Annotated in this window: 95 protein-coding genes; 53 read left to right on the top strand and 42 right to left on the bottom strand. The window is 72.6% G+C overall.

The genetic code is table 11. The features are described from left to right. Positions 1–115: 115 nt before the first annotated feature. From ACZ6MA_RS10910 to ACZ6MA_RS10935, 6 genes are all read right to left on the bottom strand, one after another. Positions 116–1,933, bottom strand: a complete 1,818-nt coding sequence (locus tag ACZ6MA_RS10910; RefSeq protein ID WP_469432803.1) for a trypsin-like serine peptidase — start codon at positions 1,931–1,933, stop codon at positions 116–118. Positions 1,934–2,152: 219 nt separating this feature from the next. Continuing rightward, positions 2,153–3,304: an XdhC family protein gene (locus ACZ6MA_RS10915; RefSeq protein WP_469432805.1), complete on the bottom strand. Its 1,152-nt coding sequence runs from the start codon at positions 3,302–3,304 to the stop codon at positions 2,153–2,155. A 33-nt stretch (positions 3,305–3,337) separates the two neighbouring features. Next, positions 3,338–4,798 (bottom strand): NCS2 family permease, encoded by a 1,461-nt coding sequence (locus ACZ6MA_RS10920; protein ID WP_469432807.1) that lies wholly within the window; start codon positions 4,796–4,798, stop codon positions 3,338–3,340. A 227-nt stretch (positions 4,799–5,025) separates the two neighbouring features. Further along, complete coding sequence (gene pucD / locus ACZ6MA_RS10925; protein WP_469432809.1) at positions 5,026–7,422, bottom strand: xanthine dehydrogenase subunit D; 2,397 nt, start codon at positions 7,420–7,422, stop codon at positions 5,026–5,028. Between the two features lie 2 nt (positions 7,423–7,424). Then, positions 7,425–8,006: a (2Fe-2S)-binding protein gene (locus tag ACZ6MA_RS10930; RefSeq protein WP_469432811.1), complete on the bottom strand. Its 582-nt coding sequence runs from the start codon at positions 8,004–8,006 to the stop codon at positions 7,425–7,427. Then, positions 7,997–8,884, bottom strand: coding sequence for an FAD binding domain-containing protein (locus tag ACZ6MA_RS10935; RefSeq protein ID WP_469432812.1), 888 nt, complete (start codon positions 8,882–8,884; stop codon positions 7,997–7,999). Before ACZ6MA_RS10935 ends, ACZ6MA_RS10930 begins: the two co-directional genes overlap by 10 nt. Positions 8,885–9,132: 248 nt before the next feature. On the opposite strand from ACZ6MA_RS10935, the gene ACZ6MA_RS10940 reads away from it, so the two are divergent. Both ACZ6MA_RS10940 and ACZ6MA_RS10945 read left to right on the top strand, forming a co-directional pair. Beyond that, positions 9,133–10,824: a PucR family transcriptional regulator gene (locus ACZ6MA_RS10940; protein WP_469432814.1), complete on the top strand. Its 1,692-nt coding sequence runs from the start codon at positions 9,133–9,135 to the stop codon at positions 10,822–10,824. A gap of 436 nt (positions 10,825–11,260) precedes the next feature. After that, positions 11,261–12,085, top strand: coding sequence for a hypothetical protein (locus ACZ6MA_RS10945; RefSeq protein ID WP_469432816.1), 825 nt, complete (start codon positions 11,261–11,263; stop codon positions 12,083–12,085). Between the two features lie 79 nt (positions 12,086–12,164). Here ACZ6MA_RS10945 and ACZ6MA_RS10950 read toward each other — a convergent pair whose 3' ends face one another. Then, a complete protein-coding gene (locus ACZ6MA_RS10950; protein ID WP_469432817.1) occupies positions 12,165–12,971 on the bottom strand; it encodes a GntR family transcriptional regulator in 807 nt (268 codons plus the stop codon). A gap of 121 nt (positions 12,972–13,092) precedes the next feature. Between ACZ6MA_RS10950 and ACZ6MA_RS10955 the strand changes: the two genes are divergently transcribed. Further along, complete coding sequence (locus ACZ6MA_RS10955) at positions 13,093–13,971, top strand: (2Fe-2S)-binding protein (RefSeq protein ID WP_469432818.1); 879 nt, start codon at positions 13,093–13,095, stop codon at positions 13,969–13,971. Positions 13,972–14,169: 198 nt separating this feature from the next. Further along, entirely contained in the window at positions 14,170–15,234 is a 1,065-nt protein-coding gene (locus ACZ6MA_RS10960) for a DUF2637 domain-containing protein (RefSeq protein WP_469432820.1), read from the top strand. Positions 15,235–15,432: 198 nt separating this feature from the next. On the opposite strand, the gene ACZ6MA_RS10965 is transcribed toward ACZ6MA_RS10960, so the two are convergent. After that, positions 15,433–15,897 carry an ATP-binding protein gene (locus ACZ6MA_RS10965; protein ID WP_469432822.1) on the bottom strand — a complete coding sequence of 155 codons (465 nt, stop codon included), beginning with the start codon at positions 15,895–15,897 and terminating at the stop codon, positions 15,433–15,435. Positions 15,898–16,181: 284 nt separating this feature from the next. Here ACZ6MA_RS10965 and ACZ6MA_RS10970 point away from each other — a divergent pair, with 284 nt between their 5' ends. Beyond that, a complete protein-coding gene (locus ACZ6MA_RS10970; RefSeq protein WP_469432823.1) occupies positions 16,182–16,751 on the top strand; it encodes a DinB family protein in 570 nt (189 codons plus the stop codon). A gap of 61 nt (positions 16,752–16,812) precedes the next feature. Here ACZ6MA_RS10970 and ACZ6MA_RS10975 read toward each other — a convergent pair whose 3' ends face one another. Both ACZ6MA_RS10975 and ACZ6MA_RS10980 read right to left on the bottom strand, forming a co-directional pair. Beyond that, positions 16,813–18,555, bottom strand: a complete 1,743-nt coding sequence (locus ACZ6MA_RS10975) for a pyruvate dehydrogenase (RefSeq protein ID WP_469432825.1) — start codon at positions 18,553–18,555, stop codon at positions 16,813–16,815. A gap of 91 nt (positions 18,556–18,646) precedes the next feature. Continuing rightward, positions 18,647–20,437: a protein phosphatase 2C domain-containing protein gene (locus ACZ6MA_RS10980; RefSeq protein WP_469432827.1), complete on the bottom strand. Its 1,791-nt coding sequence runs from the start codon at positions 20,435–20,437 to the stop codon at positions 18,647–18,649. Between the two features lie 269 nt (positions 20,438–20,706). Between ACZ6MA_RS10980 and ACZ6MA_RS10985 the strand changes: the two genes are divergently transcribed. Then, positions 20,707–21,318, top strand: coding sequence for a helix-turn-helix transcriptional regulator (locus tag ACZ6MA_RS10985; RefSeq protein ID WP_469432828.1), 612 nt, complete (start codon positions 20,707–20,709; stop codon positions 21,316–21,318). Positions 21,319–21,406: 88 nt separating this feature from the next. Then, on the top strand, positions 21,407–21,889 hold the full coding sequence (locus tag ACZ6MA_RS10990; RefSeq protein WP_469432829.1) for a DUF456 domain-containing protein: 483 nt from the start codon (positions 21,407–21,409) through the stop codon (positions 21,887–21,889). A 39-nt stretch (positions 21,890–21,928) separates the two neighbouring features. Here the strand turns inward: ACZ6MA_RS10990 and ACZ6MA_RS10995 are convergent, their stop codons facing one another. The 4 genes from ACZ6MA_RS10995 to ACZ6MA_RS11010 all read right to left on the bottom strand — a co-directional run bounded on the left by ACZ6MA_RS10995 (position 21,929) and on the right by ACZ6MA_RS11010 (position 26,906). Continuing rightward, the gene (locus tag ACZ6MA_RS10995; protein WP_469432831.1) at positions 21,929–22,423 is read right to left on the bottom strand and encodes a methylated-DNA--[protein]-cysteine S-methyltransferase; all 495 of its coding nucleotides are present in this window, start codon (positions 22,421–22,423) and stop codon (positions 21,929–21,931) included. A 2-nt stretch (positions 22,424–22,425) separates the two neighbouring features. Beyond that, complete coding sequence (locus ACZ6MA_RS11000; protein WP_469433142.1) at positions 22,426–23,886, bottom strand: AlkA N-terminal domain-containing protein; 1,461 nt, start codon at positions 23,884–23,886, stop codon at positions 22,426–22,428. A gap of 215 nt (positions 23,887–24,101) precedes the next feature. Further along, a complete protein-coding gene (gene rsgA / locus ACZ6MA_RS11005) occupies positions 24,102–25,202 on the bottom strand; it encodes a ribosome small subunit-dependent GTPase A (protein ID WP_469432832.1) in 1,101 nt (366 codons plus the stop codon). 498 nt (positions 25,203–25,700) lie between these two features. Further along, positions 25,701–26,906, bottom strand: coding sequence for a YihY/virulence factor BrkB family protein (locus ACZ6MA_RS11010; RefSeq protein ID WP_469432833.1), 1,206 nt, complete (start codon positions 26,904–26,906; stop codon positions 25,701–25,703). Positions 26,907–27,164: 258 nt separating this feature from the next. Here ACZ6MA_RS11010 and ACZ6MA_RS11015 point away from each other — a divergent pair, with 258 nt between their 5' ends. The 16 genes from ACZ6MA_RS11015 (at position 27,165) to ACZ6MA_RS11090 (ending at position 40,536) form a co-directional block, all read left to right on the top strand. Next, positions 27,165–28,460, top strand: coding sequence for a helix-turn-helix domain-containing protein (locus tag ACZ6MA_RS11015; protein ID WP_469432836.1), 1,296 nt, complete (start codon positions 27,165–27,167; stop codon positions 28,458–28,460). Between the two features lie 57 nt (positions 28,461–28,517). After that, complete coding sequence (locus ACZ6MA_RS11020) at positions 28,518–29,093, top strand: GNAT family N-acetyltransferase (protein WP_469432837.1); 576 nt, start codon at positions 28,518–28,520, stop codon at positions 29,091–29,093. Positions 29,094–29,347: 254 nt separating this feature from the next. Beyond that, positions 29,348–29,431, top strand: a complete 84-nt coding sequence (locus ACZ6MA_RS11025; protein ID WP_362250088.1) for a putative leader peptide — start codon at positions 29,348–29,350, stop codon at positions 29,429–29,431. Between the two features lie 249 nt (positions 29,432–29,680). Then, positions 29,681–31,378: a nitrite/sulfite reductase gene (locus ACZ6MA_RS11030; RefSeq protein WP_469432838.1), complete on the top strand. Its 1,698-nt coding sequence runs from the start codon at positions 29,681–29,683 to the stop codon at positions 31,376–31,378. Next, a complete protein-coding gene (locus ACZ6MA_RS11035; RefSeq protein ID WP_469432839.1) occupies positions 31,375–31,560 on the top strand; it encodes a hypothetical protein in 186 nt (61 codons plus the stop codon). Before ACZ6MA_RS11030 ends, ACZ6MA_RS11035 begins: the two co-directional genes overlap by 4 nt. Continuing rightward, complete coding sequence (locus ACZ6MA_RS11040) at positions 31,557–32,267, top strand: phosphoadenylyl-sulfate reductase (protein WP_469432840.1); 711 nt, start codon at positions 31,557–31,559, stop codon at positions 32,265–32,267. Before ACZ6MA_RS11035 ends, ACZ6MA_RS11040 begins: the two co-directional genes overlap by 4 nt. Continuing rightward, a complete protein-coding gene (gene cysC / locus ACZ6MA_RS11045) occupies positions 32,249–32,821 on the top strand; it encodes an adenylyl-sulfate kinase (protein ID WP_469432841.1) in 573 nt (190 codons plus the stop codon). Before ACZ6MA_RS11040 ends, cysC begins: the two co-directional genes overlap by 19 nt. Next, complete coding sequence (gene cysD / locus ACZ6MA_RS11050; protein WP_469432842.1) at positions 32,818–33,732, top strand: sulfate adenylyltransferase subunit CysD; 915 nt, start codon at positions 32,818–32,820, stop codon at positions 33,730–33,732. Before cysC ends, cysD begins: the two co-directional genes overlap by 4 nt. 2 nt (positions 33,733–33,734) lie before the next feature. Further along, complete coding sequence (locus ACZ6MA_RS11055; protein ID WP_469432843.1) at positions 33,735–35,072, top strand: sulfate adenylyltransferase subunit 1; 1,338 nt, start codon at positions 33,735–33,737, stop codon at positions 35,070–35,072. Then, entirely contained in the window at positions 35,060–35,185 is a 126-nt protein-coding gene (locus ACZ6MA_RS11060; RefSeq protein WP_184738886.1) for a hypothetical protein, read from the top strand. The genes ACZ6MA_RS11055 and ACZ6MA_RS11060 overlap by 13 nt, the downstream gene beginning before the upstream one ends. A 99-nt stretch (positions 35,186–35,284) precedes the next feature. Continuing rightward, positions 35,285–36,385 carry an aliphatic sulfonate ABC transporter substrate-binding protein gene (locus ACZ6MA_RS11065; RefSeq protein ID WP_469432844.1) on the top strand — a complete coding sequence of 367 codons (1,101 nt, stop codon included), beginning with the start codon at positions 35,285–35,287 and terminating at the stop codon, positions 36,383–36,385. A 63-nt stretch (positions 36,386–36,448) separates the two neighbouring features. Continuing rightward, positions 36,449–37,255 (top strand): ABC transporter ATP-binding protein, encoded by an 807-nt coding sequence (locus tag ACZ6MA_RS11070; RefSeq protein WP_469432845.1) that lies wholly within the window; start codon positions 36,449–36,451, stop codon positions 37,253–37,255. Then, entirely contained in the window at positions 37,242–38,141 is a 900-nt protein-coding gene (locus tag ACZ6MA_RS11075) for an ABC transporter permease (RefSeq protein WP_469432846.1), read from the top strand. Before ACZ6MA_RS11070 ends, ACZ6MA_RS11075 begins: the two co-directional genes overlap by 14 nt. Beyond that, complete coding sequence (locus ACZ6MA_RS11080; RefSeq protein WP_469432847.1) at positions 38,138–38,902, top strand: sirohydrochlorin chelatase; 765 nt, start codon at positions 38,138–38,140, stop codon at positions 38,900–38,902. Before ACZ6MA_RS11075 ends, ACZ6MA_RS11080 begins: the two co-directional genes overlap by 4 nt. A gap of 235 nt (positions 38,903–39,137) precedes the next feature. After that, positions 39,138–39,452 carry a hypothetical protein gene (locus ACZ6MA_RS11085; protein WP_469432848.1) on the top strand — a complete coding sequence of 105 codons (315 nt, stop codon included), beginning with the start codon at positions 39,138–39,140 and terminating at the stop codon, positions 39,450–39,452. Positions 39,453–39,462: 10 nt separating this feature from the next. Beyond that, positions 39,463–40,536: a M14 family metallopeptidase gene (locus ACZ6MA_RS11090; protein WP_469432850.1), complete on the top strand. Its 1,074-nt coding sequence runs from the start codon at positions 39,463–39,465 to the stop codon at positions 40,534–40,536. A gap of 195 nt (positions 40,537–40,731) precedes the next feature. On the opposite strand, the gene ACZ6MA_RS11095 is transcribed toward ACZ6MA_RS11090, so the two are convergent. Continuing rightward, a complete protein-coding gene (locus tag ACZ6MA_RS11095) occupies positions 40,732–40,944 on the bottom strand; it encodes a hypothetical protein (protein ID WP_469432852.1) in 213 nt (70 codons plus the stop codon). Between the two features lie 127 nt (positions 40,945–41,071). Between ACZ6MA_RS11095 and ACZ6MA_RS11100 the strand changes: the two genes are divergently transcribed. The 4 genes from ACZ6MA_RS11100 to ACZ6MA_RS11115 all read left to right on the top strand — a co-directional run bounded on the left by ACZ6MA_RS11100 (position 41,072) and on the right by ACZ6MA_RS11115 (position 46,841). After that, positions 41,072–43,942, top strand: coding sequence for an NACHT domain-containing protein (locus tag ACZ6MA_RS11100; protein ID WP_469432853.1), 2,871 nt, complete (start codon positions 41,072–41,074; stop codon positions 43,940–43,942). Between the two features lie 92 nt (positions 43,943–44,034). Further along, entirely contained in the window at positions 44,035–44,628 is a 594-nt protein-coding gene (locus ACZ6MA_RS11105; protein WP_469432855.1) for an RNA polymerase sigma factor, read from the top strand. Positions 44,629–44,653: 25 nt separating this feature from the next. Next, a complete protein-coding gene (locus ACZ6MA_RS11110) occupies positions 44,654–45,691 on the top strand; it encodes a CU044_5270 family protein (RefSeq protein WP_469432856.1) in 1,038 nt (345 codons plus the stop codon). Positions 45,692–46,028: 337 nt separating this feature from the next. Then, positions 46,029–46,841, top strand: a complete 813-nt coding sequence (locus tag ACZ6MA_RS11115; protein WP_469432857.1) for a bestrophin-like domain — start codon at positions 46,029–46,031, stop codon at positions 46,839–46,841. 21 nt (positions 46,842–46,862) lie between these two features. On the opposite strand, the gene ACZ6MA_RS11120 is transcribed toward ACZ6MA_RS11115, so the two are convergent. The 3 genes from ACZ6MA_RS11120 to mgt form a co-directional block, all read right to left on the bottom strand. After that, entirely contained in the window at positions 46,863–47,510 is a 648-nt protein-coding gene (locus tag ACZ6MA_RS11120) for a mycothiol-dependent nitroreductase Rv2466c family protein (protein WP_469432858.1), read from the bottom strand. Positions 47,511–47,616: 106 nt separating this feature from the next. Further along, positions 47,617–48,852 carry a S8 family peptidase gene (locus ACZ6MA_RS11125; RefSeq protein ID WP_469432860.1) on the bottom strand — a complete coding sequence of 412 codons (1,236 nt, stop codon included), beginning with the start codon at positions 48,850–48,852 and terminating at the stop codon, positions 47,617–47,619. A gap of 297 nt (positions 48,853–49,149) precedes the next feature. Next, positions 49,150–50,346 carry a macrolide-inactivating glycosyltransferase gene (mgt, locus tag ACZ6MA_RS11130; protein WP_469432862.1) on the bottom strand — a complete coding sequence of 399 codons (1,197 nt, stop codon included), beginning with the start codon at positions 50,344–50,346 and terminating at the stop codon, positions 49,150–49,152. A gap of 198 nt (positions 50,347–50,544) precedes the next feature. Here mgt and ACZ6MA_RS11135 point away from each other — a divergent pair, with 198 nt between their 5' ends. After that, positions 50,545–51,426: a phosphotransferase enzyme family protein gene (locus ACZ6MA_RS11135; RefSeq protein WP_469432864.1), complete on the top strand. Its 882-nt coding sequence runs from the start codon at positions 50,545–50,547 to the stop codon at positions 51,424–51,426. A 770-nt stretch (positions 51,427–52,196) separates the two neighbouring features. Here ACZ6MA_RS11135 and ACZ6MA_RS11140 read toward each other — a convergent pair. Together ACZ6MA_RS11140 and ACZ6MA_RS11145 are read right to left on the bottom strand one after the other, a co-directional pair. Further along, the gene (locus ACZ6MA_RS11140) at positions 52,197–52,907 is read right to left on the bottom strand and encodes an exonuclease domain-containing protein (RefSeq protein WP_469432865.1); all 711 of its coding nucleotides are present in this window, start codon (positions 52,905–52,907) and stop codon (positions 52,197–52,199) included. Between the two features lie 226 nt (positions 52,908–53,133). Continuing rightward, positions 53,134–54,372 (bottom strand): SAV2148 family HEPN domain-containing protein, encoded by a 1,239-nt coding sequence (locus ACZ6MA_RS11145; protein WP_469432866.1) that lies wholly within the window; start codon positions 54,370–54,372, stop codon positions 53,134–53,136. Positions 54,373–54,804: 432 nt separating this feature from the next. On the opposite strand from ACZ6MA_RS11145, the gene glgX reads away from it, so the two are divergent. Next, on the top strand, positions 54,805–56,931 hold the full coding sequence (gene glgX / locus ACZ6MA_RS11150; RefSeq protein WP_469432868.1) for a glycogen debranching protein GlgX: 2,127 nt from the start codon (positions 54,805–54,807) through the stop codon (positions 56,929–56,931). A gap of 290 nt (positions 56,932–57,221) precedes the next feature. Continuing rightward, positions 57,222–59,639 carry a malto-oligosyltrehalose synthase gene (treY, locus tag ACZ6MA_RS11155; protein ID WP_469432869.1) on the top strand — a complete coding sequence of 806 codons (2,418 nt, stop codon included), beginning with the start codon at positions 57,222–57,224 and terminating at the stop codon, positions 59,637–59,639. Here the strand turns inward: treY and ACZ6MA_RS11160 are convergent. Beyond that, complete coding sequence (locus ACZ6MA_RS11160; RefSeq protein WP_469432871.1) at positions 59,570–60,526, bottom strand: LysR family transcriptional regulator; 957 nt, start codon at positions 60,524–60,526, stop codon at positions 59,570–59,572. The two genes, treY and ACZ6MA_RS11160, sit on opposite strands and share 70 nt — an antisense overlap. Positions 60,527–60,633: 107 nt before the next feature. On the opposite strand from ACZ6MA_RS11160, the gene lpdA reads away from it, so the two are divergent. From lpdA to ACZ6MA_RS11175, 3 genes are all read left to right on the top strand, one after another. After that, positions 60,634–62,067 (top strand): dihydrolipoyl dehydrogenase, encoded by a 1,434-nt coding sequence (gene lpdA, locus ACZ6MA_RS11165; RefSeq protein ID WP_469432872.1) that lies wholly within the window; start codon positions 60,634–60,636, stop codon positions 62,065–62,067. A gap of 207 nt (positions 62,068–62,274) precedes the next feature. Next, the gene (treZ, locus tag ACZ6MA_RS11170; RefSeq protein ID WP_469432874.1) at positions 62,275–64,059 is read left to right on the top strand and encodes a malto-oligosyltrehalose trehalohydrolase; all 1,785 of its coding nucleotides are present in this window, start codon (positions 62,275–62,277) and stop codon (positions 64,057–64,059) included. 72 nt (positions 64,060–64,131) lie between these two features. Continuing rightward, positions 64,132–64,428: a hypothetical protein gene (locus ACZ6MA_RS11175; protein ID WP_469432875.1), complete on the top strand. Its 297-nt coding sequence runs from the start codon at positions 64,132–64,134 to the stop codon at positions 64,426–64,428. A 10-nt stretch (positions 64,429–64,438) separates the two neighbouring features. Here ACZ6MA_RS11175 and msrB read toward each other — a convergent pair whose 3' ends face one another. The 4 genes from msrB to ACZ6MA_RS11195 form a co-directional block, all read right to left on the bottom strand. Beyond that, entirely contained in the window at positions 64,439–64,846 is a 408-nt protein-coding gene (gene msrB, locus ACZ6MA_RS11180; RefSeq protein ID WP_469432876.1) for a peptide-methionine (R)-S-oxide reductase MsrB, read from the bottom strand. A gap of 56 nt (positions 64,847–64,902) precedes the next feature. After that, positions 64,903–66,306 (bottom strand): UDP-N-acetylmuramate--L-alanine ligase, encoded by a 1,404-nt coding sequence (gene murC / locus ACZ6MA_RS11185; RefSeq protein WP_469432878.1) that lies wholly within the window; start codon positions 66,304–66,306, stop codon positions 64,903–64,905. Positions 66,307–66,416: 110 nt separating this feature from the next. Next, positions 66,417–67,082, bottom strand: a complete 666-nt coding sequence (locus ACZ6MA_RS11190; RefSeq protein WP_469432880.1) for a response regulator — start codon at positions 67,080–67,082, stop codon at positions 66,417–66,419. Further along, the gene (locus tag ACZ6MA_RS11195; protein ID WP_469432881.1) at positions 67,079–68,725 is read right to left on the bottom strand and encodes a sensor histidine kinase; all 1,647 of its coding nucleotides are present in this window, start codon (positions 68,723–68,725) and stop codon (positions 67,079–67,081) included. The genes ACZ6MA_RS11190 and ACZ6MA_RS11195 overlap by 4 nt, the downstream gene beginning before the upstream one ends. A gap of 174 nt (positions 68,726–68,899) precedes the next feature. Here ACZ6MA_RS11195 and ACZ6MA_RS11200 point away from each other — a divergent pair, with 174 nt between their 5' ends. Together ACZ6MA_RS11200 and ACZ6MA_RS11205 are read left to right on the top strand one after the other, a co-directional pair. After that, positions 68,900–69,979: an ABC transporter permease gene (locus ACZ6MA_RS11200; protein WP_469432883.1), complete on the top strand. Its 1,080-nt coding sequence runs from the start codon at positions 68,900–68,902 to the stop codon at positions 69,977–69,979. Next, a complete protein-coding gene (locus ACZ6MA_RS11205; protein WP_469432884.1) occupies positions 69,976–70,662 on the top strand; it encodes an ABC transporter ATP-binding protein in 687 nt (228 codons plus the stop codon). Before ACZ6MA_RS11200 ends, ACZ6MA_RS11205 begins: the two co-directional genes overlap by 4 nt. Before the next feature lie 9 nt (positions 70,663–70,671). Here the strand turns inward: ACZ6MA_RS11205 and ACZ6MA_RS11210 are convergent, their stop codons facing one another. Continuing rightward, positions 70,672–71,196: an indole-3-glycerol phosphate synthase gene (locus tag ACZ6MA_RS11210; protein ID WP_469432886.1), complete on the bottom strand. Its 525-nt coding sequence runs from the start codon at positions 71,194–71,196 to the stop codon at positions 70,672–70,674. 160 nt (positions 71,197–71,356) lie between these two features. Then, entirely contained in the window at positions 71,357–72,133 is a 777-nt protein-coding gene (locus ACZ6MA_RS11215; protein WP_469432888.1) for a pyrimidine reductase family protein, read from the bottom strand. An 83-nt stretch (positions 72,134–72,216) separates the two neighbouring features. Between ACZ6MA_RS11215 and zapE the strand changes: the two genes are divergently transcribed. Further along, positions 72,217–73,317, top strand: coding sequence for a cell division protein ZapE (gene zapE / locus ACZ6MA_RS11220; RefSeq protein ID WP_469432889.1), 1,101 nt, complete (start codon positions 72,217–72,219; stop codon positions 73,315–73,317). A gap of 65 nt (positions 73,318–73,382) precedes the next feature. After that, positions 73,383–74,267, top strand: a complete 885-nt coding sequence (locus ACZ6MA_RS11225) for a polysaccharide deacetylase family protein (protein ID WP_469433143.1) — start codon at positions 73,383–73,385, stop codon at positions 74,265–74,267. 17 nt (positions 74,268–74,284) lie between these two features. On the opposite strand, the gene ACZ6MA_RS11230 is transcribed toward ACZ6MA_RS11225, so the two are convergent. Together ACZ6MA_RS11230 and ACZ6MA_RS11235 are read right to left on the bottom strand one after the other, a co-directional pair. After that, positions 74,285–74,962 carry an ABC transporter gene (locus tag ACZ6MA_RS11230; protein ID WP_469432890.1) on the bottom strand — a complete coding sequence of 226 codons (678 nt, stop codon included), beginning with the start codon at positions 74,960–74,962 and terminating at the stop codon, positions 74,285–74,287. Next, complete coding sequence (locus tag ACZ6MA_RS11235; protein WP_469432891.1) at positions 74,959–75,849, bottom strand: ABC transporter ATP-binding protein; 891 nt, start codon at positions 75,847–75,849, stop codon at positions 74,959–74,961. The genes ACZ6MA_RS11230 and ACZ6MA_RS11235 overlap by 4 nt, the downstream gene beginning before the upstream one ends. A 56-nt stretch (positions 75,850–75,905) precedes the next feature. On the opposite strand from ACZ6MA_RS11235, the gene ACZ6MA_RS11240 reads away from it, so the two are divergent. Next, positions 75,906–76,673 carry an aminoacyl-tRNA hydrolase gene (locus ACZ6MA_RS11240; RefSeq protein WP_469432892.1) on the top strand — a complete coding sequence of 256 codons (768 nt, stop codon included), beginning with the start codon at positions 75,906–75,908 and terminating at the stop codon, positions 76,671–76,673. 42 nt (positions 76,674–76,715) lie between these two features. After that, the gene (locus ACZ6MA_RS11245) at positions 76,716–78,011 is read left to right on the top strand and encodes a polysaccharide deacetylase family protein (RefSeq protein ID WP_469432893.1); all 1,296 of its coding nucleotides are present in this window, start codon (positions 76,716–76,718) and stop codon (positions 78,009–78,011) included. A gap of 54 nt (positions 78,012–78,065) precedes the next feature. Here ACZ6MA_RS11245 and ACZ6MA_RS11250 read toward each other — a convergent pair whose 3' ends face one another. Continuing rightward, a complete protein-coding gene (locus ACZ6MA_RS11250; RefSeq protein WP_469432894.1) occupies positions 78,066–80,090 on the bottom strand; it encodes a transglycosylase domain-containing protein in 2,025 nt (674 codons plus the stop codon). Between the two features lie 208 nt (positions 80,091–80,298). Here ACZ6MA_RS11250 and ACZ6MA_RS11255 point away from each other — a divergent pair, with 208 nt between their 5' ends. Continuing rightward, entirely contained in the window at positions 80,299–80,691 is a 393-nt protein-coding gene (locus ACZ6MA_RS11255; protein ID WP_469432896.1) for a BlaI/MecI/CopY family transcriptional regulator, read from the top strand. Between the two features lie 241 nt (positions 80,692–80,932). Here the strand turns inward: ACZ6MA_RS11255 and ACZ6MA_RS11260 are convergent, their stop codons facing one another. Further along, complete coding sequence (locus ACZ6MA_RS11260; protein WP_469432897.1) at positions 80,933–81,586, bottom strand: nuclease-related domain-containing protein; 654 nt, start codon at positions 81,584–81,586, stop codon at positions 80,933–80,935. Positions 81,587–81,848: 262 nt separating this feature from the next. Here ACZ6MA_RS11260 and ACZ6MA_RS11265 point away from each other — a divergent pair, with 262 nt between their 5' ends. Next, complete coding sequence (locus tag ACZ6MA_RS11265) at positions 81,849–83,426, top strand: alpha/beta hydrolase (protein WP_469432899.1); 1,578 nt, start codon at positions 81,849–81,851, stop codon at positions 83,424–83,426. Positions 83,427–83,633: 207 nt separating this feature from the next. Here the strand turns inward: ACZ6MA_RS11265 and hemQ are convergent, their stop codons facing one another. Both hemQ and hemG read right to left on the bottom strand, forming a co-directional pair. Beyond that, the gene (hemQ, locus tag ACZ6MA_RS11270; RefSeq protein WP_398051467.1) at positions 83,634–84,350 is read right to left on the bottom strand and encodes a hydrogen peroxide-dependent heme synthase; all 717 of its coding nucleotides are present in this window, start codon (positions 84,348–84,350) and stop codon (positions 83,634–83,636) included. Positions 84,351–84,354: 4 nt separating this feature from the next. Next, complete coding sequence (hemG, locus tag ACZ6MA_RS11275) at positions 84,355–85,857, bottom strand: protoporphyrinogen oxidase (RefSeq protein WP_469432902.1); 1,503 nt, start codon at positions 85,855–85,857, stop codon at positions 84,355–84,357. 198 nt (positions 85,858–86,055) lie between these two features. Between hemG and ACZ6MA_RS11280 the strand changes: the two genes are divergently transcribed. Both ACZ6MA_RS11280 and ACZ6MA_RS11285 read left to right on the top strand, forming a co-directional pair. Further along, positions 86,056–87,249 carry a thiolase family protein gene (locus tag ACZ6MA_RS11280; protein WP_469432903.1) on the top strand — a complete coding sequence of 398 codons (1,194 nt, stop codon included), beginning with the start codon at positions 86,056–86,058 and terminating at the stop codon, positions 87,247–87,249. A 95-nt stretch (positions 87,250–87,344) separates the two neighbouring features. Further along, a complete protein-coding gene (locus tag ACZ6MA_RS11285) occupies positions 87,345–88,730 on the top strand; it encodes an FAD-dependent oxidoreductase (protein WP_469432905.1) in 1,386 nt (461 codons plus the stop codon). A 162-nt stretch (positions 88,731–88,892) separates the two neighbouring features. On the opposite strand, the gene hemE is transcribed toward ACZ6MA_RS11285, so the two are convergent. Continuing rightward, complete coding sequence (gene hemE, locus ACZ6MA_RS11290) at positions 88,893–89,957, bottom strand: uroporphyrinogen decarboxylase (RefSeq protein ID WP_469432907.1); 1,065 nt, start codon at positions 89,955–89,957, stop codon at positions 88,893–88,895. Between the two features lie 90 nt (positions 89,958–90,047). Here hemE and ACZ6MA_RS11295 point away from each other — a divergent pair, with 90 nt between their 5' ends. The 5 genes from ACZ6MA_RS11295 to ACZ6MA_RS11315 all read left to right on the top strand — a co-directional run bounded on the left by ACZ6MA_RS11295 (position 90,048) and on the right by ACZ6MA_RS11315 (position 96,663). Beyond that, on the top strand, positions 90,048–90,704 hold the full coding sequence (locus ACZ6MA_RS11295) for a DUF3000 domain-containing protein (protein WP_469432909.1): 657 nt from the start codon (positions 90,048–90,050) through the stop codon (positions 90,702–90,704). 163 nt (positions 90,705–90,867) lie between these two features. Continuing rightward, positions 90,868–91,530, top strand: a complete 663-nt coding sequence (locus tag ACZ6MA_RS11300; RefSeq protein WP_130881701.1) for a response regulator transcription factor — start codon at positions 90,868–90,870, stop codon at positions 91,528–91,530. Positions 91,531–91,619: 89 nt separating this feature from the next. Continuing rightward, entirely contained in the window at positions 91,620–92,897 is a 1,278-nt protein-coding gene (locus tag ACZ6MA_RS11305) for an HRDC domain-containing protein (RefSeq protein ID WP_469432910.1), read from the top strand. Between the two features lie 422 nt (positions 92,898–93,319). Next, positions 93,320–94,540 carry a thiolase family protein gene (locus ACZ6MA_RS11310; protein ID WP_469432912.1) on the top strand — a complete coding sequence of 407 codons (1,221 nt, stop codon included), beginning with the start codon at positions 93,320–93,322 and terminating at the stop codon, positions 94,538–94,540. Beyond that, a complete protein-coding gene (locus ACZ6MA_RS11315; RefSeq protein ID WP_469432913.1) occupies positions 94,537–96,663 on the top strand; it encodes a 3-hydroxyacyl-CoA dehydrogenase NAD-binding domain-containing protein in 2,127 nt (708 codons plus the stop codon). Before ACZ6MA_RS11310 ends, ACZ6MA_RS11315 begins: the two co-directional genes overlap by 4 nt. Before the next feature lie 296 nt (positions 96,664–96,959). Here the strand turns inward: ACZ6MA_RS11315 and ACZ6MA_RS11320 are convergent, their stop codons facing one another. Beyond that, entirely contained in the window at positions 96,960–97,958 is a 999-nt protein-coding gene (locus ACZ6MA_RS11320) for a hypothetical protein (protein WP_469432915.1), read from the bottom strand. 18 nt (positions 97,959–97,976) lie between these two features. Here ACZ6MA_RS11320 and ACZ6MA_RS11325 point away from each other — a divergent pair, with 18 nt between their 5' ends. The 5 genes from ACZ6MA_RS11325 (at position 97,977) to ACZ6MA_RS11345 (ending at position 104,443) form a co-directional block, all read left to right on the top strand. Continuing rightward, a complete protein-coding gene (locus tag ACZ6MA_RS11325; RefSeq protein WP_469432916.1) occupies positions 97,977–99,131 on the top strand; it encodes a CapA family protein in 1,155 nt (384 codons plus the stop codon). A 201-nt stretch (positions 99,132–99,332) separates the two neighbouring features. Then, on the top strand, positions 99,333–101,552 hold the full coding sequence (locus ACZ6MA_RS11330; protein ID WP_469432918.1) for a HAMP domain-containing protein: 2,220 nt from the start codon (positions 99,333–99,335) through the stop codon (positions 101,550–101,552). A gap of 5 nt (positions 101,553–101,557) precedes the next feature. Continuing rightward, a complete protein-coding gene (gene pgsB / locus ACZ6MA_RS11335) occupies positions 101,558–102,775 on the top strand; it encodes a poly-gamma-glutamate synthase PgsB (RefSeq protein ID WP_469432920.1) in 1,218 nt (405 codons plus the stop codon). After that, positions 102,772–103,254 carry a poly-gamma-glutamate biosynthesis protein PgsC/CapC gene (locus tag ACZ6MA_RS11340; RefSeq protein ID WP_469138854.1) on the top strand — a complete coding sequence of 161 codons (483 nt, stop codon included), beginning with the start codon at positions 102,772–102,774 and terminating at the stop codon, positions 103,252–103,254. Before pgsB ends, ACZ6MA_RS11340 begins: the two co-directional genes overlap by 4 nt. A 76-nt stretch (positions 103,255–103,330) precedes the next feature. Further along, a complete protein-coding gene (locus ACZ6MA_RS11345; protein ID WP_469432922.1) occupies positions 103,331–104,443 on the top strand; it encodes an NlpC/P60 family protein in 1,113 nt (370 codons plus the stop codon). A gap of 171 nt (positions 104,444–104,614) precedes the next feature. Here ACZ6MA_RS11345 and ACZ6MA_RS11350 read toward each other — a convergent pair whose 3' ends face one another. The 7 genes from ACZ6MA_RS11350 to ACZ6MA_RS11380 all read right to left on the bottom strand — a co-directional run bounded on the left by ACZ6MA_RS11350 (position 104,615) and on the right by ACZ6MA_RS11380 (position 114,756). Then, on the bottom strand, positions 104,615–105,706 hold the full coding sequence (locus ACZ6MA_RS11350) for a PLL family lectin (RefSeq protein WP_469432924.1): 1,092 nt from the start codon (positions 105,704–105,706) through the stop codon (positions 104,615–104,617). A gap of 365 nt (positions 105,707–106,071) precedes the next feature. Then, entirely contained in the window at positions 106,072–107,610 is a 1,539-nt protein-coding gene (locus ACZ6MA_RS11355; protein ID WP_469432925.1) for an amino acid permease, read from the bottom strand. Positions 107,611–107,945: 335 nt separating this feature from the next. Beyond that, complete coding sequence (gene dxs, locus ACZ6MA_RS11360; protein ID WP_469432926.1) at positions 107,946–109,889, bottom strand: 1-deoxy-D-xylulose-5-phosphate synthase; 1,944 nt, start codon at positions 109,887–109,889, stop codon at positions 107,946–107,948. 210 nt (positions 109,890–110,099) lie between these two features. Continuing rightward, positions 110,100–111,410, bottom strand: coding sequence for a sugar ABC transporter permease (locus tag ACZ6MA_RS11365; RefSeq protein ID WP_469432928.1), 1,311 nt, complete (start codon positions 111,408–111,410; stop codon positions 110,100–110,102). Continuing rightward, positions 111,407–112,195: an ATP-binding cassette domain-containing protein gene (locus ACZ6MA_RS11370; RefSeq protein ID WP_469433145.1), complete on the bottom strand. Its 789-nt coding sequence runs from the start codon at positions 112,193–112,195 to the stop codon at positions 111,407–111,409. The genes ACZ6MA_RS11365 and ACZ6MA_RS11370 overlap by 4 nt, the downstream gene beginning before the upstream one ends. A gap of 87 nt (positions 112,196–112,282) precedes the next feature. Next, a complete protein-coding gene (locus tag ACZ6MA_RS11375) occupies positions 112,283–113,392 on the bottom strand; it encodes a substrate-binding domain-containing protein (protein WP_469432929.1) in 1,110 nt (369 codons plus the stop codon). Positions 113,393–113,556: 164 nt separating this feature from the next. Then, on the bottom strand, positions 113,557–114,756 hold the full coding sequence (locus ACZ6MA_RS11380) for an ROK family transcriptional regulator (protein ID WP_469432930.1): 1,200 nt from the start codon (positions 114,754–114,756) through the stop codon (positions 113,557–113,559). Between the last annotated feature and the right edge of the window lie 587 nt (positions 114,757–115,343).

Genomic DNA, 115,343 nt, shown 5'->3' on the forward strand with positions numbered 1-115,343 from the left:
GCAACCCCCCCCCCCCCCCCCCCCCCCCCCCCCCCCCCCCCCCCCCCCCCCCCCCCCCCCCCCCCCCCCCCCCCCCTCCCCCCCCCTTCCCGCCCCGGGGGCGGAAGGTCCGGGCTCAGGGAGAGAGCAGCGGGTTCCAGGTGCCGAGGGCCGAGCCCGTGGTGTTGTCGTAGAGCGAGGACTCACCGTCGGACCAGCGGACGACGAGGTCGTCCCGGCGGCCACCGGTCGTGAAGTCACCGGCGACCATGACGGCGGGCTGCCAGGAGGCGTTGGGCGCCTGGAGGCGGGTGCCCGTGAGACCGGAGCCGGAGAGGGCGAAGCCGCCGAGCGAACCGTCGGCCCAGCGGACCATCAGGTTCGAACGGTCCTGGCCGGCGGGCTGGGCACTCGCGAGGGCGATGGAGTTCTTCCAGAACGAGCCCTTCTCCGCGAGGCGGCGCTCGGTGCCGAAGCCGGAGGAACTCACGCCCGAGTAGAGGCTGAGTCCGCCGTCGGCCCAGCGGACGACCAGGTCCGAGGCCTTGTCCGTGGAGTTGAACTTGCCCGCGGTGATCTGGGTGGCGTACTTCCACGGGGAGGAGCCGGCCGCGGCGAGGGTGTACTCCTTGCCGAAGCCCGCCGCGTCACCGTCCGCGAAGAGGCTGACCTTGCCGTTGCTCCAGCGCACCACCAGGTCGGAGCGGGCCGAGCCGGTGAAGTCGCCACCGGTGACGGCCTCGGCGCGGCTCCAGAAGCTGCCCGCCTTGGCGAGCGTCTTCTCGGAGCCGAAGCCGCCCTTGCCGTCGCCGGGGTAGAGGCTGACCTCACCGTCGCTCCACAGCGTCAGCAGGTCGTCGCGCCCGTCGCCGGTGTAGTCGCCGGAGGCGATGTGCTTGGCGTGCCGCCAGGTCGAGGCGGCACCGGGCAGCCGGTTGGCCGTGGACTGCGGCCGGTAGGCGCCGCCGTCGCGGACGGGCGTACGGTCGGCGACCGCGTCCTGGTAGAGGGCCTGGATCTGGCGGTCGTAGACCGGGGAGTAGTTCACCCAGTCGTCGCCCTTGGTGTTGCCGCCGCCGTTGTAGCCGCCGAGGTTGCCGATGACGTCGCCGGTACGGGACTTGGCGTCGTAGTTGGCGACCCACGGGCTGCCGGAGACGCCGCTGTAGAAGCCGCCGCACCGCATCTCGACCTGGCGGTAGCCCGCGAGCCGCTTGGTCGGCACGGTGCAGCTGATGGCCCGCTGGTCGGGGTTGTTCGAGACGGGATAGCCGGTGACGGTGACCGTGCTGTTCCAGCGGGGCGTGGGGGTCAGCCGGAGGGCGCCGGTGAGATCCTGCACCCGTGCGCCCTTGGCGTTGGTGCCGACGCGTATGAGACCGAAGTCGAGGTCGGAGTCGGCGCCGGTGCTGTTACGGCTGTAGCGCGGGTCGGTGAAGATGCGCTCCACCGGGAAGACGCCGAACGGCTGGTGGGCGGCGTCCTTCCCCTTGCGGTACTGCGGGATGAAGATGCTCTTGCCTTGCACCGTCTTCCCCAGGGCGCAGTGCCCCGCGGTCAGGACGAGGTTGCGGCCGGCGCTCTGGACGACGCTCGCGGTGCAGTAGGTGTTGCCGCTCGGGCCACCGGCGGCGAAGAAGGTGCCCACCATGGGGATGCCGTCGCCGTACTTGCCCTGGGGGGTGCCGGAGGGTGCCGCGGCCGTGAGGCCGGGCGCGCCGAGCGCGGGGGCGGAGGACCGGGGAGCGCCCGCGATCTTGCCGGCGGATCCTGCCGCCTTGCGCCCCGTCTCGACGGGCTGGGCGGCGGCCAGCCGCTCGGCGGTCCAGTAGTTCTCGACGCTCGTGTCACGAGGGGCCGGAGCCGCGGTCGCGGTGGTCGCGACGGCGGTCGTTCCGCACGCGGCCATGCACAGGGCCACGGCGAGGGTCCGGGACCATCTGGAAGATGACAATGTGACTCTCTGGGCTGGAGGAACAAAGGTGTTGGGCATGTTTTCACATGCCGCCCCGCCTTGTTCCGCCGGTCCCGGGTCCGTGCGGGCCCGTCCTCCGACCAAGCCCGTTGGGGCCCCCGGCGGTAGCGGGGGAGTGAGGACACCGCCGCGCAGCGGAGGTGCGCGCACTACGATCCGCAGCCGACGACCAGCCGGTCAGGCCACCGCGCCCCACCATCAGGCCAGCGCGCCGTGGATGGGCGTGTGCGCCCCGGTGAGAGGCACACCCGAGCCCCCACGGCGGCTCGCGACGATCTCGGCGGCGATCGACAACGCCGTCTCCTCGGGGGTGCGCGCCCCCAGGTCGAGCCCGATCGGTGAGCGCAGCCGGTGCAGTTCCCGCTCGTCCATGCCCGCCGCGCGCAGCCGGTCGAGCCGGTCCTCGTGGGTGCGCCGCGATCCCATCGCGCCGACGTAGCCGACCGGCAGCCGTAGCGCCCGCGTCAGCAGCGGTACGTCGAACTTCGCGTCGTGCGTCAGCACGCACAGGACGGCCCGGGAGTCGAGCTGCTGCGCGTCGAGGTAGCGGTGCGGCCAGTCGACGACGATTTCGTCCGCCTCCGGGAACCGCCCGGCGGTGGCGAACACCGGCCGGGCGTCGCAGACCGTGACGTGATAGCCGAGGAACTTGCCGACCCTGACCAGGGCGGCGGCGAAGTCGATGGCCCCGAAGACGATCATGCGGGGCGGTGGCACCCGGGACTCGACCAGCAGGACCACCCGTTCCCCGCAGCGTGAGCCGTCCGCACCGATCTCCACCGAGCCGGTGCGGCCCGCGTCGAGCAGGGCGGCCGCCTCCTCGGCGGCGGTGCGGTCCAGGGCCGGGTGGCCGCCGAGGGTGCCGGTGCAGGTGCCGTCGGGGTGTACGAGCAGCGCCCGGCCGACCAGCGCGGCCGGACCGGCGGCCACCCGTGCGAGGGCCGCCGTCTCCCCCCGGGCGGCGGCGGCCAGCGCGGCGGCGAGCGTCGCGGCGCCACTCCCCCCGTCGGCAGGCGCTCCGTCGGCACCCGCGCCGGACGCCCGGACCGGGGTGACGAGGATGTCGATGACACCACCGCAGGTCAGCCCCACGGCGAAGGCGTCCTCGTCCGAGTAGCCGAAGCTGGTGAGCACGCTCTCCCCGCTCACCAGCGCCTCGCGGCACAGTTCGTAGACCGCGCCCTCCACGCACCCGCCGGAGACCGACCCGATCGCCTCGCCGTCGGTGTCCACGGCGAGGGCGGCGCCGGGCGGCCGGGGAGCGCTGCCGTGGGTGGCGACCACGGTGGCGACGGCGAAGTCGCGGCCCCGTTCGCACCACCGGTGCAGCTCCTCGGCGATGTCCAGCATGGCGGTCTCCTTACCGGTCGCGGGGCACGGGCGTCAGCTCACGCCCAGCCAGTGCTCGATGGGGTGGAGGGCGAAGTACGCGACGAAGACGGCGGTCAGTGCCCACATGAAGACACCGGGCTCGCGCCACTTGCCCTGGGCGGCCTTGATGGCGGTGTAGGCGATGACCCCCGCCCCGACCCCGGCGGTGATGGAGTAGGTGAAGGGCATCAGCACCACGGTGAGGAAGACCGGGATCGCCACCGCCCGGTCGTTCCAGTCGATGTGTCTGGCGTTGCTCATCATCATCGCCCCGATGACCACCAGAGCCGCGGCAGCGACTTCACCGGGAACCACCCGGGTGACCGGTGTGAAGAACAGACAGGCGGCGAAGAACACTCCGGTCACCACGGACGACAGCCCGGTCCGGGCGCCTTCGCCGACCCCGGTGGCCGACTCGATGAAGACGGTCTGGCCCGACGCCCCGCAGACGCCACCGATCGCACCGCCCGCGCCGTCGACGAACAGTGCCCTGCTGAGGCCCGGCATCCGGCCCCGGTCGTCGGCGAGCTTCGCCTCGGTGCCGACGCCGATGATGGTGGCCATCGCGTCGAAGAAGCCGGCCAGCACCAGGGTGAACACGATCATGGTGACGGTCATGGCGCCCGCCGTGCCCCAGCCGCCGAACTCCACCTGCCCGAAGAGGGAGAAGTCCGGCATGGACACCGCGCTGCCCCTCAGCTCGGGCGGTCCGCTCTGCCACGCCTTGGGGCCGGGGTCGAAGGCCGCGTTGACGACGACCGCGAGAACCGTGCCGGAGACGATGCCGATGAGGATCGCACCGGGCACCTCACGGGCCTGGAGCATGAAGACGATCAGGAGCGTGACGCAGAAGACCAGCACCGGCCAGCCGGCGAGTTCTCCGGCCGGGCCCAGGACGACCGGCCCGCCGCCCGTGGAGGCGTGCACGAAACCGGCCTTCACCAGGCCGATCAGGGCGATGAACATGCCGATGCCCATGGTGATGGCGTGCTTGAGGGCGAGCGGTATGGCGTTCATGATCAGTTCGCGCAGGCCGGTGAGGACCAGCAGCACGATCACCACCCCGTACATCACGCACATGCCCATCGCCTGCGGCCAGGTCATATGGGGTGCGACCTGGGTGGAGAGCACACCGGAGACGCCGAGCCCGGCGGCGAGCGCGAGCGGCACCTTGCCCACGAAGCCCATGAGCAGGGTGGACACGGCCGCGGCGAAGGCGGTCGCGGTGATCAGGCCCGCGTGGCCCAGGGTGTGGTGGGAGGCGTCCGGGCCGGAGAGGATCAGCGGGTTGAGCAGCAGGATGTAACACATCGCCATGAAGGTGGTGATGCCGCCGCGTATCTCACGGGCGACGGTGGAACCCCGTCGGCTGATGTGGAAGTACCGGTCGAGCCAGGACCGTCCGGCGGACGGCCGCGAGCCCGCGCCCGCGTCCTCCGCCGTGGTCACCGGCTCCAGTGATGACTGGGTCATGAATGCCTACTCCCAAACTGCGGGGGCCTGGGGGTCGCCCCCCAGACGGTGCTGTACAGGGGCACCCACGCGCGCGTGGGATTTGGGATGTGTCATGGCTGCACGACCCGGGGGACGGCCCGAGACGAACGGGGCACCGCGGCGGCCCCTGGGGGGCACGGGGCCGGGCGGTGATGGGACGAGTGCCGTACGCGCCGTACGCCGATGGGCGACGCGTACGGCGGGACTCAGGTCCCGGTGAGGTGTTCGGGACGCACCGGGACCCGGTTCAGCGCCAGCCCCGTCGCCGCGCGGATCGCCGAGACGACGGCCGGGGTCGAGGACAGGGTGGGCGCCTCGCCGACGCCGCGCAGCCCGTAGGGGGCGTGGTGGTCGGCGAGTTCGAGCACGTCGACCGGGATGGCCGGGGTGTCGAGGATGGTGGGGATCAGATAGTCGGTGAAGGAGGGGTTGCGTACCCGCCCGTCCTCCGAGACGACGATCTCCTCCATGACCGCGAGGCCGAGTCCCTGGACGGTGCCGCCCTGGATCTGGCCGACGACGGACTGCGGGTTGAGTGCCTTGCCGACGTCCTGGGCACAGGCCAGCTCGACGACCTTGACCAGGCCCAGCTCGGTGTCGACCTCGACGACCGCGCGATGGGCGGCGAACGAGTACTGCACATGGCCGAAGCCCTGGCCGGTGACCGGGTCGAAGGCCTGGGTGGGACGGTGGCGCCATTCGCGTTCGATGTCGACGGCCTCGTCCCCGAGGACGTCGGCGAGGTCGGCGAGGACCTCCCCGCCGTCGGTGACGACCTTGCCGCCCTCCAGGAGGAGTTCGGCAGAGGCCCACGCCGGGTGGTACGCGCCGAACGCGGTCCGGCCCAGCTCCAGGACGCGGGCCCGCACCGCCTCGCAGGCGTGCTTGACCGCACCGCCGGTGACGTACGTCTGGCGGGAGGCGGAGGTGGAGCCCGCCGAGCCGACGCGGGTGTCGGCCGGCTGGATGGTCACCTGGCTGACGCCCAGTTCGGTGCGGGCGATCTGCGCGTGCACGGTGACCCCGCCCTGCCCGACCTCGGCCATCGCGGTGTGCACGACCGCGACGGGCTCCCCGGCGACGACCTCCAGCCGGACCCGGGCGGTGGAGTAGTCGTCGAAGCCCTCCGAGAAGCCGACGTTCTTTATGCCGACCGCGTAGCCCACACCCCGCACGACGCCCTCACCGTGCGTGGTGTTGGACAGCCCGCCGGGCAGGGCCCGTACATCGACCGAACCGGCCGGGGAGCCCTCGGATCCCGCGCTGACCCACTGCCGCTCGGGTGGCAGCGGCATCGCCTGGACCCGGCGCAGCAGTTCGGCGACCGGTGCCGGGGAGTCGACGAGCTGGCCGGTGGGCATGACGGCCCCTTGCGCCATGGCGTTGCGGCGGCGGAACTCGACCGGGTCCAGGCCCAGTTCGGCGGCGAGCTTGTCCATCTGCGCCTCGTAGGCGAAGCACGCCTGGACGGCCCCGAAGCCGCGCATCGCACCGCAGGGCGGGTTGTTGGTGTAGAGCGCCAGGGCTTCGATGTCGACGTTGTCCACGACGTACGGGCCGACGGAGAGGGAGGAGGCGTTGCCGACGACGGCCGGGGAGGAGGAGGCGTACGCGCCGCCGTCCAGCACGATGCGGCAGGTCATGTAGAGCAGCCGGCCGTCCCTGGTCGCCCCGTGCTCGTAGTGGAGCTTGGCGGGGTGGCGGTGGACGTGGCCGAAGAAGGACTCGAAACGGTTGTAGACGATCTTGACGGGTTTGCCGGTGCGCAGCGCGAGCAGGCACGCGTGGGCCTGCATGGACAGGTCCTCCCGGCCGCCGAAGGCACCGCCGACGCCGGAGAGCGTCATCCGCACCTTGTCCTCGGGCAGGCCGAGGACCGGGGCGAGCTGGCCCAGGTCGGCGTGCAGCCACTGGGTGGCGATGTAGAGGTCGACGCCGCCGTCGTCCGCGGGCACGGCGAGCCCGGACTCGGGGCCCAGGAACGCCTGGTCCTGCATGCCCACCTCGTAGTCGCCGGAGACGACGACGTCCGCCCGGGCCTTCGCGGCGGCGACGTCGCCGCGGACGATGGGCTGCCGGTGGACGATGTTGGGGTGCGGGACGTGCCCGGCGTGGGAATCGCGCCGGCCGGGGTGGAGCAGCGGGGCACCGGGACCGGTGGCGCTCTCCTCGTCGACGACGACGGGCAGTTCGGCGTACTCGACCTTGATCTTGGCGGCGGCGCGCCGGGCGGTCTCGGGGTGGTCGGCGGCGACGAGGGCGACGGGCTCGCCGTGGTAGCGGACGACGCCGTCGGCGAGGACGGGGGTGTCCTTGATCTCCAGGCCGTAGCGGGTCTCGGCCGGCAGGTCGGCGTGGGTCATGACGGTCTCGACGCCCGGCGTGGCGAGCGCTTCGGTGAGGTCGACCGAGACGATCCGGGCGTGCGCGTGCGGGCTGCGGAGGGTGAAGCCCCAGAGCATGTCCTCGTGCCACAGATCGGAGGCGTAGGCGAACTCGCCGGTCACCTTGAGGGTGCCGTCGGGGCGGAGGGTGGACTCGCCGATGCCGCCTCTGGTGCGGCTGCCCTGGGTGAGGCTGGTGGGGGTGCGCGTGACGGACATCCTCAGACCGCCTCTTCGGCGCGATCCGCGCGGGCCGCCGCGAGGCGCACCGCGTCGAGGATCTTCTCGTAGCCGGTGCAGCGGCACAGATTGCCCGAGAGCGCCTCGCGGATGTCCGCGTCCGAGGGCTCGGTGTTGCGTTCCAGCAGTTCGTCGGCGGCGACGAGGAGGCCGGGGGTGCAGAAGCCGCACTGGACCGCGCCCGCGTCGATGAAGGCCTGCTGCACGGGGGAGAGTTCGGCGGTGCGCGCCCCCGGCGGCCGGGCCTGCCACCGCCGCGCCTCGTCGGCGGACGTGCCCCGGGGGGTGCCCGCCCGGCCGCCCGCGGAGCGCCGCTCGGCGTACTCGGCGAGCCCTTCGACGGTGTCGACGGCGCGGCCCTCGACCTGGCCGGCGGCCACCAGGCACGCACAGACCGGCAGACCGTCGAGGCGGACCGTACAGGACCCGCATTCGCCCTGTTCGCAGGCGTTCTTGGAGCCCGGCAGGCCCAGCCGCTCGCGCAGGACGTACAGGAGACTCTCGCCCTCCCAGACGTCGTCGGCCTCCTGAGGACGGCCGTTGACCGTGAAATTCACGCGCATGATGCGCTCCTCTCGTTTCCACGGTACGCGTCCCAGGTCCAGCCGAGGGTGCGGCGGGCCATGACGGCCACCGCGTGCCTGCGGTACCCGGCGCTGCCGCGCACGTCGTCGATCGGGTTGCAGGCGCCGGCGGCGAGTTCGGCGAACTGCCGGGCGATCGAAGGGGTGATGGGGCGCCCGGAGTCCCAGAAGCCGCCCTCGGTGAGCGCCGCCCGCAGGAAGTCCTCCGCCGCCCGGGCTCGGACGGGTGTGGGTGCGGCCGAGCCGATGCCGGTCCGGACGGTGCGGGTCTCGGGATGCAGGGCGATGCCGAAGGCGCACACGGCGATGACCATGGCGTTGCGGGTGCCGACCTTGGAGAACGCCTGCGGCCCGTCGGCCTTGCGGATGCGCACGGCCCGGATCAGTTCGTCGGGTTCCAGGGCGTTGCGCTTGACCCCGGTGTAGAACTCCTCCACCGGGATCAGGCGGGTGCCGCGCACGGAGGCCGCCTCGACGTCGGCGCCGGCCGCGAGCAGGGCCGGGTGCGCGTCGCCTGCGGGGGAGGCGGCGCCGAGGTTGCCGCCGACGCTGCCGCGGTTGCGGATCTGCGGGGAGCCGACGGTGTGCGAGGCCTGCGCGAGGCCGGGCAGCTCCCCGCGCAGGTGTTCCATGATCTGCGTGTAGGGCACGGCGGCACCGAGGCGGACGTCGCGTTCGTCGGTCTGCCATTCGTAGAGTTCGCCGATGCGGTTGAGGTCCAGCAGGTACTCCGGCCGGCGGTGATCGAAATTGATCTCGACCATCACGTCCGTACCACCCGCGATGGGCACAGCGGTGGGATGCTCCGCCTTCGCGGCGAGAGCCTCCTCCCAGCTGGCGGGGCGCAGGAAGTCCATGGATTTCTCTTCTCGAGTCTCGGAGGCGCTGCGAGGGGGGTGGTGAGGGGTTCCGTGGGGCCGTTCATGTCCTGTTCATGCGGAGTGGGCCCAGTACACAGAGGGGCGGGGGCCCGGGTGCAGTCACGGAAACCATGAAGCGGTTGGCTGGCCGTGGCTCATGTCTTGTAGATTCGAACGAAAGACGGGGTTCGGAAACCTCACGGCATTCCACTGGTGACAAACAAGACAGATCGGCGGCGACCACGATGCGGCTGCGCGCACTGCTGGAGACGGATGCGCTGGGCCTTCGGCTGCTCGGCGGCGGGGACGAGCTGGACCGCACCGTGCGCGGCGTGATGACCACCGACCTGCGGGACCCGAGCCGGTATCTGTCCGGCGGCGAGCTGGTGCTCACCGGGCTGGCCTGGCGGCGCGAGCCGGAGGACTCCGAGCGGTTCGTCCGGATCCTGGCCGCGGCCGGGGTGGCGGGGCTCGCGGCGGGCGAGGCGGAGATGGCCTCCACCCCCGACGACCTGGTGCTGGCCTGCGCACGGCACCGGATGCCGCTGTTCTCGGTCGACGAGGACGTGTCCTTCGCCTCCATCACCGAGCACGTCGTGCGGCAGGTGTCCGGCGAGCGCGCCGGTGATCTGGCGGCGGTCGTCGACCGGCACCGCAGGCTCATGACCACGGGCCCGGCGGGCGGCGGCCCCGAGGTGGTCCTCGACCTGCTCGGCTCCGACCTGGACCTGCGGGCCTGGGTGCTCTCCCCCAGCGGCCGCCCCATCGCGGGCTCCTCGCTGGCGGGCGCCGGGCCCGCGCTGCCCACCGCGGTCAGCGCCGCCCTCGCGGGCGAACACCTGGCCGCCTCCCGCACCGGCCGGCGCGGCCCGCACCGCGTCACCACCGCCGGTGCCACGTACTCGCTGTTCCCCATCCGCAGCGGCGGCCGCGACCTGCGCGAGACGGTCCTGTCCGACTGGCTGCTGGCCGTCGAGGCGGACGCCGGGGACTGGCCGGAGGAACGGCTGGACCTGCTGCACGGCGTCACCCAGCTGATCGCCGTCGAACGCGACCGGCGCGAAGCGGCCCGCACGGTACGGCGCCGGCTCGCCCAGGAAGTGCTCGAACTGGTCCAGACGGGTGCCGCCCCGGCCGAGATCGCCGCCCGGCTGCGGGTGGCCGCACCGGTGCTGCTGCCCGGGCTGGGCGCGGCCCCGCACTGGCAGATCGTGGTGGCCCGGGTCGAGTGGGAAGGCGGTGACATCCCCGGCGGACCGGTCGCCCAGGCCCTGCTGGAAGAGGTACTGGTCGACCCCGGCACGATCGGCCCCGACCCCTCCGAGCGCATCGCCGTCGCCCACACGGGTGACGAGGCGGTCGCACTGGTGCCCCTCCCCTCGGTCCCCTCGGCGTCCTCGCCCACCGGCCCCGCCGACGGGGAGGCACCCGCGGCCGTCACCGGTCTGCACGCCGACACCCTCCTCGCCACCGTCCGCGAGCCCCTCTCCCGGGGCCTCGCCGACGACGGCCGGCTGACGCTGGGCGTCAGCGCGGCCGTGCACTCCGCGGAGGGGCTGCGCGGCGCCCTGGAGGAGGCCCGCCACGCCCGCCGGGTGGCGGCGGCCCGCCCCGGTCGGGTCTGCGCCGCGGGCCACCAGGAGCTGGCCTCCCACGTCCTGCTCCTCCCGTTCGTGCCCGACGACGTCCGCCGCGCCTTCACCGCCCGCCTTCTGGACCCGCTGCGCGACTACGACCGCCGTCACCGCGCCGAGCTGATCCCGACGCTGGAGGCGTTCCTCGACTGTGACGGCTCGTGGACCCGCTGCGCGACACGCCTGCATCTGCATGTGAACACCCTGCGCTACCGGGTCGGCAGGATCGAGCAACTGACAGGCCGCGACCTGTCGCGCCTGGAGGACAAGCTGGACTTCTTCCTGGCCCTGCGGATGAGCTGACGCCGCCGCTCACCCCTGGCGGCACGCCCTCGCCTCGCCGGGCCGGGTCCACCCAGTCCCGCCCGGCCGGGGACGCCCGGCACCGAGTGCACCTCCCAGCGGCAGCCGGGGAACTCGCCGCGTCCCATCGGACAGCGGTCTCGAACGCCGCCCGAACACCACGCCGCCACGCACGCACCGAGGCCATGGCCTGCGATCTCTTCGGTAATCTGCCGCTACCGCTGGGAGCCGCGGGGCACGGGGGTCGGCAACCCCCTTCGGGCGCAACGGACTTCGACCGCCGTACGAGCGCACCGGAAGGGCCGCGACCCCCTCCACGGGTTTGTGAATTGCTTCACACCTGACCCTTGGCCGCGCCCGGGTCCCCGTGCTGAGATGCGGGCACGGCTTCCAGCTCGACGGCGCGCTTGGGGAGGGCACTGTGGCGGATACCGCCATGCGGAATTCTGGGTTGTCGGAGCCATGGGAACCACAAGGACCGGATCCACAAGGGGACGACCCACTCGTACGAGCCGTGTGGCGGCTGCGCTCACGCGCCTGCTGGGAGGACGCCGCCGCGCTGCTCGCACCGCGCGCCGCGGCCGAGACGGGGGTGGCACTGCGCCGCACGGCGGTACTGATCGAACGGTGCGTGTTCACGGCCAAGGGGTGGGAGGACGCCGAGGACGCTCTGCGGTCGGCGGAAGCCTTGGCCATGGATGACGAGGAGCGGGGGGCGGCGGCCTGCGAACGGGGTCACCTCGCATACGCGTCCACCCTTTTGGGCGTACGCGACCGGGCCGACGAAGCCCGTGCCGCGCTGGGCCGGGCGGCCGCGCTGCTCGGGCCGGGATCCCCGACCCGCCCGCAGCTGGACTTCCGCCGGGGGCTCATCGCCCAGCACCTGTCCGACAACCCCTCGGACGCCACGGCCGCCTTCCAGCGCGCGCACGCGGGAGCGACGGCACACGGCCACCGGCTGCTGCTCTCCTTCACCTGGCGGCACGTGGCGGCGATGGCCGAGCACGACGGCAAACTCGCCGAGGCCCGGCACGGCTACACGGAATCGCTGCGCATCCGGGAGGAGTTGGGCTACCTGGTGGGCATCGCCCCGGCACTGGCGTCCCTGGCCGCGGTGGTCTCCGACGCGCACGAGGCGGACCGGCTCCGCGCGGAGGCCACCCGCCTGGTCCACCTGCTCGGCGGCGTACCGGCGTGGCTGGCCGCCCGTTTGCCTGCGGCGGCCGTACCGGAACAGAGGGCGCCCGACTCGGCCGTCTAGGGGAAGCGCCGGGCGGGCTGGTCTGGCTGACCTCAGCCAAACCAAGCCCGTCCGGCGATTGAGGACGCGGATCACAACGTCAGGCCGCGCCCACGACATGGCGGGTCACCAAGGACTCGATGCGAGCGGCATCCCGCGCGGCGAGCGCGTCAAGGAGCGCGACATGCTCGGCCGCGTCGGCGACGAGGTCGGCGGTGTGGCGCGCCGGGCCGTGGGAGGTGGGCCATTGCGCGCGGCGGTGCAGTTCGTCGGCGACCGTGACCAGTTGGCGGTTGCCCGCGAGGTCGAGGACGGCACGGTGGAAGGCCCGGTCGGCCTCGGCGTAGCCGGCGCGGTCGCCGCTCGCCGCCACCGCGGCGGCGGTCTCGGCGAGCGGCAGCAGCTCGGACCAGGTCCGGGCCGGCAGCGTGCGGGCCAGCCGCAACAGGACGGGCACTTCGAGGAGGGCCCGCACCTCGGCGAGTTCGGCGAGATCGCGCGCGGTACGGCTGGCGACCCGGAAGCCCCGGTTGGGCACGACCTCGACCGCGCCTTCGAGCACGAGCTGCTGCATGGCCTCCCGCACGGGCGTCGCGGACACCCCGAAACGCTCGCCGAGCGCCGGGCCGGAGTAGACCTCGCCGGGGGTCAGCTCACCGCTGACCAGTGCCCTGCGCAGCGCGTCGAGCACCTGGCCCCGGACGGAGTAGCGCTGCGGCATCCGGCGCGCGGGGCGCTCGAGCCGCTCCGGCCGGGCGGTGTCCTGGCGGGCGCCGGGCACCGGGTGGTGGTCGTAGCCGTGCTCCCGCTCGTCGTGGACGTGCTCACCGCGCGCCGCGGGCACGGCCCGCGTCGGCGCACCGGCGCTCGGCAGCGGCGCCGCGGTGCGGGGTCTGCCCTGCTCCATGGGGGTCCTCCTGGGTGTCCATACCGAACCATAGGCGGCACCTGCGACAGTTCAAACCCCGGACGATTCCGGTAAGGTAAGGCTTACCTGACATCGATATCGTTGATTCGGTGGTCCCCGCATGGTCCCCGCCTCGGCCGCCCCGCCCCCGCGCGCCTCCGGTTCCGCCTCTCCCCCGACCTCCCCCCTGGCCGACGCGTACGCCCGTCTGACAGGGGTCTTCCCCTCGCTGACCGTCCTGACGGAGCCCCCGCGCGACGGCGACGGCTGGGTCACGGCGGCCGGGCTCGCGGCGGGCGGAGCGGACCTCGACGCCTACCTCGCCTGGGACGACGCACAGATCCGGCGCGACTACGGGCAGCCCGCCCGCCCCGACGTGGTGGCGAGCTTCGGACTGCACCGGTACGCCTGGCCGGTCTGCCTCCTCGTCACCGTCCCCTGGTTCCTGCACCGCCGTGTGCCGCGGCTGCCCGTCGCGGCCGTTTCCTTCCACCGGGCGCTGGGGCGGATGACGGCCGACGTCACCCGGTTCTCCTGCCTGCCGGACGACCCGGCCGCCGCCGACCCGCGCGCCCTGGTCGTACCGGACGAGGAAGCGTTGCGCGCGGAGGTGAGGTCGGCCGTCGCCGAACACCTGGGCCCCGTGCTGGAGGGCTTCCGCCCGCGCATGAGGCGCGGTCCACGGGCGCTGTGGGGCATGGCGACCGACGAGATGACCGAGGGGCTCTGGCATCTGGGCCGGCTGTTCGGCGAGGAACGGCGGGTGCTGCGGGAGCTGGCGCTGCTGCTGCCGGGAGCCACGGCGCCGTACGCCGGGGGTGCGGGTTTCCGCGAGCTGTCCGTGCCGGCCGCCCGCGGCGCGAAGTCGCCGACGGGATCGCCGCAGACCCGGGACCGGGTCAGTTGCTGCTTCTTCTATACCTTGCGTCCCGACGACACCTGTCTTACCTGTCCACGCACCTGTGATGCGGACCGACTGGCTCGGCTCTCCGCAAGCTGATGGACTTCATTCCACCCGTTCGAGTGGTTTGAAGGGAACGCAATTCCCGTTCTCCTGAACGACGTTCGACTGGCTTCGCACCTATCCGTATTCCCTTGGCCTCCATTGGCGTTCTCTTGCTCCAAAACCCTTGGGGGAACGGTCCGATTCCGACAGGATGGCGCGCGAAACGCAGTACCGCAAAGCAAGGGAAGCAAGATGAGAGTGACCGACATACCGCTGAATTGGGTGCTGCCCTGTGGGGTGGCGCTCACCGGGGCCCTGGTGGCGGTGGCGGTGCTCACGCGCGGGCGGCGGGGCAGCCCGGAGGACGCGGCGGGCACCACGGATTCCTGGGAACGCACCGAGGAGCGCAGGCGCCGCAAGGAGACCGTCTACGGCATCGCCTCGTACGTCCTCCTCTTCTGCTGTGCCGCCGTCGCCGCCGCGCTCTCCTTCCACGGCCTGGTCGGCTTCGGACAGCAGAACCTGGGGCTGACGGACGGCTGGGAGTATCTGGTCCCCTTCGGCCTCGACGGCGCGGCGATGTTCTGCTCCGTGCTGGCCGTCCGGGAGGCCAGTCACGGCGACGCGGCCCTCGGCTCACGGCTGCTGGTGTGGACCTTCGCGGGCGCCGCCGCCTGGTTCAACTGGGTGCACGCGCCGCGCGGGATAGACCACGCGGGCGCCCCGCAGTTCTTCGCGGGGATGTCGCTGTCGGCGGCGGTCCTCTTCGACCGCGCGCTGAAACAGACCCGCCGGGCCGCGCTGCGCGAACAGGGCCTGGTACCCCGCCCGTTGCCGCAGATCCGCATAGTGCGGTGGCTTCGGGCCCCACGCGAGACCTTCGGCGCCTGGTCGCTGATGCTGCTCGAGGGCGTACGGACGCTGGACGAAGCCGTCGAGGAGGTCCGCGAGGACAAACGGCAGCGGGAACAGCACCGGCTGCGCCGCCGGGAGGCCGGACGGCTGGAGCGGGCCCGTCTCAAGGCCTACAACCGGCAGCACCGGGCGTGGGGCATCGGCCGTGCCGGCCGGCAGGTGGAGACACGCCCGCCCGGCGGGCCCACGGGCCCGGCCGCCGTGGCCGCCGCCGCGCAACCCGCACAGATCGGTTCGGACCCTTCCATAGTCGAGCAGGGGCACCTTCCCGTTCGCTCCCTCCAGGCGGTCGGCGGCGGTCCTGAGCCGATCGACCTCACCGCCGAGGACGACACGCAGGCCATCCCGCGACTCGACTCACTGGAGGCCAAACTCGCCCAGATCGAGCGTCAGTTCGGCTGACTGACAACCGGCCGCCCTGGGCCGCCGCGCGGCCCGGGGCGCGCGTGGCGAACCACCCCCATCCTACCCGGCCGCCCGACTGGTACCGACACGCCGGCCTCGGGCCACCTCACCCGGGGAGCGCCAACTGCCCGCGCGGTAGGGCGACTCGGAGCGCGTGCGGAGTACACCGCCCGCCGCGGTCCATGCCGTCGGCCGTCACGGCTCCTGAGCCTCCAGCTCGAACCACACGGCTTTGCCGACGCCGTGGGCACGTACGCCCCACGCGTCCGCCAGCGAGTGCACCAGCAACAGCCCGCGCCCGGAGGTGGCGGCACCGGCGATGACGGATTCGGGGTCACCGTCCTGCCCCGCCCGGTGCAGGGTCGGGTGCCGTGCGACGAAGTCCCGCACCTCCACCCGCAGCCGCCCCTTCGCCTCGGCGGCGTCACCCCCGCCGAGGGTGACGGTGACCACCGCCCCGCCGTCGGTGTGCACCAGGGCGTTGGTGACCAGCTCGCTCGCCAGCAGCCGGGCCGTGTCCGCCCGCCCCGGCGCCCCCCAGCGCGCCAGCAGTTCGCGGAGCGCGGAGCGCACCTCGCCGACCGCCGTCAGATCCTTCGGCCGGAGTCGTCTTTCCCAGCAAGGCCCGGATTCCCCTTTTCCGTTCCCGTCCGACGTCATGCCGACCGCGGCCCCTTCCCGATCCGCGTCGCTCTCCGCGTCCACCCAGTTCGCAGTTGGCCGTTTCATCCTTCGCCGCCCCGACCCCTCCCCGGCGTCCCGGATCGAACACGCTCACGGCAATGCATGCCCCACTCTTCGGGGAACGACGCCTGTTGACGCGTCAACAGGCTGATATGACTGGAATACGGGAGTGAGTGGCCCGCGACCGACGCGAATAGCGGCCCCGGCACCTCTCGCGGGCGCCGGGGCCGATTGTCAGTGCCCCCTGCGACACTCGCCGCATGACCGAGATTCCAGCACCGCCCCCGGCCCCGCGGCCGACCGATGCCTACGCCCAGCCCTGGTCGGAGGCGGATCGGGTGCCGCTCCCCCGCGTCGGCGGCGAGCGCGAGGTCCTGACCGCCTTCCTCGACTGGCACCGGGCGACGTTCGAGGCCAAGTGTTCCGGCATCCCCCCGAAGCGGCTCTCCGAGAAGGGCGTCACCCCTTCCGGGCTGAGCCTGCACGGCCTCCTCCGCCATCTCGCCGGGGTGGAACGGTGGTGGTTCCGCATCCAGTTCGCCGGTGAGGACCTGCCTCCTCTGTACTACTCGGACGATGACCCGGACCAGGATTTCGAGGCGCTGGACGGCGACGTCGAGGATGCCTTCGCGGTATGGCGCGCCGAGTGCGGGCGCTCCCGCGAGATCGTGGCCACCGCCCCCTCCCTGGACGCCACCGGCCGGGAGCGGCGAAGCGGCGAGCCGGTGTCGCTGCGCGTGATCCTGGTGAAGCTGATCGCGGAGTACGCGCGGCACAACGGCCACGCCGATCTGCTGCGCGAGCGGATCGACGGGGCCACGGGCTTTTAGGACCCGGCCACGGTGGGCGGCCCCGGCCGCTTCCCGCCCGGCCCGCGGCCTGCGGCCCGCTCTAAGGACGCGGCACGTTGCGGAGGTTGGAGCGGGCCATCTGGAGCATCCGGCCCACGCCACCGTCCAGCACGATCTTGCCCGCGGAGAGCGCGAAGCCGCTGACCATCTCCGCGCTGATCTTCGGCGGCATGGACAGCGCGTTGGGGTCGGTGACGATGTCCACCAGGGCCGGGCCCTGGTGCTTGAAGGCGTCCCGCAGGGCACCGCGCACGTGCTTGGGCTTCTCGACCCGTACGCCGTGCGCCCCCGCCGCCCTGGCGATGGCCGCGAAGTCGGGGTTGTGGTTCGTCGTGCCGTACGCCGGCAGCCCGCCGACCATCATCTCCAGCTCGACCATGCCGAGCGAGGAGTTGTTGAAGAGCACGATCTTCACCGGCAGGTCGTACTGCACGAGCGTGAGGAAGTCGCCCATCAGCATGGAGAAACCGCCGTCGCCCGACATGGCGACGACCTGCCGGTCACGGTCGAGGAACTGCGCGCCGATCGCCTGCGGCAGGGCGTTGGCCATCGATCCGTGCGTGAAGGAGCCGATCACGCGCCGGCGGCCGTTGGGGGTGAGATAGCGGGCGGCCCAGACGTTGTTCATCCCGGTGTCCACGGTGAAGACCGCGTCGTCGGCGGCTTCCTCGTCGAGGATCGATGCGACGTATTCGGGGTGGATCGGCGTGTGCTTCTCGACCTTCCGGGTGTAGGCCTTGACCACCCCTTCGAGGGCGTCGGTGTGCTTCTTCAGCATCTTGTCGAGGAATCGGCGGTTGCTCTTGACCTGCACCTTCGGCGTGAGGCAGCGCAGCGTCTCGCGCACGTCGCCCCATACCGCGAGGTCGAGCTTGGACCGGCGGCCCAGGTGCTGGGGTCGCACATCGACCTGGGCGATCTTCACATCGTCGGGCAGGAAGGCGTTGTACGGGAAGTCGGTGCCCAGCAGGATCAGCAGGTCGCACTCGTGGGTCGCCTCGTATGCGGCGCCGTAGCCGAGCAGCCCGCTCATCCCCACGTCGTACGGATTGTCGTACTGGATCCACTCCTTGCCGCGCAGAGCGTGCCCGACCGGGGCCTTCACCCGTTCCGCGAAGCGCATCACCTCGTCGTGCGCACCCGCCGTGCCGCTGCCGCAGAACAGCGTCACCTTGCCCGCCTCGTCCACCATGCGGGCCAGCGCCTCGATCTCGGTGTCACCGGGCCGCACGGTGGGGCGCGTGGTGACCAGGGCGTGCTCGATGCTGCGCTCGGGGGCCTGCTGGCCCGCGATGTCGCCCGGCAGGGCGATGACGCTGACACCGCCCTGGCCGATCGCGTTCTGTACGGCGGTCTGGAGCACCCGGGGCATCTGCGCGGGGTTGGAGATCAGCTCGCAGTAGTGGCTGCACTCGCGGAAGAGCTGTTCCGGATGGGTCTCCTGGAAGAAGCCGGTGCCGATCTCGCTGCTGGGGATGTGCGAGGCCAGCGCCAGGACCGGTGCCATGGAGCGGTGGGCGTCGTAGAGGCCGTTGATCAGGTGCAGATTGCCGGGGCCGCAGGAGCCCGCGCAGGCGGCGAGTTTTCCCGTCAGCTGCGCCTCGGCCCCGGCGGCGAACGCGGCCGCCTCCTCGTGGCGGACCTGGACCCAGTCGATGGCGGCGTTGCGGCGGATCGCGTCCACGACGGGGTTCAGACTGTCGCCCACGACCCCGTAGAGCCGTCGCACCCCGGCTCGTACCAGGATGTCCACGGTCTGTTCCGCCACGGTCTGCTTCGCCATCGGGCCGGTCCTCTCGGGTCGGGTCGGGACACGTCCGGGACGTATCCCCTGATAGGGCGCTCCTTCCCCCATCAACCCATGGAACGCCTGGCTATGCCTCCCAGACCGCGCACGCGGTGCGGTCGTCGGCGTATCCCTTCACCCGCAGCTGTCCGTCCGCGAGGAACGCCGCCAGCCCCGGCGGCCGCTGCCCGGTCCATCGCTCGGCCAGCCGGTCGCCCAGCGCGGGCTCGCCCCGCAGGGGGTCGGCGAGACCTGCGCTGCACAGCAGCAGCACGTCGCCCGGCCGGGCGACGGACGCTCGGAACCGGAAGGGCTCGCTCGGCACCTCGGCGGGGTCGATCACGGGGGCGGTGCCGGGGGTGGTGACGCCGAGGTCCACGGTGATCCGGTCGGCGGGGCCGTTGCCCCGGCCGACGATCGGGTCGACGTTCCCGTCCGCCTCGCGCGCGACCGGGTCCAGGTCCTGCCACGCGCCTTCGCGCAGCCGGAAGAGCCCGCCCGCGCCCACCCCGAAGAAGACGCGTGTACGGCAGCGGGCGTCGGCGGGCAGCAGCAGACAGCGCACGGCGGCGGTGTACTCGGCGGACCGCAGGCCCAGATCGGCGGCCCGGCCGCGCAACCGTCCGTACGAGCGGTCGGTGAGCCGGTGCAGCCCCGACCGCAGCTCTCCCCGACGGCCGCGGCGGATGTCCTCGACCAGCCGGGGGTGGCTGCGCCCGACGGCGTCGGCCAGCCAGGCGCAGACGTCCCGGGCCGCCCGGTGGGAGCCTTCCGCGGCGCGTCCGCCGCTCGCCACGGCGACGAGCAGCAGGGCGTCGTCGCCGTCCCCGAAGCGGGCGGTGAGCAGCGCGTCCCGCCGCGGTTCGCCGCGGTAGCGCGCCGAGTCGCCGCGCAGGGACAGGGCGCGCAGCGTCAGCACGCCGTACCGGGCGCCGTCGACCACGGTGTCGGGCACGAGGTCGTCCAGCCCGCCGGGGGCGGCCGCCGGCCAGGCGGTGGGCTCGGCCTCGTAGGTGGGCGGGCCCTCGCCCACGAACTCGGCCGCGCGGTGCGCCGCACGGCCCGTCTGGCGGGGCACCGCGGACAGCCGGGTGGGGGGCTCGGGTCCGCTGCCCGCGTCGAGGTCCCCGGTGGTGCGGCCCGCTTCGATCGCCGCCCTCGTCGGTGCGGGCGGTGCGGCGGGGGTGGGTGGTGCGGACGGGGCGGCGGGCAGAGACCGGGTGGACGGCTCGGCGGCGGGCTTGCGGGGCAGGGGCAGGCGCGGTGGCGGGACCTGGGCCCTGGGGTCGGTGCGCGGGGGCTTGCGCGGCCGGTCCGGCGCGGCGCCCGGCGGCCGGGCGGGCGAGGGCAGTCGGGGTGGGGCCGGCAGGGCGTCGGCGTCGGGCGATGCCCAGCTCTTCGGCACGGGGAGCAGACCTCGGCCGGGCGGAGCTGCCGGTGGCGCCGGGGCGGGCGGGCCCTCGGGGGCCTCGGGTTCGGCGACCTTGTCGAGGGTGGGCGGGCCCGACGCGGCGGCGGCCCGATCGGAAGGCTGGGGGCTCACGGGTGGTGCGGACGGTGCGGGGGGTGGGGGTTCGGACGGGCGTACGGGTTTCGCGGGCCCCGGGCGGCTCCCGGCGCCGGAGCGCCTGACCGGCTCCGAGCGGCTCACCGCCTCGCTGCGGCGGGGTGGTTGGGGTGGCCGCGGGCCGGGCGGGCCGGGCGGCTCGGTGCCGCGCAGCGCCCGCGGTTCGGCCCTCACCACCGCCGCGGCCGAGGTGAATCGATCATCGAGGCTGTCGTCCTCGGCGGCCGAGCCCGGTTCGGGTTCGCTCCTGCCGTACAACTCGCCCCACCAGGCGTCCTCTTGGTCGGCGTACCGATCCCCCTGCTGGTTCATGCCCTTATTGTCCACACTGTGTGGCATACGGGAAGAGTGCACAGCGGACACCACCCGGGGATGATGGCCCGAGTCGGAACGCGGTTTGGGGAGGGGTTCGCGTGCTCGGTGCCATGGGACTGGACGCCATGAGGGAGACGGCGCACCGGGAGCAGCGGTCTGGACGGCTCGCGGGCCCCGGTGCGGTGGAGGTGGTGACGGGGGCGCGCGCTGTCGCACGGCACCTTTCACGAATACGCCTGGGCGCGGGCGAAGAAGTGTGCGCGCTGTTGACGGGGAGACCCTGGGCCGCCGCGAGCGCGGAGAGCGGGGTGCCCCACCGGGTGGTCGTGGAGCGCGCCGCGTTGACCGGGGCGCGGGAGCGGGCCGCTGCCACGGCCGTCGTCGGCCCGGTCGAGCCCGGGCGGCTGCGGGCCGTCGAGCGGATACCGGCCGAGCTGGTCGTCGCCGACCGCCGGATCGCGCTGCTGCCCCTCGCCCCGCACGCCGCCGAGTCCGCCGCGCTGGTCGTCCACGGCGGTGGACTGCTGGAGTCGCTGGTGAACCTCTTCGAGGACGTCTGGCACGAGGCGCTGCCGGTCCGGGCGGCCGGGGCGGGCGCGGACGGCGCCGGCCCTGTCGCCGGGGCCGGTACACCCGGTGCCGGCATACCCGGGGCGGGCATACCCCGGTCCGTGGGGCCCGGGCCGGACGCCACGGACCTGGAGGTCCTCTCGCTGTTGCTGGCCGGGCTCACGGACGCGAGCGTCGCGAAACAGCTCGGCCTGGGGTTGCGGACGGTGCAGCGGCGGGTGAAGCGGCTGATGGAGCTGGCGGGGGTGACGACCCGGTTGCAGCTGGGCTGGCACGCGGCCGAGCACGGCTGGCCGGCCCGCGCCTGACCGGCTCCCTGTCCCGCCCCGTCGTGCGTCTTCGCAGGCGGGAAGCGGTGCGGGGGCGCTGACGGCGGCGCTACGGCAACCTGGATCCATGGGGACGTGGCAGCTGTTCCTGGTCGGGCTGGTGATGCTGCTCGGCCTGTTCGGCGTCGTGACCCCGGGGCTGCCCGGCCCGCCGATCGTCTGGGCGGGGGTCCTGTGGTGGTCGATGACCGAGCGCACCGCGTCGGCCTGGGCCGTCCTGGCCGGGGCGACGGGGGTGCTGCTGCTGAACCAGGCCGTCATCTGGCTGCTTCCGCCACGACGGCCGAGGGGCGCGGGCATCACCCAGCGCGCCTTCCTGGTGGCGGGCGCCTCGGGTATCGCGGGCTTCTTCGTCCTGCCCGTGGTCGGTGCCGTGCCGGGCTTCCTCGCCGGGCTCTACGCGATGGAACGGCGACGGCTGGGCGGGCACGGCGAGGCGTGGGCGTCGACGCGGACGGTGATGCGGTCGCTGGGGACCAGCGTGCTCGTCGAACTGTTCGCCTGTCTGCTGGTCGTCGGCGGATGGCTCGCGGCGGTCGTCCGAGGCTGATCCTCCGGGTCGTCCGGGGGCGACGGGGACGACGGGGACTCAGCCCGTGCCCTCCAGGGCCAGCAGCAGGCGCTTGCGGTCCAGGCCGCCCGCGTAGCCGGTGAGCGAACCGTCGGCCCCGATGACCCGGTGGCAGGGGCGCAGTACGAGGAGCGGGTTGGCGCCGACCGCGCCGCCCACCGCGCGCACGGCGGCGCGCGGGGCACCGACGCGGGCGGCCAGCTCGCCGTAGCTGGTGGTGGCGCCGTACGGGACGGTGTCCAGGGCGGCCCACACCCGTTGCCGGAATTCGGTGCCCTGGGGGGCGAGGGCGAGGGTGAAGTCCTTGCTCTCGCCGGCGAAGTAGGCGGTGAGCTGCCGTTCGGCCTCGGCGAAGGCGGCGGGTTCGCGGTGCCAGTCCGGTCGGGCGAGGACACCGTTCTTCTGGCCGGGTACGGACAGCGAGACGAGGGCGGTGCCGCCGGGTGCCCCGGCGGCGGGGTGCCCGGTGAGGAGCAGCCGCCCGAGCGGGCTGTCGATTTCGGTGTAGAGCATCGTCAGGCGTCCTTCGGTTCGCGGGGCGGCGTGGGGTGTGCGGAGTCCCACAGGTGGTGCTGGGCGTAGGAGCGCCAGGGGCGCCAGGCGTCGGCGGCGCCGTCGGGCACGCCGGGGGCGGTGTCGCCCGGCAGGAAGACATCGGGATCGCCGAGGGCCCGCATCCGGATGTAGCCGGCGGTCCACGGTCCGATGCCGGGCAGGTCGAGCAGCGCACGCTCGGTGGCGTCCCGGTCGACGCCGGGGTCGAGCCGGATCCGGCCGTCCGCGAGCGCGGTGGCGACGGTCCGCAGGACGCGGCGCCGGGAACCCGGCACGGGGAGTTCGTCGAGGCTCGCGTCGGCCAGGGTGGCGGCCTCGGGGAAGACATGGGTGAGCCCGCCGTCCGGCGCGGCGAGGGGCTTGCCGTAGGCGGCGACCAGTTCGCCCGCGAGCCGTGCGGCGTGCGCCACGGTGGCCTGCCGGCCCAGTACGGCCCGTACCGCCAGTTCCTCGCCGTCGGCGGCACCGGGTGAGCGCAGCCCGGGGCGGGCGGCGACGAGGGGGGCCAGGCGGGGGTCGGCGCCGAGCCGCTCGTCGACGGCGTAGGGGTCGGCGTCGAGGTCGAAGAGCCGCCGTACCCGCTGCACGGCGGTGGACAGGTCCCGGGGGTCGGTGAGGTGGAGCCGGCACTCCAGCCAGTGGCCGCGGCGCGGCCCGGCGGGGCGCGGTTCGTGGACCTCGGCGATGCCGGTGCCGTACGGCAGGCGCAGGGTGCGGCGGTAGGTGCGGGCGCCGGGGCCGCCGAGGGTCTCCTCGATGCCGGGGACGGCCCGCCGCTGGAGGAAGTCGAAGATCTCCCCGGCGGCGTAGGGACCACGGTGGGCGAGTCGGAGCGGGATGCCGGCGGCGGTCCGGCCGCGCGTGCCGGGCGCCTGGGCGCGCAGCGCGGTCGGGGTACGGGCGTAGACCTCGCGCATGGTGTCGTTGAACTGCCGCACGCTGGCGAAACCGGAGGCGAACGCGAGTTCGGTGACCGGGAGGTCGGTGGTCTGCAGCAGGACCCGCGCGGTGTGGGCCCGCTGGGCCCGGGCGAGGGCGACGGGCCCGGCGCCGAGTTCCTCGGTGAGCTGCCGGTGCACCTGCCGGGAGCTGTACCCGAGCCGGTCGGCGAGCCCGGCGACCCCTTCGCGGTCGACGACGCCGTCCCCGATGAGCCGCATGGCGCGCCCGACCAGATCGGCCCGCGCGTTCCACTCGGCCGACCCGGGCGCGGCGTCCGGCCGGCAGCGCCGGCAGGCCCGGAACCCGGCCCGCTGCGCGGCGGCGGCCGAGGGATAGAACCGCACGTTCACCCGCTTCGGCGTCACCGCCGGGCAGCTCGGGCGGCAGTAGATGCCGGTGGTGGCCACGGCGAAGAAGAACACCCCGTCGAAGCGGGCATCACGGCTGCTCACTGCCTCGTACCTGGTCTCTTCGTCCATCACGCTTACCAGTTTGCGGCATGGCCGGGTGCCGTTTCTGGCGGGAATCGGACGTGGCATCCCGCCCGGCCGGTGCTGCCGCCCGGGCGCCCTTCGGGCGCGTCCTCAATCGCCGGACGGGCTCGAATTGAGCCCGTCCGGCGATTGAGGACAACCACCGCGCAGCGGTGGTGCGAAACAAGGGCAAGGGCACAGGGCCCGATTCGCCGAAGCGGCTAGCGCCCCCGTTTGCGGGCCAGCATCTCGCGCCCCTGCGCCTGCTTCTTCTTCCAGTCGCGGCGGATGTCCGCGCGCAGACGGGCGTCCGTGCGGGCCGCGATGCGCTGGTTCTCCCGCAGGAGCTTGCGGTAGTTGTCCAGCCGGCGCTGGCGCAGCTCGCCGGTCGTGATGGCGCCAAGGACCGCGCAGCCCGGTTCCGTCTCGTGGCCGCAGTCGTGGAAGCGGCAGCGTGCCGCCAGGGCCTCGATCTCGGAGAAGGTCTGCGCGACACCGCCCTCCGCGTCCCAGAGGCCGACGCCCCGCAGGCCCGGGGTGTCGATCAGGACGCCGCCGCCGGGCAGCGGCAGCATGTTGCGGGTCGTCGTGGTGTGCCGGCCCTTGCCGTCCCGGTCGCGGGCGGCCTGGACGGTCTGGACGTCCTCGCCGAGGAGCGCGTTGGCGAGGGTGGACTTGCCGGCGCCGGACTGGCCGAGGAGCACGGACGTGCCGCCGGCCAGCGTGGCGGCGAGGACGTCGACGCCCTCGCCGGTGGTCGCGCTGACCGCCAGAACCGGTACGCCCGGCGCCGACGCCTCCGTGTCGGCGACGAGATGGCCCAGCACGTCCGGCCCGGCCGTCTCCGTGACCAGGTCCGCCTTGGTGAGGACGACGACGGGTGCGGCGCCGCTCTCCCAGGCCAGGGCCAGGAACCGCTCGATCCGTCCGAGGTCCAGCTCGACGGCCAAGGAGACCGCGATGACGGCGTGGTCGACGTTGGCCGCGAGGATCTGGCCCTCGGAGCGCTGCGAGGAGGTGGAGCGCACGAAGGCCGTACGGCGCGGGAGCAGGGCCCGGACGAAGCCCTGGGCGAGGTCGACCGCCGCCCAGTCGCCGGTGCACATGATGCGCAGGGGGTCGCCCGTGGTGACGAGGGCGGTGTCGGCGTGGACGGTCCGTATCCCCTCGCCGTCGGGGACGACGAGGTCACAGCGGCCGCGGTCGACGCGGATGATCCGGCCGGGGGTGAGGCCCTCGGCGGCGTGCGGGGTGAAGCTGTCAGCGAACCCTTCGTCCCAGCCGTAGCCGGTGAGGGGGTGTGACGACGCGAGCTCGAACAAGGAAGTGATCCTTCAGGAAAGAGGTGGGGTGAACCGTCTTCTGAGTGCGGGCAACGCCCGTCGCAATGACAGTCATCACGGTCCTCACCTCCTGTTTTCCTGTGTCTCGCCGCGTGGTGCGCGCGGTCTGGGGCGAGCGTAGGCGCCCGCCCGGCCGCCGCGCCAACGATTTACCTCCCGGCGGTGGCCCGGGGCCCTCCGCCTCGCGATCGCACGCACCGGACGCCTCCGGATGCCGACCGTCTTTGCCGCCTGCGGCGGCGAGCGCCCTGCGGACGTCACGGGCCGCAGCGCCCGCCCACCCGATCCGCCGGACCCGGCCTAGGGCGTGTCCGCAAAGTCCCGTCTGGCCCGCGACGCCTGGCACGCGCGCTCGCTGCGTTGTCGGGCTCGCCCGAGTACGCCCAGTACGAGGGCGACCCTCCGCCTTGCGATCGCACGCACCAGACGCCGCGGGCCACGCCCTGCGGGCGAACGACGGGACTTTGCGGACACGCCCTAGCCGTGTCCGTCCGGCTTCGCGTGCCGGCCGTGCTTGGCGTGCTTCGGCTGGTGTTCGGGCTTGAGGTGCTGCAGCCGGGCCCGGACGTTCTCGGGGGGCAGGAACTGCGCCCAGCGCTCGGGGAACTCCGACGGCGGCTCCCGGTCCTGGCCGATCACCCCGTCCTCCTCCGCCTCCTCGTCGACGTAGTCGGAGGCGGCGGTGAACGCCAGGGCGGCACGTTCGGCCGCCGCCCGCGCCGCCGCGGCCTCGCGCACCCGGTCCACCTCGGCGCGTGCCGCGGCGGTGGCGACGGACGGCCACACCCGGTCTATCGCGGCGTTCACGGCCGCGCCGACGAGGACCGCGAAGGCCGAGACGCCGATCCACAGCAGCACGGCGACGGGCGCGGCGAGCGAGCCGTAGATGGTGGGGCCCTCGACGGTGTGGGTGAGGTAGATCCGCAGCAGGAAGCTGCCGAACACCCACATGCCGAGGGCGACGAGCGCCCCGGGGATGTCCTCCTGCCAGGGCGAGCGGACCGGCACGGACACGTGGTAGAGCGTCGTCAGGAAGACGATGGAAAGCAGCGTGACGACGGGCCAGTACAGCACCCGTACGACGTCCGCGCTCCACGGCACGATGTCCAGCACGGCGTCCGGCCCGGCGACCATCAGCGGCAGCACCACCGCTCCGATGAGCAGGGCGACGATGTAGAGGAGGAAGGCGAGCAGCCGGGTCTTGACGATGCCCCGCTTGCCCTCCAGCCCGTACATGATCGTGATGGTGTCCACGAAGACGTTCACGGCTCGCGAGCCGGACCACAGGGCGATGGCGAAGCCGACCGAGATGATGTCCGGCCGGCCGCGTTTGGTGACGTCCTGCAGGAGCGGCCGCGCGATTTCGTTGACGCCCTTGTCCGACAGGACGGTCGCGGAGGCGTTGAGGATGTTGTCCTGGATGCTCTCGATGGTCTTGGTGCCGGTCCACGCATCCAGGTAGCCCAGCAGACCGAGCAGACCGAGGAGCAGGGGTGGCAGCGAGAGCAGCGTGAAGAAGGCGGCCTCGGCGGCCAGCCCGGTGACGCGGTATTCCACGCAGGAGTTGACCGTGTCTTTCAGGAGAAGCCACGCCATCCTGCGTTTTGAGACATTTCGGTACAGGACGCGAGCCCTGTGGAGTCGGCCGACCGACCGCCCCGGTGGTTCATTTGCTGCCTGCACGCCCTTACCGTATCCGCCGAATGGCCCTCGGCCCGCACGGTGGCCCGAAGGGGGTGAGGGCGGGGCGGAGTGCGGCGGGCGACGGCCGCGACGGCGGCGGGAGTGGAGGCGGAGGGTGATGCTGCGCCGACTCGGCACCACCCTCCGACCGCTCCCTGTCACCTTGCGCCCGCACCGGTGCCACCCGCAACGGTTGCACTGCGTTGCAATCTTGCCGATGCCCCGACGCGAGGGGCCTCGCGGCGGCACCATTGCAGCGTGAACCGCAGACCATTCGAGGCGGGGCCGCTGCCCGCCGTCCGGGAGGCGTGGCTCGCTGATCCGTCACCCGCGGGTGCGGGGCCCGCCCGGCGGGCCGGAGCCGTGCTCCCGCGTCAGGTGATCGGGCAGTCCTGGCACCGCGTGCGGCGCCACGGCATCGACCCGGACGTCGGCCGGTCGGCACCGGTCCTGACGGCCGAGGAGGTGGAGCACCGGCGGCACTCCTCTCCGCTGGGCGGGCTGCTGCCGCAGCTTCGCGAGGGGCTGGGCGAGGTGGCCGACACCGTGCGGCATCTGATGGCCGTCGCGGACGCCGACGGCCGGGTGCTGTGGCGCGAGGGCAGCCACGAGGTGATCAGGAACGCCACCCGGCTGGGGTTCGACGTGGGGGCCTCCTGGACGGAGGAGCTGGTCGGCACGAACGGTCTCGGTACCTCGCTGGTGGAGCGCCGGCCGGTGCAGGTGCACTCGGCCGAGCACTTCGTGCGCACCCATCACGCCTGGACCTGCGCGGCGGCCCCGCTGCACGACCCGCGGGACGGGCGGCTGGTGGGTGTGCTCAACGTCAGCGGACCCGCGGGCGCCTTCAACCCGGCCTCGCTGGCCCTCGTCACCGCCGTGGCCAAGGTGGCCGAGGCGGAGCTGCGCGCCCGGCACTGGGAGTCCGTCGACCGGCTGCGTTCGGTGGCCACGCCCATGCTGGCCCGGATCGGGGGCCGGGCGCTGGCGGTCGACCGGGACGGCTGGACGGCGGCGGTGACCGGCATGGCCCCGGTGGGCCGGGTGGTGCTGCCCAAGTCGGTGGCCCCGGGGCGGGTGTGGCTGCCGGCCCTCGGGCTGTGTTCCCTCGAACCCCTGCCGGACGGCTGGCTGGTGCGTGTCGAGGAGCCCGACGCGGGGGCGGGCCGGGACGGCACCCCGAGCCGGGTGGTGCTGGATCTGCGCCGGCCCCGGAGCTGGACGGTGACGGTCTCCGGCGAGTCGGGGCAGTGGTCACAGGAGCTGAGCCCGCGCCACGCCGAGCTGCTGTACGTGCTGGCCCGCCACCGGGCGGGGCGCACGGCCGCGGAGCTGGCGGCGGACCTCTTCGGCGACGCCACCCGCACGGTGACGGTACGGGCGGAGATGTCCCGGATGCGGCGGACGCTGGCGGGGGTGCTCGACCACCGCCCCTACCGCTTCGCGGACGGCATCGACGTCCGGCTGCTGACGCCGCCGCACGCGGAGGACCTGCTGCCGGCGTCCCGGGCCCCGGTCGTGCTGGCCGCCCGCCGGGGCGTGGCCGCATCCTGACCGGCCCCTGCCGGGGGCCCGCCGGAGCCCGCCGGACCGCGTGGTTGGCTGGGACGTATGAGCAACAGCGTGATTTCCGTGACGACGTGGTCCTTGGAGCAGACGTCGCCGGCCGACCTCGCGCCGGTCTCCGAACCGGACGTGCCGGACGGTCTGCGGATCGAGCGGGCCCGGATCCCCTCGCCCGAGCTGAGCCGTTTCCTCTACACGGCGGTGGGCGGCAGCGTCAGCTGGACCGACCGGCTGCCGTGGTCCTACGCGCAGTGGCAGGCGTATCTCGGGCGGCCGGGCGTGGAGACCTGGGTGGCGTACGACCGGGGCACCCCCGCCGGTTACATGGAGCTGGACCCCCAGGACGCGGGCACGGTCGAGATCGCCTACTTCGGGCTGCTCCCGGCGTTCCAGGGGCGCCGCCTCGGCGGGCGGCTGCTGTCGTTCGGCACCGCCCGGGCCTGGGACCTGGCCGAGCGGTGGCCGGAGCTGACGCCGACGAAGCGGGTGTGGCTGCACACCTGTGACAAGGACGGCCCGCACGCCCTCGCCAACTACGAGCGGCGCGGCTTCCGGGTCTTCGACACCAAGACCGAGGACGAGCCGGTGGTCCCGCTTCCCGGCCCGTGGCCCGGGGCGTAGGCCTGGCCGGCGGTTCGCCTGCGGCCCGCCCTTTGCCCTGCGGCCCGCGTCGGGTGCACCTCCGCTGCGCGGCGGTGTCCTCAATCGCCGGACGGGCTGAGTTTGCAGCCCGTCCGGCGATTGAGGACGAAACGGCGACCAAGCCGCCGATCGACGAGTGCCCACGACCGAGTAGTTCCCGTCAGGTGAGACACAGGAGTCCGCATCGCGGACAACGCTTTACTGGCCCGAGACCGCCGTGCCACGCTTCCGTCATGTCTCGAGCTGGAGTTGCCTTGGTGAGTCGACGTCACGTCGACCTGGGCCGCATGTCCAGCGCCATCTGTCCGGCGGGCTGAGAGTCTCAGCGCCACCTCTTCTCCCGGCCTCCTCGGCCTCCTCGGCACCCCCCGCCGTCCCCGTCGTCGTGGACGAGCCCCACCGAGCCGCCCCACCTCGCACCGCCGTGCCCGCAGCACGCAGCTCACCCCACCCATGACCGCCGTTTTCCGCCCCTGCCCGGGCCCACTGGGCGCATGCGCGGGGCACCGGGGGTGTCTCGGCGTGCACAGCCCTCTTCAGAGCCGCCCCCAGAAGGACATATCGCCATGGCTGCCATCTCGGAAAGCGCCGCCGACGCCACGACCCGCCGCAAGGCCGGCCGCCATCGCGGCGAGGGCCAGTGGGCCGTCGGCCATCACACACCGCTCAACGGCAACGAGCAGTTCAAGAAGGACGACGACGGTCTCAATGTGCGGACACGTATTGAGACGATCTACTCCAAGGCCGGTTTCGACTCGATCGACCCCAACGACCTGCGTGGCCGGATGCGTTGGTGGGGTCTGTACACCCAGCGCAAGCCGGGGATCGACGGGGGCAAGACCGCGGTGCTGGCCCCGGAGGAACTGGACGACCGCTACTTCATGCTGCGGGTCCGTATCGACGGCGGCCGGCTGACCACCGGGCAGCTGCGGGTCGTCGGCGAGATCTCCCAGGAGTTCGCCCGGGGCACCGCCGACCTCACCGACCGGCAGAACGTGCAGTACCACTGGATCCGGATCGAGGACGTCCCCGAGATATGGCGGCGGCTGGAGGCCGTGGGCCTGTCGACGACCGAGGCCTGTGGTGACACGCCGCGCGTGATCCTCGGCTCGCCCGTCGCCGGTATCGCCGAGGACGAGATCATCGACGGCACGCCCGCCATCGAGGAGATCCAGCGCCGGTTCATCGGCAACAAGGACTTCTCCAATCTGCCGCGGAAGTTCAAATCGGCCGTCTCCGGTTCGCCGTTGCTGGACGTGGCGCACGAGATCAACGACGTCGCGTTCGTCGGGGTCGACCACCCCGAACACGGCCCCGGCTTCGATCTGTGGGTCGGCGGCGGACTGTCGACCAACCCCAGGCTCGGGGTCCGGCTCGGTGCCTGGGTACCGCTGGACGAGGTTCCCGACGTGTACGGCGGCGTGATCGGCATCTTCCGTGACTACGGCTACCGGCGGCTGCGCAACCGTGCCCGGCTGAAGTTCCTCGTCGCCGACTGGGGCACGGAGAAGTTCCGCCGGGTCCTGGAGGAGGAGTACCTGCGGCGTCCGCTGCTCGACGGCCCCGCCCCCGCCGCGCCCGTCGAGCAGTGGCGCGACCACGTCGGCGTCCACCGCCAGAAGGACGGCGCGTTCTACGTCGGTTTCGCGCCGCGCGTCGGCCGGGTCGACGGCGCCCTGCTGGTGAAGCTGGCGGCGCTGGCGGAGGCCCACGGTTCGGGCCGGCTGCGCACCACCGCCGAGCAGAAGATGATCGTGCTCGATGTGCCCGAGGAGCAGGTGGACTCCCTGGTCGCCGGGTTGGAGGCGCTGGATCTGCGGGTCAGCCCGTCGCCCTTCCGGCGCGGCACGATGGCCTGCACGGGCATCGAGTTCTGCAAGCTCGCCATCGTCGAGACCAAGGGCCGCGGCCAGAGCCTCATCGACGAACTGGAGCGCAGACTGCCGGAGTTCGACCAGCCGGTCACCATCAACATCAACGGCTGCCCGAACGCGTGCGCCCGCATCCAGGTCGCGGACATCGGCCTCAAGGGCCAGCTCGTCGTGGACGACGAGGGCCGGCAGGTCGAGGGCTTCCAGGTGCACCTGGGCGGCGCGCTCGGTCTGGAGGCCGGTTTCGGCCGCAAGGTCCGTGGCCTGAAGGTCACTTCGGCCGAGCTGCCGGACTACGTCGAGCGGCTCCTCACCCGCTTCTCGGAGCAGCGCGAGGACGGCGAGCGGTTCGCGACCTGGGCGGCCCGCGCCACGCAGGAGGACCTGTCATGAGCGGGCGGGCGGCCCCCTTCTACTGCCCGTACTGCGGGGACGAGGACCTGCGCCCCTCCGAGGAGGGGCACGGCAGCTGGGAATGCGGGGCCTGCAACCGCGCGTTCCGGCTCGCGTTCCTCGGGTTGCTGGCCAAGGGCCTGCGGCCCGACTCTCCCGAAGGGGGCATCGCGTCACCATGAACGACACCGAACCGAGCGATCGTCACGAAGCGTGGGCGGCGCTGGCCGAGCGGGCCGGACGGGAGCTGGAGGACGCGTCGGCGCAGGACATCCTGCGCTGGGCGGCCGGGACGTTCGGGCGCCGGTTCTGCGTCACCTCCTCCATGGAGGACGCGGTCGTCGCCCACCTCGCCTCGCGTGCCCTGCCCGGCGTGGACGTCGTCTTCCTCGACACCGGCTACCACTTCCCCGAGACCATCGGCACCCGTGACGCGGTCGCCGCGGTGATGGACGTCAACGTCATCACCCTCACCCCGCGCCGGACCGTCGCCGAGCAGGACGCCGAGCACGGGCCGCGGCTGCACGACCGCGACCCGGACCTGTGCTGCGCCCTGCGCAAGGTCCGGCCGCTGGAGGAGGGCCTGGCCGGGTACGACGCCTGGGCGACCGGGCTGCGCCGCGACGAGTCGCCGACCCGCGCGCACACGCCCGTCGTCGGCTGGGACGAGCGACGGCGGAAGGTGAAGATCTCGCCGATCGCCCGCTGGACGCAGGCCGACGTGGACGCCTACGTCGAGGAACACGGTGTGCTCACCAACCCGCTGCTGAGCGAGGGTTACGCCTCCATCGGCTGTGCGCCGTGCACCCGCCGCGTCGCGGCGGGCGAGGACAGCCGCGCGGGCCGCTGGTCGGGGCGCGGCAAGACGGAATGCGGGCTTCACGGATGACACGGGACGGAGTACGGGAAATGAGCGGGGCCACCGTTTGGCTCACCGGGCTGCCCAGCGCGGGCAAGACGAGCATCGCCTACGCGCTGGCGGGGCGGCTGCGTGACGAGGGGCACCGGGTGGAGGTGCTGGACGGGGACGAGATCCGCGAGTTCCTCTCCGCCGGGCTCGGGTTCTCCCGCGCGGACCGGGACACCAACGTGCGGCGCATCGGTTTCGTGGCCCGGCTGCTGGCCGCGCACGGCGTGCTCGTCCTCGTGCCCGTCATCGCGCCCTACGCCGACTCCCGCGAGGCCGTCCGCAAGCACCACCAGGAGCACGGCACCGGTTATGTGGAGGTGCACGTGGCGACGCCGGTGGAGGTGTGCTCGCAGCGGGACGTGAAGGGCCTGTACGCCAAGCAGGCGGCGGGTGAGATATCCGGGCTGACGGGAGTGGACGACCCCTACGAGGCGCCCCTCGATCCGGATCTGCGGATCGCGACGTCCGGCCGGAGCGTCGCCGAATCGGCGGCGGAACTGCGCACACTGCTGGCGGAAAGGGGACTGCTGTGAGCGTCGACGAGAGCCCCTACGCCCTGACGCATCTGGACGCCCTGGAGTCGGAGGCGGTGCACATCTTCCGCGAGGTGGCGGGGGAGTTCGAGCGGCCGGTGATCCTCTTCTCCGGCGGCAAGGACTCGATCGTCATGCTGCACCTGGCGCTGAAGGCCTTCGCCCCGGCGGCGGTGCCGTTCTCGCTGCTGCACGTGGACACCGGGCACAACTTCCCCGAGGTCCTCGCCTACCGCGACCGCACGGTCGCCGAGCACGGTCTGCGGCTGCACGTGGCGTCCGTACAGGACTTCATCGACGACGGGCGGCTGCGCGAGCGCCCCGACGGCACCCGCAACCCCTTGCAAACCGTGCCCCTGCTGGACGCGATCGGCGCGCACCGCTTCGACGCCGTCTTCGGCGGCGGCCGCCGCGACGAGGAGAAGGCACGCGCGAAGGAGCGGGTGTTCTCGCTGCGTGACGAGTTCGGCGGCTGGGACCCGCGCCGGCAGCGCCCGGAGCTGTGGCAGCTGTACAACGGCCGCCACTCCCCCGGCGAGCACGTGCGGGTCTTCCCCCTGTCGAACTGGACCGAGCTGGACGTGTGGCAGTACATCGCCCGGGAAAAGATCGAACTCCCGGCCATCTACTACGCCCACGAGCGCGAGGTGTTCGCCCGGGACGGCATGTGGCTGGCACCGGGCGACTGGGGCGGCCCCAAGGACGGTGAGCAGGTCGTCAGACGGATGGTGCGGTACCGCACGGTCGGTGACATGTCCTGCACCGGCGCCGTGGATTCCTCGGCGGTGACCATCACGGACGTGATCGCCGAGATCGCCGCGTCCCGGCTCACCGAGCGGGGCGCGACGAGGGCCGACGACAAGCTGTCGGAGGCCGCGATGGAGGACCGCAAGCGCGAGGGGTACTTCTAGCCATGAGCACATCGATCGACCCGGCGGCGACCTCGCTGCTGCGTTTCGCCACCGCCGGCTCGGTGGACGACGGCAAGTCCACCCTGGTGGGGCGGCTGCTGCACGACTCCAAGTCGGTGCTGGCCGACCAGTTGGAGGCCGTCGAGCGGGCCTCCCTGGGCCGCGGACAGCAGGCACCGGACCTGGCGCTGCTGACCGACGGGCTGCGCGCGGAGCGCGAGCAGGGCATCACCATCGACGTGGCGTACCGCTACTTCGCCACCCCGCGCCGCCGGTTCGTCCTCGCCGACACCCCCGGGCACGTGCAGTACACCCGCAACATGGTCACCGGCGCCTCCACCGCCGAACTCGCGGTGGTGCTCGTCGACGCCCGCAACGGCGTCGTCGAGCAGACCCGCCGGCACGCCGCGGTCGCCGCCCTGCTGCGCGTCCCGCATGTGGTGCTGGCGGTCAACAAGATGGACCTCGTCGACTACGCGGAGCCCGTCTTCGCGGACATCGCCGAGGAGTTCACCGCCTACGCCGCCTCGCTCGGCGTGCCGGACGTCACCGCCGTACCGATCTCCGCGCTGGCCGGTGACAACGTGGTGACGCCGTCGGCGCACATGGACTGGTACGGCGGGCCGACCGTGCTGGAGCACCTGGAGAGCGTGCCCGTCGTCGCCGACCCCACCGGCGACCCGGCCCGCTTCCCCGTCCAGTACGTCATCCGCCCGCAGACCCCCGAACACCGCGACTACCGCGGCTACGCCGGGCAGCTCGCCTCCGGGGTGCTGCGCGTCGGGGAGGACGTCACCGTGCTGCCGTCGGGGCGGCGCAGCACCATCGCCGCCATCGACGCGCTGGGCTCGCAGGTCGACGTGGCGTGGGCCCCGCAGTCCGTGACCCTGCGCCTGGCCGACGACCTGGATGTCTCCCGCGGTGACCTCATCGCCCCTACCGCCGGTGTGCCCGCTCCCACGCGGGACGTGGAGGCGACCGTCTGCCACGTGGCCGACCGGCCGCTGCGCGCCGGGGACCGGGTGCTGCTCAAGCACACCACCCGCACGGTCAAGGCGATCGTCAAGGACATCCCGTCGCGGCTGGCGCTGGGCGACCTCTCCCAGCACCCCGCACCGGGGGAGCTGGCCGCCAACGACATCGGCCGCGTCGTGCTGCGCACCGCGGAGCCGCTGGCACTCGACGCCTACGCCGATTCCCGCCGCACGGGCTCCTTCCTGCTGATCGACCCCGCCGACGGCACGACGCTGACGGCGGGCATGGCGGGTGCGGCGTTCGCGGCGAAGGCGGCGGACGCCGGCGCCCCGGCCGTGGCCGACGACGCGGGATGGGACTTCTGATCATGACCTCGACGGGCAGGGACTTCTTCTCGACCTTCGACAAGGAGGGCGGCCGGATCGGCAGCGGCGCCCTCGGCAGCGGGCAGGGCGGGGTCGGGCGATGTGTGCGCTGACGCCCGTACCGCCGTCCTCCCTCCCCCACCCGCGAAGACCCCCGTCGACGCCGGGCGTGCCCTAGCCGTACGCCCGGCCCACCGAGAGGAACCCCCCTCGTGTCTGCCGCCCGCCCCGCCGCCCGCGTCCTCGCGGCCGCCGTCGCCCTGCCGCTGCTGATCGGTGCCCTGGGCGCCTGCGGCTACGGCTCGCAGAAGAAGGACGACCGGAGCCACGCGGCCGAGGGCGCGAAGCTCTCGGCCGACACGGTGCGGATCGGCTACTTCCCCAACATCACCCACGCCACCCCGCTGGTCGGTGAACACGAGGGGATCCTCCAGAAGGAACTGGGCGGCACCAAGCTCCGCTCCACGACCTTCAACGCGGGACCGACCGAGATCGAGGCCCTCAACGCGGGCTCCGTCGACATCGGCTGGATCGGCCCGTCACCCGCCATCAACGGCTATGTGAAGTCCAAGGGCAAGAACCTGCGCATCATCTCCGGTTCCGCCTCCGGCGGTGTGAAGCTCGTGGTGAACCCGGACCGGATCTCCTCGCTCGACGACGTCAAGGGCAAGAAGATCGCGACGCCGCAGAAGGGCAACACCCAGGACGTGGCGTTCCTCAACTGGATCGCCGAGAAGGGCTGGAAGGTCGACCCGCAGAGCGGCAAGGGTGACGTGTCCGTCGTCCGCACGGACAACAAGGTGACCGCCGACGCCTACAAGTCCGGTTCCGTCGACGGAGCCTGGGTGCCGGAGCCGACCGCCTCGAAGCTGGTCGCCGAGGGGGGAAAGGTCCTGCTGGACGAGAGCACGCTGTGGCCGGACAAGAAGTTCGTGATCACCAATGTGATCGTGTCGCAGAAGTTCCTCGACACCCACCCGGATGTCGTCGAGGCCGTGCTGCGCGGCTCGGTGAAGACCAACGCGTGGATCACGGCGAACCCCGACAAGGCGAAGGCCTCCGCCAACGCGGCCCTCAAGGGCCTCACCGGCAAGGAACTGCCCGCCAAGGTGCTCGACCCGGCGTGGCGCAGCATCGCGGTCACCGACGACCCGCTGGCATCGACCCTCCAGGCCGAGGCGGACCACGCCGTCAAGGCCGGTCTGCTGGAGCAGCCGGACCTGTCCGGCATCTACGACCTGACCCCGCTGAACAAGGTCCTGAAGGCCCAGGGCAAACCGGCGGTCGACGCCGCGAACCTCGGCAAGCGATAGCCCGCGTTCCCCTCAAGCAGCGACCGCCGATCCGTCGGCGCCCAGACCTCAGGAGGTGACCGGATGGCCCCGGCACTGTCCACCGAGAACACCGGCACGGCCGTCGTCGTCCCCCAGGACGCCCCGGCAGCCGTCCGGCTCCACCACGTCCACAAGAGCTTCGGCCGCCCCGGGGCGGCCCAGCCCGTGCTGGACGACATCACCCTCGACGTCCGGCCCGGCGAATTCGTCTGTCTGCTGGGCGCCTCGGGCTGCGGCAAGTCCACGCTGCTCAACCTGGTCGCCGGGCTGGACCGGCCGACGGCCGGCACGATCGAGGTGCCCGGCGGCAGGCCGGCGCTGATGTTCCAGGAACACGCGCTCTTCCCCTGGCTGACCGCGGGCCGGAACATCGAGCTGGCCCTGCGGCTGCGGGGGGTACCGAGGGCCGAGCGGCGCCCGGAGGCCGAACGGCTGCTGGACCTGGTGCGGCTCGGCGGCTCCTACCGCAAGCGGGTGCACGAGCTGTCGGGCGGCATGCGGCAGCGCGTCGCCCTCGCCCGCGCACTGGCACAGGACAGCCAACTGCTGCTGATGGACGAGCCGTTCGCCGCGCTCGACGCCATCACCCGGGACGTGCTGCACCACGAGCTGACCCGGATCTGGTCCGAGACCTCGCTGTCGGTGCTGTTCGTGACGCACAACGTCCGCGAGGCGGTCCGGCTCGCCCAGCGCGTGGTGCTGCTGTCCTCCCGCCCGGGCCGGGTCGCCCGGGAGTGGGAGGTCGGCATTCCGCAGCCGCGGCGGATCGAGGACGCGGCCGTCGCGGACCTGTCCGTCGAGATCACCGAAGAACTGCGTGGGGAGATCCGCCGCCATGGCCAGCACTGACACCACCGGGAAGGTCAAACCCGACGGCCACGACCTCGCGGGGCTGGAGGCCGGACTCGACGCGCTGGACGCCGTCCAGACCAAGCGGACGCCCTTCACCCAGGTGCTGCTCCACAAGGTCCTGCCGCCGGTGAGCGCCGTCGCCCTGGTGCTCGTCGTCTGGAAGCTCCTGGTCCTGGCGGAGATCACCGACGACTACAAGCTGCCCGACCCCTCCGCCGTCTGGCACAGCCTCACCGAGCTGTGGGTCCAGGGCACCCTGTTCGACATCGTCTGGACCAGCGTCTCGCGCGGCCTGCTGGGCTTCGCCGCCGCCCTGGCCCTCGGCACCCCGCTCGGACTGCTGGTCGCCCGGGTCCGGTTCGTGCGCGCCGCCCTCGGCCCGATCCTCTCCGGCCTCCAGTCGCTGCCGTCCGTCGCCTGGGTGCCGGCCGCCGTCATCTGGCTCGGCATCACGGACTCGGCGATGTACGCGGTGATCCTGCTGGGCGCGGTGCCCTCCATCGCCAACGGCCTGGTCTCCGGCATCGACCAGGTACCACCGCTGTACCTGCGGGCCGGGCGCACCATCGGCGCCACCGGTGCGCGCGGCGCCTGGCACATCCTGCTGCCGGCCGCCCTGCCCGGCTACCTCGCCGGCCTCAAGCAGGGCTGGGCCTTCTCCTGGCGCTCGCTGATGGCCGCCGAACTCATCGCCTCCTCCCCCGACCTGGGCCTGGGCCTCGGCCAGTACCTGGAGAACTCCCGTACCGACTCCGACATGCCCGGGGTGCTGCTCGGCATCCTCCTCATCCTCTTCGTCGGCATCGCCATCGACCTGATCGTCTTCAGCCCGTTGGAGCGCCGCGTGCTGCGTTCCCGCGGCCTGGCGACGCGCCAGGGGTGAGGCGCGTGGTGGCCCTGATCGTCGCCCACGGCAGCCGCGACGCCCGCCACGCGGCGACGGTGACGGCACTGCGGGACCGCCTGGCCGCCCTGCGCCCGGGGCTCCGCGTCGAGGTGGGCTTCCTCGACTTCTGCGCGCCGAGCGTGCCCCGGGTGCTGGAACGGCTGTCGGCGGAGGGCGTACGGGACGTCGTCGCCCTCCCCCTGCTGCTGACCCGCGCCTTCCACGCCAAGGCCGACATCCCGGCCGTGCTGCGCGAGGCGGCGGTCCGGCTGCCGTGGCTACGGGTGCGGCAGGCCGCCGTCCTCGGCCCTTCCCCCCTGCTGACGGCCGCCTTGGAACGGCGGCTGCACGAGGCCGGGCTGCGGCCCGGCGACCGGCGCCGGACCGGGGTCGTCCTGGCCTCGGCCGGCTCCACCGACCCGGAGGCGAGCGCGGTGATCGCTGACATCGCGCGGGAGTGGCGGCACACCGGTTGGTGCGCCGTGCGGCCCGCGTTCGCCTCCGCTTCCCTGCCGCGCACGGAGGACGCCGTCCGGTCCCTCCGCGCGGAGGGCGTCCGCCACATCGCGGTCGCCCCGTACGTCCTCGCGCCGGGCCGGCTGCCGGACCGCATCGCCGCCGGCGCGCGCGAGGCGGGCGCGGACGTCCTGGCGGACGTCCTGGGCCCGGCGCCGGAGGTCGTCTCGCTGCTGCTGCGCCGGTACGAGTCCGCCGCGCGGGCGGCGGCCGTTACCCCGGCGGTCAGGCTGCGGGCCTAGGCCAAGTGGTCGTCATTCTGGGCCTCGACGCCTCCTGAACCGGATGCCGCGGGCGCCCGTTTGACTCCTTCCGCGGCGGAAGCGCACGCTGGGAATACGAGGCACGCACCCCTGTGCGCCCACGGGTACACCCAACCCGTCCACTCGTCGCGAGCGCGCCGTCCTCCGGCCGGCTCGGTATGGCACGGCATGGCATGGCCGATCCGAGCGCGACGGCGCCCGAGAGGGGCCCGTCATGTCCAGCGAGTACACCATCCTGCGTGTCCGCGTCACGGCCAAGGACGCCGACACCCTGCGCGCCCTGCTGCGCGATTCCCGTCCCGACGTCGGCGGCCGGGTCCGCCGGAACGAGGACGGCAGCCTCACCTTCGACGCCTACGTGTCCCCCCAGCAGGGCGAAGCCCTGGCGCGCGAGGGCGTGTCGGTCGAGACCGTCGAGGACGCCACCGCCACCGGCCGGGCCCGCCAGGCCGAGGTGGCCGAAGGAGACCGGTTCGCCCCCGAGGACGCGGTCCCGCAGGGACTCGCCCTCAAGGTGCGCGACAGCTAGGAGGCGCACCATGCCGTACCTGAACATCACCGAGGTCGAATCCGGCGTCACCAGCCTGGCCGCGGCCTTCCCGACCGCGGACCTCGTCGAGCTGCCCGAGCCGACCGTCGAGGGCCGGACCTGCCACGCCCTGCGCATCGGCACCCACCGCTTGGAGCCGAAGCCTGCCGCCGTCCTGATCGGCGGCGCACACGCCCGCGAGTGGGGCAGCTGCGAGATCCTGGTCAACCTCGCCGCCGATATGCTGCACGCGCACGCCGGCGGTACGGGCCTCGCGTACGGCGGTACGAGCTTCACCTCCGCCCAGGTGCGCACGATCCTGGAGGAACTCGACGTCGTCGTCTTCCCGCTCGTCAACCCGGACGGCCGGCACTACAGCCAGACCACCGAAGCCATGTGGCGGCGGAACCGCAACCCGGCCCAGTCCGGCGGCAATCCGGCCGCGATCGGCGTCGACCTCAACCGCAACTTCGACCACCTCTTCGACTACCGGACCGCCTTCCACCCCCTCGCCCCGGTCCGGGTCTCGGACGACCCGGCCGACCCCGACCAGGTCTACCAGGGCCCCGAGCCCTTCTCGGAGCCGGAGACCCGCAACGTGCGCTGGCTGACGGAACACTTCGTCCGCACCCGCTGGTTCGTCGACGTCCACAGCTACTCCCAGAAGATGCTCCACGTGTGGGGCAACGACCAGAACCAGTCCGTCGACCCGGCCAAGAACTTCCGCAACCCCCTCTTCGACGGCAAGCGCGGACTGAAGGATGACCTGCTCTACGCCGAGTTCATCGAGGAGGACGACGCCGACGACTCCGCCGTGCTCGCCGAGCGGTTCTGCGAGGCCCTGAAGGGCGTACGCGGCAAGGAGTACACCCCCGAGCCCGCCTTCGACCTGTACCCCACCTGCGGAACGAGCGACGACTACACCTACGCGCGGCACATCGTCTCGGGCCAGGAGGAGGAGAAGATCCTCTCTTTCACGGTCGAGTGGGGCATGGCCTTCGCACCGCCGTGGCCGGAGATGAAGAAGATCGTCCTCGACGTCGACGCCGGCCTCGTGCAGTTCTGCCTGACCGCTCTCGCCTGAGCCCCCGCCTCGCACGCCCTAGGCCGTGTCCGCAAAGTCCCGTCTGGCCCGCGACGCCTGGCACGCGCGCTCGCTGCGTTGTCGGGATCGCCCGAGTACGCCCAGTACGAGGGCGACCCTCCGCCTTGCGATCGCACGCACCAGACGCCGCGGGCCACGCCCTGCGGGCGAACGACGCGACTTTGCGGACACGCCCTAGCCCAGCACTTTGTGCGACAGGGCCAGGACCCCGGTAAGGACGGTGAGCGCTCCGCCGAAGGCCGCCCCCGCACGCGTCAGCGCGGCTGGCCGGCTGGCACCGTCCATCAGGGCCAGCACTCCGGCCGCCGCGCCGACAGCGGCGGCGAGCAGGACGGTGACGGCGATCGTCAGCAGCACGAGGACGACGGCGGTCGATCGGTGATCCATCTGGGGCCTCCTGAATCCGTGGTGGTTCCGGTGCCAGGAATCTCCCCGATTCCACGTTCAGCGGTGTTCGGGCGTACGAAAATGAACGCCGTCACGCGGACGAGGGCGACTGCGGGGTGGGGAGAGCGTGGGCGACGACGAAGAGGCGGGCGCACAGGCCGAGTTGGCCGCGAGGCTCCGACTGCTGCGCGCCGAGCGCAGGCTGTCGGTCGCCGCGTTGGAGCGTCGGTCCGGGCTGGGACGCACGACGATCAGCCAGGCGCTCAACGGGCGGAAACTCCCGAGCGAAGCAACGGTGATCGCGCTGGCGAAGGCGCTGGGAACGGATCCGTTCGCCCTCTTGGAGATGCGATCCCGGGCGTATGCCCCGCCCGCGCCCGCCACCGGGGCACAGAGCGACGAGGAGCTGGATTTCGAGCGCCGGTACCGGAACTACGTCATCGATCGCTACAGCCGGTTGACGGTCGTAGGGCTGGATCTCACCCGGCCGGAGGGAGCCTGTTGGCCGTTGGACACGGCCTACCTCAGCCTGGAGCTGGCCGCTCGGGACGAGCGGTCGGGTATGCCTTCCGAGTGGCCGGATGAGCACGGATCCCCGATGACGGTGGAGCGTGCCGAGCAGGCTCTGGCCGGCCGGCAGCGCACGGTGATTCGCGGGCTGGCCGGAAGCGGCAAGACGACACTGCTGCAATGGCTGGCCGTCATCGCGGCGCGGCGGAACCCGCCGCGCCAGATGGAACACCTGCGGCGACTCATCCCCTTCGTACTGCCCCTGCGCACCCTCGACCGCCAAAGCGCCCTGCCGGGCCCGCACTCCTTCCTGGAAGCCACAGGGAGCATGCTCGCGGCCGCGCAGCCGACGGGGTGGGCGGACCGGGTCCTCACGGCAGGACGGGGGCTGTTGCTCATCGACGGCCTCGACGAAGTGCCACAGCAGCGCCGCGAACACACCAGAGCGTGGCTGCGGGAACTCCTCGCGGCCTACCCGCAGGCGTATGTCCTCGTCACCACGCGCCCTACGGCTGTACCCGAACACTGGCTCGACGGCTCGGGCTTCACGGAGCTGACCGTACGGCCGATGAACAGACGCGATGTGCTGGTCTTCGTCACCCGCTGGCATGGTGCGGCTCAAGCCGCCCCCGGACTGGAGGAGAGTTTCAAGGAGGCCGTGCGCGGACAGCGCGACCTGGCGCAGCTGGCGACCACTCCCCTGATGTGCGCACTGATGTGCGCGCTCCACCGTGACCGGCGCGGTCACCTCCCCCGGAGCCGCATGGAGCTGTACGAAGCGGCGCTGTCGATGCTGCTGGTCCGACGCGATCACGAACGTGGCATCGACGCTCCGGAAGGCATCAGCCTGACCCGGCACCAGTCCATCCAGTTGCTCCAGCGGCTCGCTTACTGGCTCATCCGCAACGGCCAGGCGGAAATGGAGGAGGAGTCGGCGCTCGCGGTCGTCGAGGAGGCGCTGCCCGCCATGCCTGCGGTATCGGGGCAAGGAGACGCCCGGCAGGTACTGACGCACCTGGTATCGCGTAGCGGTCTCCTGCGCAAGCCGACAGCCGACACCATCGACTTCGTCCACCGCACCTTTCAGGATTACCTCGGCGCGAAGGCGGCGGTGGAGGCGCGGGACCTGGGGCTGCTGGTACGGCACGCGCACGACGACCAGTGGGAGGACGTCCTACGGATGGCCGTCGCCCACGCCCGGCCCACCGAACGGGCCACACTCCTGCGTCGGCTGGTGGCGCGGGGCGACCGTACGGCCAGGCATCGGACGCGGCTGCATCTGCTGGCGATGGCATGCCTGGAACAGGCGACGGAGCTGAATCCGGAGGTACGGGAGGCGGTGGAGAGCCGGGCGGCGGCGTTATTGCCGCCTCGGGCTTACGAAGAGGCTCGTGAACTCGCGTCGGTTGGGCCGGTGATCCTTGATCTGCTTCCGGGCCCGGAAGGCCTGGGAAGCGACGAGGCCAGGGCCGTAGTGCAGACAGCGGTCGCCGTGGGCGGTGATGCCGCCTTGCCTCTGCTCAAACGGTATCGCAGCTGCACCCTCCGCGGTGTCCAGAACAGCATGGCTTCGGGTTGGAGCTCATTCGACACGGAAGAGTACGCGCGAGAGATCCTTGACCACCTCCCGGACGACGTCACCGTGCACGTCGCAAGCACTGCAGAGCTCAAGGCGGTCAGAGGGCTTCACAACAAGACAGGCATCTCCTTCAACGGAGACTTCTCGGCACCCGAGATGATGGCCGCGATCGAACGAAGCCGACTCCGCAGTTTGTCCATCTCCGGAAATGGGACGTTGAGCGACATCGGCTTCGTCCGGCAGCTGCCTTCGCTCCGCGATCTGACGCTGATGGGCAACGATGACCTGTTCGACCTGACGCCTCTGGACGATTTACCGATCAACAGGCTTGTCCTGTGGGGAGCTCGGCGTAGAGACCTGGCTGCCATCGGCCGGCTGCCGATCCTGGAGCATCTCAATCTCGACACTCCCCTGGAGCAGCCCTCCATCGCCGCCTTCCCCGAACTCCCGCACTTGCGAGAGCTCTACCTCTGGGGGGAGACATGCTCGTCAACGGCGCTCAGCGGCATTTCCGCACTCAGCGGTCTGGAGTTCCTCAGCTTCGTCCCCCGGGACACGGAGGAAGCTTGGCATGAGCTCACCCTGCTCCCCGCATTGACCGGCATGCAGATCGTCGATCAGAAGGTATCCGCCCTGGGCACCTTCCCGCCCCTGCCTCAGGTGACCCGCCTCGTACTCAACAACCCGTCTTCGCATGCGGACCTGTCCCCCGTAATGGACACCTTTCCCAACGTCCGAAAACTGTCCATATACTGCCGGTCACACTCCGACCCCACAGTCGATCTCACCCCGCTCGCCGGCATCGAGGGCCTGACGGTCCACATCACCGATGCCGAAACCGTCGTCGGCCTCGACCTCTTCCCTCCGGGTGCCGTCACCCGCTCCCCCCGCCCTCGCCCCCGCGCATAAGACGCGCACGGCCTGGGCTCCGCCGTAGACCGTCCCGTCGTGTGACCCACATCATGGGAACTCGTACCTCCCATCGGACATATCCAGACGTGATGTCAATACACACCCGCATCAGGGACGGCGACCCGGACTCCTTCCGCTGTCTTTTCCGCTCGCACGCCCAGCTCGTCCACCGCTACGCCATCCGTGCCACCGGCGACTGGGCCACCGCCGAGGACGTCGTTTCGCTCACGTTCCTGGAGGCCTGGCGCCTTCGCGAGAGGCTTCCCGAGGAGCCGGACGGCGCGAAGGCCTGGCTGATGGGCATCGCGGTCAACGTCCAGCGCAACACCAACCGTGCCGCCCGCCGCCATCAGAAGGCCCTGGCCCGCATGCCCGCCAAGGAAGCCGTGCCGGACATCGCGGGTGAGGTGGTGAGCAGGATGGCGGACGCCGAACAGCTCACCGCCGCGAAGAACGCCCTGGGGAAGCTGCGCCGGCCGGAACGCGAGGTCGTCACCCTCTGCGTGTGGTCCGGCCTGAGCTACGCGGAAGCGGCCGAGGCCCTGGGCGTGGCCGTCGGCACCGTACGGTCGCGGCTTTTCCGGGCCCGCGAGCGTCTGCGCAAGCTCGCCGAACAGGAACTCCGGCAGCACGCCGACGAGACGGCGTCCCGGCGCGTCCCGGGCTCCTCCCCCTGCACCTGAACCGGCCGAACGAGAAGTGGAACCGATGATGAGTACCTCCCGGCGGCCCCAAGAGCCGCTCGATCTCCGTGACTTCGATCTCCTGCTCCCGCGGCAGGTCGAGACCGCCCTGCCCAAGGCGCGGCAGGACCTGTTCGAGGAGGCCCTGTGGGCCGAGGCCCGCCGAACCGCCCCGCGCGCACCGCGCTCGCGTGCGCACCGCACGGCCTGGATCACGCTCCCGGCCGCCGCGGCCGTGGTGGCGGGCGCCGTGCTCGTGGCCCCGGGCGGTCCGGGTGCCTCGGGCACGGACACTCGCCCCCCGAAGGCCGGTGCGAAGCTGAACCCCGGCACCACCACAGGACTGTCGACGACCGTCGACCGCATCTCCCTCGCGGCAGCACGGCAGCCGGCCCTGGAGCCACGGCAGGACCAGTACATCTACGTGGAGAGCAAGGTGCGGGGCGGGCGGGTCGACAGGGCGGGCGGCGAGGAGAAGCTCGTGGTGTCTCCGCTGCGCTCGCGCCAGGTGTGGCACTCGCCCGACGGCCTCAGGAATTTCATCTACGAGCCCGGCCATGAGTTCATGGACAAGAACGGCGAGGACCTCGACCTCGACCGCCCCGATGACGTCACCGACCGGGGCTCCTACAACAGCGTCAAGGCGCTTCCCACCGACCCCGACGCCCTGCTCAAGCGCCTCTACCGGTGGGGCAAGGTGGGCGACCCGCAGGCCGACCGGACGGCGTTCGAGGAAGTGGGCCAGCTGCTGGAGGAGCAGATCGCGGCACCGGCCATCAGCGCCGCGCTGTTCAAGGCGGCTGCCAGGATCCCGGGCGTCAGACTCGTGGACGACGCCGTCGACGCGACCGGCCGGGCCGCTGTCGCGATCACTCACACCGGGCGGATCAGCCGTCAGGAGTGGATCTTCGACCGGAACACCTATGGGTACCTCGGCCAGCGCGATGTGCTGGTCAAGCCCTATCGGGGCCTCGAACCGGGCGCCGTCACCCACGAGACCGTGGTCATCAAGCGGGCCGTGGTCGACGCGAAGAAGGAACTCCCCGACGGCACGACGCTCTGAGCGTGATGCGGGGAGCGCCTCCGTCAGCCGCGCTCCCGCGAACGGTTCATGACTCCAGGCGGCACGGGCCCCTGCCGAGAGTTCAGCCGGGGCCCACGGCGTGGGGAGCCGCGGAGGGCCGGGGCCTGTCCCTCGAACGAGCAAGCGGCCTCTCGGGCCTTCGGCCGCCCGGGTGGGCTTGATGTGGGCCCATCGGGTGGTCGGCCCCGGCAGGGGCACGCCGCGTCTCCCACCGGCCCGTGCGGCATGGATCATCGTGGTGCCGGGGCGGCGGCTTCGTACGGGCCCCGGAGACACCGGTCGGCGGGCGGCCGGTGCCAGGGAAGGGGCGCATTCCTTGATCATCACCATCGTGGTGGCCGTGTGTGCCCTGGTGGTGGGGATCGTCGGCCGGTGGCTGCTGCGGGACGAGCTGGCGGCTCTGGAGACTCCGACTCTCACGGTCCGTGACTTCATCGTGCCCTTGCAGGCCCTCACCGTCTTCGTGCTCGCCTATGTGCTGGTCATGGCGTCCTCCTCGAACGGCAAGGCCGAGGAGGCGGTCCGTCAGGAGGCCCAGGTGCTCGACCACATGTACAAGGCCGCCGACTTCTCGCCCGTCGCCCCGCGGCAGCGGCTGCAGGCCGACCTCGTGTGTTACGTCCGGGCCGTGCGGTCGGTGGAGTGGGGCACCATGGCGCACGGCCACGGCTCGCCCGCCCCCGACGCCTGGAGCAGTGACTTCCACACCACGTTCAAGACCATGGACACCAAGTCGGCCCCGTTCGGTCTGCTGGTGTCCGCGGACAAGGCCCGTGACCAGGCGCGGCAGACCCGGGTGGCCGAGTCGACGCCGGCCGTACCCAGTGCGGTGTACTGGCTGCTGCTGGCGGCGCTCGCCGTCCTGGTCGTCACCCTGGGGCTGTGTCTGCCACCGAGGAACAACGTCGTCGTCACCGCCGGCCTGGTGGTCCTGACCGCCCTGCTCGCCTGTGTCCTGCTCGCCATCCGGGACGTCGAGCGTCCCTTCAACGGGCTGATCCAGATCAAGCCCGTCGCCATGACGGTGCTGGAGGACAACATGTCCAAGGCCTTCACCGCCGCCTACCCCGGCACCCGGCTGCCCTGTGGGGAACACGGTGCCCCCGCACCGGGGTCCGGGCGCCGGTAGCGGGGGTACGGGGCAGGGAGGTCAGCCGAAGTCGAGGTCGCCGGTGCGGGTGCGCTTCAGTTCGAAGAAGTCGGGGTACGAGGCCAGCGCGCGGGCGCCGTCGAAGATACGGGCCGCCGTCTCGCCCCGGGGTATAGAGGTGAGGACCGGGCCGAAGAAGGCGACGCCGTCGATGTGCAGGGTCGGGGTGCCGACGTCCTCGCCGACGGGGTCCATGCCCTCGTGGTGGCTCTTGCGCAGTGCCTCGTCGTGATCGGTGGTGTGGGCGGCCCCGGCCAGCTCGGCGGGCAGGCCCACCTCGGCGAGCGCCTCTTTGATCAGGTCGTCGTCGATGGCATCGCCCTGGTTGTGGATGCGGGTGCCGAGGGCGGTGTAGAGGTCGCGGAGCACGGGCTCGCCGTGCCGCTGGGCGGCGGCCACGCAGACGCGGACCGGGCCCCAGCCGGTGTCGAGCATGTCGCGGTAGCGCTCGGGAAGGTCTTCGCGGCCCTCGTTCAGGACGGACAGGCTCATGACGCGGAAGCGCAGCCGGATGTCACGCAGTCGCTCGACCTCGAGGATCCAGCGCGAGGTGATCCAGGCGAAGGGGCAGAGGGGGTCGAAGTAGAAGTCGACCTCGGGAGTCGTGTCATCGGGCAGGGAAGGGGCGGGAGTTGCAACGGAAGTCATGGCCGGGAGCCTAATGCCGAGTGGCCGGCCGTCGTGCCCCGTGGGGGAGGGCACGACGGCCGGCCTGTGGGATCGACCGATCCCCTACTCGTCGGCTATGTGGTGACTACTCCACGACCTTGAGCAGCTTGTTGGGCGTGCCCGCGCTCGGGTTGGAGACCTTGTCCGCGGTGGCGCCCTTGGTCAGCGCACCGGCGACCTGGTCGGGCGTCGCGTCCTTGTGAGCGCCGAGGTAGACCGCCGCCGCGCCCGCGACATGCGGAGTGGCCATGGACGTACCGGAGATGGTCTTGGTGCCCGAGTCGCTGTCGTTCCACGCGGACGTGATGTCCGAGCCGGGGGCGTAGAGGTCGACCACGCTGCCGAAGTTGGAGAAGTCGGACTGCTGGTCGTCCTTGGTGGTGGAGGCGACGGTGATCGCTTCCGGCACCCGGGACGGGGAGCCCTGGCCCGCGTCGGCGGACTCGTTGCCCGCGGCGACGGCGAACGTCACACCGGCGGCGACGGCCCGCTTGACGGCCGCGTCGAGGGCCTCGTCGGCGCCGCCGCCGAGGCTCATGTTGGCGACGGACGGGCCCTTGTGGTTCTTGATGACCCAGTCGATGCCCGCGACGACCTGCTCGGTGCTGCCGGAGCCGTTCGCGTCGAGCACCCGGACCGCCACGATCTTGGCCTTCTTGGCGACGCCGTGCGCGGTACCGGCGATGGTGCCCGCCACGTGCGTGCCGTGGCCGTTGCCGTCGTCCGCGTTGTCGTCGTTGTCGATGGCGTCGAAGCCGGACGAGGCGCGGCCGCCGAAGTCCTTGTGGCTGATGCGCACGCCGGTGTCGATGACGTACGCGGTGACGCCCTCACCCGCCCCGTCGGGGTAGGTGTACTTGCCGTCACCCTTGGCCTCGGCCTGGTCGATGCGGTCCAGACCCCAGGAGGGTGGGGCCTCCTGGGTGGCGCTGGCGGTGAAGCGGTGGTTCTGCACGACCTTGGCGACGGACGGGTCGGCGGCGAGCCGCTTCGCCTCCTTCTCGTCCAGGCCGCTGGCGGAGAAGCCGCGCAGCGCCGAGTCGTAGGTGCGGTTCAGCTTGCCGCCGTATCGCTTGGCGAGGTCCTCGCCTTCCGTCGTGACGGCCTTGGCGCCGACGGACGCGGCGCTCTTGCCGTCCTTCAGCATGACGATGTAGCTGCCGTCGATCGCGCCCTTGGCGTTCGCGCCGTAGACGGTTCCTTCGGCGGCGGGAGCGGCGCCGGCGGGCAGAGCCAGCAGGGTGGCTCCGGCGGTGACGGCGGTCATGGCGGATATCGCCAGTACGAGCCGTCGCTTGCCGACGCGCTTATGGGTTGCCATACGAGGGGTCCTCCTCGTGAGGATGTGGGGGGAAATTGAGCGTTCATCCAACGTCACCCGGAGCGTGGAAGGCATTGCTCCGGGTGACTCGAAACCCTGTCGGATTTACCGTGCTCAATTCAAGATCCCCGCGAAGGTGTGACATACGCAACGCTCTTGCGTAATTTCAAACCCCGCTGAACGGCGCCAAATTGGACAGCCGATTGACAACCACTGTCAGGTTTTACCTGAGGGACACAACTCAACTACCGCGCGCCCATCAGGACTTCGGAGCGGGACTTCGGAGCGCGTGAATGCTCACTTGCGCAGTTCCGCCTCGATGAGATCGGCCGCATAGGGGGTGCCCCCTTCGGCCGCCAGCTCGGCTTGCAGCTCCGCCGAACGGGCCGCCACGGCGGGGTCGTTCACCAGGTCGAGGACCGCCGCGCGCAGCGTCGCCGCGTCCGCCCGCTCCATCGGCACGTGCTTGCCGACCCCCAACTCCTCGATCTGCGCGGCGTTGCCGAACTGGTCGACCGCCTGCGGCACGGCGACCATCGGCACCCCGCAGGCCAGCCCCTCCTGCGAGCCGCCCATGCCGGCGTGCGTGATGAAGGCGTCGGCCTGCTTGAGCACGGCCAGTTGCGGGATCCACGAGCGGACCTCGAAGTTGGCCGGGATGGTGCCCAGTTCCGCGATGTCGACCTGCTTGCCGACCTGGAGCACCACATGCCAGCCCGGCAGATCGCCGAAGGCCTCGATGCACGCGCGGTAGAAGCCGGGCTGCTTGGTGAAGGTGGAGCCGAGCGAGACCAGCAGGACCTTCTCGGCGTCGGCCGGACGCTCCCAGTCGCCCTGGTCGGACCTGTCACCCTGACAGGGGCCGGTGAAGGTGTAGACCGCCTCGTCGACCCGGTGGGCCTGGGGCTGCATCGCACGCGGTATGACGGCGAGACAGCGGTCCGGGCGGCCCATGAACCTGTCCGGGTCGATGTCCATGCCGTTCTCGGCGATCCAGGCGGCGAAACGCTCGTAGAAGGCGATGCCGCGCGGGGTCCGCTTGACCGGGTCCATGATCGCTGCCGCGACCTCGTCCTCGTAGCCTTCCCAGGCCACGAGGTTCGGCGAGAGCTGGACGACCGGCACCTGCCAGCGGTGCCCGAGGATCCGCGCGGGGTAGGCGGTGATGTCGTACAGGACCAGATCCGGCTCGTCACCCTCGTAGGCCTCGATGAGCTGCGGCAATGCCTGAATGGCGTCGGCCAGGAAGGGCTCCATGTGGTCCATCACCTCGGTGCCCCAGGCATCGGGGTCACCGTCGGCCGGAAGGGTCGAGGTGTAGATCTTCGGCTCGGCACCGGTGGCGGCGACACGCTCCGCGAAGGACTCGGGGATGGCGTAGGTGACGCGGTGGCCGCGGGCGACGAGTTCGCGGATGACGTCCAGGCTGGGATTCACGTGCCCGTGGGCGGCGATGCTGAACATGGCGATGTGGGCGGGGCGGGGAGTGGTCATGCCCGGAGACTAAACAAGACGATACGTCTCGTGCAAATGATTAAACGTCACCCTCCTGCTCCTCGGACCCGCCCGGCGGCCCCGGCTGCCCCGGCTGCCCACCCGGTGCCCCCCGGCGCTCGTCCGGAGGGGACAATCTCCGTGATCGGCCGGGCGGCGCCGGCACGGCAGGTACGGAAGGTACGAGTGGTGGATCCCATGGCCTCGACGCATGCGGCGAACGTGCCCTTCACGGAACAACGCGCGCGCGAACTCCTCCCGGCGGCGGTTCCGGCGGCCGACGCGAAGCTCCTCGCGCTCGGGGAGAACGCGGTCTTCGCCGCCGGTGACCTCGTCGCCAAGGTGGGCCGGGACGCCTCGCTGGTGGACCGGGCCCGTCATGAACTGCGCGTCGCCGCCTGGCTCGCGGAGTGCGGCATCCCGGCGGTCCGGGCGGCCGCCCCCGAGGTGCTGTCGGCCGACGGGCACCCGGTGACGCTCTGGCACCGGCTCCCCGCGGCGTCGCGCCCGGCCGGCCCCGCCGACCTCGCCGACCTCCTGCGGCTGATCCACGCGCTGCCGCGACCGGACTTCACGCTCCCGCCGCGCGAGCTGCTCGGCGGCGTCGAGCGATGGCTGCGGCTGGCCGGGGACGCGATCGACCCCGCCGACGCCGCGTATCTCCGGGAGCGCCGGGACGGTTTCGCGGCGGCGGCCGCCGCGCTGACACCACAGCTGCCCCCGGGCCCCATCCACGGGGACGCCTCACCGCGCAACGTCCACATCGGACCGGACGGACCGGTCCTGGTGGACCTGGAGACGTTCGCCGGGGACCTGCGCGAGCACGACCTGGTGGTAATGGCGCTGAGCCGGGACCGGTACGGGATGGACCCGGACGCGTACGACACCTTCGTCCGGACCTACGGCTGGGACGTACGGGAATGGGAGGGCTGCGCGGTGCTGCGCGGGGCGCGGGAGACCGCGAGCTGCGCGTGGGTGGCCCAGCACGCACCCGGCAACCCGGCGGCGCGCGCCGAGTTCGGCCGTCGGGTCGCATCCCTGCGGGACGGTGACCCGGCGGTGCGGTGGTATCCCTTCTGACCCTGCCCCCACCGGGCCGGCCCCGGCCCCCGTGGGATTCCGGCGTGCCCGCGTCGGTGCCGTGGCCCCCTACGGGGCCGGGTGGCCCGCCCCCCTCGTTCCCCGGGTTCCGCCCCGGGCGCTCCACCGGCATGAACGGGCTTAGGCCGTGTCCGGCGGATCATGTGGGCGGACGCTGCGGTCCGTGACGTCCGCGCCACCGCTGCGCGGCGGTGTCCTCAATCGCCGGACGGGCTTGTATCAAGGCCGCTGGGCCCCCAGCGGTAGCTGGGGGAGCTTGAGGACGCGGCCGCAGGCAGCAAAGACGGCCGGTAGCCGAAGATCCACCGGACACGGCCTAGGGGCCCGGCATGCGGAGGGCCCGTGCGGGGACGGGACGGCACGGCATGGCGCCCCCGGATCATCCGTCGTGCCCGGCTTCTCGCTATCGCGCGCGAATGCCCGGACCGCCGGAGACGTCGGCCCATTTCCCCCGATGCCCCTTTTCGGGCCGCGTTCGGGAAAAGGGGCCGTGCCGCGTTCGGAAAAGGACCGTGCCGCCCCGGAACGGAAAGAAGGCCCGGCCTCACCGGTCGGCCCGGCTGCCACGGATCGCGGAACGCGCCGCTATCCGGCCGATAGGGCATGAGAGAGTCTGCCCGCCGAACTCGTGTAATCGAAGGCGAAAGCATGACCCGCCGCCGACTTCAGGTCATATCCACCGATGCCTACTACACGGACACTCCCCGGGGTACTTCGCTGAAAGGACGGAAAGGCGGACCCCCGGCCCGTTATCGCAAGGGCCAGCGCGGATCGACGAGCGCCTTCGGGTCGCCCTGCCGGCGCAGCCACTTCTGATAGCCCGCCGCCCACTCGCGGTACCACCCCGCCTGCTCGCGGTGGAGTGCCCACAGCTCCGCCTCCGCCACCCGGGGGTACCGCTCGGCGAGCGCGCAGGCGACCCGCACCGCCGCGAGCGCGTCCGCCCCGGCCTCGTGCGCACTGTCCAGGACCACGCCGTACTCGTCGCAGACCGCCTCGAGATTGCGCTTGCCCTTGCGGTAACGGTCGACGGCCCGGTCGATGGTGAGCGGGTCGACGACCGGGCCGACTCCCCCGTCGCCGTCGTCGCCCAGCCGCTCGCCGAGCGAGGGCAGGCCGTGCCGCCGCAACTCCGCCGCCAGCATGCTGAGGTCGAAGCAGGCGTTGTACGCGACGACGGGCACCCCCACCGACCAGTGGCCCACCAGGGCGTCGGCTATCTCGTCGACCACCTCGCGGGCGGGTCGGCCCAGCGCCGTCGCGCGCTCGCTCGTGATGCCGTGTATGGCCGCGGCCTCGGCCGGGATGGGAACCCCCGGATCCGCCAGCCACTCCCGCCGCCCTGTGGGCTCGCCGCCCTTGGTCTCGACGACGGCCGCCGTGACGATCCGCGACTCTCCCGGGTCGGTGCCCGTGGTCTCCAGATCGAACCCGATCAACAGCTCCCGGTGCCACCCCATCGCGGCCCCCCTTCGTGGTGCTTCCCCCGACTGGTCCCCAGCGTCGCACGCACCACTGACAATCGGCCCCGGGCGTGATCCGGTACCGGGCCGCCGGGACGGGCTAGCTTCGGCTGAACTCAGCCCTCCAGCCCGTCCGGCAGTTGGGGAACGCCCCCGCGGGGGCGCTCGCCGCCGCAAGCGGCGCAGACGCTCCACAGCCGAAGACCCGCCGGACGGGCACCGGTCACGACACCGGGCGCGAGTCCGCCCACACGCCCTCGAACTCCTCGCGGTACGTCTCGAAGAGCCCGTGTTCCTGCTCCCGCCCGTCGCGCACCACGTGCCGGCCGCCTCCGCGCAGCACCAGTACCGGTGCCTCCATTCCACGCGCCTTGCGCAGATAGGACTGCACCACCGCGAGCCCGTCCGAGCCGTCGCCGTTGACGAGATAGGCCGTGAAGCGCGGTGTCTCGTCGAAGACCCGGATCTCGAAGGCGGCGGTGTCGCGCAGCCGGTCCCGCACCCGCCGCATGTGCATGATGTTCATCTCTACCGACCGGCTCATCTCGCCCTTTTTGATGCCCAGTTCGCGCTCGCGCCGGCGAACCGCGCTGCTCGCCGGGTTGAGGAAGAGCAGGCGGGCCCGGCAGCCGGCCTCGGCCAGCCGGATGAGGCGCCGTCCTGAGTAGTTCTGGACGAGCAGGTTCAGGCCTATGCCCACCGCGTCGAGGCGGCGGGCGCTGCCGAAGAGGTCCTCCACGGGGAGCTGCCGCTGCAACCGCACCCGGTCGGGGTGGACGCCGATGACGTCGGCGTAGCGGTCCCCCACGAGGTGTTCCACCGCGTCGATGGGCAGCCGGTCGGCGGACGGGCCGCCGCTGCCGCCGCCGAGGATGTTCAGCAGCCGCGCGGAGGCCCGTTCGGCCTGGGCGAGCACCGTTTCGGACAGGGCCCGGTTGCGGGAGACGACGTTGCGCGCCACCTCCAGCTCGTCCAGTGCCAGTTCCAGGTCGCGCCGGTCGTCGAGGTACGGCTCGAAGCAGGGCCAGTGCTGGACGAGCAGCTCCCGCAGTTGCGGGAGGGTGAGGAAGCTGAGGACGTTGTCGTCGGCCGGGTCCAGCAGATAGCCCTTGCGGCGGCTCACCTCCCGGACCGCCGCGGCGCGCTGCACCCATTCCTGCCCGGCGGGGCCGGCGGCGGCGACGACCCACTCGTCCTCGCCGTGCACCGGTTCGTAGACCGGCCGCAGCACGGCGGCCACGACGGCGCGCAGCCGCTGCTCCACCAGATTCAGCCAGATGTAGGCCCGCCCCGCCCGCCGTGCGCGGGTGCGTACCTCGCTCCAGGCGTCGGCGTTCCAGTCCAGTTCCGCCCCGATCTCCATCGGGCGGGCCAGGGAGACCGCGCCGGGTGGCGCGTCGGTCGAACCGTCTCCCCCGGGAACGCCGTCGCCAGGGGGCAGCTCCAGTCCGCCCGAGCTCACCAGTGCACCGCCTTCCGCCCCGTCCAACGATCAAGGCAGACTACTGTGCGGGCGGGAGGCGGTGCACCCGCTCGCCGTCAGTCGCCGGTCAACTGTCCCACTCCGTGAGGCGGTTGTTTTTGGCCGTGGTGGCCGAAGTGAGCGGATTCATAGCGCGGGCCCCGGCCGTCACCCGGTTGGACGAACCGAAGAGGGCGCAAGAAGGAGGTGCCGGTCTCCTTTTGGGGAAGATCTGCGGAAAGGGCCGCTCGGCCGCGTCGGTTGGGAAAGGATTCCGGGTCGGCCTCGTACAGGAGTCCTCGTGGCGCCCCGCGTGGCGCCCGGGGGAACCGCTCCGGACCGTCCCGGACCGCTGTGAACGGCTCGCGGAGCGGTTCCGCGGGCTCCCCGGAAGAACCCGAAGAACCCCCGAAGAAGTGGAAGAGTCGACTCATGCAGGTGTGGCCGGGACAGGCGTACCCCCTCGGTGCCACGTACGACGGCGCCGGCACCAACTTCGCGGTCTTCTCCGAGGCCGCCGAGCGGATCGAGTTGTGCCTGTTGCACGACGACGGCTCGGAGACGGCGGTGGAGCTGCGCGAGAGCGACGCGTTCGTCCGGCACGCCTATCTGCCGGGCATCATGCCGGGGCAGCGGTACGGCTTCCGCGCGCACGGGCCGTACGAGCCCGAGCGCGGGCACCGCTGCAATTCGGCCAAGCTGCTGCTGGATCCGTACGCCCGTGCGGTGAGCGGGGCCGTCGACTGGGGGGAGGCGGTGTACGGCTACCGCTTCGGGCGGCCGGAGAAGCGCAACGACATGGACTCGGCGCCGCACATGATGACGTCGGTGGTGGTCAACCCGTATTTCGACTGGGGTGACGACCGTCCGCCGCGCACCGACTATCACCGTACGGTCATCTATGAGGCTCATGTGAAGGGCCTGACGATGCGCCACCCGGCGCTGCCGGAGGAGGTGCGCGGGTCGTACGCGGCGCTGGCGCACCCGGCGGTCATCGAGCATCTGACGGAGCTGGGGGTGACGGCGATCGAGCTGATGCCGGTCCATCAGTTCGTCAACGACCACCGGCTGGTGGACGCGGGGCTGGCCAACTACTGGGGCTACAACACCATCGGTTTCTTCGCCCCGCACAACACCTACGCCTCGTGGGGGGACCGGGGCCAGCAGGTGCTGGAGTTCAAGTCGGCGGTGCGGGCCCTGCACGCCGCGGGCATCGAGGTCATCCTCGACGTGGTCTACAACCACACCGCCGAGGGCAATCACCTCGGCCCCACCCTCTCCTTCCGCGGCCTGGACAACGCCTCGTACTACCGGCTGACGGACGATCCGCGCTACTACATGGACACCACCGGGACCGGCAATTCCCTGCTGATGCGCAGCCCGCACGTGCTGCAGCTCATCATGGACTCGCTGCGCTACTGGGTGACCGAGATGCGGGTGGACGGTTTCCGGTTCGATCTGGCGGCGACGCTCGCCCGGCAGTTCCACGAGGTGGACCGGCTGTCGTCGTTCTTCGACCTGGTGCAGCAGGATCCGGTGGTGAGCCAGGTGAAGCTGATCGCGGAGCCGTGGGACGTCGGGGAGGGCGGTTACCAGGTCGGCAATTTCCCGCCCCTGTGGGCCGAGTGGAATGGCAAGTTCCGCGATACCTCCCGGGACCTGTGGCGCGGTGAGCCCGCCACGCTGGCGGAGTTCGGCTCCCGGCTGACCGGTTCCTCCGACCTCTACCAGGGGGACGGCAGGCGACCGCTGGCCTCCGTCAACTTCGTGACCTGCCACGACGGCTTCACCCTGCACGACCTGGTCGCCTACAACGACAAGCACAACGAGGCCAACGGCGAGGACAACCGGGACGGCGAGAGCCACAACCGGTCGTGGAACTGCGGGGCCGAGGGCGAGAGCGAGGACCCGGCGGTGCTGGCGCTGCGCGAGCGGCAGATGCGCAACTTCATCGCCACCCTGATGCTCTCGCAGGGGGTGCCGATGCTGAGCCACGGTGACGAGTTCGCGCGCACCCAGGGAGGCAACAACAACGCCTACTGCCAGGACTCCGAGCTGTCGTGGGTGCGCTGGCCGCACCCGTCGGACGAGGCGTCCGCCCGGGCCCGGCGGATGCTGGCCTTCACGCGCGCGATGGTCTGGCTCCGCCGCGACCACCCGGTCTTCCGGCGCCGCCGCTTCTTCCACGGCCGGCCGGTGCAGGGCACGCACGACGACCTGTCGGACATCGCCTGGTTCACCCACGAGGGCGAGGAGATGCGGGACGGTGACTGGCAGGCCGCCCACGCGAAGTCGCTGACCGTCTTCCTCAACGGCGGCGCGATCTCCGAACCGGGGCCGCGCGGCGAGCCGATCGTCGACGACTCCTTCCTGCTGATGTTCAACGCCCACGAGGAGCCGCTGGACTTCGTCGTACCCGTCGACCACGGCCGGCAGTGGCAGGTGGTGGTCGACACCGCCCACGACCTGGGCGTCGAGACCGACGGACCCAAGGTCCAGGCCGGTGACCACCTGACGCTCACGGACCGCAGCCTGATCGTCCTACAGCGTCCGGCGTAGCCCCGGCTGCGTCCGACGGCCCGGCCCGTCCCCGCACCCGGCCTGGGCCGTGTCCGGAAAGTCCCGCCTGGCCCGGGACGCCTGGCACTGGGGGCACCTCCCAGCGGTAGCTGGGGGAGCTCGCCGCGTTGTCGGGATCGCCCGAGTACGTCCAGTACGAGGGCGACCCTCCGCCTTGCGATCGCACGCACCAGACGCCCCGGGCCACGCCCTCCGGGCGTACGGCGCTACTTTCCGGACACGGCCCAGTCCCCTGCGGCATCGCCGCCCGTAGCGGGTACGTACGTTCCATGACGCCCGACAGCACCGCACCACCGCCGACCGCCACCTACCGGCTCCAGTTGCAGCCCGGCTTCCCCTTCGCGGCCGCCCGGAAGGCCGTGCCCTACCTCGCCTCGCTCGGGGTGTCGCATCTGCACCTGTCACCGGTGCTGGAGGCGGTGCCGGGCTCCGACCACGGCTACGACGTGGTCGACCACCGGGCGGTCCGGGCGGAGCTGGGCGGTGAGGAGGGACTGCGCGCCCTGGCCCGTACCGCCCGGGAGCACGGGCTCGGCCTGATCGTCGACATCGTGCCGAACCACATGGCGCTGCCCGTCCCCGCCCGGCTGAACGGGCCGCTGTGGGAGGTCCTGCGGGACGGCCCGGCGTCACCGTACGCGCGCTGGTTCGACATCGACTGGGCCGAGCACGGCGGGAAGGTGCTGCTGCCGGTGCTGGGCGGCCGGCTCGGCGACGAGCTGGACCGGCTGCGCGTGGTGGACGGCGAGCTGCGCTACCACGACCACGCCTTCCCGCTGCGGCCCGGCACCGAGCGGCTGCCGCTGCCCGAGCTGCTGGACGCCCAGTGGTACCGGCCCGCCTGGTGGCGGCTGGCGCGCACCGAGGTGAACTACCGGCGCTTCTTCACCATTTCGACGCTGATCGCGGTCCGCGTGGAGGACCCGGAGGTCTTCGCCGCCACCCACGGCAAGGTGCTGGGGCTGCTGCGCGAGGGGGTGATCGAGGGTCTGCGGATCGACCATCCGGACGGGCTCGCGGACCCGGCCGGCTATCTGCGGCGGCTGGGGAAGGCGACGGGCGGTTGCTGGACGGTCGTCGAGAAGATCCTCAGCGGCGACGAACGGCTGCCCGCCGACTGGCCCGTGGCCGGCACGACCGGCTACGACGCCCTGCGCCATCTCGACGGGCTCTTCCTCGACCCGGAGGGCGCCACCGAGCTGACGGCCGTGTACCGCGCCTTCACCGGTGCGCCGCCCGACCGGGGCGGCGACTGGCCGGCGACGGTACGGCGCGCGGCCTACAAGGTCGTCACCCATGAACTCGCCGCGGAGGTCGAGCGGCTGGTCCGCACCGTCGACCGGGCCCGTGAGGGCTCGCCCCGGCTGCGCGACCACGCCCCGTGGGCCCTGCGCACCGCCCTGCGGGAGATCCTCGTCCGGCTGCCCGTCTACCGCCCCTACGCGGTGCCCGGGGAGCCCGTGGCTCCCGTGGACGCCGCGCTGCTGGACGAGGCGGCGCAGGGCGCCCGTGCGGCCTTCTCCGTGCCCGAGGAGGCCGCGGCGGTGGAGGTCGTGCGGGACGCGGCCCTCGGCCGCCTCGGGGACGGGCCGGACCACCGGGACTTCTGCGCCAGGTTCGCGCAGACCGCGTCCGCGCTGCGCGCCAAGTCGGTGGAGGACACAGCCTTCTACCGCTACGTGCCGCTGCTGTCCGCCAACGAGGTCGGCGGCAGCCCGCAGCGGCCCGCGGTCTCCCCGGACGAGTTCCACGCCTATTGCGCCCGGCTGCGCCGCGACTGGCCGGCCACCGGGACGGTGCTGTCCACCCACGACACCAAGCGCGGCGCGGATACCCGGGCGAGGATCGCGGCGCTGACGCAGTACCCGCGGCGGTGGGCGGATCTGATGGCCCGGCTGGCGGCCCGGGTAGCGGCACCCGACCCGCATGTGGCGTGGGTGGCCTGGCAGAGCGCGCTGGGGCTCTGCGGGCCGGACGGCTCCGACGGCGCGGCGGCGGAGCCGGACACGGAGCGGCTCGTCGCCGCCGTGCTCAAGAGCGTGCGCGAGGCCGCGCTGCGCACGACGTGGACCGAGCCGGATACGGCCTACGAGCGGGCGGTGGAGGAGTTCGTGGTGGCCGGTCCGGGCGGGGCGCCCCGCGCCGCGCTCGATTCCCTCGCCCGCGAGATGGGCCCGGAGGTGCGGGCCAACGTCCTCGGTGCCGCGTTGCTGCACCTGACCATGCCGGGCGTGCCGGACCTGTACATGGGCGGCGAGGGCGACCGCACCACGCTGGTCGACCCGGACAACCGCCGGGTGCCGGCGTTCCCCGACGGCCCGCTCGCCGCCCCGGCCCCCGGGGAGGGCGGGCTCCACGCGGAGAAGCTGTGGCTCACCCGTACCGCGCTGCGGCTGCGCCGCGCCCACCCCGCCTGGTTCGGGGCCGAGGCCTCCTACGAGCCGCTGACCGCGCTCGGTCCGGCCGCCGGGCACTGCGTCGCGTTCACCCGGTCGAGTGAGGTCGTCACCGCCGTGACCCGGTTGTCCCGTCGCCTGGCGGACGCCGGCGGCTGGCGGGAAACAACGCTGGCGCTGCCCGGCGGCGGCCGGTGGCGCGAGCTGCTGACCGACGGTGTCTACGAGGGTGGGGCGGCGCTGTCGGAGCTGCTGGGCAGCCGTCCCGTGGCGCTGCTGGTGCGGGCCTGAGCGGCGGTTTCAGGGAAGGCCAGCTCCTGGGCGAGGCGGACGAAGGCGGCGGCGGTCCCGGTGAGTTCCACCCGCGAGTAGGCGGTCTGCGCACGACGCCAGGGCGGGTCGACGCGGATGACCGCCGCTTCGGCGACGTCCCGGGCGAGATGCCGGGGCGCGGCGACGAGTCCCACGCCGGCCACGGCCATCCGGACGGCCGTGGAGGAGTGCTCGGTCCACACGCCCGTCCGGGGGGCGAAGCCGCTCTGTTCGCAGACCCAGTCCAGCCAGCGCCGGCCCCGCACCACCGGTTCGAGGGCGCAGCGCACCCATACGCGGTCCGCCAGCTCCGTCAGCCGCACCGGTGCCGAGCGGCCGGCGAGCGGGTCGTCGGCGGCGGTGATCACCATGATCTCCTCGTCGCCGAGCGGGACCACCGGGCCGTGCCAGTCCTCCGGCCGGGGGCCGACGGCGATGTCGGCGACGCCGCGTTCCATGTGGTCGCGCAGCTCCTCCGCGGTGGCGTACTCGTGGAGGTTCAGCAGGACCTGGGGGTACGCGCGGCGCCAGCGGGCGAAGACGGACGGCAGCACGCCGACCGCGAGCGCGTGCAGCGTCGCGATGTGCAGTTCGCCGCCCGCCGCCCCGGCCGCGGCCTTCGCCGCGCGGCGGGCCTGTTCGGCGCTGCGCACCGCCAGTTCGGCGTGCGGCAGGAAGGCACGGCCCATGGGCGTGAGCCCGATGCCCCGCGGGCGCCGCTCCAGCAGCGGGCCGCCGACCTCCCGCTCCAGTGCCTTGATCTGGTGGGACAGCGCGGACTGGGTGACGTTGAGCGCCTCGGCGGCCCGGGTGAAGGACCCCTGGCCCACCACCGCGACCAGGTACTCCATCTGTCGCAGACTCACCGGGCTCTCCTCTCGCCTATGAACAGCTGTCATCCATGAACAGCTGTCATCGAATCGATCGAAACATTGCGTTGGACTCATGATCGCTCGCGGCGGAGGGTGGCGTCATGCGTGAAACAGATGTCTTCGTCATCGGTGGCGGCACCGGTGGGTACAGCACCGCCCTGCGCGCCGCCGCGCTCGGGCTCGACGTCGTCCTCGCGGAACGCGATCTGGTGGGCGGCACCTGTCTGCACCGCGGCTGCGTTCCGAGCAAGGCGATGCTGCACGCGGCGGAGCTGGTGGACGGGATCGCCGAGGCGCGCGAGCGGTGGGGGGTGAAGGCGACGCTCGACGGTGTCGACTGGCCCGCGCTGACCGCCACGCGCGACGACATCGTCTCCCGCAACCACAAGGGCGTGGAGGGGCACCTGTCCCACGCCCGGGTGCGCGTCGTGCGCGGATCGGCGTCACTGACGGGCCCGCGCGGCGTGCGGGTCGACTCGGGCGCCGAGGCGGGGACCGAGTGGACCGTACGGCGCGGCATCGTGCTGGCCACGGGTTCGCGGCCGCGCGCGCTGCCCGGTCTGGAGCCGGACGGCGAGCGGGTCGTCACCAGTGACGACGCGCTGTTCGCACCGGGTCTGCCGGGTTCGGTGCTGGTGCTGGGCGGCGGTGCGATCGGTGTCGAGTACGCCTCGATGCACCGGTCGATGGGTGCCGAGGTGACGCTGGTGGAGGCGGCCGGCCGGCTGCTGCCGCTGGAGGACGCGGACGTCGGCCGGTATCTGACCCGGGGCCTGAAGAAGCGCGGCATCGACGTCCAGGTGGGCGCGCGGCTGGAGGACGCGCGGGTCCACGAGGGCGGGGTGCGGGCCACCGTCCGTACCGCGCGCGGTGAGTTCCGTGTCGTGGAGGCCGAACGGCTGCTGGTCGCCGTGGGCCGGGTGCCGGTCACCGACGGGCTGGGACTGGCGGCCGCCCGACTGGCCACGGACGCGCGGGGGTTCGTCGCACCGGCCGACTGGGCGCGCCTGGAGACGGCCGTGCCGGGCATCCATGTGGTCGGCGATCTGCTGCCGCCGCCGTCATTGGGGCTGGCGCACGCGTCCTTCGCAGAGGGGCTCCTCGTCGCGGAGACCCTCGCGGGCGGTGCGCCGCGCCCGGTCGACTACGCCGCCGTGCCGCGGGTCACCTACTCCAGCCCGCAGACGGCGTCCGTGGGGCTGTCCGAGGCCGAGGCGCGGGAGCGGGGCCACGAGGTGGAGGTCGGCTCCATGCCGCTGACGGCGGTCGCCAAGGGCATGGTGCACGGGCAGGGCGGGATGGTGAAGGTCGTCACGGAGGCCGGGGCGCAGGGCACGCGGGGCGGGGGCCGGGTACTGGGGGTGCACCTGGTGGGCCCGCACGTCTCGGAGATGATCGCGGAGAGCCAGCTGATCGTCGGCTGGGACGCCGAGGCCGCCGACGTGGCCCAGCACATCCACCCGCACCCGACGCTCTCGGAGGCGGTCGGCGAAGTGTTCCTGACGCTGGCCGGCCGGGGCCTGCATCAGCGGTAACGGCGGTGCGCGGGAGCGGCGTTGGACGCGATGGTGGGGGTCTTCCTGCGTTCTCGGCCCGCCGGCCGCAAGAAAAATCCCACGCGACCCGCTACCTCAGCTGACGTAGTCTCAGCTGACCTATCGCCACCTGACGGCAAGGCAGGCCGCATCCCCGCGGCCTCGGGCGGGCACCATGAACAGCACCGTCGTCGAGAGGAGCCGGTCGTGCTGTTCGAGGTGTGGGCGCCGAACGCCGGACGGGTGGTGCTGCACGTGGGAGACCGCGCGCACCCCATGGAACGCGATCCGGCCCGCGCGGGCGGGTGGCGGTGCGAGGCCCCCGCGGCCGCCGGCGACCGGTACGGCTTCGCCCTGGACGACGGGCCCGTGCTGCCCGACCCGCGCTCCCGCCGCCAGCCGGACGGGCCCGACGGGCTCAGCGCCGTCGACGACCCGGCCGCCTTCGACTGGCGGCACCCGTGGCCGGGCCGCCCGCTGCCCGGCGCGGTCCTCTACGAGCTGCACATCGGCACCTTCACCCCCGAGGGCACCTTCGACGCGGCCGTCGAACGGCTGCCCCACCTCGCCGACTTGGGCGTCACCCATGTGGAACTCCTGCCCGTGTGCCCGTTCCCGGGCACACACGGCTGGGGGTACGAGGGGGTGTCCCTCTGGGCCGTCCACGAACCCTACGGCGGACCGGCGGGCCTGCGGCGCTTCGTGGACGCGGCCCACGCGCTGGGCCTCGGCGTGGTGCTCGACGTCGTGCACAACCATCTGGGCCCGTCCGGCAACCATCTGCCCGCCTTCGGCCCGTACTTCACCGACACCCACCACACGCCGTGGGGCGCGGCCGTCAACCTCGACGCCCCCGGCAGCACCGAGGTACGGGCGTTCCTGACCGGCAGCGCCCTGTCCTGGCTGCGCGACTACCGGCTCGACGGGCTGCGGCTGGACGCGGTGCACGCGCTGATCGACACCGGTCCGAAGCACTTCCTCGCCGAGTTGTCGGGCGCGGTCGACGCCCTGGCCGGGCGGCTGGGGCGGCCCCTCTTCCTCATCGCCGAGTCCGATCTCAACGACCCGGCCACGACCACCGCCCGCGAGGCCGGCGGCATGGGGATCCACGCCCAGTGGAACGACGACTTCCACCATGCGCTGCACACGGCGCTGACCGGCGAGTCGCAGGGCTATTACGCGGACTTCGCCGCCGACCCCGCGCACGCGCTCACCAAGACGCTGCGCGGCGGCTTCTTCCACGACGGCACGTACTCCGCCTTCCGCTCGCGCCCCCACGGCCGGCCCCTCGACCCCCGCACCACACCCGCCCACCGGCTCCTCGGCTACGCCCAGACCCACGACCAGGTGGGCAACCGGGCGCTGGGCGACCGGCTCTCCGCACGGCTGTCCCCCGGGCTGCTCGCCTGCGCCGCCGCGCTCGTGCTCGGCGCGCCGTTTACCCCGATGCTGTTCATGGGCGAGGAGTGGGGGGCCCGCACCCCCTGGCAGTTCTTCACCGACCACACGGACCCGGCCCTGGCCGAGGCGGTACGCACCGGGCGGCGGCGCGAGTTCGCCGCGCACGGCTGGGCGGCGGAGGACGTCCCCGACCCCCAGGACCCCGCCACGAGGAACCGCTCCTGCCTGGACTGGTCCGAGCCGGGCCGCGCCCCGCACGCGGCGCTGCTCGACTGGTACCGGCGGCTGATCGCCCTGCGCCGCACCGAGCCGGCCCTTTCCGACCCCCGGTGGGAGTACGGCGCCCTCGCCGCCGGCGCCGACCGCACCGTCCACTTCCGGCGCGGTCCCCTGCACCTCGCGGTCAATCTTTCCGACCGGCCCGTCACCCTGCGGCTCGGCCGCGCCGCGGCGGGGGCCCGGCCCGTGGCGGCCTGGCGTCCGGTCGGGCCGCCGGACGCGGACGGCGCGCTGGAGCTGCCGCCGGAGACGGCCGTCGTGCTGCGCTCGAAGCCCGCTGTTGCGGAGCCCGGCGGACGGGCAGACGCTTGAAGTGGCGCGACCGCGCCTCAGCGAGCGCTGCCGAAACGCCATACGCGGCGCGCCGCCGAAGGAGTGAGGTCCATGCGCACGCTACTGGAGGCCCGGCTGGACACCCGCGCGGGAAACGAGGCGATCAAGAGCGGAAAGCTGCAGAAGCTGATCAATGAGCTGATGGAGCAGATCAAGCCCGAGGCGGCCTACTTCGCCCCGATGGACGGTGGGCGCACCTGCATGATGGTCTTCGACATGCAGGACTCCTCGCAGATGCCCCCGCTCCTCGAAGCCTTCTTCACGGAGCTGGAGGCGGAGGTCCACATCCAGCCGGTGATGAATTTCGAGGATCTGCAGCGGGGTCTGGGCGTCCTGGGCCGGGCCTGACCGGCCGGTCTCAGCTCTCGGCCGGCTCCAGCCGCAGCGAGATCGAGTTGATGCAGTACCGCTGGTCGGTCGGGGTGGGGTAGCCCTCGCCCTCGAAGACGTGGCCGAGGTGCGAGCCGCAGCGCGCGCAGCGCACCTCGGTGCGGGTCATGCCGTGCGAGCGGTCCTCGATCAGTTCGACGGCGGAGGAGTCCTTCGGGTCGTAGAAGCTCGGCCAGCCGCAGTGGCTCTCGAACTTCTCCGTGGAGCGGAACAGCTCCGCGCCGCAGGCCCGGCAGGAGTAGACCCCCGCCGTCTTCGTGTCGGTGTACTCACCGCGGAAGGCGGGCTCGGTGCCGGCTTGGCGGAGCACCTGGTACTCCGCGGGGGTCAGCTCCGCACGCCACTGCTCGTCCGGCTTTTCGACCTCGTACGACATCTCGCGCGCCTTTCGGTGAGGACGGGGCTTCCGCGTCGCGTTCTCGCGACCGGGGGTCAGCTCTCCAGGCGGGCCAGGATCTTCGGACCGAGGTCCGTCACATCACCGGCGCCCATGGTCAGAACGAGATCGCCGGGCCCGGCCATTCCCGCGATCACGTCGGCGACGGCCGCCATGTCGTGCTCGGCGCGCACCTCGGCGCCCGCGGCCCGGGCGGCGTCGATGATCAGGGCACTGGTGACACCGGGGACGGGCTCCTCGCGCGCCGGGTAGATGTCGAGGACCACGGAGGCGTCGGCGAGGGCCAGGGCCTGGCCCATCTCGGTGCCCAGCTCCTGGGTGCGGGAGAACAGGTGCGGCTGGAAGACCACGAGCAGGCGCGCGTCGGCGGCGGCACCACGGATGGCTTCGAGATCCGCGGTCATCTCGGTGGGGTGGTGGGCGTAGGAGTCGATGACCTGCACGCCCTTCGCCTCGCCCTTGAGCTGGAGGCGGCGCTTGACGCCGGTGTACTTGCCGAGCGCGGAGGCGAGGTTGTGCAGCGGCAGACCGAGCGCGACGCCCGCGGCGAGGGCCGCGACGGCGTTGTGCGCGTAGTGGCGGCCGGGCACGGAAACGGCGAAGGTGAGCACCTTGCCGTTGACCACGACGGTGACCTCGCTGGCCAGGCCGCGCGGGTTGACCTTGAGGACCCGTACGTCCGCGTCCTCGGACTCGCCGTAGGTGACGATGTCGATGTCCTCGCGGGGGCTGCTTTGGGCGAGCCGCTCGGTGAGTTCGCGGGCACCCGCCTGGTCGGCGGTGATGACGAGGGTGCCGCCGGGGCGGAGCCGGCCGACGAAGGTCTCGAACGACTCGTAGATCTCGTCCATCGACGCGTAGTTCGCGTGGTGGTCGAGTTCCACGTTGAGGATGATGGCGACCTCGGGCGCGTACTTGTGGAAGCTGCGGTCGCTCTCGTCCGCCTCGGCCACGAAGATCTCACCGGCGCCGTGCCGGGCGTTGGAGCCCGGGGCGTCGAGGTCGCCGCCGATGGCGTAGGAGGGGTCGAGGCCGAGCGCGTCCAGGGAGACGGCGAGCATCGAGGTCGTGGTCGTCTTGCCGTGCGTACCGGCGACGGCGATGGGGCGCAGGCCCTCCATGAGCCCGGCGAGGGCGTCCGAGCGGTGCACGACGGGGATGCCGCGCTCGGCGGCGGCCGCCAGCTCCGGGTTGTCGGCGCGGATGGCACTGGAGACGACGACGCAGGTGGCGTCCTCGGCCAGGTGCCCGGCGGCGTGCCCGATGTGCACGGTCGCGCCCAGGGCGCGCAGCGCCTCGGCGGTGGCGGAGTCCTTCGCGTCGCTGCCCGCGACGCGTGCGCCGCGCTGCGCGAGGATCTTCGCGATGCCCGACATGCCGGCGCCGCCGATGCCGATGAAGTGCGGTCGGTCCATCGTCGTGGGGACGGCCGGTGCCATGTGCGGTGCTCCCTGGGCTCGGAAAATATGTACCTGCGTTTGCGCACCGATTCTCGCACCCGCCACCGGCCGCCCCGCCCCCTCCCTCTGCCGGCCCTCCCCCGGCCCCCTCACACCGGGCGGATCAGGCCTCCGGCCAGGCCCGCCGCGATCGCGGCGGTACGGCTGTCGACGTCGAGCTTGGCGTAGATGTGCACCAGATGCGTTTTGACGGTGGCCTCGCTGATGAACAGCCGACGGGAGATCTGCTTGTTGGCCAGCCCCTCGGCCAGCAGCCCCAGGATCTCCCGTTCGCGGGGCGACAGGGCGGGCCGGCCCGCCCGGACCCGGCCGAGGAGCCGGGCCGCGACGGGTGGCGCGAGAACCGTCTCGCCGCGGGCGGCGGCGCGTACGGCGCCGCCGACGTCTTCCGGCTCCGCGTCCTTGAGGAGATAGCCGGTGGCCCCGGCCTCCACGGCGGCGAGGATGTCGGCGTCGGTGCTGTAGGTGGTGAGGATCAGCACGGCGGGCGGGTCCGGCAGGGCGGTGATCCGACGGGTGGCCTCGACCCCGTGCATGCCGTCGCCCATCTGGAGGTCCATGAGCACGACGTCGGGCCGGGCGCCCGGGGCGAGGCCGTCGAGCAGCCGCAGCGCGGCGGCGCCGTCGGCGGCCTCGCCGACCGCTTCCACCCCGGGCAGGTCGTCCACCATGGCGCGCAGCCCGCGCCGGACCACGGGGTGGTCGTCGACGAGGAGCACCCGGATGACGCCGTGGCCCGCCGGGGTGCCGCTCACGCGCTCACCCGCGCTTCTCCGTGGGCGGGTGCGCCCGTCGCCACGCCCACCGGCAGGGCCGCCGCGACGGCCGTGCCCTCGCCGGGGGCGGACTCGACGGTGAGGGTGCCGCCGAGTTCGGCGATGCGTTCGCGCATGCCGTGCAGGCCGAAGGTCCGGCGCCCGTCGGCGGGCGCGTCGCCCGGTGCGAATCCGGCGCCGTCGTCGTAGACGTCGAGGGTGACCTGCCCGTCGAGATAGCCGAGGGTCACGGCGGTGACGTCGGCGCGGGCGTGCCGGGCGACGTTGGTGAGCGCCTCCTGCGTCAGCCGCAGCAGGGCGACCTCGGCCTCCACGGGCAGCGGGTAGGGCTCGCCGTCCAGGTGGAACACGGCGCCGGGCACGGTGCGGGCGGTGACGCGCCGCAGCGCCTCGGGCAGCGGCGCGTCCTCCAGGGCGGGCGGGGTGAGGGCGTGGACGAAGCGGCGGGCCTCGGCGAGGTTGTCGGACGCGGTCCGGCCGGCCTCGCGCATCCGCGCCCGTGCGGTGCCGAGGTCGCCCGTCCCCGCCGCGGACTCGGCGGCGCGGGCGAGCAGGACGATGCTGGACAGGCCCTGGGCCAGGGTGTCGTGGATCTCGCGGGCGAGCCGCTGCCGCTCGGCCAGGCGGCCCGCCTCGCGCTGGGTGGCGGCCAGCTCGTCCCTGGTGCGCACGAGGTCGTCGATCAGACGTTGCCGCTGCCGGCTCTCCCGGTAGAGCGCCGCGTAGCCGTAGGCGGTCAGGACGGCGACCGCCGCGCCGGCCGTCGGACCGATGACCTTGGCGGCCGTCAGACCGCCGGGGCCGGTGGCCTGCACGGCCACGACGGCGGCGGTGGCGGCGGTCACGGCGGGCAGGGACCAGCGCACCGGCAGGGTGTGCAGGAAGAGGAAGAAGAGCGGGAAGACGACATAGCTGAAGCCCCGGTCCAGGACGAGGAGTGCGAGCCACAGCGCGGTGACGGCCGCGAGCCAGAGCCCTTGCCTTTGCTGCTGCCCTTGTTGCTGCCCTTGTTGTTGCCCTTGTTGTTGCCGTGCCACGCCGTAGCCGTAGACGGCGGCGAGCACGAGGCCGGGCGCCACGACGGTCGCGGGCCGCGCCCCGAGGAGGGCGGGGCCGAGCGCGACGGCGAGCAGAACGTAGAACGCGCCGTGCAGCGCGAGCCGGAGCCACCGCAGCGCGGGCCCCCTGACGGGTGCGCCCCCGGCCCCGTCCGGGCTCGCGCCCGGCCGGCCACCGGGCGATGCCGCCTCACCGTCACCGGCCACCGGGCCCATCGCCTCGGGCCCGCTCGCCACGGCCGGGGCACCCTCGCCCGCCACCGGGCCTACGCCCGGGCGACCACCCGGCGAGCCCACCTCACCACCACCGGCCACCGGCCCCGGGCTCACCAGCCCGCACCCGGCCACGGCGCCCGGGATCACCACCCCGGGCCCGCTCGCACCAGCCGATGCGCCTTCGCCCACCACCGGACTCACGCCTACCGGCCCCACGCCGGCCGCCGGGGCCGGGTCCACGGCCCCCGGTACGCGGGACACGTCCGAGGCGGTCGTCCCCGCGGGCCGGGGCGCGCCCGCCCGCTCCACACCCGCCGCCGGGGTGACGGTGTCGCTCGCTCGGTTCACCCCATCGAGCGTACGGGCAACCCCCGCGCCGCCCACGCTCCCGTCCATCAACCGTTCGATGGATTTCCGGGTGCACCGGACGGACGGCCCCCGGACCGTTCCTCGCCCCGATGGCGGCGGGCGGCTCGCGCGGGACGGTGGAGGGGTCCAGACCGAAGGCCCGGGAGGGTTCCGTTGTTCGTCGCGCTCCGTGACATCCGCTTCGCCAAGGGGCGGTTCGCCCTGATGGGTGCGGTCGTCACGCTCATCACCACCCTCGTGGTCTTTCTCTACGGTCTGACCGACGGGCTGGCCCGGGAGGCGTCGTCGGCCGTCGCGGGGCTGCCGGCGGACCGGATCGTCTTCGGCGCCCCGCCGGGGGCCGCCCCCGAGGTGTCGTTCGGCAACAGCACCCTCGACGACGGGCAGATCAGCGCGTGGCGCCGGGCGCCGGGGGTCACGTCCGCCGAACCGTTCGGCGTCGCGATGACCCGGCTGACGTCCGGCCGGACGGCCGCCGACCGGACGGCGACGTCGGTGAGCGTCCTCGGTTCGTCCCGGCGGCTGTGGCCCGCGCTGCGCACCGGCTCCGCCCCCGGCGAGGGCCAGGTGGCGGTGAGCGGCGGCCTCGCACGCGACCGCGGGCTGCGGCCGGGTGACCGGGTGACCCTCGGCACGCAGGAGCTGACCGTCTCCGGTGTCACCGCCGACAGGAGCCACGGGCACGCGCCGAGCGTGTGGACGACGCTCGCGACCTGGCAGCGGGTCGGCCGGCAGCGGCAGCCCACCGCGCTCGCCGTCGAGGGCCCCGGCCGGCCCGCCGGGGCCGTCGCGGCGACCACGAAGGCCGTCCCGGTGCGGGACGCCCTCGACGGGATCGACGGCTACGCGGCCGAACACGGCACGCTCCAGCTCGTCCAGGGGTTCTTGTTCGTGGTGAGCGCGCTGGTCGTGGGGGCGTTCTTCACGGTGTGGACGGTGCAGCGGCGCCCGGACGTGGCGGTGCTCAAGGCCGTGGGGGCGAGCAGCGCCTATCTGGTGCGCGACGCCCTGGCCCAGGCGCTGGCCGTGCTGGTGGCCGGGGCCGCGCTGGGAGGCGCGGCCGGTGCGGCCGGCGGTGCGCTGGCCTCGGCCGTGGTGCCGTTCGAGCTGAGCGCGGCCACGGCGGCCGTGCCGGTGGCGGCGATGGTGCTGCTGGGGCTGGCGGGCTCGGCGCTGGCCGTGCGTCGCATCACGTCCGTGGATCCGCTGACCGCGTTGGGAGCCGGCCGATGACCGCCACGTCCGTTCTGTCGATGGAAGCCGTGAAACTCACCTATCCGGACGGCGACGGCGACCGGAGGCTGACCGCCCTGGACGAGGTGTCCCTGACCGTGGCGGCGGGCGAGCTGGCGGCCGTCGTGGGGCCCTCGGGCTCGGGGAAGTCGACCCTGCTCGCGGTGGCGGCGACCCTGCTGCGCCCGGACGCGGGCCGGGTGGTCGTGGCCGGGCGGGACACCGCCGTGATGAGCGCCCGGGAGCGGACGGCGCTGCGGCGCGAGCGGATCGGCATCGTGTTCCAGCAGCCGAATCTGCTGCCCTCCCTGACGGCGGAGGAACAGCTGCTGGTGGTGGAGCACCTGCGGGGCAAGGACGTCCGGGCCGCGCGGGCGCGGGCGGCCGGCCTGCTGGAGTCGGTCGGGCTCGACGCGAGCCGCCGACGCCGCCGCCCGCACGGCTTGTCGGGCGGCGAGCGGCAGCGGGTGAACATCGCCCGCGCCCTTTTCGCCGGCCCGTCCGTCCTGCTGGTGGACGAGCCGACGTCGGCGCTGGATCACGAGCGCGGGGAGCGGATCGTGGATCTGCTGGCCGAGGTGACGCGCGCGCACCGTACGGCGACGGTCCTGGTCACGCACGACCGGGGGCTGCTCGGCCGCGCGGACCGGGTGCTGTCCATGCGGGACGGCCGGCTGGACTGACCCCCCTCGTCAGTCCCGGCCCTCGTCCCGGGCCCCGTCCTTGATCTCGGTCTTGCTCTCCGTCTCGTCCTCGTCGTTGTGCGCGTAGAGCTTGAGGACGGGGACGCCCACCTTGTGGCGGGCGCGCGAGGCCCAGTCCCGGTGGAAGAACTCCTCGACCAGGTGCGGGGCGGTCAGCACGATCACCTCGTCGGCGTGCGTCTGGTCCACGACGGAGCGCAGCAGGTCCAGCGGATGGCCGTCGACGACCTGGCCCACGGCCTCGCTGCCCGCGTCGCGGAGCAGCCGGAGCGAGTGTTCGAGGGCGAGGGCGGCGGGCCGCAGGGCCTGCTCGCCCTCGGGCTCGTCGGCCTCGTGGACGGCCTGCTCCAGCTCGCCGAGCGCCACGTCGTCGATGGCCCGCAGCAGCCGGTCCTCGGCGCCTCTGGGCTGCATCAGGACGACGAAGGACATCGCGTCGTCATGGAGGGTGGTGACGAAGTCGACGTCGGTGACGGACAACGGTTGTTCGATCATCAATACGCTCGTGAACACGGTGGGAGCCCTTCTGTTACGTGGGCCACCGGGCCCAACAGAAACCATCCTGCGCGTGCCCCACATGGGCCCGCCTGTTGTGATCTCGTGCCCCTCAAGGACGCGTCTGACTCAATTCTGCCCACCGGAAGGTAACCGGAGCAGCAAATTCCACCGATTGTCAGACTCGCCGGTAACCGGTGAACAGAAAACCGCCCTCCTCCAGGACGGAGGCGAGAGCGAATCGTTCCGGCACGGCCAGCGGCGGCCCGTTCATGATGCGCGGCGCGGCACCGGCGGTGACCAGCGGAGCGAGCGACAGACACATCTCGTCCAGCACCCCCGCGCCCGCGAACTGGCCCAGCAGCCGTGGCCCGCCCTCGGTGAGCAGCCGGGTCAGCCCCCGCTCGGCCAGCACCGCCGGCACCCGCGCCGGGTCCACCCGGCGCCCCTCGCCCGCCGTGAGGACCTCGGCGCCCGCCTCGCGGCCCGCGGCGACCCGCTCCGCAGGGGCCTCCGCACCGGTCAGCACGATCGTCGGGACCAGGGGCGAGGTGAACAGCGGCAGCGAGAAGTCCAGGTCCAGCCCGGCGCTGACGATCGCGATCACCGGCGCCACGGGCTGGCCGAGCGCCGCCCGGCGCGCCGCGAACACCTCCCGGGCCCGCGCGGGGCGGTAGCCCTCCTGCCGTACCGTCTCGGCCCCGACCACGACGGCGTCGGCGAGCCCGCGCAGGGTGCCGAAGATCCGCATGTCGGCCTCGGAGGACAGCGGCTGCGAGCGCCCCTCGTGGTGGGCGGCGCCGTCGAGCGAGGAGACCATGTTGGCCCGCAGCCACGGGCGCCCGCCGTCACCCGTCGTGCCGGGGTAGGCGTAGGCGTCGGCCAGTTCGTCCAGCCCCCATTCGCGGTCTTCGAGGTCGGACGGGGCCAGTGGGGAGGGGAACAGGCGTCGCATAGGCGGCAGTGTGGCACGCCCCGGGCCGCTCGCGCCGCCGCCTCGGGAGAGGGTCGCGCGCACAGCGACTACCCTGGACGGTTGTGTCGTCCTCCACCGCTTCCCCCGCCTCCCCCGGCCCCGTCGCCGACGGGCCGCTCGCCCTGACCTCGCGCGCCCCGCACGTGCCCGCCGACCGTCTGGTCGCCGAGATGGTGCCGCCGCCGCGCTTCGACTCGGTGCGGTTCGACAACTACCTCCCCGACGCGAACCAGCCCAGCCAGGCCGAGGCCGTGCGGGTGCTCGCCGGCTTCGCGGCCGGGCTCGGGGGCGGCGCGAGCGCGAGCGGCGCGGGACGCAAGCGCTGGTTCAGGCGCGAGGCGAAGCCCGCCGTCCCCGCCGGTCCGCGCGGCGTCTACCTCGACGGCGGTTACGGCGTCGGCAAGACGCACCTGCTGGCCTCCCTCTGGCACGCCACCCCCGCCGCCCCGGAGCACAAGGCGTTCGGCACCTTCGTGGAGCTGACCAACCTCGTCGGCGCGCTGGGCTTCCAGCAGACCGTGCGGACGCTCAGCGGCCACCGGCTGCTGTGCATCGACGAATTCGAGCTGGACGACCCGGGCGACACCGTGCTCGTCTCGACCCTGCTGGGCAAGCTGGTCGACGCGGGCGTGGCGCTCGCCGCGACGTCCAACACGCTGCCGGGCAAGCTCGGCGAGGGCCGGTTCGCGTCCGCCGACTTCCTGCGCGAGATCCAGGGCCTGTCCGCCCACTTCCGCCCGCTGCGCATCGACGGCGAGGACTACCGCCACCGCGGCCTGCCCGAGGCCCCGGCCCCGTTCGACGGCGACACCGTCACGCGGGTGGCGCACGCGACGGAGGGCGCCTCGCTGGACGACTTCCCCGCCCTGCTCGACCACCTGTCGAAGGTGCACCCGAGCCGCTACGGCGCCATGTGCGACTCCCTGCGGGCCGTGTGCCTGACCGGCGTGGAGCCGGTCCCCGACCAGTCGACCGCGCTGCGGCTCGTGGTGCTCGCCGACCGGCTCTACGACCGTGAGATCCCGGTACTGGCGTCGGGGCGGCCGTTCGACGAGCTGTTCAGCGAGGAGATGCTGAACGGCGGCTACAAGAAGAAGTACTTCCGGGCGATCTCGCGGCTCACCGCCCTCGCGCGCGACGCGAAGTCCCTGGTCGGGGAGTAACAGCGGACCCCGGGGGCGCGTTCATCGGATGAGGTGTCCGATACGGTTCCCCCGTGTCCCCCAAGATCCATTCCTCGCGCGCCCGGCGGGTCCTCGCCCCGGCCGTCGCCGCGCTCCTGTGCGGCGCGCTGGCGGCCTGCGGCGCGGAGGGGTCCGGCGGCGCCGGGCCCGCGAAGCCCTCCGCCACGGCCCCCGCGGCATCGCCCACCGCAGCGCCCACGGCCTCCCGGGCACCCGCCGCGTCGGCCGCGCCGACCCTGCCGCCCGGGCCCGGCGGGGCCGCCCCCGTCTTCTCGCACGGCAGGCGCGACGGCGGCAAGCGGGTCGCCCTCACCTTCGACGCCGACATGACGGCGGACCAGGGCCGGCGGGCCGCGCGGGGCGAGCGGTTCGACAACCCCGGACTGATCACGGCACTACGGCGGCTGAAGGTGCCCGCCACCGTCTTCATGACCGGCAAATGGGCCGAGCAGTACCCGGACCAGGCACGGTCCATCGGCGGCGACCCGCTCTTCGAGGTCGCCAACCACAGCTACGCGCACCACGCGTTCGCCACTCCCTGCTACAAGCTGCCGACCGTCCCGCTCAAGGGCGCCCGCGCCGATGTGGAGCGGGCCTTCGACGCCTTCCGCCGCGCCGGGGTCGAGCACACGGTTCCCTACTTCCGCTTCCCCGGCGGCTGCCACAACGACGCCGTACTGCGCGCCATCGGCCCGACGAAGGCGACGGCCGTGCAGTGGGACGTCGTCAGCGGCGACGCCTTCGCCAAGAAGGCCGGCCCGGTGGCCGAGGAGGTGCTGTCGCGGGTGCGGCCCGGCTCGGTGGTGGTGATGCACTGCACGCGCAGCGCGGCACCGGTCACCGAGGAGGCCGTCCGGCGGATCGTGCCGGAACTGCGCGCCAGGGGCTACGAGTTCGTCCGGGTCTCCGACCTGATCGCCGCCCGCTGACCGGCCCGGCACACGGCTCACACCCCGCCACCCGGCCGCCGTCCGCTCAGCACGCAGGCCACGGCCGCGGCCACCGCCGCGAGCAGGGCGGCCGCGGCGAGCGGCACCAGCGGCACGCTGACGGTCGCGGTGCGGGAGCCGCCGACCAGATCGTTCACGGCGGCCCTCGCGGGTGATCCCCCGGCGAACAGCACCGTGAACGCCCCGAGCACGGTCGCCGGCACCGCCCGGGCGGTGCCGCGCAGCACCGGCCGGTTGCACAACGCCCCCACGGCCGCCCCCAGCAGCACACACGTCATGGCGGCCGCCAGCCCCGCCCCCGCCGCGGGCCACAGCGGCAGCTCCTCGTGGCGGGTGCCGCGCGGCTCGCTGACCGCCGTGACGACCGCGGTGCCCACGACGGCCAGGCCCGAGGCCGTGAGCAGCGCGGTGAGCAGCGCCGCGAGATGGACGCGGGCCGGGCCGGCCGCGGCGGCGGCGCAGTCCCGGGCGGCGTCCGGCTCGTTGGTCACGCAGACCCGTACCAACCACGCGGTCACCGGCAGCAGGACGGCCGCCGCGAAGCCGAGGGAGTCCAGGACCGGCTGGCCGCTCTGCACCCCGACGGCCATGAAGGCCAGGTAGAGCAGCAGCGGGGGCAGCCATCGGTGCGAGCGGGCCAGCAGGGCGGCCTGGTAGCGCAGCAGCGCGGTCATCGGTCCGGCTCTCCTTCGGCGTGGGCGGGCTCCGTCGTCACGGCGCGGATGTGCCACGCCGGGCGGGCCGCCAGGAGGGCCCGGAGCAGGGCGTCCGAGTGCGCGGCGGCGACGGTCAGCCGGTGCACGGTGGGCTCCCCGGGCGCCCCGGGGCCGTGGGCCCCGGGCACGGGGTCGCCGGGCAGCCGGTCGGGGAGGCGGGCGCCGGGCGGCCCTTCCGCCTCGACGCGCACCCGCGGCCCGCCGTGAAGGGTGAGGTGGCCGCCGGTGTCACGGTCGTCCGCCGCGACCAGCCGTCCTCCCTCCAGCCGGAGGACCGCGTCGGGCACGCCCGCCAGCCGGCCCGGGTCGTGGTCGACGTAGACGACGGTGGCACCGGCCGCCACACGGTCCGTCACAGCCCGGTCGAGGACCGCCCGGGAGGCCTGGTCGAGGCCGGTCCATGCCTCGTCGAGGACGAGCAGGGGAGCGTCGGCCAGCAGGCCCTGGGCGACGGCGACCTTCTGGCTGGTCCCCTTGGAGAGTTCGGACAGCCGGGTACGGGCGTGCCCGTCGGCCCCGAAGCGCTCCAGCCACCGGGCGGCCGCGCTCGCGGCGGCGGTACGGCTGAGACCGTGCACGCGGCCGAGCATCGTCAGATAACCGGTGGCGGTGAAGGGCAGCGCGGCGGGGAAGCGCTCGGGGACGAACGCGGTGCGCGGCCGGCCGGTGATCCGGCCGGTGGTGGGGGCGTCGATGCCGGCGAGCAGGCGCAGCAGCGTCGACTTGCCGCTGCCGTTGGCGCCTTCGACGCGCACCAGCGAGCCCGGCCGCAGCTCCAGGTCGACCCCGCGCAGCACCCACCGGCCACCGGTCCCGTAGCGGCGTCCGACCCCCGTCAGTCTCATGGCTCACACGGTAACGGGCGGCCACAGGTGTGCGAAGGGGCTGGCAGACTGAGGGGGTGACCAGCTCTGATACCGCTTCCGAGACTCCTTCCCAGGCACCCGGGGCCGCTTCCCCGCCCCGGGGCGCCGATCCCCGTGACGCGTCCCCGCAGTTCGTGCTGCCGCTCGTGGTGCGGATCGAGAAGGCCGGGCCCCCGGCCCGTACGGACGCCCTGGAGACGGCGGCGCGGGCGGTGCTGGCCATGCTCTCCGACGAGCGGTCCCGGGGCGAGGGCGAGGCGGAGGGCGAGTGGGCGCAGGCGGTCCGGGACTGGCAGGACGCCCGGATCCGCAAGGTGGTGCGCCGGGCGCGCGGCGCCGAGTGGCGGCGGGCGGCGCTGCTGCCGGGGATCACCGTGACGGGGGCGGCGGCCGAGGTCCGGGTCTTCCCGCCCGTGCCGCTGGACGGCTGGCCCAAGGAGCTGGTCAAGCTCCAGGTGTCGGGCACGGACCTGGCCGATCCGGAGCCCCCGGCCGCACCGGACCCGGCGCGTCCGGTGCTGTGGCTGAACCCGGCCCTGGAGATGTCGGCGGGCAAGGCGATGGCGCAGGCCGGGCACGGTGCGCATCTGGCCTGGTGGGGGCTGGACGACGCGGCACGCGCGGCCTGGCGGGACTCCGGTTTCGCGCTGTCGGTGCGGACCGCCGACCCGGCACGCTGGGCGGAGCTGACGACGAGCGGCCTGCCGGTCGTGCGGGACGCGGGGTTCACCGAGATCGCCCCCGGGTCGTGCACGGTGGTCGCCGACCACCCGACACTTCGGGGTCGTCCGGGCATCGGGTGATACTGGGCCGGAACATGTGTACTGGCGCCAGGGAGTACGAAGTTGACGAGGACGAACGGGACGAATCCGTCCAACCGGTCAAAGTGGTCTTCGTACGCGGGGTCGGCCCTGGGTGCCTCGGCCCTCGTGCTCGCGATCGTGGCCGGGCTGGCGTTCGCCAAGGACCCCGAGCGGGACGGGGGCAAGGACACCGCCGCGTCCCCGGCGGCGGACGCCTCGGCGCACGGCGGGCCGGGCGGCGGCACGAAGAAGCCGGAAGAGAAGTGGGACGGCAAGGTCCGGGTGCTCGGCGACGGCTCGACGTCCTACACCGGACCGCAGCCCAAGCAGCCGAAGGCCGAGAAGCTGAAGCCGGGCGAGAAGCCGCCGCAGTTCGTGGTCTTCTCCTGGGACGGGGCGCTGTCCGGCGACGACGACCTGTTCGCGCACTTCCGCCAGGTCGCCAAGGAGAACGACGCGCAGATGACGTTCTTCCTCAGCTCGATGTATCTGCTGCCCAAGTCGAAGGCGTCGCTGTACAAGCCGCCGCAGCACAAGCCGGGTGAAGCGGCGATCTCCTACGCGACCGACCCGCACATCAAGGACACCATTGCGCAGCTCCGTGGCGCGTGGCTGGACGGCAATGAGATAGGCACCCATTTCAACGGCCATTTCTGCGGGCCCAAGGGCGGCGGCGAGTGGAGCCCGGACGAGTGGCGGAGCGAGATCGAGCAGTCGTATTCCTTCGTGCAGAACTGGAAGACCAACACGGGCTACAAGGACCTTCCGCCCCTGCCCTTCGATTTCAAGAAGGAGCTGGTCGGCGGGCGCGCCCCGTGCCTGGAGGGACAAAAGTCACTCCTGACGGCGGCGAAGTCCTTCGGCTGGCGCTACGACGCCAGCTCGCCCGGTGACTTCCAGCTCTGGCCGTCGCAGATCAACGGCATCTGGAATTTTCCGCTGCAACTGCTGCCGTATCCGAAGAGCGAGAAGCAGGTCCTGTCCATGGACTTCAATTTCCTCTACAACCAGTCCGGCGGCTCGACCAAGGGCGACCCGGCCAAGTACGCCGAGTGGCGGAAGCTGACCCGGGACGGTTACCTCAACGGCTTCGAGCGGGTCTACAACGGCAGCCGGGCGCCGATGTTCGTCGGCAACCACTTCGAGGACTGGAACGGCGGCATATACATGAAGGCCGTCGAGGACGTGGTGAAGTCGGTCTGCAAACGGGACGGCGTGCGCTGCGTGTCGTTCAAGCAGCTCGCCGACTGGCTGGACGCGCAGGACCCGAAGGTGCTGGCGAAGCTGCGCGGTCTGGACCCCGCGCAGGCGCCGAACTGGCAGACGTTCCTGAAGTAGCCCGGCAGCAGCCCGGCGCGCCCCGGCCCCCGCGTCGGGGCCGGGGCGCGGCCGTCACTTGCCCAGCTCGGTCGTGTACGCCGTCCAGACGCCGATCGGGTACGGGCTGCCGGAGACGGACTTCGCCGCCCCGCCGAGACCGGTCAGCGGCTGCAGCGCCTGGGTCTTGGGGTCGATGCGGGAGAGCGAGACGGCGGTCGAGAGCGTGCCGCGGTAGCCGACGAACCAGGCCGACTTGTTGTCCGGGCCGGTGCCGGCCTTGCCCGCCACATCGGCCCCTGCCGCCCGCGCCGCACCGGCCGTGCCGTGCCGGACCGTCTCGCGCAGCGCGTCGTCCACGGCGTCGGCCACGGAGGCGGGCAGGGCCCGCTCGGCCGTCGGCTTGTCCACGGGGACGGCGTCGCCGTTGCGGGTGAGCCGGGTGACGGAGTACGGCTCGCTGTGCGCGCCCCGGGCGGCGAAGGTGGCGTAGGCCCCGGCCATCCGGATGGCGCTGGGTGTGGTGGTGCCGAGGGAGAAGGCGGGCACCTGGGGGCCAAGGCTGGAGGCGAGCAGTCCGCTCTCGACGGCCGTCCGGCCCACCCGGTCCAGGCCGACGTCCATGCCCAGCTGCATGATCGGGGCGTTGATCCCCTTCACCACCGCTTCCCGCAGCGGCACCTTGCCGTAGGACTTGCCGCCCTCGTTGAGCGCCTTGACGATCTTCCCGGAGCGGTCCCAGTACGGGCCCTCGGGCGTCCGGATCGTCACCTTGTCGTTGCCGTCGTAGACGGTGGCCGGGGTCACGCGCACCCGTGGCTTGCCGCGCTCGCGCTGGACGCCGTCGCGCAGGGCGGCCGCGTAGACGAAGGGGGTGAAGGCGGTGCCCGCCGGGACGACGGAGGAGTTGGCGTCGTTGAAACCCTGCTTGAGGTAGTCCGGCCCGCCGATGAGGGCGACGATGCGCCCGTCGGTGGTGACCGAGGCGGCGCCGATGCGGACGTTCCGGTCGGCCTCCCGCCGTTCGGGGTCGAGCCGCCCCCGCACGTCCCCCACGGCCTTCTTGAGCGCCTCGACCTTCGGCTTCTCGAAGGTGGTGCGGATCTGGTAGCCGCCGAGGTCGAAGTCGGCGTCGGAGACCTCGGTGTGGGCGCTCACATAGGCGCGGGCGGTCTCCACGAGGTAGCCCGTCTGCCCGTTCAGCCCGGCCGGCTTGGGCGGGGCCTTGGGCTCGGGGAAGGTGGTGTAGCCCGCCCGCTCCTTCGGGGAGAGCCGGCCGATGGCGACCATCCGGTCCAGGGTCCATTTCCAGCGTTCGACGGCCCGCTCGTGGTTCGCGCGGCTGATCGCCGGGTCGTACAGGGCGGCCCCCTTGAGCAGTGAGGCCAGCACCGCGCCCTCGCTCGCGTTGAGCTGCGAGACGTCCTTGCCGTAGTAGGCGTGGGCGGCGCGCTGGATGCCGTACGTGCCCCGCCCGTACCAGCTGGTGTTGAGGTAGCCCTCCAGGATCTCCGACTTGGTCATCTTGTTGTCCAGCTTGATGGCGATGAACATCTCGGTGAGCTTGCGGCTGAACGTCTGCTCCTGGTTGAGGTAGGCGTTCTTCACGTACTGCTGGGTGATCGTCGACCCGCCCTGCGTCTCCCCGCCCGTGATCATCCTGGTGAGGGCGCGGGTGATGCCGCTGACGGAGATCCCGCTGTCGGAGTAGAAGGTCTCGTTCTCGGCGGCCAGCGCCGCCCAGCGCACCTTCTCGGGGACCTTCTCCAGGGCGGTGTCCTGCCGGTTGACCTCGCCGGTACGGGCCATCTCGGTGCCGTCGGCCCAGTAGTAGACGTTGTCCTGCTGGGTGGCGAAGGCATTGAGGTCGGCGGGTATCTCCGTGCGCGCGTAGAGGATCCCGACGAGGGCCGCGAACGCGCCGGTGACGACGGCGGCCGCACCCAGGCTCTGACGCCACGAGGGCACCCAGCGGCGGAAGCCGCGCCGCCCCGGGCGGGGGTAGGCGGGGCGCAGCCGCAGGAGGAGGGAGGCGGCCCGACGGCGGGGGGCCGGGGCGGCTTGGTTCCGGGCGTGCGCCCCATTTCGACGTTCGAACACCGCTCGACCCTACGGCCCGGGTCAAATCTCCGGGACGAAAGCCCCGTCACAGTCGTCCCGGAACCCTCTCCCCGGGGGTCCGGACGCGCCACCCGGGGCGGCCGGAAAGCGTGGCGGGAGCAGCCCCGACACGCCTTTACACTTCTGTAGACGAGGAACATCCCGGGTCGTTCCGGGCGGGAAGACGAACAGAGAGTACGCCGCAGGCATGTCAGCAGGCACACCTACCACCGTGGTCCGTCAGGGCCGGCGCCGCGCGAACGGAGCGCTGGAGGGCGAGGTCCTCACGGCGCTGCAGCGGGCCGAGGCCCCGCTGACCCCCCGCGAGGTCCAGGGCCGGCTCGCGGGCGAGCTGACGTACAGCACGGTGGTGACGATCCTGTCCCGGCTGCACGCCAAGGAGGTGCTCACCCGCACCCCGCGCGGCCGGGCCTACGCCTACGCCCCCGTCACCGACGACTGCGGGCTGGCCGCCCGCCGGATGCACAAGGTCCTCGACGGCCGGCCGGACCGGGAGGCCGTGCTGACCCGCTTCGTCACCGGACTGACCCCCATGGACGAGGCTCTGCTGCGCCGGCTGCTGGCGTCCGGCGCGCACTGACGCCTGGGCCTGTCCGGCGGATCATGCGGGCGGGCGCCGCGGCCCGTGGCGTCCGCACCACCGCTGCACGGTGGTGTCCTCAAGCGCCGGACGGGCTGCTGTGCTGTGTCCTCAAGCGCCGGACGGGCTGATTTCAGCCCGCTGGGGGTCCCCCCAGCGGTAGCTGGGGGAGCTTGAGGACGCGCCCGCAGGGCGCCCGCCGCCGCAGGCGGCCACGACGGCCCGTAGCCGAAGATCCGCGTCACGCCCACAGCCAGACGCGGCGGTTGCGGGCCACCGTGTGGATGCGGGCCACCCGGTCCGGGTGCAGGGTGCCGCCCAGCGTGCCGAGGCCGGGGATCTCCCGCTCCCGCAGGATCCGTACGTCCTCCGGCGCGGTCGGCACGTCCACGCTCCTGGCTCCGACGACCACCAGCACCGGCCGCACCCGCACCGGGAACCCGCAGCCACGGGTCAGCACCAGCGTCGAGCGGTCCGCGTCCCGCCGCGCCACACGGACCAGGGCGTCGTCGACGACGACCGTCCGTCGGCGGGCCTGCTTCACCCCGACGCTGAAGACGCCGCCGGGGCCGATCAGCAGATGGGCGATGATCGCGTCGCCCGGCAGGACGAGGGAGTGCACCACTTCCCAGCCGCCCGCCGTCAGCTCGTCCAGCGCGGCGCCGACGAGCTGCTCACCGGCCAGCGCCGTGCGCCACTCGTCCTCCACGGGCCTGCGGCCGAGGAGGCGAGCGAGGGCGAGCCGGGCCCGGCCGGTGCCGGACGCGTCGAGCCGCGCGCGGAGCGTCTCCCCCGGGCGGTTCGGGGCGAGATCGTCATCGGGCGGCAGGAACAGCCGCTCCGGGTCGTAGCTCTTGCCGTCCCCGGTCCTCTTCGCGCCCGGCCGCTCGCGCACTCCTACCACCCCCACCCGCCATACTGCCGCAGAAGCGCGGGAACCAACCCAATTTCCCGTCCGTTGAACCGACCGAGGCCCCGCGACGTCCCCCCGATCGCGGGGCCTCGCCAATTGCCCGCCCCCGAAACGGCGAGCGCGGACGGCGGCCCGCCGCCCCCTCTTCGGACGCATTGCGGCCGACACTTCCCGCCGGTGCTTTACATCATCAACTGCCGAACCAATTATCCCTTTTGTCGCATTTGACGTGAAGGGATGGGCAGTGAAAGCAGTAGCCCTGTACGGAATCCTCGGGTCCTTGGTCCTCACCGGGCTCACCACACCCGCCGACGGCGCCACCCACGCCCTCCCACCGGAGGGCCGGGCCGAGGCGCGCGGCGTGGCCCTCGCGGCCGAGCGCGCCGCCGCCGAGGGCATCACCTTCGGCGCCTGCCCCGCCGTCGAACAACTCCCGGCGCCGGTGCGGTGCGGCACGGTCTCCGTCCCGCTGGACTACGCCCGCCCCGACGGCAAACGCATCCGCCTCACCGTCAGCCACGTCCCCGCGACCGGCACCGCCGCCCAGCGCCAGGGCGCCCTGGTCTACAACCCGGGCGGCCCGGGCAGCTCCGGCATGTGGTTCCCGCTGCTCGCCGGGCTCGCCCAGTGGCACGCGACCTCCCGGGCCTACGACTTCGTCGGATACGCGCCGCGTGGCGTCGCCCGCTCGTCGCCGCTGTCCTGCATGGACCCGAAACGGTTCGCCAAGGCCCCCACCGCGTCACCGAAACACCCCTCCGCCGCGTACAAGAAGAAGCGGGTGGCCCAGGCCCGGGCCTACGCAAGGGCGTGCGCCCACAAGGCGGGCAGCGGCCTGCGGCACTTCACCAGCCTCAACAACGCCCGCGACCTCGACGTGCTGCGCGCCGCGCTCGGCGAGAAGCGGCTCTCCTACATGGGGGCGTCGTACGGCACGTACTTCGGCGCCCTGTACGCCACGCTGTTCCCAGGGCACGTGCGCCGCATGGTCTTCGACAGCGTGGTCGACCCCCGTACCACCCAGGTCTGGTACCGCAACAACCTCGACCAGTCCGCCGCCTTCGAGACCCGCTGGGCCGACTGGCGGCGCTGGGCCGCCCGGCACGACGACGTCTACCACCTGGGCCACACCGCACGTCAGGTGCTGGCCTCCTACGACAAGGCGCGGGCACGGCTCGCCCGGCGCCCGGCGGGCGGGACGGTCGGCCCCGGGCAGCTGCAGTCGGCGTTCCTCAAGACCGGCTACGCCGACAATTTCTGGGCGCGGACGGCCAACGCCCTGTCCGCGTACCTGCGCGGCGACGACCAGCCGCTGCGCGTGCTCGCCGCACCCGACCCCGCGGCCGCGCGCGCCGAGGAGAACAGCAACGCCGTCTACACCTCCGTGGAGTGCAACGACGCGCCCTGGCCCCGCTCCTGGGCGGTCTGGGACCGGGACAACACCCGGCTCGCCCGCCGGGCACCCTTCGAGACGTGGGACAACGCCTGGATGAACCTGCCGTGCGCGTTCTGGCAGGCGCCACGGCAGCGGCCGCTGCCCATCCGGGTGGCCAAGGGCGCGCTGCCGCCCACGCTGCTGCTGGCCGCCGAGCGGGACGCGGCCACGCCGTACCGGGGAGCGCTGGAACTCCAGCGCAGACTGCCGGGCTCGGCGCTGGTCACCGAGCGCGGCGCGGGCACGCACGGCATCGCGGGCGGCCCGAACGCGTGCGTCAACCGCCACGCCGAGCGCTATCTGCTCACCGGTGCGGTCCCCGCGCGCCGCACGTTCTGCGCCCCCCGCGCGGAGCCCCGGCCGACGACCGGCACGACACGCGCCTGACGGCGCCGCCCGGGCCGTGTCCGGCGGATCTTCGGCTACCGGCCGGCTGTGCCGCCTCTCGCCTGGCCGGCGGACCCTTCGGCTGCGGGCCGTCTTCGCCGCCTGCGGCGGCTGAGCGCCCTGCGGGCGCGTCCTCAATCGCCGGACGGGCTGCATTTGCAGCCCGTCCGGCGATTGAGGACACCGCCGTGCAGCGGCCGGACAGACCTAGGCCAGGCCCGCGACCAGTTCCGACACGGCCCGGCGGCGACCGGTGTAGAACGGCACCTCTTCGCGGACGTGCATACGGGCCTCCGACGCCCGCAGGTGGCGCATGAGGTCGACGATGCGGTACAGCTCGTCGGCCTCGAAGGCCAGGATCCACTCGTAGTCGCCGAGCGAGAAGGAGGCGACGGTGTTGGCGCGCACGTCCGGGTAGCCGCGCGCCATCTTGCCGTGGTCCGCGAGCATGCGGCGGCGGTCCTCGTCGGGCAGCAGGTACCAGTCGTAACTGCGCACGAAGGGGTAGACGCTGACGTAGTCGCGCGGCGTCTCGTCCGCGAGGAACGCCGGGATGTGCGACTTGTTGAACTCGGCAGGGCGGTGCAGCGCCATGTTCGACCACACCGGCTCCAGCGCGCGGCCGAGCTTCGTGCGGCGGAAGAGGTTGTACGCGTCCTGGAGAGCGTCCGAGGTCTCCGAGTGCCACCAGATCATCACATCGGCATCGGCCCGCAGCCCCGAAAGGTCGTACGTGCCGCGCACGGTGACGTCCTTCTCGGCGAGCTGGGCGAACAGCTCCTCCACCTCGTCGGCGTAGCCCGCCCGGTCCTGAGGCAGGACGTCACGCAGCTTGAACACCGACCAGAGGGTGTAGCGGATGACCTCGTTGAGGTCCTTGGCCTTCTTGCCGGCGTTCGGGGTCTTCTGAGGGGCGTCAGTCATGTCCCTATTCTCCCCCGCGGTCTCCGGCGCCCGGCGCCAGGGTCCCGAGGACCTCGTCGGCGGCCCGGTGACCGCCGGCGACGCAGGCGGGGATGCCCACCCCGTCGTAGGCGGCACCGCAGACCCGCAGGCCGGGCAGGCTCGCGACGTGCCCGCGGATCCGGGCGACCCGGTCGAGATGGCCCACCGGGTACTGCGGCAGTCCGCCGTGCCAGCGGGTGACGAGGCTGTCGACCGGCGTCGCGGCGAGGCCCACCGCGTCCCCGAGGTCCTTGAGCGACATCGACACCAGTTCGTGGTCCTCGCGCCGCAGATCGTCCTCGTCGCCGAACCGCCCGATCGAGGTACGCAGGACGAACAAGTCCGGGTCGGCGTCCGCGTTCCACCGCCACTTGTTGCCGGAGAAGGTGGAGGCCTTGATCGTGCGGCCGTCGACGGGCGGCACCAGGAAGCCGCTGCCGGACAGGATGCCCGCCACGTCCGAGCGGCGGAACGCCATGGTGACCAGGGCCATGGAGGCGTACTCGACGGCGGCCAGCTCGGCGGCGGCCGGGTGGCAGACCTCCCCGAGCAGCCGGGCCGCGTCGTGCGTGGGGGTGGCGAGGACGACGGCGTCCGCCGTGACCGTCTCCGTCTCCAGCTCGATCCGCCAGCCGTCGGCGGTGCGGCGCACGGCCGTCACCGGGGTGCCGAGGCGGATCTCCCCGCCCGCCGCGCGCAGGGCGTCCGCGACGGCGAGGGGCAGCCGCCCGACGCCACCGGCGATGCCCATGAAGACCGGCCGGTCCGTGCCGTTCCCGGCCCGCTCCGTCCCGCCGTCCTCCAGCTCCCGGCCCGCTCCGCCGGCTCCGGCCCCGCCGTCCCGCTCGCGGGCGGCCCGCGCCTGGACGGCCCGTACGCCTTCGGCCAGCGAGCGGTGCGTACGCGCCGCCTCGAAGAGCTGCGGGACGGCCGCCCGCATGGAGATCCGGTAGGCGTCGCCCGCGTAGACGCCACCCAGCAGTGGTTCGACGAGCCGGTCCACGACCTCGCGGCCCATCCGCTGCGCCACGTAGGCGCCGACGGCGACGTCCTCGCCGGTCTCGGTGTGCGGGAGTTCCTCGTCCCGGGCGATCCGGGCGAGTCCCTCGTCGGAGAGCACCCCGGAGGCGGCCAGCGGGGCGAGGGTGCCGGGCACGCCCATCAGGTGGCCCTTGGGCATGGGGCGCAGGCCGCCGCGTGTCCACAGCGCCGCCGTCGCGACGGCCGGCGGCTGGAGCCGGTCGGCGAGGCCGACCGCGCGGGCCAGCTCGACGGCCTCGGGCCGCCGCGCCAGCATCGCTTCGGCTCCCAGGTCCACCGGCATGCCCGCGATCTCGCCCGCCAGGAGCTTGCCGCCGAGCCGGCCCGAGGCCTCCAGGAGCGTGACCTTCACGCCGCCCTCCGCCAGCCGGTGGGCCGCCGCCAGCCCCGAGATCCCGCCACCGATGACGACCACATGGTTCGTACGCGTGTCCACTGCGCTCATGGGCCCACTCTCTCAGACGCCGCCGCCCGTCCCCGGGGTCCCCCGGGGCCCCGCCCGTACGGCCATTGACAGGGCTCGGCGGCCCGCCGAGACTCGTCACCGGCCGATCATGAACGAGCGTTCACCGGGCGAACACGTGCGGTGCCGCGCGTGGACACGACGTCGACCGCCGACCGCCCGACCGCTGATGGAGAAGCCATGAACGACCGCATCCGCGACGTCTACATCGTCGACGCCGTCCGCACCCCCGTCGGCAAGTACGGCGGTGCCCTCGCCGGCGTCCGCCCCGACGACCTCGCCGCGCACGTCCTGCGGTCCCTCGTCGGACGGGTCCCCGACCTCGATCCGGCCAGGATCGACGACGTCGTCCTCGGCAACGCCAACGGGGCCGGGGAGGAGAACCGCGACGTCGCGCGGATGGCCGTGCTGCTCGCGGGGCTGCCGGTGACCGTGCCCGGCGCGAGCGTCAACCGGCTGTGCGCCTCCGGTCTGGAGGCGGTCGTGCAGGCGTACCGGGCCGTCGCCCTCGGCGACGCGTCGGTGGTCGTCGCGGGCGGTGTCGAGTCGATGAGCCGCGCCCCCTGGGTGGTGCCCAAGCCCGAGCGGGCCTTCCCGGCCGGTGACCAGCGGATGTACTCGACCACCCTCGGCTGGCGGATGACCAACACGGCCATGGACCCGCGGTGGACGGTCCCGCTCGGCGAGGGCGCCGAACTGATCGCGGACAAGCACGGCATCACCCGGGAGCAGCAGGACGCGTTCGCGCTCGCCAGCCACCGGAAGGCGGCGCGGGCGTGGCGGGAGGGCGCGTACGACGCGGAGGTGGTGCCCCTGCCCGGCGTCGGCCTGGCGCGCGACGAGACCATCCGCGACGACACGTCGGCCGAGGCCCTGGCCCGGCTGAAGCCCGCCTTCCGTACGGAGGGCGGCACGGTCACGGCGGGCAACTCCTCGCCGTTGAACGACGGTGCCGCCGCGCTGCTGCTCGTGGACGACGAGGGGCTGCGGCTGACCGGCCGCGAGCCGCTGGCCCGGGTACGGGCCTCGGCCGTCACCGGCATCGAACCGGACCTGTTCGGCCTCGGTCCGGTCGAGGCGGTACGGCGGGCGCTGGCCAAGGCGGGCCGCGGTTTCGGCGACGTGACCCACTTCGAACTCAACGAGGCGTTCGCGGCCCAGGCCCTGGGCTGCTTCGCCGCATGGCCGGACCTCGATCCCGGAATCGTCAACGCCCGGGGCGGCGCGATCGCGATCGGCCACCCGCTGGGCTGCTCGGGCGCCCGCCTGGCGGGCTCGATCGCCCACCAGCTCGCGGCGGCGGGTTCCGGCACGGGGCTGGCGGCGCTGTGCGTGGGTGTCGGGCAGGGGCAGGCGCTGGTCCTCGAACGCTGACCGGCGGCCACCGCGCGCATCGTCTTCCCCCGCCGGGGCGAACGCCCCGGTCCCCCGTAGCGTGGGGGTGACGGACGGCGAGAGGACGGGACGCGATGACGGTGCGACGACTGGTGATCGTCGGAGGGGACGCGGCGGGCATGTCCGCGGCCGCACAGGCCCGCAGGCTCAAGGGCCCGGACGAGCTGGAGATCACGGCGTTCGAGCGGGGTCACTTCACCTCGTACTCGGCCTGCGGCATCCCGTACTGGGCCGGTGGCGTGGTCGACGGGCCGGACGCGCTCATCGCCCGCACCCCCGAGGAGCACCGCCGGCGCGGCATCGACCTGCGGACGCGTACGGAGGTGACGGAGCTGGACGTGGCCGGGCAGCGGGTGCGGGCCCGAGATCTGGAGTCCGGCACGGACCGCTGGCACGGCTTCGACGCGCTCGTGCTGGCGACGGGCGCCCGCCCGGTCCGGCCGCCGATCGAGGGCATCGACGCGCGCGGCGTGTACGGGGTGCAGACCCTCGACGACGGCCGGGCGCTCCTCGACGGGCTCACGAAGCTCGACCCGGCGGACGGGCGCCCCGCGGTCGTGATCGGCGCCGGGTACATCGGGGTGGAGATGGCGGAGGCCCTGAGCCACCGCGGCTTCGAGGTCACGGTGATCGAGCGGGCCGGGCAGCCGATGGGCACGCTGGACCCGGACATGGGCGCCCTGGTCCGGGAGGCGATGGACGCGATGGGCATCGAGGTGGTGACGGGGACGGAGGTCACCTCGGTCGTCACCGGGCCGGACGGTGCCGTCACGGCGGTCGCCGCCGGGGGACGGGAGTTCCCCGCCGAGGTCGTGGTGCTGGGGCTGGGGGTGCGCCCCGAGACGACCCTGGCCCGGGCGGCGGGACTGCCGCTCGGCGATGCGGGCGGCCTGCTGACCGATCAGGCGATGCGGGTGCGCGGCCACGAGAACATCTGGGCGGGCGGTGACTGTGTGGAGGTCTGGGACCTGCCGGCCGGCCGCACCCGGCACATCGCGCTGGGCACGCACGCCAACAAGCACGGCCAGGTGATCGGGACGAACATCGGCGGCGGCTACGCCACGTTCCCGGGCGTGGTCGGCACGGCCGTGAGCAAGGTGTGTGACCTGGAGATCGCCCGCACGGGCCTGCTGGAGGCCCAGGCCACGGCGGCCGGGCTGCGGTTCGTGGCCGTCACCGTCGAGTCGACGAGCCGCGCCGGGTACTACCCGGGCGCCCGCCCGATGACGGTGAAGATGCTCGCCGAGCGCCGCACGGGCCGGCTGCTCGGCGTCCAGATCGTCGGCCGGGAGGGCGCGGCGAAGCGGGTGGACGTCGCGGCGGTTGCACTGACGGCCCGGATGACGGTGGAACAGATGACGGCGCTGGACCTGGGCTACGCCCCGCCGTTCTCCCCGGTGTGGGACCCGGTACTCGTCGCGGCCCGCAAGGCGGCCGCGGCGGTGGCCGAAGGCCCTTGATCGCCTGGCCCCTCCGGGGAGGGCCGCCGCAAGCGCCGGACGGGCTGGATGTGGCCGAGTTCAGCCACATCCAGCCCGTCCGGCGTTTGAGGACGCGCCCGCAGGGCGCTCGCCGCCGCAGGCGGCAAGACCGGCCGCGGCCGAAGATCCGCCGGCCAGGCCCTAGCGGGCCGTCCGCTCGTGGACGTACTCCACCAGGCGGGTCAGCGCGTCCGGATCGGTCGTGGGGAGCACCCCGTGACCGAGGTTGAAGACGTGGCCTTCCAGCTTCTCGGCCGCGTCCAGAACCTCGCGGGCCTTCGCCTCGACCGCCTCGGGGCCGGCGAAGAGGACGGCCGGGTCGAGATTGCCCTGGAGGGCCTTGCCGGGGCCGACGCGGCGCGCGGCCTCGTCCATGGGGATGCGCCAGTCGACACCGACGACGTCCGCGCCGGCCTCGCCCATGAGGCCGAGGAGTTCGCCCGTGCCGACGCCGAAGTGGATGCGCGGCACGCCGTAGCCGGCGACGGCGTCGAAGACCTTGGCCGAGGCGGGCATGACGGAGCGGCGGTAGTCGGCCGGGGCCAGGGCGCCGACCCAGGAGTCGAAGAGCTGCACGGCCGAGGCGCCCGCCTCGATCTGCACCTTCAGGAAGGCGGCGGTGATGTCCGCGAGCCGGTCGAGGAGATCGGCCCACAGCTCCGGGTCGCCGTACATGAGCGCCTTGGTGTGCTCGTGGTTGCGCGACGGGCCGCCCTCGACGAGGTAGCTGGCCAGCGTGAAGGGGGCGCCGGCGAAACCGATGAGCGGGGTGGTGCCCAGCTCGGCGGTGAGCATGCCGATGGCCTCGGTCACGTACGGCACGTCGTCCGCGTCGAGCGGGCGCAGCCGCTCCAGGTCGGCGCGGCTGCGGATCGGCTGGGCCACGACCGGGCCGACACCGGGCTTGATGTCGAGGTCGATGCCGATGGCCTTGAGCGGGACGACGATGTCGCTGAAGAAGATCGCGGCGTCGACGTTGTGGCGGCGCACGGGCTGGAGGGTGATCTCGGTGACGAGGTCGGGGCGCATGCAGGACTCCAGCATGGCGGTGCCCTCGCGGACCTTGCGGTACTCGGGAAGGGAGCGTCCCGCCTGTCGCATGAACCAGACCGGGGTGTGCGGTACGGGTTCGCGTCGGCACGCCCGCAGGAACGCCGAGTCGTGCGCCGCGGTGCGGCCGGTCTGAAGCTGGCTGCGCTCACTCATGCCCCAAATCTTCGCACGGGCCGAACGAGTGACCCGCCCGTGTGGGTGTCCTACCCGGAAGAGCGGCCTCTTCCGCCTAGTCTTCCGGGCATGGCTGCGGCGCAGGGACACCTCTCGGACGGTCCGGACGACGCGGACGGGGAGGGCTCCCCGTCCGTCTTCCGGCAGGCGGTCGCCGGGCTGCAAGGAGTGCGCCTGCGGCCGGAGATCGAACTCGACGCCACACCACCCCCCCAGCGGCTCGCGCCCTTCTCGTACGCGCTGGAGGCGGCGGTCGTCGTGGACGACGAGGAGCTGGCGGACGGGCGGCTGATCCTGCTGCACGATCCGGCGGGGCACGACGCCTGGGGCGGTACGTTCCGGATGGTGACGCTCGTGCACGCCGACCTGGAGCCGGAGATGGCGGCGGACCCGCTGCTGCCGGAGGTCTGCTGGTCCTGGCTGACGGGTGCGCTGGAGGCCCGCCGGGTGCCGTACGGCGCGCCGAGCGGCACGGTGACCCGGGCCGGGTCGCACTACTTCGGGGGGCTCGCGGAGCGGGAGCCCTCGACACGGATCGAGATCCGGGCGTCGTGGTCACCGACCGACACCGGCGGTCCGGGCGGTGTGCCGCAGCCGCCGGACACCGCGGCGCACCTCGCGGCCTGGTGCGATCTGCTCTGCCAGATCGCGGGACTGCCGCCGGGCGGGCCGCCGGACGCGGGGGTCGTGACGCTTCCGCAGCGGCGTGGTCCGCAGAGTCGCTGATCGGTCAGCCATCCGAATTGCCCGAATTGTTACTCATCAATTCGTGATCATTCCCTAAAGCCGGGACGGTTGGGTGCCGAAGAGGCTTATGACCCTTCCCATACGGATCGCCCCGGCTTAGCCCCAAGTCGGCACCGTCACCGCCACTCCCCCTGGAGGCCTGGTGTCCGTTCTTCTCGAGCAACCTGCGAGCCTCGCCTATCGACCGACCAAGCCGACGGCCATGGTCGTCGTCGCCGACCCCCGTGTCCGTTCCACCGTCACCCGTCATCTGTGGGCCCTGGGCGTGCGGGATGTGATCGAGGCCTCGTCCATCGCCGAAGCCCGCCCCAGAGTCGGCAGCCCGCGTGACATCTGCGTGGCCGACGTCCACCTCCCCGACGGTTCCGGCCTCACCCTGCTCTCCGAGACCCGCGCGGCGGGCTGGCCCAACGGCCTCGCCCTGTCCGCCGCGGACGACATCGGCGCCGTGCGCAACGCCCTCGCGGGCGGCGTCAAGGGCTACGTCGTCACCGGCACCCGCACCAATCTCGGCCTCCCCGGCCGTCCCGGCGCCGCCCCCATCGGCTCCGCCGCCGCGGCCCGAATGCACCGCCGCCCACCCGGCGCCCCCGGTCACCCGGGCGGCTACCGCGAGCTGTCCGGGCGCGAGGTGGAGGTCCTGCGACTGGTGGCGGAGGGTCAGTCCAACAAGGCGATCGGCGTCTCGATGGGGCTGTCCGCCCTCACCGTCAAGAGCCACCTCGCCCGTATCGCGCGCAAGCTCGGCACCGGCGACCGGGCCGGAATGGTGGCCGTCGCACTGCGCACCGGCATCATCCACTGACCCCGCCACCGGCCCCGCGAAAACACACCACGCCCGTCGACGGAACGTTCCGTCGACGGGCGCTTGCCATACACAGATACCCTTGACCGGTGACCGACGCCCAAGAGACCGCAGAAGACACGACACTGCGAACCACCGGGGGCGCTCCCCCGGACGACGTCGATTCGGCGCCGATCCCCTTGCTGGAACCACGCGAAGGCATCCCGCCGGTCGTCGCTGACAACGATGCCCTGGCCGAGGTCGTCGCGGCGTTCGCCGCAGGCACGGGGCCCGTCGCCGTCGACGCCGAGCGCGCCTCCGGCTACCGCTACGGCCAGCGCGCCTACCTCGTCCAGCTGCGCCGCGAGGGCGCCGGCTCCGCGCTGATCGACCCGGTCGGCTGCCCCGACCTCTCCTCCCTCGGCGAGGCCGTCGCCGACGCCGAGTGGGTGCTGCACGCCGCCACCCAGGACCTGCCCTGTCTGCGCGAGATAGGGATGACGCCGTCGCGGCTCTTCGACACGGAGCTGGCGGGACGGCTCGCCGGGTTCGCGCGCGTGGGCCTCGGCGCCATGGTCGAGAACGTCCTCGGCTACGCCCTGGAGAAGGGCCACTCCGCCGTGGACTGGTCCACCCGCCCGCTGCCCGACCCGTGGCTGCGCTACGCGGCGCTCGACGTCGAGCTGCTCGTGGACCTGCGCGACGCGCTGGAGGAGGAGCTGGACAGGCAGGGCAAGCTGGACTGGGCCCGCCAGGAGTTCGCGGCCATCGCCGCGGCCCCGCCCGCCCCGCCCCGCAAGGACCCCTGGCGCCGCACGTCCGGCATGCACAAGGTGCGCCGGCGCCGGCAGATGGCCGTGGTCCGCGAGCTGTGGACCGCGCGCGACCAGATCGCGCAGCGCCGTGACGTCTCGCCGGGCAAGGTGCTCAGCGACGGCGCGATCATCGAGGCCGCCCTCAACGTGCCGCCGAACGCCCAGGCACTCGCGGCCCTGACCGGCTTCGGCCACCGGATGAGCCGCAAGCAGCTCGAACAGTGGCAGGCCGCCGTCGACCGCGCCAAGGCGATCCCCGACGCGGAACTGCCGCAGCCCGGCCAGCCCCTGACGGGCCCGCCGCCGCCGCGCGCGTGGGCGGACAAGGACCCGGTCGCCGCGGCACGGCTGTCGACGGCCCGCGCGGCGGTCTCGGCCCTGGCCGAGCGGCTGACCATGCCGCAGGAGAACCTGATCACTCCGGACACGGTCCGCCGGCTGTGCTGGGAGCCCCCGCAGGACCCGACGCCGGAGTCCGTGGCCGAGATCCTCGCCGCGCATGGCGCCCGCGCATGGCAGATCGAACAGGTCACCCCTGTGCTGGTGGCGGCCCTGACCACACCGGTGGCCTAGGGCCGGCCTCAGCCCAATCAGCCCGTCCGGCGTTTGAGGACTACCGCCGCGCAGCGGTGGTGCCGACGCCTCCGGCGGTTGTTCGGCCGCCGGCCGTCCGTGCCGCCTGCGGCGGCGAGCGCCCTGCGGGCGCGTCCTCAAGCGCCGGACGGGCTGGATTTCCAGCCCGTCCGGCGCTTGAGGACACAGCACAGCCAGCCCGTCCGGCGCTTGAGGACACAGCACAGCCAGCCCGTCCGGCGCTTGAGGACACCGCCGGTAGGGCCATCGGCAGGCCTACGGAATGTGACCTTCGACGCTCCCGCCCAAGGGACTGGGCAGCGAGGTTACCCGCAAGTAGCATGACGGTGTCAGCCCGCACCGCGGCGGAGCCGTACCGGCGTGCCCGCGCGCAGCGATCCCGCATCTGGAGGAGAGCCAACGTGCCTCGTACCGCTAGGGACGTCGTTTTCGTCGACGGCGTCCGCACCCCGTTCGGCAAGGCGGGCCCGAAGGGCATCTACCACGAGACCCGCGCCGACGACCTCGTCGTCAAGTGCATCCGGGAACTGCTGCGCCGTAACCCGGACCTGGACCCGGCACGTATCGACGAGGTCGCCCTCGCCGCCACGACGCAGATCGGCGACCAGGGCCTGACCCTCGGCCGCACCGCCGGCATCCTCGCGGGCCTCCCGCAGTCCGTGCCCGGTTACTCCATCGACCGCATGTGCGCCGGTGCGATGACCGCCGTGACCGCCGTCGCCGGTGGCCTCTCCTTCGGTGCGTACGACATCGCCATCGCGGGCGGCGTCGAGCACATGGGCCGTCACCCCATGGGCGAGGGCGTGGACCCGAACCCGCGCTTCGTGTCGGAGAAGCTGGTCGACGAGTCCGCCCTCTTCATGGGCATGACCGCCGAGAACCTGCACGACCGCCTGCCGCACATCACCAAGCAGCGCGCCGACGAGTACGCGGTGCGCAGCCAGGAGAAGGCCGCGAAGGCGTACGCCGACGGCAAGATCCAGGCCGACCTGGTGCCGATCTCCGTCCGCCGCACCAACGCGGAGGCCGGGGAGACCGGCTGGGGCCTGGCCATCGCCGACGAGCCGATGCGCCCGGGCACCACGCTGGAGAACCTGGCGGGTCTCAAGACCCCCTTCCGGCCGCACGGCCGGGTCACCGCGGGCAACGCCGCCGGTCTCAACGACGGTGCCACCGCCTCGCTGATCGCCGCCGAGGACGTGGCCCGCGAGCTGGGCCTGCCGGTCAAGATGCGCCTGGTGTCGTACGCGTTCGCGGGTGTCGAGCCCGAGGTCATGGGCATCGGCCCGGTCCCGGCGACCGAGAAGGCCCTCGCCAAGGCGGGCCTGACGATCGACGACATCGGTCTCTTCGAGATCAACGAGGCCTTCGCGGTGCAGGTGCTCTCGCTCCTGGACCACTACGGCATCGCGGACGACGACCCGCGCGTCAACCAGTACGGCGGCGCCATCGCCTTCGGCCACCCGCTGGCCTCGTCGGGCGTGCGCCTGATGACGCAGCTGGCGCGGCAGTTCGAGGAGCAGCCGCACGTCCGCTACGGCATCACGAGCATGTGTGTCGGCTTCGGCATGGGCGGAACGGTCATCTGGGAGAACCCGCACTTCGACGGAGGCAACAAGTGAGCACCACTGAACTCCTGAAGGGCGCGGCCGAGCTGTTCCCGGGCGAGGTCGTGACCCAGGCGCACGTGCGCCACCTCGACCTGCCCTTCGGTGCCGGGCGCTTCGCGCTCGTCACGCTGGACAACGGTCTGGACCACACCAAGCCGACCACGTTCGGCCCGCAGTCGCTCGCGAACCTGAACGCGGCGATCGACCAGCTCGAGGCGGAGGCCGCGGCGGGCGAGATCGTCGGTGCCGGTCTGACCGGCAAGCCGTTCATCTTCGCGGTCGGCGCCGACCTCAAGGGCGTCGAGCTGCTCAAGCGCCACGAGGACGCGCTGGCCATCGGCAAGGGCGGGCACGACGTCTTCAAGCGGCTGTCGCAGCTGGCCGTGCCGACCTTCGCGTACTACAACGGTGCCGCGATGGGCGGCGGCGTCGAGGTCGGTCTGCACTGCACGTATCGCACGGTCTCCAAGGCGATCCCCGCCTTCTCGCTGCCCGAGGTCTTCCTCGGTCTGGTCCCCGGCTGGGGCGGCTGCGCGCTGCTGCCGAACCTGATCGGCGCGGACCGCGCGGTCTCGGTGATCATCGAGAACTCGCTCAACCAGAACAAGCAGCTGCGCGGCAAGCAGGTCTTCGACCTCGGTATCGCGGACGCTTTGTTCGAGGGTGCGGACTTCCTGGAGCAGTCGCTGCTGTGGACCGCCTCGGTGCTCAAGGGTGATATCGAGGTCGTCCGGGCCGAGATCGACCGCGGTGAGGGCTGGGACCAGGCCGTCGCCCGCGGCAAGGCCATCGCCGACTCCAAGGTGCACGGCGCCGCCCCGGCCGCGTACCGCGCGCTGGAGATCATCGCCGCGGCGAAGAACGGCGATCTGCGTGCCGGCTTCGACGCCGAGGACCAGGCGCTGGCCGACCTGATCATGGGTGGCGAACTGCGCGGCGGCATCTACGCCTTCAACCTGGTGCAGAAGCGCGCCAAGCGCCCGGCGGGGGCCCCGGACAAGTCCCTGGCCCGCCCGGTCACCAAGGTGGGCGTCGTCGGCGCCGGCCTGATGGCCTCTCAGCTGGCGCTGCTCTTCGCGCGCCGCCTCGAGGTGCCGGTCGTGCTGACCGACATCGACCAGGAGCGCGTCGACAAGGGCGTGGGCTACGTCCACGGCGAGATCGACAAGCTGCTGCTCAAGGGCCGCGTCAACCAGGACAAGGCCAACCGTCTCAAGGGCCTGGTCTCCGGCTCGCTGGACAAGGCCGCCGCCTTCGGCGACGCGGACTTCGTCATCGAGGCCGTCTTCGAGGAGATGGGCGTCAAGCAGCAGGTGTTCGCCGAGGTCGAGGCGGTCGTTCCGGCCCACGCGATCCTGGCCACCAACACCTCCTCGCTGTCGGTCTCCGAGATGGCGTCGAAGCTGAAGAACCCCGAGCGGGTCGTGGGCTTCCACTTCTTCAACCCGGTCGCGATCCTCCCGCTGCTGGAGATCGTCCGCGGCGAGCGGACGGACGACGCGTCGCTGGCCACGGCCTTCGGCGTCGCCAAGAAGCTGAAGAAGACCGCGGTGCTGGTGAAGGACGCCCCGGCGTTCGTCGTCAACCGCATCCTCACCCGCTTCATGGGCGAGATCCAGAACGTCATCGACGAGGGCACCCCGGTGGCCACCGCCGAGAAGGCCGTCGAGCCGCTCGGTCTGCCGATGTCCCCGCTGGTGCTCCTGGAGCTGGTCGGCCCGGCCATCGGTCTGCACGTCTCCGAGACCCTCAACCGCGCCTTCCCGGACCGGTTCACCGTCTCGCCGAACCTGGCCGCCGTGGTCAAGGCCGGCAAGCGCGGCTTCTACGTCTACGACTCCGGCAAGCCGGAGCTGGACCCCGAGGTCGCGGCGCTGCTGAAGCAGGGCGACGTCGTCCTGACCGAGGAGCAGGTGCGCGAGCGGGTGCTGGACGCCGTGGCGCAGGAAATCGGCCTGATGCTGGACGAGGGCGTCGTCGCCGAGGCCCAGGACATCGACCTGTGCCTGATCACCGGTGCGGGCTGGCCCTTCCACCTGGGCGGCATCACGCCGTACCTGGACCGCGAGGGCGTCTCCGAGCGGGCCGCCGGCCGGCGGTTCCTGCCGCAGGGTGTGGCGAGCGTTCCGGCGTAACGCGCCGGAAGGGCGGTGAAGGGGCCCACGGGCCCCGGATCCGCCGGGGAAAGTTCCGAAGCGCCGGACGGGCGAGCTGGCCCGTCCGGCGTTTCGCCGTTACCGGCGGCCGGTGCTCAGGCCTGTCCGGCGGATGTCGCGGGCTCCCGGCACGCGCGCTCGCCGCGTTGTCCGAAGTCACCCGGGTATGCCGGGCGCGGGCACGGTCCTCCGCCTCGCGACGCTCCCCCGGCCACCGCCGGGAGGTGCCCCGACGCCGTCGCTGATCCACAAAGGTCCGTCGGTGACAGGCCCTGTCACCGACGGCCGGTGCTCCAGCGCTTGGTGACCTCGGTCAGGGCCCGGACCGCCTGGGCCAGGAGCCGGTCGTCGTCGCGTACCCGGCGGCTGTGCTCGACGTGCAGGAAGGGGACGTCGACGGTGTCCGCGTGGTCGCCCTCGACGTTGGTGCGGCCCTCCAGTCCGCCGCAGTCGCGCTGGCGCACCTCGCAGGTCCGCAGGTGCAGCTTGCGCAGCGCGCCGGACAGCCTGTGGGCCGCGGGTACTCCCGCGTCGCCCTTGCCGGGCGAGACGACGACGTCGTTGCCGGGGGAGCTGCTGTCGGCGAAGCCGTGCACCTGGACGGCGGGGAGGCGGCGGTCGGCGAGGGTGGCCGCGACGGCGGCGAAGACCGAGTCCGAGCGGTGGGCGACGTCGGCCGCGTCCCCCTCCTCGTCGTCGCCGTCGGCCCCGGCGTTGCGGTGCGCGCCCGCCAGGACGAGCACACCGCCGGGCGAGCTGCGCAGCAGACCGATGCCGAGCTGTTCGGTTCGCTGGTCGGCGGTCGGGTGCGGGACCTGCACCGACCAGCGGGCCGGGCCGCGCAGGTCCACGTAGACCCGGCCCCAGCCGCGCCGGGACTCGCCGTCCTTCGTGGCGTCGGCGATCTCCGCGACCTCCATGCCGCCGTCGCGGTCGACGAGGGTGCGCAGGGTGTAGCCGACGGTGGACAGGGCACGCTCGGCCTCGGGCTGTTTGCCGTCGAGGACGAGGCGGACGCCGTCGGCGACGGCGCGGCGCTCGCTCGCACCGGGGACGCGGTAGCCACCGCTCGGAGTGATGCGGTCGGTGAAGCCGGTGATCCACTGCCGCAGGTCGACGGAGCCGCCCGGGTCGGCGGATTCGACGGGCCGGCCGCCCTGGTGCGGGCGGGGGGCCTTCGGCGCGTTCGAGCAGCCGGCCAGCCCGAACAGCGCCACCGCGCCGAGCAGCGCGGACGCCGTCATGGTGCTGGGGATTTCCGGCTTGAGCCTCATGTTGGTAAAAATACCCCGGTGAAGCGCTCTCGCCGTATCGTCCTCGCCCTGGCCGCCACGGCCGTCATCGGAGCCTCGACCGCAGGCTACCTCTCCACCCGCGAGGACGCCGCACCGGCGGGTGACGCCTCGTTCACGCTGGCCGCGGGCGGGGACATACTCATCCACCCCGAGATAACCGATCAGGCGAACAAGGACGCGAAGGACAAGGGCACCCAGGGGCCGGACTTCGGTGCGGTGATGGCCGGAATCAAGCCGGTGGTGAGCCAGGCGGATCTCGCGGTCTGCCACATGGAGACCGTCATGGCGGAGCCGAAGGGCCCCTTCCTCGGCTACCGGAAGTTCAGCGTGCCGCCGCAGATCGCGGCCACCCTCAAGGACATCGGCTACGACACCTGCTCGACGGCGTCCAACCACACGCTCGACCACGGCCCCGAGGCCGTGAAGCGGACCCTGGACACACTGGACAAGGCGGGCATCAAGCACACCGGCTCGGCGCGCGACGCCAAGGAGGCGGCCACCCCCAACATCATGGACGTCAAGGGGGTGAAGGTCGCCCAGCTGTCCTACGCCTACGGCTTCAACGACACGACCGTGCCGAAGGACAAGCCGTGGCTGGTCAACACCGTGGACGTGAAGCGGATGGCCAAGGACGAGAAGGCCGCCCGCGCCGCCGGCGCGGAGGTCGTCTTCGCCAGCATCCACTGGGGCCGCGAGGAGCACAACGAGGCCAGCAAGAGCCAGCTGCGCACGGCCGAACTGATAGCCAAGAAGACGGGCATCGACCTGGTCGTCGGTCATCACGCGCACGTCGTGCAGCCCTTCGAGAAGGTGCGCGGCACCTGGGTGGCGTACGGCCTGGGCAATCAGGTGGCCCGGCACGCCAAGCCGCTCGGCATCACCGAGGAGGGCGTGATGGGCCGCTTCACCTTCACCCGCACCAACGGCAAGTGGTCGGTGACCGAGGCCCGGTACGTTCCCACGCTGGTGGAGCTGGAGCCGAAGATCCGGGTGGTGGACGTGGCGGCCGCGCTGGAGGGCGGCGGCAAGGGGCTGTCGGACGAGCACAAGGCGCGCTACCGGACCGCGTACGAGCGGACCCGCGGAATCGTGCTGAACCGGGGCGGCGAAAAAGACGGTTTGCGGCCGCTGGTGGTCGAGGAAAAGCCCTGACCAGAGGCGGTAAAGGGACAGCGTGACCAAGATCCCATTGACGCGCTAGGTCATTGCGTCGACACTAACGGTTTTGGTAAAGCGTTCGAATATTGCTTAGAATCCGAACGTTTCACCGTACATATACGCAGTGCGACGGACAGACAGTGACAGGTATCTCGTGGTCCCGGCATGTCCCGTGCCGTGACGAGAGGAAATCCGTTGTCCGCTTCGCGCGGCTCACGTCGACGCAAGGCCCGCCGTCGCGCGGACATGCCGCTGCTGGGCGGCGCCCGCCCGCCGATAGCCGCCCTGCTGGCACTGCTGCTGGCGGTGGCGGGAGCGACGGCCCTGGTCCTCGGCGACCGTGACCGGGCGAGCCTCGACGCGGCGGTCCTGACGTCCCAGCAGCACGTGGCCGAGGACGGCGCCCTGTCGCTGCGCGCCTCGCTCGACGAGAGCGCCACCGACCTCCAGCGCGCCGCCGCCCTGTTCACCGGCCCCGAGCCGGTACCGGCCGACACGGTCCTGGACAAGCTCGGCAAGATCTACAGCAAGTGGCGCGGCACCGCGGTCATCGACCCCGTGGGCGGCACCCTGCTGGCCGCGCGCGGTGAGAACATCCCCCTCGCCACCGTCCTCAAGGGCGCCCCGGACGCCAAGGGCGACGACAAGGACGGCAAGGCGTTCGGGGTGGGACCGCGGCTGGTGAAGCTGCGGTCCGGCGAGACCCGGATGCTGGTCGTGGCCGCCCTGCGCGGCGGCGACCGGCCGCGGCTGCTCGTCGCCTCCGGCACCCTGAACGTCCCCGGCATCTCCTCCGGCGAGGACCGCACCCTCCTCGTCGTCGACTCCGCCGGTACGGTCCTGGCCAGCGACGGCCCGTCGGTGTCCCACAAGTCATGGGCCGAGAAGGCCCGCAGGACCGCCGCCGCCGACTCCGCCAAGACCCCGGAGCCCGGTGGCCACCCCGGCGCCAGCGGCCACTTGATGGGCAGCGGCAAGCGCGGCGAGGAGCGCACGGCCGTGGGCTACGCGGCGGCCGGCCGCGCCCCCGGCGAGACCAGCGCCGCGGGCGCCCTGGGCCTGTCGGTGATCACCTCGGTGGAGGTGACCGAGGACGTCTCGGCGGTGCGTACCCAGGCCTTCGGGCTCGCGGCGGCGGGCATCCTGCTCGCCCTGGCCCTCGTCGTGGGCTGGGTGCTGCTGCGGACCGTCCAGCGACCGCTGCTCCAGCTGTACCTGGAGAGCCGCCGGCTCAGCCGCGGCGAGCTGGACCGCCCGGTGCGCCGGTTCCGGGGCCGCGAACCGGCCCGGATCGGCGCCGCCCTGGAGAGCCTGCGCAAGCAGCGCCTCGGCGGCCGTCCCACCCGCACCGGCCGGGCCCGTGGCGGCTTCGGCACGCGCGGCACCGTCATCGTGTGCGCCGCCGTCCTGCTCGCCTGGTCGGCGCCGCTGCTGTTCCTGCTCAACCGGGCCGGCAGCACCGTGACCGTGCCCCAGCAGCTCGTCGAGGACCAGCGCCGCCGTACCGACACCGCCGCCGACCGGGTCCGCAAGGCGCTCAACGAGGGCTGGGCCGACGTGGCCTCGGTCGCCCAGATCGTCGGCGCGGGCGGCAAGGACGGCGCGGACAAGACCGTCCTGGAGACGACCCTGCGCGAGCACGGCCGCTACCGCTCGGTCTACGTCCTCGACGGCGACGGCAAGGTCCTCTCCCGGGCCGGCGACTCCCCCCGCCACCCGGACGGGCAGAAGCCGCACCCGGACTCCGTCGTCCAGCTCAACACCTCCGGCAAGGAGCCGGCCGTCGCGGCCTACGCGGCGGTGCCCGGCGGCCAGGGCCGCACGGTCGTCGGCGAGTACGACACCCAGTTCCTGATCTCCCTGGTCACCCGGCCCGGTCTCGGCCAGGTCTGGCTGATCGACAAGAAGCACCGGATCATCGCGGCCGACCGGGCGCACGGCTACCGCGCCTTCGCCAAGCTGCCCGGCCGTCACCTCAACGACCTGGCCGTCTCGGCCCGGCGCGACGCCGACGGCACCGCCATCCTGCACCGCTCGGCGAACTCCTCCATCGCGGCCGCCGCGCCCTTCAGCGACAACGGCGCGGTCAAGGGACTGGACTGGCAGGTCGTCAGCGCCCAGCCCGCCGCCTGGCTGGAGCTGCCCGAGTACACCGCCGAGCGGCACACCATGCTCGCCGGACTGCTCGGGGTGACCGCGGCCGTGGCCTGCCTGGGCTGGCTGCACATCATCGTCATCCGCCCCTTGCGCAACCTGGCCGACCAGGCCGAGGCGCTGGCCGGCGGAGACCGGAAGACCGTCCTGTTCCCCCAGCACCACGACGAGGTCGGCGCGGTCGTACGGAACCTGGAACTCATCCGCCAGCAGCTGCGCCCCGCCACCGGGGCCCAGGCCAAGCCGGCCGGAAGGAACTGACCGCCGTGCTCTTCCTCTACACGGTCCTCGTGATCTGCTGCGCCATCGTGCTGGTCGCCGGCGTGATCGAACAGCGCCGTCACTACACCAACCTGGACCTCATACCCACCCGGGTGCTCATCAACGGCATCCGCGGCAAGAGCTCCATCACCCGGCTGTGCGCGGGCGCGCTGCGCGGCGGTGGTCTGGTCACGGTCGCCAAGACCACCGGCACCGCCGCCCGCTTCATCCACCCGGACGCCACCGAGGAGCCGGTCTACCGCAAGTTCGGCATCGCCAACGTCGTCGAGCAGATCGGCATCGTGCGGCGCGCCGCCGCCTACCGCCCGCACGCCCTGGTGATCGAGTGCATGGCCGTCATGCCGGCGCTGCAGGAGGTCAACCAGACCAAGCTGATCCGCTCCACGATCGGCGTGCTCTGCAACGTCCGCGAGGACCACCTCGCCGAGATGGGCCCGACCCTGGACGACGTGGCCCGCTCGCTCAGCCGCTCCATGCCGCACAACGGCATCTGTGTGACGGCCGAGGTCGACCGGCTGCACATCCTCCAGGAGGAGGCCGACAAGCGGAACTGCCGGCTGATCGCGGTGGACCCGGAGACGGTCACCGACGCGGAGCTGCGCGGCTTCAGCTGGTTCACCTTCAAGGAGAACGTCGCCATCGCGCTGGCCGTCGCCGAGCTGCTCGGCGTCGAGCGCGCCACCGCCCTGCAGGGCATGTACGACGCGCCGCCGGACCCCGGTGTGCTGTCGGTGGAGCGCTACCTCACCCCCGAGGGCCGGCCGTTCCGCTTCGCCAACATCTTCGCGGCCAACGACCCCGAGTCGACGCTGATGAACGTCGAGCAGCTGCTCAGCCTCGGCGCCATCGAACGGCCGCTGCACGTCCTGATCAACTGCCGCCCCGACCGCGTCGAGCGCAACGGGCAGATGGGCGAGATCATCCCCCGGCTGGCCCCGGACTCGGTCTTCCTCATCGGCCACCCCACCAAGAGCGCCTCCGACGCGATCCCCGCCGAGTGGCGCGACCGCGTCGTCGACCTCGGCGGCGACCGCCGCGACCCCGGCGAGCTGACCTCCGAGATCCTCGGCCGGCTGGGCCCGGGCGCCTCGCTGATCGCCATCGGCAACATCCACGGCCAGGGCGAGCTGCTCCTGGAGCGGCTGGCCGAACTGCCCGCAGACGACGTTTCACAGCCGCAGACCACAGGAGAATTCCGTTGATCCCCGCCGTCCTCACTCCGGAGATCGCCGCCATCGGGATCGCCCTCGGGCTGCTGTTCTCGCTGGTCTGCTACCTCACCACCAACCTCTCCCCCGGCGGCATGATCACCCCCGGCTGGCTGGCCCTCACCCTGGTCGAGGACCTCCAGCGCGCGGCCATGGTGGTCGGCATCACCGTGCTGACCTATCTGTCCACGCTGCTGCTCCAGCGCTATGTGATCCTCTACGGCAAGCGGCTGTTCGCGGCCGTCGTGCTGACCGGCGTGGTGCTCCAGGCGACCTTGTACGTCATCCTCCAGCAGCAGTACCCGCTGATGTACGCCAACCAGACCCTCGGCTTCATCGTCCCCGGTCTGATCGCCTACCAGCTGGTCCGCCAGCCGCGCGGCGCGACGCTGCTGGCCACCGGAACCGTCTCGCTCGCCAATTACGTCGTCCTGACCGCCGGAATCCTGCTCGGCTTCATGCCCACGGCCTGACCGGCCCAAAGCGCCCGCCGGCGCCTCCCCCACGACTCTCCCGCCCCTCCCGACAGCAGCCCCACGGAGCGAATCCATGTCCCGGAAGAAGGAACGAAAGACGACGGGCCGGAGCACCACGAGCCGGCCCACGGGCCCGCGATCGAAGAACGTGATCCACACGTTGGTCGTGCTCGGTCTGCTCGGTACCAGCGCGTACCTGACCGTGGAGCTGCGCGACAAGCAGCCCGAGACCGCCCCGCCCGTCGAATCCATAGCCGGGGCCGCCACCACGGCGACCGGCGGTGCCAAGCCCGCGTCCGGCGAGCAGCGCTTCGAGCGGCTGGCCAACCCGGCCCGCACGGTCGTGCGCGGCGGCGACGGCGGGGTGCTGGCCACCTTCACCGACAACGCCCGTACCGCGGTCCTCACCGGCCCCAGCCGCACCTTCGCCGAGCCCAAGTTCACCTCGGCGAAGGTGACCACGGACAGCTGGATCCGGCTTCTGCCGCAGCCGTGGAAGGCGGGCTCGGAGAAGGCCGCCTGGTTCAAGGACTGGTACGGCAAGATGGCGAGCAGCAAGGAGCCGGACATCTTCGCCATCTCCATGGAGTACCTGGACGGCGCCCCGCAGAAGAAGGACGCGCAGGGCGTGCCGTACACGGGCGACGCGCAGTTCGGCCCGCTGAACCCCAAGGGCTCCGAAGGCGCGGACCTGCGCCTGGAGCAGTCGGACTTCAACGACTACCTGGGCATCACCTACACCTTCCGGGACGGCACGGTGGAGCGCCCGGAGCCGCTGCGGTTCCGTTCGATCGACTGCTCGGGCTACATCCGGACGATCTTCGGGTACCGCGCGCGGTACCCGCTGATGAGCAAGGACGTCAAGGGCGACGGCCTGCCGCGCACCGCCAATGGCATGGCCCGGCTCTCCCCCGGTGTGCCGGTGATCGAGCTGGGTGACAAGCGCCCCGACAACATCGACCGGCTCCAGCCGGGCGACCTGGTCTTCTTCAAGGTCGACCGCCGTACCGGCGAGCGGCTCGACCACGTCGGCATGTACATGGGCCTGGACACGGACGGCAAGCCCCGCTTCATCTCCAGCCGGGAAGAGGCCAACGGGCCGACGTTCGGCGACAAGGGCGGCTCCGCCCGCCTCGACGGCAGCGGCTACTACGCGGCGGGGCTGCGCAGCGCGAAGCGGCTTTAGCCGCGCAGCGGCGGTGTCCTCAAGCGCCGGACGGGCTTGATTTCAGCCCGTCCGGCGCTTGAGGACAAGGCACAGCAGCCCGTCCGGCGCTTGAGGACGACACGGCGGGCGAACCCGTCGGCCAACGCCGGCCGGGGCGGCGTCAAGGCCGGCCGGGGCGGCGTCAAGACATCACACCCGGTCCCAGGCCCCCAGGGCCAGGCCGGGTTCGTCGGTCCGCTGGCGGGCGACGCGCAGCCGGCCGTCGGTGCCGAGGACGGCGAGCACCACCCGGCCGTGGGCGTCGAGGGCGAGCGCGGGCGCGCCCACGCACTCCTCGCCGGTCTCGGACCAGAAGACGTCCGCCTGCTCGTCGTCGGCGGGGTACGCGGCGAGGGCGGGCAGCCCGGAGGCGGCCCGCTGGGCCAGGACCGTGCAGCCGTGGCCGTCGACGGTGGCGCGCAGGGCCGCGACCGGGCCCGTGCCGGTGCCGCCGGAGACGGTCGGGCACGGGGTGTCGAGGCCCTCCTCGCCGCCGGTGCTCGCGGAGCCCTCGGAGCGGTGGGCGTGCAGCGCGGAGTCCGTCGCGTCGCGCCAGAAGTGCGTGATGCGGTCCTCGCCGGTGGGCGCCGAGCTGGAGGAGCCGGCCATGGGCTTCGCGGGCAGGTTGAGGATCCGCCGCAGCGGGCCGCCGGGCTCCTCCTGCCGCCAGCGCACCACGAACTCGGCGGCGGGGGCGAGGAGTTCGATCCGCCCGGCGTCCGTCCTGGCCGCGGTCAGCTCGTCCAGGACGTGACTGCCCTTCATGTCCGTCCAGGCCTGCCAGATGCCCCGGGCGTCCTGACGCCGTCCGCACACCCCGTCGCCGGCGTTGCGCACGAAGACGTGCAGGCCCACCGAGTCGACGACCGCCGTGGGGACACCGATCTGGTCCGCCCGCTGCGCGTCCTGGCCGTAGGGCGTACCGATCGAGCGCCAGGGTGTCAGCGCTCGGCCCGACTGGAACTGCGTCGCGTAGACGACGTCGGTCTCCGTCCGGCCGTCGTCCAGCTCACGGCGGCGCAGGCCGACGAGGTAGACGTAGCCGGCGGCGCTCTGGGTGAGGGAGAGGTACGGCTCCAGGCCCGGCACGGTCAGCAGCTCCGGCCCGGTCCACTCCGGCCCGCCGGGCCGGGTCTCGGTCCAGCGCGCGAGGCCGCCCGCGGTCGGCACGTAGGCCGTCAGCCGCCCGTCCGCACCCCGCAGCAGCCAGCCGGTCGTCGGGGTGGCCGTCCGCACTGCCATGACTCGCTGCCAGCCTCTCTCGTCGTCGTCGGGGGATCGGCGACGGGGCCCCTTGGTTCAGGGAGTCGGACTCAATTCCGCACCACACGGACCCCATTCGTCGACCCTCGACAATAACATTCCGGTTGTGCGCGAATATCGAGTGCGTTTTTCCGTTTATGCGGCTCTTCCGGGAAGCGTCGGACGCGGAGGCACGTACCGGCGGTCCAGGGCCGCCCGCGGGAAGGGCAGGCGGAACGGCTCGCACGCGCGAAGGGCCCCGGCCGCCGCCGCAGTTGGTCGGCGGCCGTCGAGGACGCCCGCAGGACGCCCGGCCGCCGCGGGCGGCACAGCAGGCCGTCAGCCGAAGATCCGCCGGACACGGCCTAGACGTCCGCCGATGCCGACGGCACCGAGCCGCCGCCCGCCTTGCCCAGGCGGCTGTGCCGCTGCCCGTAGGCGAAGAAGACGACGATGCCGAGGACCATCCACGCCGCGAACCGCAACCACGTCTCGCCGGTCAGATTGAGCATCAGCCACACCGAGGCCGCCACGGACACGATGGGGACGACGGGCACGAACGGGACCCGGAAGGAGCGCGGCAGGTCGGGCCGGGTGCGGCGCAGGATGATGACGCCGAGCGCGACGACGACGAAGGCGAAGAGCGTGCCGATGTTGACGAGTTCGGCCAGCACGTCGATCGAGGTGAAACCGGCGAGCACCGCGACGACGACGCCGAGCAGGATCGTGGAGCGGTAGGGCGTACCGAACCGCGGGTGGACCCGCGAGAAGACCCTCGGCAGCAGCCCGTCGCGGCTCATCGCGAAGAACACCCGGCTCTGCCCCAGCAGCAGGATCATGCAGACGGTGGTGAGGCCGACGGCCGCCCCGAAGCTGATCAGACCGGCCCAGAAGGGGTGGCCCGTGGCCTTGAAGGCGTCGGCCAGCGGCGCGTCCGTGGACAGCTCGGTGTACTTCTGCATGCCGGTGACGACGATGGACACGGCCACGTAGAGCACCGTGCAGATGGCGAGGGAGCCGAGGATGCCGCGCGGTACGTCGCGCTGCGGGTTGCGGGTCTCCTCGGCGGCCGTGGCGACGATGTCGAAGCCGATGAAGGCGAAGAAGACCACCGCGGCGGCGGAGAAGATGCCCATCACACCGAAGTTCGCCGGGGAGAACCCGAACAGCAGCTGGATCAGCGGGGCCTTCACCCCGCCGCCGGACTCCGTGGCCTGGGATTCCGGGAGGAAGGGGTCGTAGTTGGAGCCGCTGATGAAGAAGGCGCCCACGACGATGACGATGAGGACGACGGTGACCTTCACGGCGACCACGACGGCGGTCACCCGCGAGGACAGCTTCATGCCGACGACCAGGATCACGGTCAGCACGAGCACGAGCGCGCAGGCGAGGATGTCGAAGCCGAAGCGGCCCTCGTGCGTGCCCTCCAGCCCCACGGGCAGATGCCAGCCCGCGTTGTCCATCAGCGAACGGATGTAGCCGGACCAGCCCACGGCGACCACGGCGCAGCCCAGCGCCAGCTCCAGGATGAGGTCCCAGCCGATGATCCACGCGGGCAGTTCGCCCAGCGAGGCGTAGGAGAAGGTGTACGCGGATCCGGCCACCGGCACGGTGGAGGCGAACTCGGCGTAACAGAGCGCCGCGAGCCCGCACACCACACCGGCGAGGACGAAGGCGAGGGCCACGGACGGGCCCGCGTTCTCCTTGGCCACCTTGCCGGTGAGGACGAAGATGCCGGTGCCGATGACGACACCGACACCGAAGACGGTGAGATCGATGGCCGACAGCGACTTTTTGAGCGCGTGCTCCGGCTCCTCGGTGTCCCTGATGGACTGCTCCACCGTCTTGGTCCGGAAGATACCGCTCCTGCCGCGGCTGTTCCGGGAGGGTCGCACTGTGCTCATCAGCCCACCTCCGCCTGCTCGACCGTCGCTCGTCCCTGCAACTGAGCGAGTGTCCGCGATGATCCGGGCCAGATCCGGGCCATCCCGGCCACCGCTCCCAGGATTCACCCGATAGGACGTAGCGGCACCTATGCGAACGAGCCGACCGATCCACCCGAACGGGTGGTCGATCGGCTCGTCTCAGCCTGGTCGGCGGGGTTCGCCTGCGGGCCTGTCTTTGCCGCCTGCGGCGGCGGGGCGCCCTGCGGGCGCGTCCTCAATAACCGGACGGGCCCAATTCGGCCCGTCCGGCTATTGAGGACAAGGACCGCGCCGTGGCGCGGGTACGGTACCGCCTAGTCGCGTGCCGCCTCGGCCGGCTCGGCGGCCTTCACGGCGGGGCCCGTCTCCTCCAGGCGGCCGTCGATCTTGGAGACGAGGCCGGTGACCTGGCGGGCGATGTCCGGGGCGGTGAGCCCGATCTCCGCCATGACCTCCTTGCGGGAGGCGTGGTCGAGGAAACGCGGCGGGATGCCGAAGTCACGCAGCGGGAGGTCGACGCCCGCGTCGCGCAGCGCCTGCGCGACGGCCGACCCGACGCCGCCCACCCGGCTGTTGTCCTCGACGGTGACGACGACACGGTGCCGCGCGGCGAGCGCGGGCAGTGCCTCGTCGACCGGCTTGACCCAGCGGGGGTCGACGACGGTCGTCGAGATGCCCTGCTTGTCGAGCAGGTCGGCGATCTCCAGGCACATCGGCGCGAGCGCGCCGACGGAGACGAGGAGGACGTCGGGGCGGTCCGTGCCCCCGGCCGGCTCGCGGAGCACGTCCATGCCGCCGACCCGGCCGACGGCCTTGACCGCCGGGCCGACCGCGCCCTTGGAGTAGCGCACGACGGTCGGGGCGTCCTTGACCTCGACGGCCTCGCGCAGCTGGGCGCGGACCTGGTCGGCGTCACGCGGGGCGGCGATCCGCAGGGTCGGCACGACCTGGAGGATCGACATGTCCCACATGCCGTTGTGCGAGGCTCCGTCGGTGCCGGTGACCCCGGCCCGGTCCAGCACGAACGTCACTCCGCACTTGTGCAGGGCCACGTCCATCAGCACCTGGTCGAAGGCGCGGTTGAGGAACGTCGCGTACACCGCGAAGACCGGGTGCAGCCCGCCCGTGGCCAGGCCGGCCGCCGACGTCGCCGCGTGCTGCTCGGCGATGCCCACGTCGTAGACACGGTCGGGGAAGGCCTTGGCGAACTTGTCCAGGCCGACGGGCTGGAGCATGGCCGCGGTGATCGCGACGATGTCCTCGCGCTCGTGGCCGAGCTTGACCATTTCCTCGCCGAAGACGGAGGTCCAGTCGGCACCGCCCGCCGAGACCGGCAGCCCGGTGTCGGGGTGGATGACGCCGATGCCGTGGAAACGGTCGCCCTCGTGCTGCTCCGCGGGCTTGTAGCCGCGGCCCTTCTGGGTGAGGCAGTGCACGATGACGGGGCCGCCGAAGCGCTTGGCGCGCTGCAGGGCGGACTCCAGGGCCTCGATGTCGTGACCGTCGATCGGGCCGATGTACTTCAGGCCCAGGTCCTCGAACATGCCCTGCGGGGCGATGAAGTCCTTGAGGCCCTTCTTCGCGCCGTGCAGGGTCTCGTAGAGCGGCTTGCCCAGGACCGGGGTGCGCTCCAGCAGGTCCTTGCCGCGGGCCAGGAAGCGTTCGTAGCCGTCGGTGGTGCGCAGGGTGGCCAGGTGGTTGGCGAGGCCGCCGATGGTCGGCGCGTAGGAGCGCTCGTTGTCGTTGACGACGATGACGAGCGGGCGGTCCTTGGCGACCGCGATGTTGTTCAGCGCCTCCCAGGCCATACCGCCGGTGAGCGCGCCGTCACCGATGACGGCGGCGACATGGTCGCCCGTGCGGCGCACCTGATTGGCCTTGGCGAGGCCGTCCGCCCAGCCCAGGACCGTGGAGGCGTGGCTGTTCTCGATCACGTCGTGGTCGGACTCGGCGCGCGAGGGGTAGCCCGAGAGGCCGTCCTTCGCCCGCAGCTTCGAGAAGTCCTGGCGACCGGTGAGCAGCTTGTGCACATAGCTCTGGTGGCCGGTGTCGAAGAGGACCTTGTCCTTCGGCGAGTCGAACACTCGATGCAGGGCGATCGTCAGTTCGACCACGCCGAGGTTGGGCCCGAGGTGGCCGCCGGTCTTGGAAACCGCGTCCACGAGGAAGGACCGGATCTCCGCGGCCAGCTGATCGAGCTGCTCCGGGCTCAGCCGGTCCAGATCGCGCGGTCCCCTGATGCGGGATAGCAGCGCCACCCGTGCCTCCTTAAGCGTTCGAGCTGTCGAGCTTTGCCGGTCTGTCGAGTCTAATGTTCCGCTCGCGGTGCCGGTGAACGGGTGATGCGACGTATGTCACGCGATCGGCCTAGCCCGGTTCTCCTCAAACGCCGGACGGGCTGCCGTGCCCTGTCCTCAATCGCCGGACGGGCTCATGTGAGCCCGTCCGGCGATTGAGGACGCGCCCGCCTACGCCCGCCCCGCCGTCTTCTGCGTCTTGCGCGAGACCGAGTCGATCACGACGGCGGCCAGCAGCACCGCACCGGTGATCATGTACTGGACCGCGGAGGCGATGCCCAGCAGCGCCATGCCGGAGGCGATCGACTGGATCACCAGCACACCGAGCAGCGCCGACCACGTCTTGCCCCGGCCGCCGAAGAGGCTGGTGCCGCCGATGACGGCCGCCGCGATGGCATTCATCAGCAGGCTGCCCGCACCGGAGGACTGGTTCGCGGCGTTGATCTGCGAGGCGAGGAACATCCCGCCCAGCGCCGCCATCGTCCCCGAGAGCGCGAAGACCGAGATCCGGATCGCGGCGACGTTGATGCCCGCGCGGCGGGCCGCCTCGACACTGCCGCCCAGGGCGAAGACCTTCCGCCCGTACGGGGTGCGGCGCAGCACGAAGTCCAGCGCGACGACGACCCCGAGGAAGATCACCACGGCCAGCGGCAGCCCCTTGTACTCGTTGAACAGCCAGGCCACCACGTAGGCGGGCACCGCGATGGCGGCGGTGCGCAGCACGATCTCGCTGAGCGGACGGCTGGGGACGCCCGCGGCCTCGCGCCGCCGCGCGTCCAGGAAGGACAGCGCGAAGAACGCGGCCACGCTCAGCGTCGCCAGCCCGTAGGCGGCGGCGATGTCGCTGAAGTAGTGGTTGGTCAGCCCCGCGACCAGCCCGGAGTCGTCCAGGTTGATGGTGCCGTTGGAACCGAGCACCTCGAGCATCAGGCCGTTCCAGCCGAGGAGACCGGCCAGGGTCACCACGAACGCGGGCACGCCGATGCGGGCGAAGAAGAACCCGTGCAGCGCCCCGACCACGGCGCCCGAGAGGAGCGCGAGGACCAGTGCGAGCCACTCCGGCATGCCGTGGTTGACGTTGAGGACGGCGAAGACCGCGGCGGCCAGCCCGCTCACCGACCCCACCGACAGGTCGATCTCGCCCAGGATCAGCACGAAGACGATGCCGACCGCGATCAGACCGGTGCCGGCGGCGGTGACGAAGAGATTGGAGAGGTTCTCCGCGCCCAGGAAGGCCGAGTCCCGCAGCTGGAAGACGAGGCCGATGATGACCAGGCCGACGACCACGGGCAGCGAGCCCAGCTCGCCGCTGCGCAGCTTGCGGCGGAACTCGCTCCAGTAGCCGGCGAAGCCCTCCTCGCGGACCAGCAGTCGCGGGTCCACGGCGGTCACGGCGCCCTCGGCGGCCGGCTGCGCGTCCTGGGGGCGCGCGTCCTGCGGGGTGTCCCCCGCGCCGTCGGTCTTGGACAGTCTCGTACTCACTTCTCGCCCTCCGCGGTGCGCGCCCTGCGGCGGGTCACGGCGTTGTCCGTGGCGCCGGTGATGGCGGAGATGATCTCTTCTTGCGAGGTGGCCCGTACCTCGAAGGTGCCGTTGTTGCGGCCGAGGCGGAGGACCGCGACCCGGTCGGCGACGGCCTTGACGTCGGCCATGTTGTGGCTGATGAGGATGACCCCGAGGCCACGCTCACGCAGCCGCTCCACCAGGTCGAGGACCTGCGCGGTCTGCTCGACGCCCAGCGCCGCGGTGGGCTCGTCGAGGATGACGACCTTGGGCTCGCCGAGCAGCGAGCGGGCGATGGCGACGGTCTGCCGCTGTCCGCCGGAGAGCGAGGCGATGGGGATCCGGACACTGGGGATCCGGATGGAGAGGGTGGAGAGCAGCTCACGGGCGCGGCGCTCCATCTCGACCTCGTCCAGCACCCCGGCGCGCACGATCTCGCGGCCGAGGAAGAGGTTGCCGACGACATCGAGGTTGTCGCAGAGCGCGAGGTCCTGGTAGACGGTCGCGATGCCCAGCTCCTGGGCGGCGTGCGGCCGGTCGACGGTGACGGGCCTGCCCTCCCACTCGATGACGCCTTCGTCGGCGGGGCCGACTCCGGCGATCGTCTTGACGAGGGTGGACTTGCCGGCGCCGTTGTCGCCGACCAGGGCGACCACCTCACCGGGGTGGATCTCCAGCTCTACGTCGGTGAGCGCCTGGACGGCGCCGAACCGCTTGGAGATCCCGCGCAACGCCAGCACGGGCGTAGCGGACACGTGCATCATCTCCTTCGCCGCCTGACCGGCGGGAAGTGGGGACAAGGGGACAGCGGGAATACGGAAACGGGGGAAGGAGGGAAATGGGGGCTGTGCTTACTTCAGTCCGGCCGTGTCGCACTGCGCCTTGTACTTGGCGGTGCAGATCTCGTCCAGATTGAAGAAGCCCTCCTTGCCGACGTACTTCCCGATGTCGCCCTTGGTCAGTGCGAAGGGGGTGACGATGATCGAGGGGATCTTCTTTTCGGTGCCGCTGTCGACGGTGGACTTGGCGATCGAGTCGAGCTTCTTGCCCTGGGCGAGGGCCACGGCCATTTCGGCGGCGGCGTCGGCCTCGGGCTTGTACGGCTTGTAGACGCTCATGAACTGCTCGTCGGAGAGAATCCGCTGAATGGCGGAAAGCTCGGCGTCCTGTCCGGTGACGGGCGGGAGCTTGTCGAATCCGGCGCTCTTCAGCGCGGTGATGATGCCGCCGGCCATGCCGTCGTTGGCGGAGTAGACGCCGACGATCTTGTCCTTGCCGAGCGAGGAGATGGCGCCCTTCATGTTCTCGTTGGCGTTCTCCGGCTTCCACTCCTTGGTGTCGTACTCCTTGCCGACCTTGACCTTGCCGTCGAGGACGGAGTGGGCGCCGTCCTTGTACATCTTGGCGTTCGGGTCGGTGACGGAGCCGTTCATCATGACGATCTCGCCCTTGCCGGCGTTGTCGCCCAGCTCCTTCAGCAGGGACTCGCCCTGGATCTTGCCGACGCGCTCGTTGTCGACGGAGGTGTACGCCTTGATCGGGCCCTCGGCCAGCCGGTCGTACGCGACGACGGGAATGCCCTTGTCGTTCGCCTTCTTCACCGAAACCGCTATCGACTTCGCGTCCACCGCGTCGACGATCAGCGCGTCGACCTTCTTGGTGATCATCGTGTCGACCTGCTGCTGCTGGACGGAGGCGTCCTGCTTGGCGTTCTCGTAGAGGACCTTGGTGTCCGGCCCCGCCAATTCCTTGATCTTCTTTTCGATCAGCGGGTGGTCGAACCGCTCGTAGCGGGCGGTCTGGTTCTCCGGCAACAGCAGGCCGATGGTGAGCGGCCCCTTCTTGTCCTTCTTCTCACCGCCGCCGTTGCCGGATTCCTTGGCGCTGCCACAGGCGGCGAGTCCGGCGGCCATCGAAACAGCGGCCACGGTGACGGCGGCGCGACGCAGATGCGTGTTCACTGAACAAACCTCCCTGACGAGGCCGCGTCGTTGCGGCCGAGGTGGCTGGAAGTCAACTCGGCCGCCAAGGCACCGTCAAGAAGTAAATCCTTAACGAGATGGCAACGATGCCATTCGTTATCTGCGTGAACTCAAAGAACGCCCCGGGGAAACAGTGACGACCGTCAGGCGGGGGCGGGCACGTCGGCGGCGACGCTGTCGTCCAGCAGCGTGGAATCGCCCATTTCGTTCAGCACGAGGGCAATGGCGCCCAGCACCTCGGCCCGGCCGCCCAATGCCCCCGGGACGACCTCCAACTGCCGTGCGGCGCTGGGGATCGCGTACCGGGAGACGGATTCGCGGATGGGGCCGAGAATCAGCTCACCGGAGTCCGCGAGGTCGCCGCCGAGCACCACTCGGCGGGGATTGAGCAGATTGCACAGGTTCGCCACGCCGCTGCCGATATGCCGGCCGACATCCGCGATCACCCGTCGGCAGCCCGGGTCGCCCTCCCGCGCGAGCCGCACCATGCGCGCCACGGTCAGATCGGTGCCATGGGCCGAATGGAGCAACGGCAGGACATAGCGGGCGGCGGCGAACGTTTCCAGACAGCCGCGGTTGCCGCACCGGCAGACCGGTCCGGACTCGTCCAGGGTGATGTGCCCGATTTCGCCCGCCGTGCCGCCCGGGCCCCGGTAGATCTGCCCGTTGATCACCAGGCCGGCGCCCACACCGCTGGCGACCTTGATGTACGCGAGGTCCGCCGCGCCGCGGCCGGAGCCCCAGACCAGCTCGCCGAGCGCGCCGAGGTTGGCGTCGTTGTCGACGTACACGGGCACCCCGAGCCGGGCCGCGAGGTCGTCGCGCGGGTTGGTGCCCGCCCAGCCCGGCAGGATCGCGGTCGAGCCCAGCACCCCGGACTCCACGTCGATCGGCCCCGGCACCCCGAGGCCCACTCCCACGATCTTCCCCGGGCTGATCCCCGCCGTCGCGATCAACCGCTTGACCAGCGCTTCCGCCCGGTCCAGCCCCTGTGCGGCGGAGGCGTCCACATCCAGTGGTTCGGCCTCCTCGGCCAGCACCCGGTGGGCGAGGTTCCCGACGGCGACGTGCAGATGGGTGTGCCCGAAGTCGACGCCGACGACGATGCCGGCGTCCCCCGACAGGGACACGCTGCGGGCCCGGCGCCCGCCGGAGGAGGTGGGAGTGACGTCGACGGTCCCGCCGTCCTTCAGCTCCCGGACGATATTGGAGACCGTGGCGGCCGACAGCCCGGTGGACCGGGCGATCTCCGCCTGGGTGAGCGAGCCCGCCATACGCACCGCGCGCACGACCCGCTCCAGGTTGGCCCGGTGCAGCGACGACTGCGACCCCGGAGTCTCCACGCCCATCCACTCCCGCCTCGCGGGCCCGGCACGACCGCCGCGCCCTCGGCCGGACCACAGCAGTGGAGTCCGGCTCTTCGTACAACATGTGAACTCTAAGCTGAGCCGCCTGGGTGAGATCCCGTCAAGGCCTTGACTCCACTTCGCACTCGCATCGAGCCCACATCGAGCCCTCATCGTACGGATCCACGGGTGCCGCCCGGCACGCGAGGGCCCGGCCCGCGGGCCCCCGGCGGCCCGTCGGAGGCGGCTGTCACCGGCGGCGACCGCCGCCCGGCCGCCGTCCCGGCCACCGGAGTGATCTCCCCCGGCCGCGCACACGGGGCCCACGGGACGGCCGCCCGGTCTCCCGCCGCCCCGGCGTCCGGGGCGGCCCCACCGGGCCGGAGCGCGGCGGCATCCCGTCGGCCTCCGAAAAGTCACCCCATACGCTTTGCGTAGCCCGGTAGCCCGAATGGGCGAATCCGGTTTCCCGGGGGCCCCACCCGACTGATCTTGGCTTGTCCGCACTCAAGCGCTTCTGCGGCGGGTTCGCCCGACATCACCTCCGCTCCCCCGGTTCCGCACAGCTCCGCGCCCCGGTCGTT

The sequence above is a fragment of the Streptomyces sp. NPDC042259 genome (assembly GCF_055582085.1).

Excerpts from the sequence above, each read along its gene's own strand:
- ACZ6MA_RS10915 (WP_469432805.1), bottom strand. The coding sequence starts at position 3,304 with ATGCTGGACATCGCCGAGGAGCTGCACCGGTGGTGCGAACGGGGCCGC.
- ACZ6MA_RS10920 (WP_469432807.1), bottom strand. The coding sequence starts at position 4,798 with ATGACCCAGTCATCACTGGAGCCGGTGACCACGGCGGAGGACGCGGGC.
- pucD (WP_469432809.1), bottom strand. The coding sequence starts at position 7,422 with ATGTCCGTCACGCGCACCCCCACCAGCCTCACCCAGGGCAGCCGCACC.
- ACZ6MA_RS10930 (WP_469432811.1), bottom strand. The coding sequence starts at position 8,006 with ATGCGCGTGAATTTCACGGTCAACGGCCGTCCTCAGGAGGCCGACGAC.
- ACZ6MA_RS10935 (WP_469432812.1), bottom strand. The coding sequence starts at position 8,884 with ATGGACTTCCTGCGCCCCGCCAGCTGGGAGGAGGCTCTCGCCGCGAAG.
- ACZ6MA_RS10940 (WP_469432814.1), top strand. The coding sequence starts at position 9,133 with ATGCGGCTGCGCGCACTGCTGGAGACGGATGCGCTGGGCCTTCGGCTG.
- ACZ6MA_RS10945 (WP_469432816.1), top strand. The coding sequence starts at position 11,261 with ATGCGGAATTCTGGGTTGTCGGAGCCATGGGAACCACAAGGACCGGAT.
- ACZ6MA_RS10950 (WP_469432817.1), bottom strand. The coding sequence starts at position 12,971 with ATGGAGCAGGGCAGACCCCGCACCGCGGCGCCGCTGCCGAGCGCCGGT.
- ACZ6MA_RS10955 (WP_469432818.1), top strand. The coding sequence starts at position 13,093 with ATGGTCCCCGCCTCGGCCGCCCCGCCCCCGCGCGCCTCCGGTTCCGCC.
- ACZ6MA_RS10960 (WP_469432820.1), top strand. The coding sequence starts at position 14,170 with ATGAGAGTGACCGACATACCGCTGAATTGGGTGCTGCCCTGTGGGGTG.
- ACZ6MA_RS10965 (WP_469432822.1), bottom strand. The coding sequence starts at position 15,897 with ATGACGTCGGACGGGAACGGAAAAGGGGAATCCGGGCCTTGCTGGGAA.
- ACZ6MA_RS10970 (WP_469432823.1), top strand. The coding sequence starts at position 16,182 with ATGACCGAGATTCCAGCACCGCCCCCGGCCCCGCGGCCGACCGATGCC.
- ACZ6MA_RS10975 (WP_469432825.1), bottom strand. The coding sequence starts at position 18,555 with ATGGCGAAGCAGACCGTGGCGGAACAGACCGTGGACATCCTGGTACGA.
- ACZ6MA_RS10980 (WP_469432827.1), bottom strand. The coding sequence starts at position 20,437 with ATGAACCAGCAGGGGGATCGGTACGCCGACCAAGAGGACGCCTGGTGG.
- ACZ6MA_RS10990 (WP_469432829.1), top strand. The coding sequence starts at position 21,407 with ATGGGGACGTGGCAGCTGTTCCTGGTCGGGCTGGTGATGCTGCTCGGC.
- ACZ6MA_RS10995 (WP_469432831.1), bottom strand. The coding sequence starts at position 22,423 with ATGCTCTACACCGAAATCGACAGCCCGCTCGGGCGGCTGCTCCTCACC.
- ACZ6MA_RS11000 (WP_469433142.1), bottom strand. The coding sequence starts at position 23,886 with ATGGACGAAGAGACCAGGTACGAGGCAGTGAGCAGCCGTGATGCCCGC.
- ACZ6MA_RS11020 (WP_469432837.1), top strand. The coding sequence starts at position 28,518 with ATGAGCAACAGCGTGATTTCCGTGACGACGTGGTCCTTGGAGCAGACG.
- ACZ6MA_RS11025 (WP_362250088.1), top strand. The coding sequence starts at position 29,348 with ATGTCTCGAGCTGGAGTTGCCTTGGTGAGTCGACGTCACGTCGACCTG.
- ACZ6MA_RS11030 (WP_469432838.1), top strand. The coding sequence starts at position 29,681 with ATGGCTGCCATCTCGGAAAGCGCCGCCGACGCCACGACCCGCCGCAAG.
- ACZ6MA_RS11035 (WP_469432839.1), top strand. The coding sequence starts at position 31,375 with ATGAGCGGGCGGGCGGCCCCCTTCTACTGCCCGTACTGCGGGGACGAG.
- ACZ6MA_RS11040 (WP_469432840.1), top strand. The coding sequence starts at position 31,557 with ATGAACGACACCGAACCGAGCGATCGTCACGAAGCGTGGGCGGCGCTG.
- cysC (WP_469432841.1), top strand. The coding sequence starts at position 32,249 with ATGCGGGCTTCACGGATGACACGGGACGGAGTACGGGAAATGAGCGGG.
- ACZ6MA_RS11055 (WP_469432843.1), top strand. The coding sequence starts at position 33,735 with ATGAGCACATCGATCGACCCGGCGGCGACCTCGCTGCTGCGTTTCGCC.
- ACZ6MA_RS11060 (WP_184738886.1), top strand. The coding sequence starts at position 35,060 with ATGGGACTTCTGATCATGACCTCGACGGGCAGGGACTTCTTCTCGACC.
- ACZ6MA_RS11070 (WP_469432845.1), top strand. The coding sequence starts at position 36,449 with ATGGCCCCGGCACTGTCCACCGAGAACACCGGCACGGCCGTCGTCGTC.
- ACZ6MA_RS11075 (WP_469432846.1), top strand. The coding sequence starts at position 37,242 with ATGGCCAGCACTGACACCACCGGGAAGGTCAAACCCGACGGCCACGAC.
- ACZ6MA_RS11085 (WP_469432848.1), top strand. The coding sequence starts at position 39,138 with ATGTCCAGCGAGTACACCATCCTGCGTGTCCGCGTCACGGCCAAGGAC.
- ACZ6MA_RS11090 (WP_469432850.1), top strand. The coding sequence starts at position 39,463 with ATGCCGTACCTGAACATCACCGAGGTCGAATCCGGCGTCACCAGCCTG.
- ACZ6MA_RS11095 (WP_469432852.1), bottom strand. The coding sequence starts at position 40,944 with ATGGATCACCGATCGACCGCCGTCGTCCTCGTGCTGCTGACGATCGCC.
- ACZ6MA_RS11105 (WP_469432855.1), top strand. The coding sequence starts at position 44,035 with ATGTCAATACACACCCGCATCAGGGACGGCGACCCGGACTCCTTCCGC.
- ACZ6MA_RS11110 (WP_469432856.1), top strand. The coding sequence starts at position 44,654 with ATGATGAGTACCTCCCGGCGGCCCCAAGAGCCGCTCGATCTCCGTGAC.
- ACZ6MA_RS11120 (WP_469432858.1), bottom strand. The coding sequence starts at position 47,510 with ATGACTTCCGTTGCAACTCCCGCCCCTTCCCTGCCCGATGACACGACT.
- ACZ6MA_RS11125 (WP_469432860.1), bottom strand. The coding sequence starts at position 48,852 with ATGGCAACCCATAAGCGCGTCGGCAAGCGACGGCTCGTACTGGCGATA.
- mgt (WP_469432862.1), bottom strand. The coding sequence starts at position 50,346 with ATGACCACTCCCCGCCCCGCCCACATCGCCATGTTCAGCATCGCCGCC.
- ACZ6MA_RS11135 (WP_469432864.1), top strand. The coding sequence starts at position 50,545 with ATGGCCTCGACGCATGCGGCGAACGTGCCCTTCACGGAACAACGCGCG.
- ACZ6MA_RS11140 (WP_469432865.1), bottom strand. The coding sequence starts at position 52,907 with ATGGGGTGGCACCGGGAGCTGTTGATCGGGTTCGATCTGGAGACCACG.
- glgX (WP_469432868.1), top strand. The coding sequence starts at position 54,805 with ATGCAGGTGTGGCCGGGACAGGCGTACCCCCTCGGTGCCACGTACGAC.
- treY (WP_469432869.1), top strand. The coding sequence starts at position 57,222 with ATGACGCCCGACAGCACCGCACCACCGCCGACCGCCACCTACCGGCTC.
- lpdA (WP_469432872.1), top strand. The coding sequence starts at position 60,634 with ATGCGTGAAACAGATGTCTTCGTCATCGGTGGCGGCACCGGTGGGTAC.
- ACZ6MA_RS11175 (WP_469432875.1), top strand. The coding sequence starts at position 64,132 with ATGCGCACGCTACTGGAGGCCCGGCTGGACACCCGCGCGGGAAACGAG.
- msrB (WP_469432876.1), bottom strand. The coding sequence starts at position 64,846 with ATGTCGTACGAGGTCGAAAAGCCGGACGAGCAGTGGCGTGCGGAGCTG.
- murC (WP_469432878.1), bottom strand. The coding sequence starts at position 66,306 with ATGGCACCGGCCGTCCCCACGACGATGGACCGACCGCACTTCATCGGC.
- ACZ6MA_RS11205 (WP_469432884.1), top strand. The coding sequence starts at position 69,976 with ATGACCGCCACGTCCGTTCTGTCGATGGAAGCCGTGAAACTCACCTAT.
- ACZ6MA_RS11215 (WP_469432888.1), bottom strand. The coding sequence starts at position 72,133 with ATGCGACGCCTGTTCCCCTCCCCACTGGCCCCGTCCGACCTCGAAGAC.
- ACZ6MA_RS11230 (WP_469432890.1), bottom strand. The coding sequence starts at position 74,962 with ATGACCGCGCTGCTGCGCTACCAGGCCGCCCTGCTGGCCCGCTCGCAC.
- ACZ6MA_RS11235 (WP_469432891.1), bottom strand. The coding sequence starts at position 75,849 with ATGAGACTGACGGGGGTCGGACGCCGCTACGGGACCGGTGGCCGGTGG.
- ACZ6MA_RS11255 (WP_469432896.1), top strand. The coding sequence starts at position 80,299 with ATGTCAGCAGGCACACCTACCACCGTGGTCCGTCAGGGCCGGCGCCGC.
- hemQ (WP_398051467.1), bottom strand. The coding sequence starts at position 84,350 with ATGACTGACGCCCCTCAGAAGACCCCGAACGCCGGCAAGAAGGCCAAG.
- hemG (WP_469432902.1), bottom strand. The coding sequence starts at position 85,857 with ATGAGCGCAGTGGACACGCGTACGAACCATGTGGTCGTCATCGGTGGC.
- ACZ6MA_RS11280 (WP_469432903.1), top strand. The coding sequence starts at position 86,056 with ATGAACGACCGCATCCGCGACGTCTACATCGTCGACGCCGTCCGCACC.
- ACZ6MA_RS11285 (WP_469432905.1), top strand. The coding sequence starts at position 87,345 with ATGACGGTGCGACGACTGGTGATCGTCGGAGGGGACGCGGCGGGCATG.
- hemE (WP_469432907.1), bottom strand. The coding sequence starts at position 89,957 with ATGAGTGAGCGCAGCCAGCTTCAGACCGGCCGCACCGCGGCGCACGAC.
- ACZ6MA_RS11295 (WP_469432909.1), top strand. The coding sequence starts at position 90,048 with ATGGCTGCGGCGCAGGGACACCTCTCGGACGGTCCGGACGACGCGGAC.
- ACZ6MA_RS11320 (WP_469432915.1), bottom strand. The coding sequence starts at position 97,958 with ATGAGGCTCAAGCCGGAAATCCCCAGCACCATGACGGCGTCCGCGCTG.
- ACZ6MA_RS11345 (WP_469432922.1), top strand. The coding sequence starts at position 103,331 with ATGTCCCGGAAGAAGGAACGAAAGACGACGGGCCGGAGCACCACGAGC.
- ACZ6MA_RS11350 (WP_469432924.1), bottom strand. The coding sequence starts at position 105,706 with ATGGCAGTGCGGACGGCCACCCCGACGACCGGCTGGCTGCTGCGGGGT.
- ACZ6MA_RS11355 (WP_469432925.1), bottom strand. The coding sequence starts at position 107,610 with ATGAGCACAGTGCGACCCTCCCGGAACAGCCGCGGCAGGAGCGGTATC.
- ACZ6MA_RS11370 (WP_469433145.1), bottom strand. The coding sequence starts at position 112,195 with ATGATGCACGTGTCCGCTACGCCCGTGCTGGCGTTGCGCGGGATCTCC.